Annotated in this window: 108 protein-coding genes and 4 pseudogenes (2 of these 112 running past the window's edge); 41 read left to right on the forward strand and 71 right to left on the reverse strand. The window is 60.4% G+C overall.

Going from position 1 to position 112,199, the window contains the following annotated elements; translation table 11 throughout:
* On the reverse strand, positions 1-156 hold the beginning of the coding sequence (locus AM571_RS01755; protein WP_074059918.1) for a LysE family translocator. It extends 462 nt beyond the left edge of the window; 156 of the gene's 618 nt are visible here — the first part of the coding sequence; it begins with the start codon at positions 154-156; its stop codon lies beyond the left edge, outside the window.
* Positions 157-261: 105 nt separating this feature from the next.
* Between AM571_RS01755 and AM571_RS01760 the strand changes: the two genes are divergently transcribed.
* Entirely contained in the window at positions 262-822 is a 561-nt protein-coding gene (locus AM571_RS01760; RefSeq protein WP_074059919.1) for a cysteine hydrolase family protein, read from the forward strand.
* Here the strand turns inward: AM571_RS01760 and AM571_RS01765 are convergent.
* On the reverse strand, positions 809-1,705 hold the full coding sequence (locus AM571_RS01765; protein ID WP_074059920.1) for a DMT family transporter: 897 nt from the start codon (positions 1,703-1,705) through the stop codon (positions 809-811). The two genes, AM571_RS01760 and AM571_RS01765, sit on opposite strands and share 14 nt — an antisense overlap.
* A gap of 112 nt (positions 1,706-1,817) precedes the next feature.
* On the opposite strand from AM571_RS01765, the gene AM571_RS01770 reads away from it, so the two are divergent.
* Positions 1,818-2,279, forward strand: coding sequence for an Lrp/AsnC family transcriptional regulator (locus AM571_RS01770; protein ID WP_074059921.1), 462 nt, complete (start codon positions 1,818-1,820; stop codon positions 2,277-2,279).
* Between the two features lie 21 nt (positions 2,280-2,300).
* Here AM571_RS01770 and AM571_RS01775 read toward each other — a convergent pair whose 3' ends face one another.
* Together AM571_RS01775 and dut are read right to left on the reverse strand one after the other, a co-directional pair.
* Positions 2,301-3,200, reverse strand: a complete 900-nt coding sequence (locus tag AM571_RS01775) for a GNAT family N-acetyltransferase (protein WP_074059922.1) — start codon at positions 3,198-3,200, stop codon at positions 2,301-2,303.
* Entirely contained in the window at positions 3,197-3,667 is a 471-nt protein-coding gene (gene dut, locus AM571_RS01780) for a dUTP diphosphatase (protein WP_074059923.1), read from the reverse strand. Before dut ends, AM571_RS01775 begins: the two co-directional genes overlap by 4 nt.
* Before the next feature lie 90 nt (positions 3,668-3,757).
* Here dut and AM571_RS01785 point away from each other — a divergent pair, with 90 nt between their 5' ends.
* Positions 3,758-5,341 carry a peptide chain release factor 3 gene (locus AM571_RS01785; protein ID WP_074059924.1) on the forward strand — a complete coding sequence of 528 codons (1,584 nt, stop codon included), beginning with the start codon at positions 3,758-3,760 and terminating at the stop codon, positions 5,339-5,341.
* A gap of 400 nt (positions 5,342-5,741) precedes the next feature.
* On the opposite strand, the gene AM571_RS01795 is transcribed toward AM571_RS01785, so the two are convergent.
* On the reverse strand, positions 5,742-6,680 hold the full coding sequence (locus AM571_RS01795; RefSeq protein ID WP_074059926.1) for a threonine/serine dehydratase: 939 nt from the start codon (positions 6,678-6,680) through the stop codon (positions 5,742-5,744).
* Between the two features lie 50 nt (positions 6,681-6,730).
* Here AM571_RS01795 and AM571_RS01800 point away from each other — a divergent pair, with 50 nt between their 5' ends.
* Positions 6,731-7,033 carry an ArsR/SmtB family transcription factor gene (locus AM571_RS01800; RefSeq protein WP_074059927.1) on the forward strand — a complete coding sequence of 101 codons (303 nt, stop codon included), beginning with the start codon at positions 6,731-6,733 and terminating at the stop codon, positions 7,031-7,033.
* Positions 7,034-7,042: 9 nt separating this feature from the next.
* On the opposite strand, the gene AM571_RS01805 is transcribed toward AM571_RS01800, so the two are convergent.
* Positions 7,043-7,939 (reverse strand): LysR substrate-binding domain-containing protein, encoded by an 897-nt coding sequence (locus AM571_RS01805; RefSeq protein WP_074059928.1) that lies wholly within the window; start codon positions 7,937-7,939, stop codon positions 7,043-7,045.
* A 113-nt stretch (positions 7,940-8,052) separates the two neighbouring features.
* Between AM571_RS01805 and AM571_RS01810 the strand changes: the two genes are divergently transcribed.
* The gene (locus AM571_RS01810; RefSeq protein ID WP_074059929.1) at positions 8,053-8,760 is read left to right on the forward strand and encodes a glutathione S-transferase family protein; all 708 of its coding nucleotides are present in this window, start codon (positions 8,053-8,055) and stop codon (positions 8,758-8,760) included.
* Between the two features lie 25 nt (positions 8,761-8,785).
* Here AM571_RS01810 and betC read toward each other — a convergent pair whose 3' ends face one another.
* Positions 8,786-10,300, reverse strand: a complete 1,515-nt coding sequence (gene betC, locus AM571_RS01815; RefSeq protein ID WP_074059930.1) for a choline-sulfatase — start codon at positions 10,298-10,300, stop codon at positions 8,786-8,788.
* A 283-nt stretch (positions 10,301-10,583) separates the two neighbouring features.
* On the opposite strand from betC, the gene AM571_RS01820 reads away from it, so the two are divergent.
* Entirely contained in the window at positions 10,584-11,507 is a 924-nt protein-coding gene (locus AM571_RS01820; RefSeq protein WP_074059931.1) for a choline sulfate utilization transcriptional regulator, read from the forward strand.
* On the opposite strand, the gene otsA is transcribed toward AM571_RS01820, so the two are convergent.
* From otsA to AM571_RS01850, 6 genes are all read right to left on the reverse strand, one after another.
* A complete protein-coding gene (otsA, locus tag AM571_RS01825) occupies positions 11,488-12,861 on the reverse strand; it encodes an alpha,alpha-trehalose-phosphate synthase (UDP-forming) (protein ID WP_074059932.1) in 1,374 nt (457 codons plus the stop codon). The genes AM571_RS01820 and otsA overlap by 20 nt on opposite strands.
* 44 nt (positions 12,862-12,905) lie before the next feature.
* Entirely contained in the window at positions 12,906-13,703 is a 798-nt protein-coding gene (gene otsB / locus AM571_RS01830) for a trehalose-phosphatase (RefSeq protein WP_074059933.1), read from the reverse strand.
* A gap of 37 nt (positions 13,704-13,740) precedes the next feature.
* Positions 13,741-14,142: a GFA family protein gene (locus tag AM571_RS01835; RefSeq protein WP_074059934.1), complete on the reverse strand. Its 402-nt coding sequence runs from the start codon at positions 14,140-14,142 to the stop codon at positions 13,741-13,743.
* Positions 14,143-14,149: 7 nt separating this feature from the next.
* Complete coding sequence (locus tag AM571_RS01840) at positions 14,150-15,646, reverse strand: S10 family peptidase (protein WP_074059935.1); 1,497 nt, start codon at positions 15,644-15,646, stop codon at positions 14,150-14,152.
* A 96-nt stretch (positions 15,647-15,742) separates the two neighbouring features.
* The gene (locus tag AM571_RS01845; RefSeq protein WP_074059936.1) at positions 15,743-17,032 is read right to left on the reverse strand and encodes a CynX/NimT family MFS transporter; all 1,290 of its coding nucleotides are present in this window, start codon (positions 17,030-17,032) and stop codon (positions 15,743-15,745) included.
* Positions 17,029-17,706 (reverse strand): FadR/GntR family transcriptional regulator, encoded by a 678-nt coding sequence (locus tag AM571_RS01850; protein ID WP_074059937.1) that lies wholly within the window; start codon positions 17,704-17,706, stop codon positions 17,029-17,031. The genes AM571_RS01845 and AM571_RS01850 overlap by 4 nt, the downstream gene beginning before the upstream one ends.
* Positions 17,707-18,225: 519 nt before the next feature.
* Here AM571_RS01850 and AM571_RS01855 point away from each other — a divergent pair.
* Entirely contained in the window at positions 18,226-19,035 is an 810-nt protein-coding gene (locus tag AM571_RS01855) for a class II glutamine amidotransferase (protein WP_074059938.1), read from the forward strand.
* Here AM571_RS01855 and coaBC read toward each other — a convergent pair.
* Together coaBC and AM571_RS37185 are read right to left on the reverse strand one after the other, a co-directional pair.
* The gene (coaBC, locus tag AM571_RS01860; protein ID WP_074059939.1) at positions 19,022-20,233 is read right to left on the reverse strand and encodes a bifunctional phosphopantothenoylcysteine decarboxylase/phosphopantothenate--cysteine ligase CoaBC; all 1,212 of its coding nucleotides are present in this window, start codon (positions 20,231-20,233) and stop codon (positions 19,022-19,024) included. The genes AM571_RS01855 and coaBC overlap by 14 nt on opposite strands.
* Positions 20,234-20,440: 207 nt before the next feature.
* Positions 20,441-20,557, reverse strand: a pseudogene (locus tag AM571_RS37185) (SDR family oxidoreductase); the annotation flags it as partial.
* 1 nt (position 20,558) lies between these two features.
* On the opposite strand from AM571_RS37185, the pseudogene AM571_RS37190 reads away from it, so the two are divergent.
* Positions 20,559-20,843: pseudogene (locus tag AM571_RS37190) on the forward strand (hypothetical protein); the annotation flags it as partial.
* On the opposite strand, the gene AM571_RS01875 reads toward AM571_RS37190, so the two are convergent.
* Positions 20,741-21,613, reverse strand: a complete 873-nt coding sequence (locus AM571_RS01875; RefSeq protein ID WP_074059940.1) for a LysR family transcriptional regulator — start codon at positions 21,611-21,613, stop codon at positions 20,741-20,743. The pseudogene AM571_RS37190 and the gene AM571_RS01875 sit on opposite strands and share 103 nt — an antisense overlap.
* 109 nt (positions 21,614-21,722) lie before the next feature.
* Here AM571_RS01875 and AM571_RS01880 point away from each other — a divergent pair, with 109 nt between their 5' ends.
* Entirely contained in the window at positions 21,723-22,961 is a 1,239-nt protein-coding gene (locus AM571_RS01880) for an MFS transporter (protein WP_074063020.1), read from the forward strand.
* A complete protein-coding gene (locus AM571_RS01885; protein ID WP_074059941.1) occupies positions 22,958-23,341 on the forward strand; it encodes a VOC family protein in 384 nt (127 codons plus the stop codon). Before AM571_RS01880 ends, AM571_RS01885 begins: the two co-directional genes overlap by 4 nt.
* Before the next feature lie 18 nt (positions 23,342-23,359).
* Here AM571_RS01885 and AM571_RS01890 read toward each other — a convergent pair whose 3' ends face one another.
* From AM571_RS01890 to ubiE, 8 genes are all read right to left on the reverse strand, one after another.
* Positions 23,360-25,021 (reverse strand): urocanate hydratase, encoded by a 1,662-nt coding sequence (locus AM571_RS01890; RefSeq protein ID WP_074059942.1) that lies wholly within the window; start codon positions 25,019-25,021, stop codon positions 23,360-23,362.
* A 28-nt stretch (positions 25,022-25,049) separates the two neighbouring features.
* A complete protein-coding gene (locus tag AM571_RS01895; RefSeq protein WP_074059943.1) occupies positions 25,050-25,379 on the reverse strand; it encodes a TfoX/Sxy family protein in 330 nt (109 codons plus the stop codon).
* Positions 25,380-25,383: 4 nt separating this feature from the next.
* Entirely contained in the window at positions 25,384-26,481 is a 1,098-nt protein-coding gene (locus tag AM571_RS01900; protein WP_074059944.1) for a DUF917 domain-containing protein, read from the reverse strand.
* Positions 26,462-27,742, reverse strand: a complete 1,281-nt coding sequence (locus AM571_RS01905) for a Zn-dependent hydrolase (protein WP_074059945.1) — start codon at positions 27,740-27,742, stop codon at positions 26,462-26,464. The genes AM571_RS01900 and AM571_RS01905 overlap by 20 nt, the downstream gene beginning before the upstream one ends.
* Positions 27,739-29,121 (reverse strand): dihydroorotase, encoded by a 1,383-nt coding sequence (locus tag AM571_RS01910; RefSeq protein ID WP_074059946.1) that lies wholly within the window; start codon positions 29,119-29,121, stop codon positions 27,739-27,741. Before AM571_RS01910 ends, AM571_RS01905 begins: the two co-directional genes overlap by 4 nt.
* A gap of 28 nt (positions 29,122-29,149) precedes the next feature.
* Entirely contained in the window at positions 29,150-30,733 is a 1,584-nt protein-coding gene (locus AM571_RS01915) for an aromatic amino acid lyase (protein ID WP_074059947.1), read from the reverse strand.
* A gap of 95 nt (positions 30,734-30,828) precedes the next feature.
* The gene (ubiB, locus tag AM571_RS01920; RefSeq protein WP_074059948.1) at positions 30,829-32,403 is read right to left on the reverse strand and encodes a 2-polyprenylphenol 6-hydroxylase; all 1,575 of its coding nucleotides are present in this window, start codon (positions 32,401-32,403) and stop codon (positions 30,829-30,831) included.
* Between the two features lie 5 nt (positions 32,404-32,408).
* The gene (ubiE, locus tag AM571_RS01925) at positions 32,409-33,185 is read right to left on the reverse strand and encodes a bifunctional demethylmenaquinone methyltransferase/2-methoxy-6-polyprenyl-1,4-benzoquinol methylase UbiE (protein WP_074059949.1); all 777 of its coding nucleotides are present in this window, start codon (positions 33,183-33,185) and stop codon (positions 32,409-32,411) included.
* Positions 33,186-33,336: 151 nt separating this feature from the next.
* Between ubiE and mutM the strand changes: the two genes are divergently transcribed.
* From mutM to AM571_RS01950, 5 genes are all read left to right on the forward strand, one after another.
* Positions 33,337-34,227 (forward strand): bifunctional DNA-formamidopyrimidine glycosylase/DNA-(apurinic or apyrimidinic site) lyase, encoded by an 891-nt coding sequence (gene mutM, locus AM571_RS01930; protein ID WP_074059950.1) that lies wholly within the window; start codon positions 33,337-33,339, stop codon positions 34,225-34,227.
* A gap of 10 nt (positions 34,228-34,237) precedes the next feature.
* Positions 34,238-35,011, forward strand: a complete 774-nt coding sequence (locus AM571_RS01935; RefSeq protein ID WP_074059951.1) for an enoyl-CoA hydratase — start codon at positions 34,238-34,240, stop codon at positions 35,009-35,011.
* A 194-nt stretch (positions 35,012-35,205) separates the two neighbouring features.
* Entirely contained in the window at positions 35,206-35,484 is a 279-nt protein-coding gene (gene rpsT, locus AM571_RS01940) for a 30S ribosomal protein S20 (RefSeq protein ID WP_022713448.1), read from the forward strand.
* A gap of 869 nt (positions 35,485-36,353) precedes the next feature.
* The gene (gene dnaA / locus AM571_RS01945; RefSeq protein WP_074063021.1) at positions 36,354-37,907 is read left to right on the forward strand and encodes a chromosomal replication initiator protein DnaA; all 1,554 of its coding nucleotides are present in this window, start codon (positions 36,354-36,356) and stop codon (positions 37,905-37,907) included.
* A 123-nt stretch (positions 37,908-38,030) separates the two neighbouring features.
* Positions 38,031-39,113 carry a saccharopine dehydrogenase family protein gene (locus tag AM571_RS01950; RefSeq protein WP_074063022.1) on the forward strand — a complete coding sequence of 361 codons (1,083 nt, stop codon included), beginning with the start codon at positions 38,031-38,033 and terminating at the stop codon, positions 39,111-39,113.
* Here the strand turns inward: AM571_RS01950 and AM571_RS01955 are convergent.
* The 4 genes from AM571_RS01955 to gcvA form a co-directional block, all read right to left on the reverse strand.
* Positions 39,110-40,231, reverse strand: coding sequence for an ABC transporter substrate-binding protein (locus tag AM571_RS01955; protein WP_074059952.1), 1,122 nt, complete (start codon positions 40,229-40,231; stop codon positions 39,110-39,112). The two genes, AM571_RS01950 and AM571_RS01955, sit on opposite strands and share 4 nt — an antisense overlap.
* Entirely contained in the window at positions 40,228-40,983 is a 756-nt protein-coding gene (gene fhuF, locus AM571_RS01960) for a siderophore-iron reductase FhuF (RefSeq protein ID WP_074059953.1), read from the reverse strand. The genes AM571_RS01955 and fhuF overlap by 4 nt, the downstream gene beginning before the upstream one ends.
* Before the next feature lie 4 nt (positions 40,984-40,987).
* Positions 40,988-43,117 carry a TonB-dependent siderophore receptor gene (locus AM571_RS01965; RefSeq protein ID WP_237358523.1) on the reverse strand — a complete coding sequence of 710 codons (2,130 nt, stop codon included), beginning with the start codon at positions 43,115-43,117 and terminating at the stop codon, positions 40,988-40,990.
* A gap of 185 nt (positions 43,118-43,302) precedes the next feature.
* Positions 43,303-44,181, reverse strand: a complete 879-nt coding sequence (gene gcvA / locus AM571_RS01970; protein ID WP_074059955.1) for a transcriptional regulator GcvA — start codon at positions 44,179-44,181, stop codon at positions 43,303-43,305.
* A gap of 213 nt (positions 44,182-44,394) precedes the next feature.
* Between gcvA and AM571_RS01975 the strand changes: the two are divergent.
* Positions 44,395-45,308, forward strand: a pseudogene (locus AM571_RS01975) (DMT family transporter).
* A 3-nt stretch (positions 45,309-45,311) separates the two neighbouring features.
* Here AM571_RS01975 and hemW read toward each other — a convergent pair.
* From hemW to rph, 4 genes are read right to left on the reverse strand one after another with little or no spacing between them, the layout of a single operon-like run.
* Positions 45,312-46,514 carry a radical SAM family heme chaperone HemW gene (hemW, locus tag AM571_RS01980; RefSeq protein WP_074059956.1) on the reverse strand — a complete coding sequence of 401 codons (1,203 nt, stop codon included), beginning with the start codon at positions 46,512-46,514 and terminating at the stop codon, positions 45,312-45,314.
* Positions 46,515-46,523: 9 nt separating this feature from the next.
* A complete protein-coding gene (gene rdgB / locus AM571_RS01985) occupies positions 46,524-47,168 on the reverse strand; it encodes an RdgB/HAM1 family non-canonical purine NTP pyrophosphatase (protein WP_074059957.1) in 645 nt (214 codons plus the stop codon).
* Positions 47,169-47,175: 7 nt separating this feature from the next.
* Positions 47,176-47,592 carry a VOC family protein gene (locus tag AM571_RS01990; RefSeq protein ID WP_074059958.1) on the reverse strand — a complete coding sequence of 139 codons (417 nt, stop codon included), beginning with the start codon at positions 47,590-47,592 and terminating at the stop codon, positions 47,176-47,178.
* Entirely contained in the window at positions 47,589-48,308 is a 720-nt protein-coding gene (gene rph, locus AM571_RS01995) for a ribonuclease PH (RefSeq protein WP_074063023.1), read from the reverse strand. The genes AM571_RS01990 and rph overlap by 4 nt, the downstream gene beginning before the upstream one ends.
* 182 nt (positions 48,309-48,490) lie before the next feature.
* Here rph and hrcA point away from each other — a divergent pair, with 182 nt between their 5' ends.
* Entirely contained in the window at positions 48,491-49,579 is a 1,089-nt protein-coding gene (hrcA, locus tag AM571_RS02000; protein WP_074059959.1) for a heat-inducible transcriptional repressor HrcA, read from the forward strand.
* Between the two features lie 100 nt (positions 49,580-49,679).
* Positions 49,680-50,312 carry a nucleotide exchange factor GrpE gene (grpE, locus tag AM571_RS02005; RefSeq protein ID WP_074059960.1) on the forward strand — a complete coding sequence of 211 codons (633 nt, stop codon included), beginning with the start codon at positions 49,680-49,682 and terminating at the stop codon, positions 50,310-50,312.
* 36 nt (positions 50,313-50,348) lie between these two features.
* Here grpE and AM571_RS02010 read toward each other — a convergent pair whose 3' ends face one another.
* Positions 50,349-51,293 carry a nucleoside hydrolase gene (locus tag AM571_RS02010; protein ID WP_074059961.1) on the reverse strand — a complete coding sequence of 315 codons (945 nt, stop codon included), beginning with the start codon at positions 51,291-51,293 and terminating at the stop codon, positions 50,349-50,351.
* A 292-nt stretch (positions 51,294-51,585) separates the two neighbouring features.
* On the opposite strand from AM571_RS02010, the gene AM571_RS02015 reads away from it, so the two are divergent.
* Positions 51,586-52,011, forward strand: coding sequence for an Hsp20 family protein (locus AM571_RS02015; protein ID WP_022713463.1), 426 nt, complete (start codon positions 51,586-51,588; stop codon positions 52,009-52,011).
* Positions 52,012-52,058: 47 nt separating this feature from the next.
* Positions 52,059-52,316 (forward strand): DUF1150 family protein, encoded by a 258-nt coding sequence (locus tag AM571_RS02020; protein ID WP_074059962.1) that lies wholly within the window; start codon positions 52,059-52,061, stop codon positions 52,314-52,316.
* A gap of 10 nt (positions 52,317-52,326) precedes the next feature.
* On the opposite strand, the gene trmB is transcribed toward AM571_RS02020, so the two are convergent.
* The 16 genes from trmB to AM571_RS02100 form a co-directional block, all read right to left on the reverse strand.
* Positions 52,327-53,028 carry a tRNA (guanine(46)-N(7))-methyltransferase TrmB gene (trmB, locus tag AM571_RS02025; protein ID WP_074059963.1) on the reverse strand — a complete coding sequence of 234 codons (702 nt, stop codon included), beginning with the start codon at positions 53,026-53,028 and terminating at the stop codon, positions 52,327-52,329.
* Positions 53,025-54,278 carry a methionine adenosyltransferase gene (gene metK, locus AM571_RS02030; protein ID WP_074059964.1) on the reverse strand — a complete coding sequence of 418 codons (1,254 nt, stop codon included), beginning with the start codon at positions 54,276-54,278 and terminating at the stop codon, positions 53,025-53,027. Before metK ends, trmB begins: the two co-directional genes overlap by 4 nt.
* 181 nt (positions 54,279-54,459) lie before the next feature.
* Entirely contained in the window at positions 54,460-54,879 is a 420-nt protein-coding gene (locus tag AM571_RS02035) for a helix-turn-helix domain-containing protein (RefSeq protein WP_022713467.1), read from the reverse strand.
* 150 nt (positions 54,880-55,029) lie between these two features.
* Complete coding sequence (gene lnt / locus AM571_RS02040; RefSeq protein ID WP_074059965.1) at positions 55,030-56,634, reverse strand: apolipoprotein N-acyltransferase; 1,605 nt, start codon at positions 56,632-56,634, stop codon at positions 55,030-55,032.
* Positions 56,635-56,713: 79 nt separating this feature from the next.
* Complete coding sequence (locus AM571_RS02045; RefSeq protein WP_074059966.1) at positions 56,714-57,850, reverse strand: hemolysin family protein; 1,137 nt, start codon at positions 57,848-57,850, stop codon at positions 56,714-56,716.
* On the reverse strand, positions 57,847-58,362 hold the full coding sequence (ybeY, locus tag AM571_RS02050; protein WP_074059967.1) for an rRNA maturation RNase YbeY: 516 nt from the start codon (positions 58,360-58,362) through the stop codon (positions 57,847-57,849). Before ybeY ends, AM571_RS02045 begins: the two co-directional genes overlap by 4 nt.
* The gene (locus AM571_RS02055) at positions 58,362-59,414 is read right to left on the reverse strand and encodes a PhoH family protein (protein ID WP_074059968.1); all 1,053 of its coding nucleotides are present in this window, start codon (positions 59,412-59,414) and stop codon (positions 58,362-58,364) included. The genes ybeY and AM571_RS02055 overlap by 1 nt, the downstream gene beginning before the upstream one ends.
* A gap of 18 nt (positions 59,415-59,432) precedes the next feature.
* On the reverse strand, positions 59,433-60,854 hold the full coding sequence (gene miaB / locus AM571_RS02060; RefSeq protein WP_074059969.1) for a tRNA (N6-isopentenyl adenosine(37)-C2)-methylthiotransferase MiaB: 1,422 nt from the start codon (positions 60,852-60,854) through the stop codon (positions 59,433-59,435).
* 49 nt (positions 60,855-60,903) lie between these two features.
* Positions 60,904-61,701, reverse strand: coding sequence for a lysophospholipid acyltransferase family protein (locus AM571_RS02065; RefSeq protein WP_074063024.1), 798 nt, complete (start codon positions 61,699-61,701; stop codon positions 60,904-60,906).
* 30 nt (positions 61,702-61,731) lie between these two features.
* Positions 61,732-62,160: a Fur family transcriptional regulator gene (locus AM571_RS02070; protein WP_022713474.1), complete on the reverse strand. Its 429-nt coding sequence runs from the start codon at positions 62,158-62,160 to the stop codon at positions 61,732-61,734.
* A 36-nt stretch (positions 62,161-62,196) separates the two neighbouring features.
* Entirely contained in the window at positions 62,197-62,691 is a 495-nt protein-coding gene (locus AM571_RS02075) for a GNAT family N-acetyltransferase (protein ID WP_074059970.1), read from the reverse strand.
* Positions 62,692-62,693: 2 nt separating this feature from the next.
* Positions 62,694-63,353 carry a tRNA (adenosine(37)-N6)-threonylcarbamoyltransferase complex dimerization subunit type 1 TsaB gene (gene tsaB / locus AM571_RS02080; protein WP_074059971.1) on the reverse strand — a complete coding sequence of 220 codons (660 nt, stop codon included), beginning with the start codon at positions 63,351-63,353 and terminating at the stop codon, positions 62,694-62,696.
* A 77-nt stretch (positions 63,354-63,430) separates the two neighbouring features.
* Positions 63,431-63,997, reverse strand: a complete 567-nt coding sequence (locus tag AM571_RS02085) for a NifU family protein (RefSeq protein WP_074059972.1) — start codon at positions 63,995-63,997, stop codon at positions 63,431-63,433.
* 127 nt (positions 63,998-64,124) lie between these two features.
* Complete coding sequence (locus AM571_RS02090; protein ID WP_074059973.1) at positions 64,125-64,616, reverse strand: universal stress protein; 492 nt, start codon at positions 64,614-64,616, stop codon at positions 64,125-64,127.
* 76 nt (positions 64,617-64,692) lie between these two features.
* A complete protein-coding gene (gene trpS / locus AM571_RS02095; protein WP_074063025.1) occupies positions 64,693-65,757 on the reverse strand; it encodes a tryptophan--tRNA ligase in 1,065 nt (354 codons plus the stop codon).
* Positions 65,758-65,846: 89 nt separating this feature from the next.
* Positions 65,847-66,251, reverse strand: coding sequence for a VOC family protein (locus AM571_RS02100; protein ID WP_074059974.1), 405 nt, complete (start codon positions 66,249-66,251; stop codon positions 65,847-65,849).
* A gap of 385 nt (positions 66,252-66,636) precedes the next feature.
* Between AM571_RS02100 and AM571_RS02105 the strand changes: the two genes are divergently transcribed.
* Positions 66,637-67,062, forward strand: coding sequence for a YcbK family protein (locus AM571_RS02105; RefSeq protein ID WP_074059975.1), 426 nt, complete (start codon positions 66,637-66,639; stop codon positions 67,060-67,062).
* A 16-nt stretch (positions 67,063-67,078) separates the two neighbouring features.
* Here AM571_RS02105 and murJ read toward each other — a convergent pair whose 3' ends face one another.
* The 4 genes from murJ to mutS all read right to left on the reverse strand — a co-directional run bounded on the left by murJ (position 67,079) and on the right by mutS (position 74,671).
* The gene (gene murJ, locus AM571_RS02110) at positions 67,079-68,659 is read right to left on the reverse strand and encodes a murein biosynthesis integral membrane protein MurJ (protein ID WP_074059976.1); all 1,581 of its coding nucleotides are present in this window, start codon (positions 68,657-68,659) and stop codon (positions 67,079-67,081) included.
* Positions 68,656-71,550, reverse strand: coding sequence for a [protein-PII] uridylyltransferase (locus tag AM571_RS02115; protein ID WP_074059977.1), 2,895 nt, complete (start codon positions 71,548-71,550; stop codon positions 68,656-68,658). Before AM571_RS02115 ends, murJ begins: the two co-directional genes overlap by 4 nt.
* Positions 71,551-71,660: 110 nt before the next feature.
* Positions 71,661-71,936: a hypothetical protein gene (locus tag AM571_RS02120; RefSeq protein ID WP_074059978.1), complete on the reverse strand. Its 276-nt coding sequence runs from the start codon at positions 71,934-71,936 to the stop codon at positions 71,661-71,663.
* 8 nt (positions 71,937-71,944) lie between these two features.
* Positions 71,945-74,671: a DNA mismatch repair protein MutS gene (mutS, locus tag AM571_RS02125; protein WP_074059979.1), complete on the reverse strand. Its 2,727-nt coding sequence runs from the start codon at positions 74,669-74,671 to the stop codon at positions 71,945-71,947.
* A gap of 112 nt (positions 74,672-74,783) precedes the next feature.
* On the opposite strand from mutS, the gene AM571_RS02130 reads away from it, so the two are divergent.
* Positions 74,784-77,066 (forward strand): NADP-dependent malic enzyme, encoded by a 2,283-nt coding sequence (locus tag AM571_RS02130; protein ID WP_074059980.1) that lies wholly within the window; start codon positions 74,784-74,786, stop codon positions 77,064-77,066.
* 250 nt (positions 77,067-77,316) lie between these two features.
* Here AM571_RS02130 and AM571_RS02135 read toward each other — a convergent pair whose 3' ends face one another.
* From AM571_RS02135 to AM571_RS02155, 5 genes are all read right to left on the reverse strand, one after another.
* Positions 77,317-78,195, reverse strand: coding sequence for a GNAT family N-acetyltransferase (locus tag AM571_RS02135; protein WP_196776322.1), 879 nt, complete (start codon positions 78,193-78,195; stop codon positions 77,317-77,319).
* A gap of 99 nt (positions 78,196-78,294) precedes the next feature.
* Positions 78,295-80,532, reverse strand: a complete 2,238-nt coding sequence (locus tag AM571_RS02140) for an ATP-binding protein (RefSeq protein WP_074059982.1) — start codon at positions 80,530-80,532, stop codon at positions 78,295-78,297.
* A gap of 55 nt (positions 80,533-80,587) precedes the next feature.
* Positions 80,588-81,091, reverse strand: coding sequence for a signal peptidase II (gene lspA, locus AM571_RS02145; protein WP_074059983.1), 504 nt, complete (start codon positions 81,089-81,091; stop codon positions 80,588-80,590).
* Entirely contained in the window at positions 81,088-81,948 is an 861-nt protein-coding gene (locus tag AM571_RS02150; RefSeq protein ID WP_074059984.1) for a TrmH family RNA methyltransferase, read from the reverse strand. Before AM571_RS02150 ends, lspA begins: the two co-directional genes overlap by 4 nt.
* Positions 81,945-83,042 (reverse strand): class I SAM-dependent methyltransferase, encoded by a 1,098-nt coding sequence (locus tag AM571_RS02155; RefSeq protein WP_074059985.1) that lies wholly within the window; start codon positions 83,040-83,042, stop codon positions 81,945-81,947. Before AM571_RS02155 ends, AM571_RS02150 begins: the two co-directional genes overlap by 4 nt.
* A gap of 116 nt (positions 83,043-83,158) precedes the next feature.
* Here AM571_RS02155 and AM571_RS02160 point away from each other — a divergent pair, with 116 nt between their 5' ends.
* Positions 83,159-83,611 carry an SRPBCC family protein gene (locus AM571_RS02160; protein ID WP_074059986.1) on the forward strand — a complete coding sequence of 151 codons (453 nt, stop codon included), beginning with the start codon at positions 83,159-83,161 and terminating at the stop codon, positions 83,609-83,611.
* Positions 83,612-83,657: 46 nt separating this feature from the next.
* Entirely contained in the window at positions 83,658-84,092 is a 435-nt protein-coding gene (locus AM571_RS02165; protein WP_074063026.1) for a GNAT family N-acetyltransferase, read from the forward strand.
* Between the two features lie 7 nt (positions 84,093-84,099).
* Here AM571_RS02165 and AM571_RS02170 read toward each other — a convergent pair whose 3' ends face one another.
* From AM571_RS02170 to sppA, 3 genes are all read right to left on the reverse strand, one after another.
* Positions 84,100-84,432 carry a LapA family protein gene (locus AM571_RS02170; RefSeq protein ID WP_074059987.1) on the reverse strand — a complete coding sequence of 111 codons (333 nt, stop codon included), beginning with the start codon at positions 84,430-84,432 and terminating at the stop codon, positions 84,100-84,102.
* Positions 84,433-84,543: 111 nt separating this feature from the next.
* A complete protein-coding gene (locus AM571_RS02175) occupies positions 84,544-84,843 on the reverse strand; it encodes an integration host factor subunit beta (protein ID WP_039843736.1) in 300 nt (99 codons plus the stop codon).
* A gap of 29 nt (positions 84,844-84,872) precedes the next feature.
* The gene (gene sppA, locus AM571_RS02180) at positions 84,873-85,823 is read right to left on the reverse strand and encodes a signal peptide peptidase SppA (RefSeq protein WP_074063027.1); all 951 of its coding nucleotides are present in this window, start codon (positions 85,821-85,823) and stop codon (positions 84,873-84,875) included.
* A gap of 219 nt (positions 85,824-86,042) precedes the next feature.
* Here sppA and lptC point away from each other — a divergent pair, with 219 nt between their 5' ends.
* From lptC to ptsN, 6 genes are all read left to right on the forward strand, one after another.
* Positions 86,043-86,708, forward strand: coding sequence for an LPS export ABC transporter periplasmic protein LptC (lptC, locus tag AM571_RS02185; protein ID WP_074059988.1), 666 nt, complete (start codon positions 86,043-86,045; stop codon positions 86,706-86,708).
* A gap of 14 nt (positions 86,709-86,722) precedes the next feature.
* Entirely contained in the window at positions 86,723-87,328 is a 606-nt protein-coding gene (locus AM571_RS02190) for an LptA/OstA family protein (RefSeq protein ID WP_074059989.1), read from the forward strand.
* Positions 87,329-87,367: 39 nt separating this feature from the next.
* Positions 87,368-88,156 (forward strand): LPS export ABC transporter ATP-binding protein, encoded by a 789-nt coding sequence (lptB, locus tag AM571_RS02195; protein WP_074059990.1) that lies wholly within the window; start codon positions 87,368-87,370, stop codon positions 88,154-88,156.
* Between the two features lie 156 nt (positions 88,157-88,312).
* The gene (gene rpoN / locus AM571_RS02205; protein WP_074059991.1) at positions 88,313-89,851 is read left to right on the forward strand and encodes an RNA polymerase factor sigma-54; all 1,539 of its coding nucleotides are present in this window, start codon (positions 88,313-88,315) and stop codon (positions 89,849-89,851) included.
* A 255-nt stretch (positions 89,852-90,106) separates the two neighbouring features.
* Positions 90,107-90,679, forward strand: coding sequence for a ribosome hibernation-promoting factor, HPF/YfiA family (gene hpf / locus AM571_RS02210; protein WP_074059992.1), 573 nt, complete (start codon positions 90,107-90,109; stop codon positions 90,677-90,679).
* 70 nt (positions 90,680-90,749) lie between these two features.
* Positions 90,750-91,214 carry a PTS IIA-like nitrogen regulatory protein PtsN gene (gene ptsN, locus AM571_RS02215; protein ID WP_074059993.1) on the forward strand — a complete coding sequence of 155 codons (465 nt, stop codon included), beginning with the start codon at positions 90,750-90,752 and terminating at the stop codon, positions 91,212-91,214.
* A gap of 76 nt (positions 91,215-91,290) precedes the next feature.
* Here the strand turns inward: ptsN and AM571_RS02220 are convergent, their stop codons facing one another.
* The 3 genes from AM571_RS02220 to AM571_RS02230 form a co-directional block, all read right to left on the reverse strand.
* Entirely contained in the window at positions 91,291-93,624 is a 2,334-nt protein-coding gene (locus AM571_RS02220; RefSeq protein ID WP_074059994.1) for a methyl-accepting chemotaxis protein, read from the reverse strand.
* A 228-nt stretch (positions 93,625-93,852) separates the two neighbouring features.
* Positions 93,853-94,752 (reverse strand): ribokinase, encoded by a 900-nt coding sequence (locus AM571_RS02225; RefSeq protein ID WP_074059995.1) that lies wholly within the window; start codon positions 94,750-94,752, stop codon positions 93,853-93,855.
* A gap of 50 nt (positions 94,753-94,802) precedes the next feature.
* Positions 94,803-96,026: a DNA recombination protein RmuC gene (locus AM571_RS02230; RefSeq protein ID WP_074059996.1), complete on the reverse strand. Its 1,224-nt coding sequence runs from the start codon at positions 96,024-96,026 to the stop codon at positions 94,803-94,805.
* A 205-nt stretch (positions 96,027-96,231) separates the two neighbouring features.
* Between AM571_RS02230 and AM571_RS02235 the strand changes: the two genes are divergently transcribed.
* The 5 genes from AM571_RS02235 (at position 96,232) to truA (ending at position 100,553) form a co-directional block, all read left to right on the forward strand.
* Positions 96,232-97,728: a globin-coupled sensor protein gene (locus AM571_RS02235; protein ID WP_074059997.1), complete on the forward strand. Its 1,497-nt coding sequence runs from the start codon at positions 96,232-96,234 to the stop codon at positions 97,726-97,728.
* 94 nt (positions 97,729-97,822) lie between these two features.
* Complete coding sequence (gene def, locus AM571_RS02240) at positions 97,823-98,341, forward strand: peptide deformylase (RefSeq protein WP_074059998.1); 519 nt, start codon at positions 97,823-97,825, stop codon at positions 98,339-98,341.
* Between the two features lie 29 nt (positions 98,342-98,370).
* Entirely contained in the window at positions 98,371-98,610 is a 240-nt protein-coding gene (locus tag AM571_RS36035; RefSeq protein ID WP_155774402.1) for a hypothetical protein, read from the forward strand.
* A gap of 204 nt (positions 98,611-98,814) precedes the next feature.
* Complete coding sequence (gene fmt / locus AM571_RS02250; RefSeq protein WP_074060000.1) at positions 98,815-99,750, forward strand: methionyl-tRNA formyltransferase; 936 nt, start codon at positions 98,815-98,817, stop codon at positions 99,748-99,750.
* On the forward strand, positions 99,750-100,553 hold the full coding sequence (truA, locus tag AM571_RS02255) for a tRNA pseudouridine(38-40) synthase TruA (protein WP_074060001.1): 804 nt from the start codon (positions 99,750-99,752) through the stop codon (positions 100,551-100,553). Before fmt ends, truA begins: the two co-directional genes overlap by 1 nt.
* A 19-nt stretch (positions 100,554-100,572) precedes the next feature.
* Here the strand turns inward: truA and AM571_RS02260 are convergent, their stop codons facing one another.
* The 3 genes from AM571_RS02260 to dapD form a co-directional block, all read right to left on the reverse strand.
* Positions 100,573-101,169 (reverse strand): hypothetical protein, encoded by a 597-nt coding sequence (locus AM571_RS02260; protein WP_074060002.1) that lies wholly within the window; start codon positions 101,167-101,169, stop codon positions 100,573-100,575.
* Positions 101,156-102,349 carry a succinyl-diaminopimelate desuccinylase gene (gene dapE, locus AM571_RS02265; RefSeq protein ID WP_074063029.1) on the reverse strand — a complete coding sequence of 398 codons (1,194 nt, stop codon included), beginning with the start codon at positions 102,347-102,349 and terminating at the stop codon, positions 101,156-101,158. The genes AM571_RS02260 and dapE overlap by 14 nt, the downstream gene beginning before the upstream one ends.
* Positions 102,350-102,460: 111 nt before the next feature.
* A complete protein-coding gene (gene dapD / locus AM571_RS02270; RefSeq protein WP_074060003.1) occupies positions 102,461-103,321 on the reverse strand; it encodes a 2,3,4,5-tetrahydropyridine-2,6-dicarboxylate N-succinyltransferase in 861 nt (286 codons plus the stop codon).
* Between the two features lie 193 nt (positions 103,322-103,514).
* Here dapD and AM571_RS02275 point away from each other — a divergent pair, with 193 nt between their 5' ends.
* A complete protein-coding gene (locus AM571_RS02275) occupies positions 103,515-104,381 on the forward strand; it encodes an LOG family protein (protein ID WP_074063030.1) in 867 nt (288 codons plus the stop codon).
* Between the two features lie 386 nt (positions 104,382-104,767).
* Here AM571_RS02275 and AM571_RS02280 read toward each other — a convergent pair whose 3' ends face one another.
* Positions 104,768-105,475, reverse strand: coding sequence for a pyrimidine 5'-nucleotidase (locus AM571_RS02280; protein WP_074063031.1), 708 nt, complete (start codon positions 105,473-105,475; stop codon positions 104,768-104,770).
* A 98-nt stretch (positions 105,476-105,573) separates the two neighbouring features.
* Between AM571_RS02280 and AM571_RS02285 the strand changes: the two genes are divergently transcribed.
* Entirely contained in the window at positions 105,574-106,650 is a 1,077-nt protein-coding gene (locus AM571_RS02285) for a bifunctional transcriptional activator/DNA repair enzyme AdaA (protein ID WP_074060004.1), read from the forward strand.
* Positions 106,650-107,429, forward strand: coding sequence for an isocitrate lyase/PEP mutase family protein (locus tag AM571_RS02290; RefSeq protein ID WP_074060005.1), 780 nt, complete (start codon positions 106,650-106,652; stop codon positions 107,427-107,429). The genes AM571_RS02285 and AM571_RS02290 overlap by 1 nt, the downstream gene beginning before the upstream one ends.
* 1 nt (position 107,430) lies before the next feature.
* Here AM571_RS02290 and argB read toward each other — a convergent pair whose 3' ends face one another.
* Positions 107,431-108,318 (reverse strand): acetylglutamate kinase, encoded by an 888-nt coding sequence (gene argB / locus AM571_RS02295; RefSeq protein WP_074060006.1) that lies wholly within the window; start codon positions 108,316-108,318, stop codon positions 107,431-107,433.
* Positions 108,319-108,439: 121 nt separating this feature from the next.
* Between argB and AM571_RS02300 the strand changes: the two genes are divergently transcribed.
* The 3 genes and pseudogenes from AM571_RS02300 to AM571_RS37195 all read left to right on the forward strand — a co-directional run.
* Positions 108,440-108,982 (forward strand): sigma-70 family RNA polymerase sigma factor, encoded by a 543-nt coding sequence (locus AM571_RS02300; protein ID WP_074063032.1) that lies wholly within the window; start codon positions 108,440-108,442, stop codon positions 108,980-108,982.
* Complete coding sequence (locus AM571_RS02305) at positions 108,979-109,704, forward strand: anti-sigma factor (RefSeq protein ID WP_074060007.1); 726 nt, start codon at positions 108,979-108,981, stop codon at positions 109,702-109,704. Before AM571_RS02300 ends, AM571_RS02305 begins: the two co-directional genes overlap by 4 nt.
* Before the next feature lie 107 nt (positions 109,705-109,811).
* Positions 109,812-110,093, forward strand: a pseudogene (locus AM571_RS37195) (fasciclin domain-containing protein); the annotation flags it as partial.
* A gap of 32 nt (positions 110,094-110,125) precedes the next feature.
* On the opposite strand, the gene yihA reads toward AM571_RS37195, so the two are convergent.
* Positions 110,126-110,782 (reverse strand): ribosome biogenesis GTP-binding protein YihA/YsxC, encoded by a 657-nt coding sequence (yihA, locus tag AM571_RS02310; RefSeq protein ID WP_074060008.1) that lies wholly within the window; start codon positions 110,780-110,782, stop codon positions 110,126-110,128.
* Between the two features lie 146 nt (positions 110,783-110,928).
* Positions 110,929-112,199, reverse strand: the 3' portion of a protein-coding gene (gene yidC, locus AM571_RS02315; RefSeq protein WP_074060009.1) for a membrane protein insertase YidC. 520 nt of this gene lie beyond the right edge of the window; 1,271 of the gene's 1,791 nt are visible here — the last part of the coding sequence; the start codon falls outside the window, past its right edge; its stop codon occupies positions 110,929-110,931.

Raw genomic sequence — 112,199 nt, forward strand, 5'->3', positions numbered from 1 at the left:
AGTGATGTCGCCGAGAACGAGGCCGAGACCCATGAAGAAGGTCTCGCGAAAATTCGAGCCGAGCGCGCGGGCGACGATGGCGGTGATACCGGGTCCGGGAATTATCGCAGCGATAAAAAGGGCGCCGCTATAGGCAAGCAGGGCTGCAATGGTCATCTTTGCTCTCCTCAGGCAGCTTCTCTTACTGATGCTTAGGCCGGCTTTCAAGATGAGCTCCCACGCTCGAATCAGGTAGAAGTGGGCTGAAAGGAAAGAAAGCCGATGACAACCGGACTGCTGCTGATCGATGTTCAGAAAGCCATCTTGAAAGGCCTCGGAAGCACCGAACGCCAGCCTTTGATCGACAAGGCGCTGGACGAAACCGTGGCGCGTCTTGCAGAGGTCCTTCGCAAAGCCCGCGCGGTGAACGCGCCGGTCTTCATCGTCCAGCATGACGGACAGGCATCCCACCGTCTTGCTGAAGGCAGCGACGGCTGGCTGTTGCGCGACGAGATTGCGCCTCAAGATCGCGACATTGTCATTCACAAACGCAGCTGCGACTCGTTTTTCGAAACCGGTCTCCAAACGTGCCTGAAGGAGAACGGCATCACAAGGCTGGTGGTGGGCGGCTGCATGACCCAGTTCTGCATCGATACAACCGCACGTCGCGCCGTTTCGCTCGGCTACGATGTAACGCTGATGTCCGACGGGCATATGACGGCCGACATGGGCGATCTCGGCTTCCAACAGATCATTGCCCACCACAATGCCGTGCTCGACGAGTTCGATGCCGGCAGTCACGAAATCCGGCTTGCAGAGGCAGCGGCGATCAATTTCGGCTAGGCCGCAGCCATTGCCAAGGCGTCCAGCCGAGATTCATGCCCGCTGCCGCGACAAGGATGATTGCTGCACCGAGGATCTGCAACGGCTGCAGTGCGCGGCCAAAAGCGAGGCCGTCCACTGCGATCGCCACGATCGGGTAAATGAAGGAAAGGGCGCCGGTAAGATGTGTCGGCAGCTTCTGGATGGCGCCGTAAAGCAGTACATACATCAGCCCGGTGTGGATGACCCCCATCGCCACGAGAATAGACCATGCTCCGGCCGTTGTGGGCAGATCCGAAAAGTCGGTCACGGGCGCCAGCATGAGAATGCCGGTCGAAACCTGGATGAGCGCGATCAGGTGCGGCGGCGTGCCCTTCAACCACTTTGCAGCAATTGCTGCCAGAGCATAGAAGAAGGCCGCTCCGAGCGCCAGCGCAATACCCAGTCCGTAGCTGCCTGAAACGACGCCCGCCTCAGGTTTGGCTTCGACAATCGCCGCCATGCCGGCAAAGGCGAACGCCAGCCAGAACAGTTTCGTCAAAGTGATCTTCTCGCCGAGGAATGCGGCGCCGAGCGTCAGCAGCATGAAGGGTTGGGTATTGTAGACGGTGGTCGCAATCGAGATCGATGCGTGCGAGTAGGAGGCGAAAAGCAGCAGCCAGTTCGCCACGATGGCGATCCCGCCAAGCACGGCGATGCCAAATGTTCTCGGCGAGAGAATGCCGGGTTTCAGGAATCCGAAAGCACCGCAGATGACGAGAAGGCTCGCAGCACCAAACAGGCAACGCCAGAAAACAACTCCGCTCACAGGCTGGCCGGACATGACGACGAACCAGCCGATCGTCCCCGAAACCACCATTGCTGCCGTCATCTCAACTGTGCCCTTGCCTATGTCGTTGTGCATCGCGATCTCCTCTTTGTGACATTGGAGATTATTGCGTTTGTATGCTGATCTCTATAAAGTTAAATGCGCGTAGACCGAATTTTGCCTAATAAAGAAAGGTAAGATTACATTAATGGCTAACGGAGCAACTCACTTGGACAGCATCGACCAGCGTCTCCTCGATGCGCTGGCGCAGAACGCGCGTATTTCTCTGAAAGAGCTGGCGCAAGTGGCCCACCTCTCCTCGCCAAGCGCGGCGGAACGGCTGCGCAGACTTGAAGAGCGCGGCATCGTCACGGCCTTCACGATCGATATCGATCCGGCTGCCCTCGGCTATCCGCTACAGGCAATCGTCCGCGTCCGGCCGCTGCCGGGACAGTTGCACGTGGTTGAGCGGATCATCCAGGAAACCCCGGAATTCATCGAATGTGACAAGGTCACCGGCGACGATTGCTTCATCGCCCGCCTCGTCGTCCGCTCGATGGGCGAACTCGACGTTATCCTGGACAAGGTGGCCGAAAGGGCAGAGACCAACACCTCGATGATCAAGGCTTCCCCGGTCAAACGTCGGCTGCCGCCGCTTTCGGGCCGCTGAACGGTTGCGCGAACCGACCTGCTAGAAGTCCGCCATCGGTGAGAGCATTGCAGGCGACGCAGGCGCGAGATCCGTCGTCGTGCGGAGCATGAAGGCCGTACCGTTGTCGAAGGCGACAGCCTCTCCGCCCCAATCAAGCTTGTCCGGCGAAAAGAAGACGTCGACGTGTTCAGGCAATGCGCCGAGTCTTCCGAGGATGACGGCAAGCGGGGGAATTTCAGCAGCGACGACGTCGAGCAGGCTGAAGCGGCCAGCTGCTCCGGCTTTCCACGCGATGATGGCTTTCTCCTCATCGAGCCAGCTCAGACGAACCTCTGTATCGAGTTGGGTATTGACGAGGAACATCGCCGCATTGCCGGAAACGGCCAGCACGTCCGAAACGGGTGCCCGCGTCTTCAGCGCCTCCTGCAGCAAAGCAAGATCGGTCTTGTTCCATGGATCGAGCTGTCGGGCAGAATTTGTGGCGGACCTTGGCTTTGGTGCTCCCCCGCAGTAGCGGTGCATCGGCAGGATGCTGAAGCCGTAAGATTCGTAGAGCGAAGGCTTGTCGGTATAGAGCACGATTGCCTCAAACTGCCGGCCCTCGCACCATTCAAGCGCCTTCCGCGTCAAGTCGCGGTAAAGCCCGCGTCGGCGCCATGGCGGGCGAACGGCACCGGATTGGAAGGCGCCTGCTTCGATCTGCCGGCCATTGACGACGATTGGCATGGCAAAGGCGGTGAGATTGGCGGCGAGCGTGTCGTTGGAGGCAAACCAGCCGAAAGGCATGCTGGTCGGGTCCGGGCCGCCCAGATGGCGCAGCGGCCCGATATCGATGCCGAATGTATCGTCGAGGAGAGAAACGAGCGCTGTCCATGCCGCCCGATCGTCAAAATAGTCCTTTCGAAAGGTCAGCCCGGCGCTATCGAAAGACTTGCTCATACGCCGGTCGAGCCGAAGCCACCGGCGCCGCGAGCCGTGGTGCTGCTTTCGGTGACCTCTGCAACACGCGCCTGGGTGACCGGTGCAATCACGACTTGTGCGATGCGCATGCCGCGCGTGATTTCGAACGGCTCATTGCCGAGATTGACGAGCAGTACCTTCACTTCGCCGCGGTAATCGCTGTCGATCGTGCCGGGAGTGTTGAGGCAGGTGATGCCGTGCTTGAAAGCGAGGCCGGAACGGGGCCGAACCTGGGCTTCATAGCCATCCGGAATTTCGAAGATGAAGCCGGTCGGCACCAGAGCGCGATTGCCCGGCGCGAGCGTCATCGGTTCGTTGACGGCCACAGCCGCCCGAATGTCCATGCCCGCAGCACCGCTCGTCTCATAGGAGGGCAGGTCGAGACCTACGCCATTGGGCAAACGGACGAGGTTGAGCTGCGGACGGATGTCGTTGTGAATGGTCATGGGACATTACTTTGCGCCGGGACGCCCAAGGTCAATTGCAATGGCGGGCTTTAATCGCTAGATACGCCGCAATTCCACAGGATTCACATCATGGCCGAAAGTCTCGCCGAGGCGGTTTCTCGCCGCCGCACATTCGCTATTATCGCGCACCCGGACGCGGGCAAAACCACGCTCACCGAAAAGCTGCTTCTTTTCGGAGGCGCCATTCAGCTCGCCGGTGAAGTCAAGGCGAAGAAGGATCGCATCCAGACCCGGTCGGATTGGATGAAGATCGAGCGCGAGCGCGGTATTTCGGTGGTGACCTCCGTCATGACCTTCGAATACGATGACAACGTCTTCAACATTCTCGACACGCCCGGCCATGAAGACTTCGCCGATGATACCTATCGCACGCTGACAGCTGTCGACGCCGCCGTCATGGTGATCGACGCCGCCAAAGGCATCGAGCCGCGTACGCTGAAGCTCTTCGAAGTCTGCCGCATGCGCGATATTCCGATCATCACCTTCATCAACAAGATGGACCGCGAAAGCCGCGATCCGTTCGAAATCCTTGATGAGGTGGAGGAGAAACTGGCGCTCGACACAGCTCCGATCACCTGGCCAATCGGCCGCTCCAAGACGTTCTGTGGCTCATATCACCTGGCCACAAGCACTGTGCGCGGTTCAGATACGGAAGTGGAAGCAACGCCGGTCAACGGTCCTCGTAGCGTCGCTGACCGTTTGCCGGAAAACGAGCGGACTGCCTTCATCGACGAGACGGAGTTGGCGATGGAGGCTTGCCGTCCCTTCGATCGCAAGGCTTTTCTGGAAGGCCACATGACGCCGGTGTTCTTCGGCTCGGCGCTCCGCAATTTCGGTGTCCGCGATCTCATCAATGCGCTCGGGGAATTCGCCCCGCCGCCGCGCGACCAGATAGCCGATACCCGCAAGGTACATGCAAGCGAAGACAAGATGACAGCCTTCGTGTTCAAGATCCAGGCCAACATGGATCCCAACCACCGCGACCGCATCGCCTTCGCCCGCATCTGCTCAGGCAAGCTGGAACGCGGCATGAAGGCACGCCTTGCGCGCACGGGCAAGCAACTGGGTCTCACAGCGCCGCAGTTCTTCTTTGCCTCGCAAAGACAGCTCGCCGATACCGCCTATGCGGGCGACGTCGTCGGTATTCCGAACCACGGCACGCTGCGCATCGGCGATACGTTGACGGAAGGCGAAGCGCTGGTGTTCCAGGGCGTGCCCAACTTCTCGCCGGAAATTCTCCGTCGTGTCCGCCTTGAGGATGCGATGAAGGCGAAGAAGCTGAAGGAGGCCTTGCAGCAGATGGCCGAAGAAGGCGTCGTCCAGCTCTTTTCCCCCGAAGACGGTTCACCGGCGATCGTCGGCGTTGTCGGTGCCCTGCAGCTCGATGTCTTGAAGGAACGTCTGCAGGCGGAATATGGCCTGCCGGTCTCTTTCGAAATGTCGCGCTTTTCAGTCTGCCGCTGGGTGTCGGCCGAGCAGCCTGCAGAACTCGAAAAGTTCCTGACGGTCAAACGTGGCGATATCGCCCGCGATCTCGACGGCGATCCCGTGTTCTTGGCACAGGACAGCTTCTCCCTGCGCTACGAGGCAGAACGCTATCCGGCAATCAAGATGGTCGCAATCAAGGAATATCACGTCGCTAAGGCGGCGTGATTTCTCATTTACGCGGCGGCAACAAACTCGATCGACCAGCCAGTCCTCCCGCAGCGTTCGAAGACCACGACTGTTGCGGGCAACCCGGCGCTCTCCGAGCTCGCCGCCACCTGCCCATTGTGGTTTGCCTTTGCCAAAAGATGCGGTCGCGCAGGTCGCGGGTCAGCTGCACGATGTTGCCCGTAGTCGTTTGTGCCCCGGCCAGAATTCGCCCGATTTGCCATGCCAGCATGGCCATCAAGGTGCGGTTTTGAAAACATCAGGCGGTCGAATGTCCCGGCCAGGTTGATTGCCCGGAAGACGTCGGCTGCACGCGCAGCCATATCGCGCGTTCCACTGATCTCGAGCGGCCGGTGCAGGCGCAAGCGAGTGCAGATCTATGCCGTTGCCGCCAAAAAAGTCAGTCGAATTTCACGGCCGTCGTGTTGGCACCGCAGACCAAGACGCAGACCCGCTCATTGCGCGCCGGAACATATTTGCCGGAGAGTGCGGCTGCGAATGCCGCCGCGCCGCCGGGCTCGGCAACGACTCTGGCCCCTTCCCACAGGGCTTTCTGAGCCGTACGGATTTCGTCGTCCGTTACCAGCACCGGCGGCTGCACGAATTGCTGCGCGAGCGGAAACATCAGTTCACCGACCCGCTTCGGGGCGAGCGAATCTGCCGCAATGCCGCCTGCCGGAGCATCCACCGGTCTGCCCGCTCTGAAGGCCTCGTAAAGGGTGGGCGCTCCATCCGATTCCACGGCGACGATCTTCACCCGGCCGCCAAACCAGGCCGCGATGCCGCCGACCAATCCGCCGCCGCCGACGGCGACCAGCAATGTGGTCATTGCCGGCATGTCCTCCTCGATCTCTTTGCCGAGCGTTGCCTGGCCGAGCAGCGTCTCCACCTGGTCATAGGCATGTACGGCAAGCGCCCCGGTTGCCCGCTCATGGGTCTCGCTCGCCGCCAGCGCATCTGAGTAACGCTCTCCTCCGATGACGAGACTGGCACCGTAGGCGCGGATCTTCTGCGCCTTGGCAGGCGAGGTGACGGCCGGCACGAAGATGGTAGCCGGCACGCCAAGCCGCGATGCGGCATAGGCAACGGCCGCGCCGTGGTTGCCGCCGGAGGCTGCCACGATGCCGGCTGCGGGAACCTGCCGCGTAAGGAGATGGGAAAAGGCGCCGCGTGCCTTGAAGGAGCCGGAATGCTGCAGGCATTCGAGCTTGAGGTCGACTTTGAAGGGCGCTCCCCCGAAATCCTGCATGTCGACGGACATCATGGGCGTGCGACGGATATAGGGGCGGATCAGCCCTTCGATTTCGGCAATGCGTTCGGCAGAAAGGGCGTTCGGCATGCACGCTCTCCATGGATTGACAATATTTCGTTACTTGGCAAAATAACGAAATGCAAGATGCTGGTATTCTGAAAGCCCTCGCCAATGAACGACGCCTCGTCGTTCTCGAATGGTTGAAGAAACCGCGGGAGCACTTTTCGCCTCAGGTGGATGGCGACCTGGACGATGACGGTGTCTGCGCCGTGCTCATCGCCGAAAAGCTGGGCATAACTCCGGCAACGCTCAGCGAACATATGCGCATATTGGTGCAGGCGGAGCTGGTACAGGCAAAACGAATCAAGCAATGGATCTTCTATCGGCGCAATGAAGACCGCATCGCGGCGCTGAAGCAGGGACTTTTCGCCGACCTGTGAGCGGAGGGCTCATGGCTGCCCCAGCCGCTCGCTCAGGAAATCCAGTACGGCGCGCACTGATGGCAGTTGGCCGCGCCGATGCGGCAGGAGCGCCGTTGTCGTGATGTTTCCCGCCGTCCATTCCGGCAGGATACGGAGCAATCGCCCTTGCTCTATGGCCTCTCGGCAGACGGAAGTCGGAAGAATGGTGATTCCCATTCCCGCCGCCGCAGCTTTCAACAGGACGAACGGTTCGTCGGCCGCCATGACCGGCGCTGGCTTGACGAGCTTGTCGTCCCCTGCGGCGGACAAAAGCCGCCAGGCCGTCTCGGTGAGGCTGGGCATGACGGCAGCATGCGCTGCGAGATCTTCCGGCCTTTGTGGAACCCCGTGCCTATCGACATAGGATGGCGCGGCAACGAGAAGAAATTCATGCTCTGCCAGTTTACGCTGCACGAGGCTTGAATCGGCAAGCGGTAGCTGATGGCTGCGTACTGCGATATCGAAGCCCTCTTGTACGATATCGACGAAGCGATCGGTGACATGCAGAAGGACTTTAAGCTTCGGGTATCGGATCGCAAGGTCCGGCAGATGCCCGGCAAGCGTGAACTGCGAAGTCGGCACCGAGGCAGTGATGCGCACGGTGCCGCTCGGCTCGCCGAGACGCGACCGGACAATGCTTTCGGCCATCTCCGCTTCGATGACTGCTGCCCGCGCGTGCTCGAAGAAATCGCGTCCCAGATCCGTGAGCGAAAAGCTGCGCGAGGTGCGCTGGATCAGTCGCACGTCCAGCTTCGCCTCGAGCTCGGCAACCCGCTTGCTCACTGTCGATTTAGGGACTCCAAGGCGCCGTCCAGCAGCCGTGAAGCTGCCGCCTTCGACTGCGTGAACGAACAGGCTGAGGTCGTTGAGGTTAAAGGAGCTCAATCTAATCTTCCAGATTTGTAGACTTTGATGTGCATTTTGAAGGTCTGTTCGGCGATCGTCCACAAATCGATATTCTGATCGTGAAATCAGTTCAATCCTGAAAGGAACGACGAATGTCTCCGATTTTATTTTACGGCGTGCCGGAAGGCTGCTCCTTTGCCTCCATCGTCGCACTCGAATGGTCAGGTGCGCCCTATCATCTTTGCCGCATCGAGATGCCAAAGGTGGTCTCGAGCAAAGACTACCGGCGGATCAACGCAATCGGCGAAACACCTTCGCTCATGCTTGGCGATGGCCGTGTCATCAGCGAGAGCATGGCAATCCTCAACCACATCGCTTCCGGCCACATCCGCAAGGGGCTCGGCTTTGCACAGGCCAGCCCCGAGTTTGATCAGCTGAACCAGATGCTCGCCTATCTGAACACCAGCTTTTTCAACGCGTTCAGCCCACTGTGGCACACGATCGAGCATGAGCTCGAACCGGACGCCAGGAAGGCGCTGACCGCCTATGGCGTTGGAAAGGTGGAAAAGGTCCATAGGGAACTCGAGCAACTTCTTGGCGGCCGCAAGTGGCTGCTTGGCAAGGGACCCAGCCTTGCCGATGCCTATTTCGCCGGCATCGCACGCTGGAACGACTTTCATGATGTCGTCGATCGCAAGCAATTCCCGGCACTGAACAGCCTCTATGAGAGGCTGCAGGAAAATCCAGCAGTGCGCTTTGCCCTGGCGATCGAACACGAAGAACCGGCTGAAAGCACAGGTGACTTTCGTGGCCATGTCACGCTGGAGGACGCGCTCGGCTATCTGAAGCATGCTGCCTGATGCTTGCAAGCACGATCCGCGCGGGTCATTCCCCGCGCGGATATCGCTTGTTCTCTTCCAGGACGTTAAGGTCCATGTGGTTGCGCATATAGCGCTCGGAGGCCTTCTGCAGCGGCTGGTAGTCCCAGGGATAATAAGCGCCATTGCGCAACGCTGCATAGACGACCCAGCGGCGTGCCTGGCTTTCCCGCACGGCTTGGTCGTAATGTGCAAGGTTCCAGCGACTATTGGCCTCGTCGGTCAATGCCGTGAGCGTCGCGGCATGGGCCGGGTCCGCAGCGAGGTTCCGGAGCTCGTGCGGATCGGCGTCTAGGTCGAAGAGCATCGGTGGATCTTTTTGGCAGAGCGACAGCTTGTAGCGCCGGTCGCGCAGGCACACGAGCGGCGCGATCGAGCCCTCCGCAGCATATTCCATCGGAACCGGGCCGCGACTGCCGGTGCCCGTGGCGAGAGGGGCCAGATCCTCGCCGTCGGTCCATTTCTTGAGTGAACTTATGTCGAGGCCGGCAAGCCCCGCCAGCGTCGGCGTCACGTCCAGCGTTGAAACCGGTTGGTCGATACGCGCTGCCTTCCAGCCTGGAGCGGCAATCATCAGCGGCACCCGCGCCGAACCGTCGAAGAAGCACATCTTGAACCAAAGCCCGCGTTCGCCGAGCATGTCGCCGTGGTCGGAGACAAACAGGATGATGGTGTTTTCTGCCATCCGTCCGCGCTCGAGCACGTCGAGGATCTCGCCGATCTTCTCGTCTACATAGGAGATACTGGCGAAGTAGCCCCTTCGCGCGCGGCGGATCTGTTCGGGCGTAATGTCGAAAGCCTTGTAGTCGCAGGCCTCGAGCAGGCGCTGGGAATGCGGATCGAGCTCCTCGAACGGGATCGGTCCGACCTGAGGGTCGAGCGCCGGGCAGTCTTCGTAGAGATCGAAGAATTTCCGCCTTGCCACGTAAGGGTCGTGCGGGTGCGTAAAGCTGACGGTCAGGCACCATGGACGCTCGTCCTGCCGGCGCGAAAGATCGTAGAGCTTGCGGGTCGCGTGGTAGGCGACCTCGTCGTCATATTCCATCTGGTTGGTGATTTCGGCGACGCCGGCGCCGGTGACCGATCCGAGGTTGTGATACCACCAGTCGATGCGCTCGCCGGGTTTCGTGTAGTCTGGCGTCCAGCCGAAGTCGGCAGGATAGATATCGGTCGTCAGCCGCTCCTCGAAGCCATGAAGTTGATCTGGACCGACGAAATGCATCTTGCCGGATAGTGCTGTCTGATATCCGGCGGCCCGCAGATGGTGCGCGTAAGTCGGGATGTCGGAGGCAAATTCCGCGGCATTGTCATAGACGCGGGTCCGGCTGGGAAGCTGGCCCGACATGAAGGAGGCTCGCGCCGGAGCGCAGAGCGGGCTTGCCGTATAGCTGTTGGCGAAACGCACTGAACGCTGCGCCAATGCCTTCAGATGCGGAGCGTGAAGAAACTCGGCCGGCCCGTCCGGAAACAGCGTTCCGTTGAACTGGTCGACCATGAGAATGAGAATATTGGGACGTTCCATGTGTAGTTTGTCCTGGAATTAGAGGCAAAGCGAGCTTTCGCCGTATCGGCAGCAGGCTTCCCGTCGAATGCGCCGCAGATTACGCATCGATGGCCTTCCATCCGCCTTCAGAAAGTGCGGGAAGCCGGACGCCGCGGAGGCAAAAGAGGAGGCTGGCCGCGAACCGGTTCATGGTCGAATTCTTTCCGTTGCAGTTTCCCTGTTATTCGAGCAATTTATTGAACATCAGGTTAGTTCCCCTTGTAAAGCTGGCATTTTTCAATGGGTGATCAAAGGATTCCTTATGGCAGAGCGACCAGTTGACCTTGGATGGGTTCGTGTATTTGTCGCGGTGGGGAAAATGGGCAGTCTTTCATCTGCGGCCGGAACTCTCGGCCTGACCCAGCCTGCCGTCAGCTACCAGATCCGTCGCCTGGAAGAGCACATGGGCGTCAGCCTCCTTCAGCGACAGCACCGCGGCGTCGAACTGACCTCGGAAGGCCGCAGGCTTTTCGAAGTAACCTCTCGCACGGTTGACGATATCGACATGCTGGTGCGCAGTTTTCGCAGCCAATCCGAACGTCCGGCGATCAGGCTGAGGACGGATTATGCCTTCTCATCGCTCTGGCTGATCCCACGCATGCATACATTCCGCCTGCTCTATCCCGAAATGGACATTCAGATCGTCGCCACGCAGCGCATGGAGCAGCACGGTCCTCCGGATGGCGACATCGCTGTCGTCTTCGGAACGCGGGAGGACTTCGGCAGCAATGCCACGCTCCTTTTGCCGGAAAAGGTCGTCCCGATTTGCACCCAGGGCTTTCTGGATCGGAACGGCCCGTTCTTCGATCCGGTCGAAATTGCCGGCGCGCGTCTTCTGCATCTCGATGCGCGCGCACCGTCGCCGTGGTTCGATTGGAAGAGCTACCTGGCCGAGCTTGGCATCAATCGCGATGCGGCCATAGGGCAGGGCGAGCTCAGCTTCAACACATATTCGCTCGTCGTGCAGGCGGCGATAGGCGAGCAGGGACTGGCGATCGGCTGGATGGGTCTGGTCGATTCGCTGCTGGCGTCAGGTATGCTGGTTACGGCCGGACCGATGTTGGAGGCCCCGGACCGAGGCTACTGGCTTTTGCCGCCGAAAGCGCAGAGCGCGCAGACTGATCGGCTTGCCGCCTGGCTGATCTCCGAGGCCGGCGCAGATGCGCTCAAGGCGCAAGATCCTTGAGAAAATCCCGGCACCAGCGCGAAACATCGTGTTCGAGCAGATGGTCCATCATCATCTCCCAGCGCTCTTTGCGCTCTTCCAGCGGCATGCTGAGCGCCCTTGCCATCGCGTTTGCAGTACCCTCGATGTCGTAGGGGTTGACCAAAAGGGAGCCTTTCAGCTCGCGGGCAGCTCCGGCGAAGCGTGAAAGCACGAGCACACCCGGATCGTCCGGGTTTTGTGCGGCCACGTATTCCTTCGCGACAAGGTTCATCCCGTCACGCAGCGGCGTCACCAAGCCGACCTTGCCGAGCCGGTAGAGCCCTGCGAGAACGTGGCGCCCCACGGAACGGTTGATATAGCGTATCGGCACCCAGTCGACGGCGCTGAGCGCTCCGTTCACCCTGCCGGCCTGCTCGGCCACGGTGCGTTGCATGGCTTCGTATTCGGGTACCTCGGAGCGGGACTTGGGGGTGATCTGCAGATAGGTGACGCGCCCCTGCTGTGCCGGATTGGCCAAGATGAAGCGCTCGAAAGCATCGATGCGCTGCGTGATTCCCTTGGAATAATCCAGGCGGTCGACGCCGATGATCAGGCTGCGGCCCTCGATGCTTTGACGGGCTTTTTTGACCATGCTGTTGGTTGCGGCCCTTTGGGCGAATTCGGCAAAGGCTGCAGTCTCTATGCTGATCGGATAGGCGCCGCCCTTGAAAGTCCGGCCATGGGCGCTGTAGCGGCCTTCGCCGAGCTCATCGCCGATGCCTTCCCGTCTGAGACAACCAGCGAAATTCTCAAGGTCGTGATCGGTCTGAAAGCCGACGACATCATAATGCGAGAGGCCGCGCATGATCTGCTCGTGAACCGGCATCGTGAAGAGCACGTCCGCAGGCGGCCATGGAATATGAAGGAAGAAGCCGATGCGATTCTTCAAGCCCATTTGGCGCAGTTCCGCGGCGAGCGGGATCAGGTGGTAGTCGTGCACCCAGATGAGATCATCGGGTTCGATCAGCGGCGCCAGCCGATGGGCGAAAAAACGGTTGACGCGGAAATAGCCGGCCATCTCCTTGCGGCCGTATTCTGCGAGATCCAGACGGTAGTGGCAGATCGGCCAGAGTACACGGTTGGCAAAGCCGTGGTAGTATTCTTCCACATCGGTATCGGTCAGATCCGTCAGTGCATAGGTGATGTTGCCTTGTTGCAGCCGTGCAAGCGGCTGCGGCTCATGCTCGCCGCTCGATTTTCCCGACCAGCCCATCCATATGCCGCCGCGCTCTTCAAGGGCGGCCTTTAGGGCGACCGCCAGACCGCCGGCGGGCGCAATGCCGCCTTTGTCGGGAACGGGCACGCGATTGGAAACAATGACGAGACGGCTCATGCCAGTTCCTTTCATGCAATGAAATACGTCGGGTGCTCAAATCTTCACGAGGCCAATGTCTCGATCATGCCGCGCAGAGCTTCTGCCGAGGGGATGGAGCCGCGCGCTTGGCTTGCAGGCGAAAGCGGCCCGACGCGGATCGATTGACCGCCAAGGCGGTTGACCGTGCGAAACATCGCTTCGTCGGTCACGTCGTCTCCGATCGCAATGGGGCGCCTGCCGGCAAAGACTGGATGTGCGAGAAACGCTTCGACCGCACTGCCCTTGTCGGCACTGGCCGGACGAATTTCGATAACCATCTTGCCGTGCTGGATCGTAAAGTTCGGTCCGGCTCGACCAAGCGCCTGTTCCATCAATGGTTCGAGTTCGAGCTCCCTGTCCGGCGCAAGCCGGTAATGTGCGGCAACCGCCGCTCCCTTATCCTCGATCAGAACCCCGGCCCAACCTGCAGTCTCTGCGGTGAGATCGGCCTTCAGCTGCTCGAATTGCGCTGTGACTTCGGCTTTGCTCACGCGTCCGTCCGGGTCGCGCCGCTCTGCGCCGTGAAGCCCGGCGATCGGGAAGTGGAACGGCCGGAAGAGCTGATCGGCATAGTCAAGCCCTCTTCCGGTGACGAGGGCCAGGGCACCTGCGAGCCTTTTTGCCAGGGCATCGAGACTTTCGGGCAGCGATGGTGGAACGACGATGTCGTCCGGCGTTTCGGCCAGGTCGAGCAGGGTCCCGTCGATATCGATGAAGAGAGCCCAGTTTTCCGGCTCGGCGGAGAGAACGGCGAGAATAGAGTCTACCCCTGAAACCGCATCCGGTTCCGAGGCGCTGAGAAACTGCTTCTGGTATGACATAAGGCTCTATCTATGTCAGGGCCCACTCCAGGCAACCCTAGCTTTCCGTTTCGAATCGCGGCAGTGCTTCGATATTGCCGGTCCAGGGCAGGGCAGAGCGGCACCAGATCTGCTTGCGCGGCCACAGCTCGGCCCGCTGGTTGATCGTGCCGAGGCGGATGCCGACGAAGGCGTCGTCCTCTCCCATGCGATAGAGATGCGATCCGCAATTTGGACAGAAGAATTGCCGGCTGCGTGCTCCGCTTTCGCCATGCTTGACATAGGTTTTCGGTCTGCCGCGGAGAAGCCGGAAATCGGCCCGTCGCGCAACCGTGCTGACACGATAAGCCGTTCCGGTCAGCCGCTGGCAATCCGTGCAATGACAGATGCTGACGCGCTCCGGATCGATTTCGGCCTCATAGGCAATCGCGCCGCAATGGCATCCGCCGGTAACGTGCATCTGCTCCTCATTCGGCTATCTGCGCCGCCGGATGCTGACCATAAAAGGTCTTGGCATCAGCGGTAAAAGCAGCCCGCGCCTGCGCATTGGTGTAAAACATATGGCCGCCGCGATAGACGTCCAGGCTTACACGGCCCCTAGTCAGGCTTTCAGGTAGGTGGTCCACGACATAGCGGCTGACCCCATAGGGCGTGACGATATCGCTGTAGCCATGTGCGATCAGCAAATGAAAGCCCGCATTGGTGCCCAGCAATTCGCGGATGTCATCCGTTATGCTCGCCTGCAGCCGTGAGCCGGTGCCGTGTCCACCGCCCCATTCCCACTGACGGCTGACGTCGCTTTCGAGCAGCGTATAGGTCATCTCGGTCCTGAAGCCGAGTTCGTTGCGTGCGTAATCGGCAAAAGCGCCGCCATAAGCGCGGGTGAAGCCGTCGAGGACCGCGTCATCGCCACGACCGGAGTCTGATTCCGGATAAGGGTCGGGCGTTGCGAACGAGGCATCGTAGGGGCTCATCACCTCGCCCTGCTGCCTGGCAGAATTCTTGGCAAAGGCATTGCCCAGAAAGCCGCGGTTGCGGGCAACGACGTCTTCGGGAATGCCGGTCATCGTCGAGACCTTGCCATAGAATGCCTTCGCAGCCTCGCCCGCCGGTGCCGGCCCGGCCAAGGTCGTCAGATATTCACTGAGCGCGAACTTCTCCGCGTCCCGTTGCGCTTTTTCGTCGAAGGTTTTGCGGCGCTCGGCTTCAGCGGCGGCAAGGGACGGGAATTCGAGAGCAGCGCCAAGGGCAAAACGGTCTGCATTGAACATCAGCTGGCCCTCCAGCAACGGCGAGAGCATGACCGCGCCGGAGATGATGATGCCTTGGCTTTGCCGAAGGGCAGCAGCGACCTTGGCCGCACGGAAACCGCCATAGCTTTCGCCGAGAAGATATTTTGGCGAGCCGGAGCGATTGTTGTGTGCGACATAGAGCGCGATTGCCTTTGCGATGGCCTGCGCATCGGCGTTGACGCTGTAGTAGTGCGAAGCGTCGTCGGCCTTTGCCGTGCGGCTCCATCCTGTGCCGATCGGATCGATCAGCACGAGATCCGTGAAATCGAGCCAGCTCTGCGGATTGTCGACGAGCTTGGCATTTGCGCCGTCGCGGGCCTGCGGACCGAAATCCAATATGCGCGGCCCGACGAGCCCAAGGTGCAGAAATGCCGAAGCCGCGCCCGGACCGCCGTTGAAAGCGAAGGTAATGGGGCGGTTGGGTGTACGCTCCCTGGCGGTATAGGCAGTGTAGAATATCGCAGCCGTGCGAGCGCCGTCCTGCCCGAAGAGATCGAGCGTGCCCGCCGTCGCCGTATAGGCCAGCCTGCGGCCGCCGACGTTCTGTTCATGCTGGGTGACGGAATCGGACGGCAACAGCTTCAATACGCCGGGCCGCTCCTGGGCAATTGACAAAGCAGGTGTGGCGAGAACCAGCAGCGCAAACAGGATGGCAGCAAACCTTAACGACACTCTTTCCTCCTGGGCGATGAAACACGATAGATACCGTAACATCTGCCATCTCTAAGAGGTATCAAGAGATGGTGATGCGCAGGTGAGGAGAGACCTTTACGTCGTCTTGATCGTGCGCGCATTGACATGCAGCGCACGTCCGGCATTCCAGCCGTTGATCGCGGCTCCCAGTCCGAGCAGAACAAAGAGTGCGGCACTCCAGGCAAAGCTTCCGGTTACGCCGTGAATGAGTCCGACGATCAGGGGGCCGACGGCGGCCAGCAGATAACCGATGCATTGCGCCATGCCGGATAGGTGAGCTGCGACATGAGGATCGCGTGATCGCAGCACGATCGTTGTCATTGCCACTGCAATCAGGCCGCCTTGTCCCGTTCCCTGCAGCACTGCCCAAAGCCAGACCGTCGAAAGCGGCGCGAATAGCAGGCCAAGCAGGGCAACCACGGCAACGACGCACAGCGAAGCGTTGATCAACCGCTGGTCTTTGCCGCGTACGGCAATCTGCGGTGCCACGAGGCAGGCGGCGGCCTGGACCATGACTGATGCCGAAACGATGGCACCGGCAGCCACGCCGTCGAGGCCGCGCTCGCGCAGGATCGGCACCAGCCAGCCGAAGACGCAATAGGCGAGCGCTGATTGAAGGCCCATGAAAAGGGTGACCTGCCAGGCAAGCCGGTCTCGCCACAGGCCCTCGACCCTGAAGCCGCTTCGCCGCGCCTGAGCCGAAGCTCCAAGAACCTGCGGAAGCCAGATCATGGCGACGATGAAGGCGGGCAATGCCCAGGCGGCAAGTGCGCCCTCAAGCGATCCGTCGAGAGAGTGCTCGATCGGCAGCGTGAAACCGGCAGCGCTCGCTGCGCCGGCGCACAGCGCCATCGTATAACATCCGGTCATCAGCGCCGTGCGCTCGGCGAAGTCGCGCTTGACCAGGCCAGGAAGCAGGACGTTTCCGACGGCGATACAAGCACCAGCAAGCGCGGTTCCGAGAAAGAGAAGCGGGACCGAGGACAGCCCGCGCATGGCCGTGCCGAGTGCCAAAAGCACGAGCACGCCGAGGAGCGTTCGCTCGGCACCCAAGCGCTGTGCGAGCTTTGGCGCAAGCGGCGAAAAAGCGCCGAGGCAAACGACGGGAAGCGTGGTCAACAGGCTCGCGCCGAGGGCTGAAAGGCCAAGCCCCGCGCGAATTTCCGGCAGCAGCGCGGATGCGCTGGAGAACACGGGGCGGAGGTTGAAGGCGATAAGGACGAGGCTGACACCGAGAATGACACGGCTTGCCACCGTCGACTGTGCCGGAGCTTGCGGTGCGGGAACACTGTTTGCCTCGGCATCGATCAACGGATCGTCGATGGCCTCGAGAGCCTCGGCTGCATTAGAAATGGAGGTGGTCACGAGACGATCATCCGTTCAAGGGCGGCAATCACCGGCTTCATGAAGCGGCGCACGGCGGCATCGGCTTTCCCGGGGTGGCCGGTTTCGATGGCATCGATGATATCGCTGTGCGCTTTCATGTCGGGCTCGGGAAGGTCCTGCCCGAGCGTCGCTTCGATGGTTTCGGCGATCGAGGTCGAGAAGAAGTCATAGATTTCGATCATCGCCCGGTTGCCGGAGGCTGCGATGATCGCTTTGTGAAAGGCAAGATCGCGCTCGATGAAGGCGGCCTTTTCGCCCCCTTCGTATGTGCCGCGCTTGGCCAGAAGCTCGCGCAGCACGGTGATGGTTTCCGGCGTGTGCCGCAGCGAGGCGAGGCGGGCTGCCTCGACGTCAAGGGCGCAGCGCGCTTCGAACTGGTCGCGCAGGCTTGCCCTCCGGGCCATCGTCAGGGGCCGACCGGCGTCCATCGTCGAAAGGACGTAGGTCCCGGAGCCTTGTCGCGTTTGAAGCAGGCCCTGAGAGACAAGCACGCGCACGGCCTCGCGGATCGTGCCCCGGCTGACTGCCAGCGCGGCCGAAAGAGCTGTTTCGTTCGGCAGCTTGTCGCCGATACTCCATCGCTTCGCGCAGATTTCGCCGCGGATCGCTTCAATGGCGGTTTCGGTCAGATTTGTCTTGTTGAGCGGCTGCATGTCATATTCATAAAATCATCAGATGACTTTATGAATACGACGCGATCCGCCTGCAGTCAAAGATAATCTGCAAAATAAAAAAGGGCCGCCTCAGCGACCCTTTTCCATGAGTTTGGCCTGTAGCTGGCCTGGACCGTCAAAGCGGCCCCAGGAAGGCGGGGATTAGAACGAGGGCTGCCTCGCTTTCGTCACCACTCCCATGCCCGATACGAGGTCCGAAATCTCATTAGACATTGGATCACCTTCCTTTCGTTCTGTTGCTGATGAATAAAAGGTAAGGAAAAATTTCGACGATGCAAGAGAAATCCTTGCGACGACCGCGGCGAGGCGGCCGAGAGGCAATGTTCACAAAAGAAGATGCGTGCTCAACGAATGTGATCGACTGAAGCGGTTGGAGCCCGCATGCTGCCTTGCAAAAAGTGCAATCGTTAAGTTTTTATTCACCATCGCGCTCGACAATCGAACGGGCATTTCAATCAGTCCCGCCGGAAGGACGGCGGGTTACGGAGTGAGAAAAGCATGTGTCGCTGGGCAGCCTATCGCGGAGAGCCCCTCTATCTCGAGGAATTGGTTTCCTCACCTGCCCATTCGCTGATCGAGCAATCCCATTGTGCCACCCGCGCCAAGACCGCAACGAACGGCGATGGCTTCGGTATTGCCTGGTACGGAGACCGGCCGGAGCCGGGCCGCTACCGCGATATCCTTCCCGCATGGTCCGACTGCAATCTGAAGAGCCTGGCGCGTCAAATCCGCTCGCCGCTTTTCCTGGCGCATGTGCGCGCAGCCACCGGCGGCGGCACGCGGCGCGACAATTGCCATCCCTTCACGCATGGGAATTGGTCCTTCATGCACAACGGACAGATCGGGGGCTTCGAGCGCCTGCGCCGTTCCATGGAGGCGATGCTCGACGACGAGCTCTTCAATGTCCGCAGTGGCACGACCGATTCCGAGCTGATGTTCCTGCTCGCGCTGCAATTCGGTCTGTGCCGGGCGCCTCTTACTGCAATGGCGGAGATGGTGAGCTTTGTCGAAGGGCTTGCTGAAAACATCCTGGGCCGCGCCCATCTGCGTTTCACTGCGGCGTTTTCCGACGGAGGGTCGCTTTACGGCATTCGTTATGCGACGGATCGAAAGGCGCCGACACTTTATGCTTCACCGATGCGCCGGGGACACTGCCTTGTTTCCGAACCATTGAATGACGACATCGACGCCTGGGCCGAGATACCGGACGGCAGCGCCGTCACGATTGGCGACAACGGCATCGAGGTCGTGGCCTTCACGCCGCAAAAGCGTATCGGCGCAGCGGCGGGTATCGCTATCCCTGCCTGAAGCGTTCTGCGATCAGGGCTGCCAGCTTCTCGGCAACCTCTTCCTTGCCGAGATCGGGCCATTGCTCGACGCCGCTTCGGCTGATCAGTTTCACGCTGTTGCGCGTGCCGCCCATGATGCCAGTCGCCGGCGAGACGTCATTCGCAACGATCAGGTCGGCGCCCTTGCGCTCGAGCTTCGCCTTGGCGTTATTTTCGACGTCCTGCGTCTCGGCCGCAAAGCCGATCACCAGCGTCGGCCGCATCGTGTGGTGGCCGACGGCCTTCAAGATGTCAGGGTTTTCGGTCAGCGCCAGCGTCGGAATGGATTCGCCTGGATGCTTCTTGATCTTCTGATCGGCGGCAGAAGCCACGCGCCAGTCGGCCACGGCTGCCACCATGACGGCGATATCGGCCGGCAGCGCAGCGAGCACTGCATCGCGCATTTCTTCGGCGCGTTCGACATGGATGGTTTTGACGCCGACGGGATCGGCGATTGCCACCGGACCGGAGATGAGTGTGACGTCGGCGCCGAGCCTGGCAAGTGCTGCGGCAATCGCGTGTCCCTGCCTGCCGGAAGAACGATTGGCGATGTAGCGGACGGGATCGATCGGTTCGTGGGTCGGTCCCGAGGTCAAGACCGCCTTGCGTCCGGTAAGCGGCTTCGGCCCGTCGTCAAGCAGCGCTTCTGCAGCGGCAACGATCTCCAGCGGTTCAGCCATGCGGCCGATGCCTGCCTCCTTGCTCTCCGCCATCTCGCCTGTCATCGGCCCGACAAAATGAATGCCGTCACCTTTCAGGATGTCGAAATTCCGTTTCGTCGCCGCCTTCGACCACATCTTCGGGTTCATCGCCGGCGCGGCAAGAACCGGTCTGTCCGTCGCGAGCAAAACGGTCGAGGCCAGGTCGTCGGCGAAACCGTTTGCCATCTTGGCCATCAGATCGGCCGTTGCCGGCGCGATCAGAACGAGGTCGCAGTCGCGAGCAAGCCGGATATGGCCCACATCCTGTTCGTCCTGCCGCGAAAAGAGATCGGTGAAGACGTGGTCTGCGGCAAGAGCGCCGACGGCAAGCGGCGTGACGAATTCCTGCGCGCCCTTCGTCATCACCGGACGCACCGAAGCACCGCAATCGCGCAGGCGCCGGATCAGGTCGAGGCTCTTGTAGGCCGCGATGCCGCCGGAAATGATGAGCAGGATGCGTTTGCCGCTGAGAGCCATGGGCCTTCTATCCGTTGCCTTTGTGACTGCTAGCGACCCTAAGCCTTTGGCGGATAACATGCAATCACCACGGCGTCCCCAAGCTCACTGACATTGGGAGTGAAGATCGCGATCGCAAGCCATGCGCCTGCAAGGGCCGTCATAATCGACCGGAGAAGGCGCTTCGGAAACGATCGAGAATTCCAGCAACCGATGCCGCCGCCGATCTGCATTGACGCGGACATTGCGCGGCCCGAATTCGGCGGCAAGAGCCTGCGTCAGGCCGACCAGGCCGGATTTGCTGGCGGCATAGGCGGCGACGCCCGGGAAAGCGAAACTGAAGCCAGCAGGTCCTTCAATCCGCGAAGGCAAGCTCGTCGGGATTGATGTCGGCTCCAGCCCCGAAGCCGAGTTCATCTACGTGGCGCATCCGCAAGGCCGCAATCCTTCCGCAAAACTCCGCGCCTTAGCCGATCACCTGAAGGAAACCCTCAGTGATCCGCCTTACTGGGATCGTGCAGGCCTGGGTCAAAGCAGGCTCATCAGATTTTCGGTCACCGGCGAGCGCTGCGTCTTCAGCACCGCGAGCGCCAGCCGCGCGACCGCAGGCGGTCCGTCGATCGGCCGGTAGGCGACCCCATCGAGCCTTATCTGTGCGATCGATGCGGGAACGATCGACACTCCAAGCTCTGCCGCAACCAGATTGACGACAGAGGAAATCTGCGGTGCTTCCTGTGCGACCGTCAGTTCGAAACCCGCCTGCCGGCACGCGAGCACGACATCGTCGAAGAGGCTGAGGCCGACCAGCCGCGGAAAGAGAATGAACGGCTCGTTTGACAGCAGTGAAAGGGCCAGCCGCTCGTATTTCGCCAGCGGGTGGTTTGCTGGCAGGGCGACCACCATCGGCTCGTCGCCGAGGCGTTTCAGGCGCACGCCCGGCGGATCGTCCAGGCTCGGCCGCATGAAGGTTGCATCCAGTTCGCCGCGATGGAGTTTCTCCATCAGGGCCAACGTGTTCAATTCCGTCAGAGACAGCCGTACTTCCGGCCACTCTGCTCGAAACCGCCTGATCGTCGCGCTGACAACCGGATTGAACGCGGAAGAAGCCGTAAAGCCGAGCGCCAGCTTGCCCGTCTCGCCGCGATTGGCACGCTGCGCGGCAAGCCTTGCCTTCTCGGCAGAGAGAAGTGAGGCCTTGGCTTCGCCGAAAAACGCCTCGCCCGCCGCCGTCAATTCCGCGCCATGCGGCACGCGGTGAAACAAAGCCGCGCCGATTTCCTTTTCGAGATCGCGGATCTGCTGGCTGAGCGGCGGCTGGCCGATACCGAGTTTCGCCGCGGCCCGCGTAAAATTGCCTTCTTCTGCGACCGCCAGAAAATAGCGGATATGCCGAAGCTCCATGCGCTATCTCCAAAACATATCGAAAACATCACTTCCATATATTGGACAGCTTATGCCCTTCTGACTAGATGACTGGAGAAAGGCTTGAGCCATGCACAAGACCGCAGTCATGAGCGACATTTCCCCGATGGAAATACCGGCGGCGCCGCCGGCGAAAGAATACCTGCAGCGTGGCACGGCGTCCTACCGCCGTGCCAGTCTTGCACTCTTCCTCTCTGGCTTCTCCACCTTTTCGCTGCTCTATTGTGTCCAGCCGCTGTTGCCGATCTTTGCGGACGAATTCTCCGTCAGTCCCGCAGAAAGCTCGCTTGCGCTTTCGCTGTCGACCGGCTTCCTCGCCATTGCCATTATATGCGCGGCCATCATCTCGGAGGGTCTTGGCCGCCGCAGCCTGATGTCGATCTCGCTCGTCGGTGCGGCGGCACTGACGATTGCTGCCGCCTTTGTACCGGACTGGCACCTGCTGCTTGTCGTCCGTGCCCTCCAGGGCTTCGTCCTTGGCGGCGTTCCGGCCGTTGCGATGGCGTATCTTGCGGAGGAAATCGATCCGCGCGGCCTTGGCGCGACAATGGGACTTTATGTCGGCGGAACAGCCTTCGGCGGTATGTCCGGCCGGGTGCTGACCGGTATCTTGGCGCAATACCTGACCTGGCGGCCGGCAATGTTTCTGATCGGCGCGACAGGCTTGGTGGCGGCAGCCGGCTTCATCGCGCTTCTACCCGCCTCGCGCAATTTTATCCGCCGCCCTGGCTTCGATCCGAAATTCCATCTGAAAGCCTGGCTGGCGCATATGCGCAATCCGGCGCTGCCGTTCATTTTCGCCATTGCCTTTCTGGCGATGGGCTCCTTCGTCACCGTCTACAACTATGCCGGCTTCCGGCTCGTCGCAGCACCATATGGCCTGACCCAGAGCGAACTCGGCTTGATCTTCACCGTCTATCTCTTCGGCATCGGCGCTTCGTCGCTCGGTGGCCTGCTGGGGGACCGCTTCGGCCACTTCGCTGTCCTGCTGACGGGAATTGCAATCACCGCTGTTGGCGCCGCCCTGACGCTTTCCGCCTTCCTGCCGGTCATCATTTTCGGCATTGTCGTGCTCACCAGCGGCTTCTTCATGAGCCATTCGATCGCAAGCGGCCTCGTCGGGAAGCTTGCCAGAGGCACGAAAGGGCATGCCTCGTCGCTCTATATGCTTGGCTATTACGTCGGCTCGAGCGTCATGGGCTCGGCAGGCGGCTGGTTCTTCGCCATCGAGGGCTGGACGGCAGTCGTCTACTTCACCCTTGCCATGCTGGCTCTCGCCTTTGCGGCGGCGTGCGCTGCACGCAGCTTTTCGAGGAGAAAATTTTGATCCGCATCAGCCGCCTCGATCACCTCGTCCTGACCGTCTCCGACATCGAGGCGACCTGCGATTTCTACCGCCGTGTCCTCGGCATGTCCGTGGAAACCTTCGCCAAGGGCCGCAGGGCCCTGAAATTCGGCAATCAGAAGATCAATCTTCACCAGGCCGGGCGCGAGTTCGATCCCAAAGCCGAACAGCCGGTACCGGGTTCGGCGGATCTGTGCTTTATCGCCGAAACGCCACTCGCCGAGGTCATCGCGCATCTCGAAGCGGCAGATATTGCCATCGAGGAAGGCCCCGTCGAACGCTCCGGCGCCATCGGGACTATCCGCTCGATCTATATTCGCGATCCGGACGGCAATCTCATCGAGGTATCCAATCCCATCTGAGCCGCTTGGTCCCGCGTGCTAGCTCAACCGGATATACGGGACATCCTTCTTTTGCACTTCGTCCAGCGCTTCCTCGTATCCGGCATCCGCATAACGCATGACGCCCAGCGCCGTGTCGTTGGTCAGCGCATGATCGAGCCGCTCGTCGGCGGCCTCGGTGCCGTCGGCAACGACAGTCACGCCGCAGCTGGTCATGTAGCCGGCATAGCCGCCTCCGCCGGAATGGACGACGACGAGGTCGGCCATCGAGGAGCAGAGCATCATCGCATCGATCAGGGGCCAGTCGGCAATCGCATCGGAGCCATCCTTCATGCGTTCGGTCATGATGTTCGGATGCGCCATAGCGCCGGCATCGAGATGGTCGCGGGAAAAGGCGACGGGACCGTTCAGGTCTGCGCTTGCGACCAATTCGTTGACGCGACGGGCAAGGGCGGTGCGTTCGCCATGGCCCAGCCAGGCGATCCGTGCCGGCAGGCCCTCGAAAGGCACGTGCTCGCGGGCAAGCCGGATCCAGTTGGTGATGATCTTGTTATCCGGAAACATTTGAAGCAGCAGATCGTCGATCCGGGCGATATCGCTCTCTTCGCCCGACAGCGCCATCCAGCGGAAGGGACCGATAGCGCGCGCAAAGAGCGGGCGCAGATAGGCTTCGGTGAAGATCGGAATGTCGAAGGCATCGGCAACGCCGCCTTCTCTCGCTTGCGTGCGGATCAGGTTGCCGTTGTCGAAAACCTCGGAGCCCTTCTTCTGGAACTCCAGCATCGCCGTCACATGCTGGACGATCGAGGCGCGGCTTGCCGCCATCAACTGGCCCTGGCCGTCGTCGCGAAGTGCCTTGACCTGGGCAAGGCTCATGCCCTTCGGAACATAGCCGTAGACGAGATCGTGTGCCGAGGTCTGGTCCGTCACGATATCGGGCGTAATGCCGCGCCGGGCGATCTCTGGGTAGATCTCGGCCGCATTGCCGACGAGGCCGACCGACAGTGCGCGCTTTTCCTTCACGGCCCTGTCGATCATATGCAATGCAGCATCCAGATCAGGTGCGATCTCCTGCAGATAGCCGATTTGCTGGCGCTTTTTTGCCCGCTCCGGATCGATATCGACGCAGAGGATCGCAGCTCCCGCCATACGGCCGGCAAGCGGCTGAGCCCCTCCCATGCCGCCAAGACCGGCGGTGAGCACGAAGCGGCCGGAGAGGTCGCCGCCGAAACGCCGCTCGGCAATGCGCATGAAGATTTCGTACGTTCCCTGGATGACGCCCTGGCTGCCGATATACTGCCAGGCGCCTGCCGTCAGCCCGCCCCAGCAGATCAGCCCCTTGCGCTGCAAATCGTAGAAGACTTCAGCCTTGGCCCACTGTCCGACGATATTGCAGTTCGCCATGATGACGAGCGGTGCCTTCGTGTGAGTCTTGATGAGGCCGATCGGCTTTCCCGACTGGATCAGCAGCGTCTGGTCCTCTTCCATCTCGGTCAGCGCCTTGACGATGCCCTTGTGCGCCGCCCAGTTGCGCGCCGCCTTGCCGAGCGCGGCATAGACGACGAGATTGTCCGGATCTTCGCCGACGGCAAGCACGTTTTCGAGGAGGCGCAGCAGCGCTTCTTGCCGCCACCCCTTGGCACGCAACTGCGGCCCGCCGGGAATTGGAAATTTTGGATGACGTGGATTGGGCTTCGGCATGGGATGTCCTTCCTCAAGTCCTGTCTTGTTATTTCACCTGCAGCGTTTGCACGTAGGCGCGGGCGGCACCGAGCAGGCGCTTGCGCAGCGCATTTTCGCCATAGGCACGGGCATCGGCGCGAACCCAGCCCTGCATCGCCCGTCCGCCCAAGGTCATCTGGACGACCCCTGGCAGCTCCAGCGCAAAGCCGTCATTGCTTTTGCCGAGGCGAACGAGCATGCCATCGTCTCGCGCACCACAAAGGAGGTTGCCGTTCAACAGAAAGGCCAATCCGCCAAACATTGCCTTTTCGCTGAGACCAGGCAGGCCAGCGAGCTCTTCCCTCAGCAGTTCCTCAAGGCCGGCATCTCGCGCCATGGCGTCAGGCCCTTGCCGACAAAGCGTAGCGCGCAATCTCGATACCCATCGCTTTTTCCACGGGCGGATAAACGGTCGGATCGAGCACGCTTGCCGAAAGCGGAATGATCTCCATCGGCACATGCAGGATGAAGACATGCATGCCCTGCTTGAGCTGACCGACGCTGAGCGGCTCGCCCTGCGGCGAAAGCGTCGTGATGACTGAGGGAAAAGTCGCCAGGCGCGCTCCATCGGCGTCGTCGACGGCCATGTATTCGTTCATCACATGCATCGTCACGGCTTTGGCGCCGGAGCCGACGACGATCGTGCCGACATCGAAGGCTTCCTTGGTATAGACGACGTCCTTCCTGAAAATCTCGCCCTCCGCGAGGATGCTGCCGCCGGTTGTCTTGCAGACAGCATCGATGACGGCCGCTCCGCCCTTCTTTTCCGCCGCAATGATCGCTTCGCCGAGGGCAAGCGCCATCGAGATGCCGCCGAGTGCGGCATGCTCACGCACGTAGGACGCCCGCACCGGATTGCGGCAGCTGGCAATGAAGCCGCCCGATTGGTCGGACGCAGCGCGCAGGATCGGCGAAATCTTGGCGGTCGCACCCTTGACCACAAGCTCGATATATCGGTTCTGCGCGCGGTTTCCGCCGACCGCCGTCTGGATCATCTGCTCCGGTGAGCCCGCCATGCCGATCGAGCCCATGTCGCCGGTGGGATGTGCTCTTATATCTCCGACGGCATCGACAACCTTGGTACCGAGGATTGCCGAGGGCAGCCAGCCGTTCAGCGTCGAGGATTTGCCGTTCTGCCCGATGATAAGCCCCGACAGCCTTTCGCCGAGTTCGTCCTGCAAAAGCTGCACGGCTTTCACATAATCGATGCCCTGCATTTCCCAGGGCGTCGTGGAAGCCGGCGCTCCGATTGCCGCTGCTGTCGCGATCCAGTCGTCGTTATCCAATTCATCGATGGAAACGAGCTCCGGCTTGCCGATGCTGACCGCAGCATATCCCAGCATCCGCCCGTGATCGGCCCAACCGCCGCCACCGGCTGCATAGACCGAGCCACCCTTGACCGCCGCCTCGACGTCGTTCTCAACGAGTATGCGTCCCATCCAAAGCCTCCCTATCCAGCGTCCTGTCCATCTCGCGCACAGCCTCGAAAAGCACGGCAGCGCCGAGTGCGATGTCGTCATTTTCTGCCCATTCGTCGGCCGAGTGGCTGCGTCCTTCCTTGCATGGTACGAAGATCATCGCGGCCGGCGCGACCTTCGCGATCCAGGCCGTATCGTGTCCTGCGCCCGACGCCATGCGCCGATGTCTGGCGCCGACCGTTTCACAGGCGTTTTCGAGCGTCTTCAGCAGGCCGGGATTACCGGGCGTCGGATAGTTGTCGGAGACGCGACTGGGCGAATTGATCGTGACGCCGTGGGCGATCGCAAGCTTGACGACATGCGCATCGAGCCATCTGCAGAAGTCTTCCATGTCGCTGCGAATTTCCGCACGCCCGTCGATGAGCAGAACCACCTTGGAAGGCACGACGTTGGCCGCATTCGGCTCGATGCGGAATTCCCCGACGGTTGCGGCGAAATGACCCGGCGTCTTCGCCCGTTCGGCTGCCGCATTGCGGATATCGAGCACCAGTTGCGAGGCTGCCACCAGCGCATCCGCGCGGGCATCCATCGGCGTCGTACCGGCATGGTCGGCCCGACCTTCGACAGTGACCTCGATCCGGGTGATGCCCGCAATTGCCGTCACGATGCCGATATCCTTCTTCTCGTTCTCAAGCACCGGCCCTTGCTCGATATGCAGCTCAAGGAAGCCTTTGATGTCGGGGCGCCGCTGCGCGAGAAGCGTTGCCGGATCGCCGCCGACACAAAGGATGCCTTGTGCCAGATCGCGCTCGCCGCTCGTGCGCGAAAGCCAGGCTTCGGGAAGTTGACCGGTCATGCCGCGGCTGCCGACGCATGAAACGCCGAAGATGCTGACCTCTTCCGCGAGGAAATCGACGATTTCCAGGTCATGCTGCAGTGTGATTGCCTGGTCCTTGAGGGCGCGCGCGACTTCCAGCGCCGCGATCACACCGGCGATACCGTCAAAGCGTCCGCCGTCCGGCACCGTATCGGAATGCGAGCCGACCATAATCGTTCCAAGACCCGGTTTCGTCCCTGCACGGCGTCCGATCAGATTGCCGGCGGCATCGATCCGCGTCTCCAGCCCGGCCATTTTCATGCGCGCTTCGATATAGGCGCGGCCTTCGAGAAAGAGCGGCGAAAAAGCCCGGCGTGTCCATGGATGACCAGGCTCGGTGACCTTCGCCAGCGCATCGATATCCTCGGCAATACGATCGACGTTGACGGGCAGATTGCGGTTCATGCAGCTTCTCCGGAAATGATCTGACGCGGCAAGGGGCGGACGAATTTTCCGCTGCCGGGCTTTGCAAGCACCTTCGTGCCATCGGTTATCTGGCTGCCGCGCAGATATGCCGCTAAAATCGTCCATGGCAGACGGATGCCGTTATAGGGGCTCCAGCCGACGACATTGTTGCCGCTGGCGGCAGCATCATAGACGGTTTCGCGCGGCTCGAGCACGACGATGTCGGCATCCTTGCCGGGCGTCAGCGCCCCCTTGATGTGGTCGAGGCGAAAATGTTTCGCCGGATTTTCCGCCATCAGCCTCGCAGCCCAGGTGAGCGGGATGCCTCGTTCGAGCGCTCCCTTGACGAACAACGGCACCATGACCTCGAGCCCGGGCACGCCGGAGGCATTTGCCAGCATGTCCGCATTGGTCTTGCGGTTTTCCGACCAGCTCACATGATCGGTCGAAACCAGCCAGACGTTGCCTTCCGCCACTTTCCGCCACAGCGTTTCCACCTCGGCGCGCGGCCGGACCGGTGGATTGATCTTTGCTTTGCCGCCGAGGCGCCGCACATCGTTTTCCTCGTCGAGCGTCAGGTAGTGAATGCAACATTCGACGGTCGCATCGAACCCGTCGCGGCGATAGGCGCGGGCGATGTCGTAGCCGCGGCCGAGCGAGCAGTGCACGACATGCGCGGGGCAGCCCGTATGGGCACCGGTCTCGAAGATCGTGTGCATGGCAAGCAGCTCTGTGATCGGCGGACGCGAGAGACCGTGGGCGCGCCAGTCCGTCACGCCGATTTTCCTGACCTTCTCCATGTAGGTGCGCACTGCCTCGTCGTCTTCGTTGTGGACACCGGCAGTCAGCCCGGTCGGCGTGATGGCCGCGAAGCAGTCGTCGAGAAGGGCGGGGGGGATGCGCGGGAAACGCTTCGCATCGGTCCCGAAGGTCGAGAATTTGAAGGCGGCAACGCCGGCATCCGCCATTTCGCGGATCCGCGCCGCGCCTTCTTCGGGATCGACCGTGCCGTAGAGCGCGAAATCGACTCGCGCCTGAGGGCTCGCGTGATCGATCTTCTTCTTCACCGCGTCGGCCGAGCAGACGAGGTTGCCTTCGTCATAGGGCATGTCGACGATCGTCGTCACGCCGCCAGCTGCCGCCGAACGTGTCGACCAGATGAAGTCCTCCTGATCCTTCTGGGAGAGCGAATGGACTTGCGCATCGATCGCACCGGGCAGGATCAGCGCCTTGCCGAGCAGATGCCGCTCCCTGGCCGCAGGCGGCACGCCGATGCCGACCTCTGCGATCTTGCCATTGCGGGCTGCAACATAACCCCCTTCGAGGATCCGCTCCGGGAGCACGACGGTGCCCTGCAAAACAAGGTCGAAATCAGCCATGCTGTTCCTCCGTATCCGGTTCAAGAGCTCAGATGACGAGGGCGTCCTGCGTCAGCCTCCGTTCGATTCGCTCGAGCGAGCCGAGCGCGAAGAAGTCGTCGAATGAGGCGATCGGCACCTGCTCGATCAGCTTCGAAGCGAATTCGTCGGATCCGAGCTCTTCTTCGATTGCTTCGACCTCGGCCGAAAGCGGCCGGTCCACGGTGTAGAAATCGGCGTGCTTGCGCACGACATCGTAGATCATGCCCGCGACGCCTTCAGGCCGGTCACCGAGAATATCGGCCGCCTGTGCTGCCAGCAGCGCCTCGAGCGCAGCCATACGCTTCAGCGCCTGCATCTGCCGCTCGAAGCGCTCTATGACCAGCGGCAGGAAAGCGGCTTCGTCCTCGAGCCCCGCCGCAACCACCAGCGACTGGGCCGATACCGGGTTGGACATGGAAAGCACGCGTGAAAAGATCTCGCCGGCGAGCTTGATGATCGGGCCGAAACCCGTTGCGATTCGGCCCGGCGGCACGAGGTTGACCGGCAGGTCTCGCCGCTGCCCGTTGCCGAGCAGGACACAGCGGTTGAAGGCGTTGCGCGCTGCATGCGCCATGCACAATGCCGCCGATTCCAGCAGGATCGTCACATCGAGGGGCAGCGAACCGCCCGACGTCATCACCCGGCCCTCGACGACGACCGGGTTGTCGTCAGAGCGGCCGGTGGCAGCAAGGATCTTGTGACCGGTCGACAGCAGGTTCTCGATCACTGCGCCGAAGACCTGCGCGATCATGCGAAGGCTGAGCGGATCCTGCACGTGGGTCGCGACCGGCCATTCCCAGGCGTCGGAGGCATTGCACAGCCACGAGCCGATCAGCGCCTCCCGCGGCGTGCCGACATGGCGCACTGCCCGCCAGGGGTCGCGCGAAGCGCCAAGCGCGCCTGCCGCCATCATACCGGTTGCCAGCAGAACGCGGATCGAAGCCGCCGCATTGCGCGTTGCCTCGGCGGCTGCTGCAAAGCTCACGGCATTGATGCTGAGCGAGGCGAGGCTGTCGCGCGGCGCCATGGTGACCGGTTCAAGCCCCGCCGCCCTGAAGGCATCGGCCGCTTGCATGCGCTTGCCGCGATAGACGGCTTCGCCGACGCCGGTCAGAACCGCACCGATCTGTCCCATGAGGCCGATATCGGCGCAACCGATCGAGCCCGTGCGCCGCACGAGCGGGATGAGGTCAGCCCTGAGCAGCCGCAGATATGTTTGTATGAGTTCCGGCGTGCACCCGACCTGGCCCGTCAGCGCCGTATTGACCCGGATGGCCATGGCGTTTCGCACGACAGCGCTGGAAAATGGCGTGCCGGTGCCGAAGTGATGGGCGCGCACGAGGCCGAGGTTGAAGATGTCGAGTTCCTCCGCGGACCATTCGACATCCTTCATCGCGCCCACTCCGGTGGTAGAGCCATAGACGGGAATGCCGGCCTGGATCGCGTCTTCGACGACGGAGCGTGCGATCTCCACGCGTGCCATGCCTGTCGCGGAAGCAGAAAGCGCTACCCTGCCGGAGCCTATTCGCACCATCTCGGCAAAGCTCAATGGTTGGCCGGAAAGTTCGATGCCGGGGCGTTCATGCTTCATCTGCAGGTCTCCTTGAATGCGAGACTAAGCGAGCACTGCGCAATTTGAGATATCCCAAATGCCGAACACAGCATGCAATTGTTTGTGTCTGGGCCTCAGCTCAGCATCCAGGCTATATAGAGAAGCGTCAATGCGATAATCCAGAGCGCCGGGCGGCCGGATCGGCTGTAGCGTGCCTCGGATTTGCCGATCGCGTCGGCCGTTTCAGCGTCGAAGCGCAGTCCATGCTCGCTCATATGCAGCAACTGATGGTGGAATTTCTCGGTCTTCGCAGCGATTTCCGGAACGGCTTCCGCCAGCTTCACGGCAGCCTTCAGTCCGTCTTTGAGGTCGGTGACGACCCGCTTCGGACCGAGATTGTTGCGGATCCAGTCGCCGACGACGGGCTCCGATGCCTTCCACATGTTGAAACGCGGATTCAGCATTCGCGATACGCCTTCGACGACCACCATGGTCTTCTGCAGCATCACCAGTTCGGGCCGGGTCTGCATGTCGAAAAGTTCCGTTACCTCGAAGAGCAGCGTCAACAGCTTGCCCATCGAGATCGTTTCAGCAGGCTGGCCGTGGATCGGCTCGCCGATCGCCCGGATTGCCTGCGCGAAACTTTCAACATTGTGATGTCCGGGCACATAGCCCGCCTCGAAATGCACCTCGGCGACACGCACGTAGTCGCGCGTAATGAAGCCATAGAGGATCTCGGCAAGGAAGCGCCGTTCCTTCTTTCCGAGCCGACCGACGATGCCCATGTCGACGGCGACGATCATGCCGCCTGAATCGACGAAGAGATTGCCGGGATGCATGTCGGCATGGAAGAAGCCGTCGCGCAGCGTGTGGCGCAGGAACGATTGGATGAGGATATCGGCAAGGGTGTTGAGATCGTGGCCGGCAGCGCGCAGCCCCTCGACATCGGACATCTTGACGCCGTCGATCCACTCCATGGTAATGACGTCGCGTCCGGTGCGTTCCCAATCCACCTTGGGGACGCGAAAGCCTGGATCCTGTCCCGTGTTTTCGGCGATCTCCGAAAGTGCAGCCGCCTCGAGCCGGAGGTCCATCTCGACCTTGGTCGACTGCTCGAGCGTCTTCGTGACCTCGACCGGCCTCAGCCGCCGGCTCGAGGGCATGAAGCGCTCCTGCATGCCGGCGACGAGGTACATTGCCTCGATGTCATGGGCGAATCGCTGCCGCACACCGGGGCGCACCACCTTGACGGCGACCTTCTTGCGGCCGTTGGGGGTATTGACCTCTGCAGGATGCACCTGGGCAATAGAGGCTGCGGCAATCGGATCGTCGAAAGTCACATAAAGCTCTTCGATCGGGCGACCGAGCGAGCCTTCGATATTCGCCTTTGCCGCCGCGATCGGGAAGAAGGCCATCCGGTCCTGGAGCTGCGAAAGGTCGTCGGCGAATTCGACGCCGACGACGTCAGGCCTGGTCGCCAGAAACTGACCGATCTTCACATAGGAAGGTCCGAGCCGCTCGACGGCCCGGGCAAGCCTATCGCTGCGCTTCTTGGCTTTTGCCCGGCTGCGCGCAAACAGGCCGACAAAGGATTTGGCAAGGCTGACGGAAGGCGGCAAGCCTTCTGAAGGCAGCGCCGAAACAACGCCCTCGCGCACCAGAATCCAGCCGACCCGCAAGAGCCGAAAATATGCTCCGAAAGCACTCATTCAGATCAAAGCTTCCAACCCGAGTGCAAGGCCGCGATACCACCGGTGTAGCTGGTGTAGGTCACGCGCGAAAAGCCGGCATTGCGGATCATTTCAGCGAAATTTTCCTGGTTCGGGAACTTGCGGATGGATTCGACGAGATACTGATAGGGCTCGGCGTCGCCGGTGATTGCCTTGCCGAACCGCGGAATGGCGTTGAAGGACCAGGCCTCGTAAACCTTGTCCAGGAGCGGCATGTCCACTTCCGAAAATTCCAGCACCAGCAGGCGGCCGCCGCGCTTCAGCACGCGATGAGCTTCCAAGAGCGCCACGTCGATATGCGGCACATTGCGGATGCCGAAGGCGATCGTATAGGCATCGAAGGTGCCGGCCTCGAAGGGCAGGCTCTCGGCATTGGCCTCGATGAAGGTGAGATTGTCGCGAAGTTTCTTCTTGTCCGCCCGCTCGGCGCCGACGCCGAGCATGGAGCCGTTGATGTCGAGCACGGTCGCGTGCGCCAGGCGGTTCGATGCCTCGACGATACGGAAGGCGATATCGCCCGTGCCGCCTGCAACATCCAGCACCTTGTAGCCCGAGTCCTTGCGCGGATTGAGCGCTGCAACCATCGCATCCTTCCAGACGCGGTGCATCCCCATCGACATTACATCGTTCATGATATCGTAGCGTCTTGCGACCTTATGGAAGACGTCGTTGACGAGACCCTGCTTCTCGCCACTCGGCACCTCGCGGAAGCCGTAGGATGTTTCCATGCCGCCATTGGCGGAAGTACGGCTTTCTGACATCGGACTACTCCGTTACTCGAAATCGGTACGGCGACCATAGCGAAAGGCCGCTTGAGACGCTATCTGTGGAGGCGGGTAATACCCGCGGCTTACTGGCGCTATAACCCACATCGTCCGCAGTTGAAACACGTTTAGATACAGATGGGTTAACATGCCGGAATTGCCAGAAGTCGAAACGGTGAAGCGGGGTCTTTCGCCCGCCATGGAGGGCGCGCGCATCGAGAGGCTGGAGCTTCGCCGCGGCGACCTGCGCTTTCCCTTCCCGGACAATTTCGAAGACGAGGTTTCGGGCCGCACGATCATCGGGCTTGGCCGCCGTGCCAAATATCTGCTGATCGACCTCGACAGCGGCAAGACCATCATCTCCCATCTCGGCATGTCTGGCTCCTTCCGTATCGAGCAGGGGCCAGCCAGTGAAACGCCTGGCGATTTTCGCTCCAAGCGGTCGAAGGACGAGAAGCATGACCATGCGATTTTCCATCTGCAAGGCAAGGGTGGCGAGGCCCGCGTCATATACAATGATCCACGCCGCTTCGGCTTCATGGATATCGCCGATCGCTGCGAGCTTCACAACACTCCCTTCCTTTTCGGCCTCGGGCCGGAGCCGACCGGCAACGAACTGAGTGCGGCCTACCTGGCAGAACGCTTTGCGGGAAAGGCACAGCCCCTGAAGGGCGCTCTCCTCGACCAGAAAAACGTTGCCGGTCTCGGCAATATATATGTGTGCGAGGCGCTCTGGCGCGCACACCTGATGCCGGCACGCGCTGCGGGGACCATGGTCACCAAGACAGGAACGCCGAAGGAGCAGCTTGGTCTGCTCGTCGCATCTATCCGCAGCGTCATCGCCGATGCGATCAGGGCCGGCGGCTCGTCGCTTCGCGACCATATCCAGACCGACGGCTCGCTCGGTTATTTCCAGCATTCCTTTTCGGTCTATGACCGCGAAAGTCTGCCTTGCCGCACACCCGGTTGCGGCGGTACGGTCTCGCGCATCGTGCAGGCAGGACGTTCCACCTTTTATTGCCCGGACTGCCAGAAATAGGGAGGCAAGCATGGCCTATGAAACGCTGATTGTCGAAACACGCGGCAATGTCGGTCTGATTACACTGAACCGGCCGCAGGCACTGAACGCGCTGAATTCCATCGTCCTTGAGGAACTGAAGCAGGCTTATGCCAATTTCCATGCCGACGAGGCGATCGGTGCAATCGTTCTGACCGGATCAGAACGCGCTTTCGCAGCCGGCGCCGATATCAAGGAAATGCAGCCGCTGCAGTTTGCCGATATGTACAAGACCGAATTCATCAGCGGCTGGGACGAGATCGCCAAGGCTCGCAAGCCGGTCATCGCTGCCGTCAGCGGCTTCGCACTGGGGGGCGGCTGCGAACTGGCAATGATGTGCGATTTTATCATTGCGTCGGAAACTGCCAAATTCGGCCAGCCCGAGATCACACTCGGCGTCATCCCCGGCATGGGCGGCTCGCAGCGCTTGACGCGCATGGTCGGCAAATCGAAGGCCATGGATATGGTGTTGACCGGCCGGATGATGGATGCGGCGGAAGCCGAGCGTGCTGGGCTCGTTTCGCGCGTGGTGGCGCCCGAGCGGCTGCTCGACGAAGCGCTGGCGGCGGCCGCCAAGATCGCCTCGCTGTCGCAGCCTTCGGTGCTGATGGCCAAGGAGGCGGTCAATCGCGCGCTGGAAACCACGCTGGAGGAGGGCCTGCGTTTCGAGCGCCGTCTGTTCCACAGCCTTTTCGCAACCGAAGACCAGAAGGAAGGCATGGCGGCCTTCATCGACAAACGAAAGCCGGCCTTTAAACACCGCTGATCGTCATTCCATGGGACAAAGGCGGCGTTTCCTTGAAAATGCGCGTTGACGCGGGCCGGCTTTAGAGTTATATGCCCGCCCACGGTTCGGGAAGCCGATCAGGTTTTCCGTTTATGCTCCCGCATTGCTGAAAGTTGTGGCCGCAGGGCCCGCGGTGGTGGCGGAGTTTGTTCGAATTCTTGAGAGAGGCATCCATGGCCAATACAACTTCGGCGAAAAAAGCGACCCGCAAGATCGCCCGCCGTACCGACGTCAACAAGGCTCGTCGCTCGCGCGTTCGCACTTTCGTTCGCCAGGTCGAAGAGGCACTTGCAGCGGGTGATGCTGCCAAGGCAAAGGAAGCCTTCCTGGCAGCGCAGCCGGAACTGGCGCGCGCTGCAAGCAAGGGCGTCGTCCATGCCAACACGGCATCGCGCAAAGTCTCGCGGCTCGCTGCTCGTGTGAAGGCTCTGTCGGCGACTGCCACCGCATAATCTTTGATTAACAAATTGATCGTTATGATTAGCCCGGTAATCAAGCCGGGCTTTTTCGATTCCGATGATCCTCTCCGGATTGGTTAATTTGGCGACTGTTTCGTGTCACTGGGATGACATGAAAAAACCTTTAGAATCAAATAGTTGCGCAAGGATGTTTCCAGCTTGAGCGACTCTTCTGCGTTCCGGTGGGCTTAGTTGTGAGTCAAGCGGATTTTTATTTTTTTTCTTTCAATGCGTGTCCAAAATACCCACTTCGGGAATCTCCTTGATTCTCCTGCGATTCTTTTTTGACATTGGCGTGACGCCCAAAAACGGGCCCCGGAGTCAATGGTCGCTTGTTAATTTTGCGTAAAATTCATCATTGATCTCGGCAAGCGATCCTGCCTAAATGGCTTCCAGCAAAGGGCGCGGACATCACCTGCAAAGGCTCAGTCTAAACTGCCACACCGGCAGGGCGATGGGTTTGTGCCATTTGCCACGGAGTAGCTATCTCTCCGTTTTTTCAAGCACTTGAGCTATTTACACCGGGACCGTGGCTGGTCACGGAACGAAGAGGCTTTGTGCGCTCGGCGGCTCCATGTTCAAGGGAGCCGAAGGGGATGGGGACAGTAATATTTGCGTTTGGCAGGCTTGCCGGAAAACGAGGTTCCGGTAGCCGGCTTGGCGCGGCGAACATGACGGAGGCCGCATGAAGGCGGTATCCGCCACGGTTTTCTGCGCCGGTTTCGCCTTGCGGGACAGCGTTTGTGTGAACCGGCATGCATGATGGTCCATGAAAGGGCCTTGCGCGTGCCAAAACGGGGAAAATTGATCGGGCGGCTGTTGACTGATGTCCGCCCGGTGAAATGAATTTGGAAGGCGGCATGATGCAAATGAATTCATTGACGACGGGTGCGCTTGAAAATGGGGATAATGCACCGCAGGCGTTTGGCTCAATTTGCCCGGATGCGGCGGGAGAAAAAGGAGACATGAAGCATGGCATACTTTTCGAGCGTGTTGGTGCGCGTCTGAAGGCCCAGGTCGGCCCTGACGTTTATGCAAGCTGGTTCGCACGCCTGAAGCTGCATTCGGTTTCAAAGAGCGTCGTGCGTCTTTCGGTTCCCACGACATTTCTCAAGTCGTGGATCAACAACCGCTACCTTGATCTCATCACCAGCCTTTTCCGGCAGGAAGATGCAGAAATCCTGAAGGTGGAAATTCTCGTCCGTACAGCAACGCGTCCCGGCATGAAGCCGATCGATGAGGCGGCTTCCCAAGAGCCGGCTTCACCGGTCACGCCAATGCGTCGGCCGCTTGCTGCTCAGCCTGCGGGTCAGGCGATTCAACAGGCCGTTTCGGCCGCCGCTGCCGCCCGTCCCGCAACGGTCGGCCAGCCGCTGTTCGGTTCGCCGCTCGACTCACGCTTCACCTTCGACACCTTCGTCGAAGGCAGCTCCAACCGCGTTGCGCTTGCTGCGGCAAAAACGATTGCGGAAGCAGGACAGGGCGCGGTGCGCTTCAACCCGCTTTTCGTTCATTCGAATGTCGGTCTCGGCAAGTCCCATCTGCTGCAGGCGATCGCCAACGCAGCGGTTCAGAATCCGCGGGCGCTGCGCGTCGTTTATCTGACGGCCGAGTATTTCATGTGGCGTTTTGCAACGGCGATCCGGGACAACGATGCGCTGACGCTGAAGGACTCGCTCCGCAATATCGACCTTCTGATCATCGATGACATGCAGTTCCTGCAAGGCAAGATGATCCAGCACGAGTTCTGCCACCTGCTGAACATGCTGCTCGACAGCGCCAAGCAGGTGGTGGTTGCCGCCGACCGGGCGCCCTGGGAGTTGGAATCGCTCGACCCGCGGGTGCGTTCCCGTCTGCAGGGCGGCGTGGCGATCGAGCTTGATGCGCCCGACTACGAGATGCGCCTCGAGATCTTGAAGCGTCGCCTGAGTGCGGCCCGTCTGGAGGATCCATCCCTGGAAATTCCGGCCGAGCTGCTCTCGCATGTCGCCCGCAGCGTGACGGCAAGCGGCCGCGAATTGGAAGGCGCCTTCAATCAGCTGATCTTCCGGCGCTCCTTCGAGCCGAACCTGTCGATCGAGCGGGTGGACGAACTGCTTGCCCATCTGGTCGGATCCGGCGAGCCGCGCCGGGTGCGCATCGAGGATATTCAGCGCATCGTCGCACGCCACTACAATGTGTCCCGCCAGGAGCTGGTTTCGAACCGGCGCACGCGCGTCATCGTAAAGCCGCGGCAGATCGCCATGTATCTGTCGAAAACGCTGACGCCGCGTTCATTCCCGGAAATCGGCCGCCGCTTCGGTGGGCGTGACCACACGACGGTGCTGCACGCGGTGCGCAAGATCGAGGAGCTGATTGCGGGAGACACCAAGCTTTCGCACGAGATCGAGCTTCTGAAGCGCCTGATCAACGAATAATCGGTGGTCGTCCACGTGAATATGCGGCCGGAAGCAATTCCGGCCGTTTTCTTTTATGAGTTTTTTCTTCTATCACAGCCACATGAAGCAAGCGCCGCGGCTTCGACGGCGATGGGGGTCAGCATGAGTTTCAAGAGGATCGCCGTTCTCGGGCTTGGCAAGGTCGGATGGCTTGCGGCAACGCTTTTGCACGAGGGCGGCTTCGAAGTGACGGGCGTCGATACGCAATTGCCGCAGGCCGAAGTGCCGTTCATGTGCCGTGTCGGCGATATTTCAGACCCGGCCTTCGTGACGGAGCTGCTATCCGGCGCGGAAGCGGTACTCTCTTGCCTGCCATACCATCTCAATATCGAGCTTGCGCGAGCTGCCCACGTGGCAGGCATTCATTATTTCGACCTGACGGAAGACGTTCCGACCACCAATTTGATCCTCGAACTTTCCAGGACATCGTCCGGCCTGATGGCGCCGCAATGCGGCCTGGCGCCGGGCTTCGTCGGCATCGTTGGTGCAAGCCTTGCCGATGGGTTCGACGCCTGCCGCTCGATCCGAATGCGTGTCGGCGCCTTGCCGCAGAACCCGACGGGCTTGTTGGGCTATGCCTTCAACTGGTCGCCGGAGGGCGTCGTCAACGAATATCTGAACGATTGCGAGGTCATAGAAGGCGGTGTTCGCAAGCTCGTCTCGCCGATGGAATGGCATGAAACGGTCTATGTCGAAGGCGTCAAGCTTGAAGCCTTCACAACGTCGGGCGGGCTTGGCACGATGTGCGATACGCTCCACGGCAAGGTCGACAATCTCGACTACAAGACGATGCGCTATCCGGGCCACATGGAGCTGATGAATTTCTTCTTCCATGAGTTGCTGATGCGGGAACAGCGAAAGCTCGCCGGCGAAATCCTGACCAATGCCAAGCCGCCGGTCGAGGACGACGTGGTCTATGTCCATGTGGCGGCCGAAGGCACGCAAGCAGGAAGCCTCCGCCGCAAGGAGTTCGTGCGCGCCTATTATCCGATCGAGATTGCCGGCGCGCGCCGCACGGCAATCGCCTGGACGACCTCGGCGTCCGTCGTCGCCGTCATCGAAATGGTTCGCGACGGCAAGCTGCCGGCAACGGGTTTCCTGCATCAGGAGCACATCCCGCTCGATGTGTTTTTGCAGACGCCGACGGGAAGCCTGTTCAAGGCGAGCGCCTCAAGTCGCCATTAGGCCTTGAGGCTCGTCCAATAGGCACCTTCGAAAGGGACCGCGGCAAAACGCGCGTTGATCTCGGCAAGACTGCTTGCCGGATCGACGTCGTGGAAAAGTTCCGGCCTTAGCCAGGTTGCCACCGCTTCGGCTGCCAGGATGTTCAGCGGCACGGCATTGAAGAAATTCCACATACCGTGGACGTTGCCTTCGCGAACCGCCTTCAGCGGTGCAAGATTCGGCATCTTCACCGTCTCGCCGAGCGAGCGCTGGGCTTGCGATGGATCGACGCCGGGACCGATTGAAAAGGCCGAATAGGTGCCGCCGGGTGATCCGGTGGCAATGTAGACATCGGGGTCGGCTTCAAGGATATATTCCGCAGTCACCGGTCCGCCCTGGGGAGGAAGGTTCTTGTCGGCGGCGTTGCGGCCGCCTGAAAGCGTGATCAGTTCGCCAAGCCCGGTGCGGCCGATTGCCCAGCTTGCGCGGACCTCGCTTGGAAAGGCATCCATCAGTACGAGAGGCCCCGTTTCCGTCGCTGCCTTGGCCTTGATGCGCTCCAGCCGCGTCTCGTAGAACCTGGCGAAATCTTCGGCCTGCTCGTTCCGCTCGAAGATCCGGCCGAGAAGGCGCATGTCGCGCGGCGTGGTCTTCAGCGGGTCGCGATTGAAATCGACAACGACGACCGGCACGCCGACGGCGTCGAGATACTGTATCGCACGCTGGCCGGGTTCGCCGTCGGCCTGCCACATGGCCATGATCGCAAGGTCGGCATTGAGCGAAAGCGCTGCCTCGAAGGACAGCCCATCCGCCTGGCCATTGCCGACGAAAGGCACGTTTTCGATTGCCGGAAATTTCTGCCGGAAGGCCTCATAGATAAAGGGATTGTCGCCCTTCATGTCGTCTGCCCAGCCGGCGAGCAGGCTGACGGGATCGGGATGGATCAGCGACAGGGCGACAAGATTGAATCCGGTCCCAAGGATTACCGCTTCCGGCTTTTTCCTGATCGTCACCTTGCGGCCGATGGCATCCGTGATGGTGAGCGGCCAGGCAGTCTGCGCCTTTGCAACATGCGGAGCACAAAGGACGACGGAAGCCATAGCGATCAGATTTCGCCGCGTGATGACAAGCTCGGTCATTGAGGGTTCCTCTGGCTTGGCAATGCGCAGAGTTTGCCGCAGCTTGGAATTCCGGGAAGCATGTATCGAAGGCAGCAGACCTTGCGCCGTGCAACCTTTTCACCCTCCTCATCCAGGTAGCTGAGGCAGCCGCAAAACGGGTTTACGCCGCCATCCGGCAGGGTGCCGTGCGCAAAGAGCGGAAGATCGGGACCGCCTGACGGTGCTCCTCCAGTCAGGCGCAATGCATAATCGATATAGACGGCAGCGTTGTTCCAGCACAGCCTTGCCGAGATCCCGCAGGCCCTCAGCCGCATCACCGCTTCACCAAGGTGGTGTTCAAGAAGGGGGCCGACGGCGGCGAAACTTTCGGTCTCCACCTCGCTTTCAATCGTGCCGGCATGCGGGACGCCGAAGGCGCGTGGCAGGCCGTTATCCTCCAATGCAATCGTCATCTCTTCGAATCCGACCGGAAGCGCCTGGCCGCTTAGGCGCCGGGCAAGCAAATAGGGGATGGAAAGTGCGGAAAAATAGTAGAGCGACCACATGGAAACGACGGCGCGCCGGTCGCTGGCGCCGGATACTTCCGCATAGCGATCGATCGCGCGCTGAAAGCCGCCTTCCCGGAAAAAGGCAGGCAGTGGCACGCCGCCGGCAAGCGCCTTGCTCAACATCATCTTGTCCCGGCACCAGGCATGCTCGCCGCAAAAGGCTGGCGAAAGGCAAAGCAGCCCGTCTTCGATACTCCTCTCCCGATGCGACGCGCTTGCCATCGGCCTACCAAGTGTAGCGAAGGGTGCCGATCACCGAGCGGCCCTGGTCGCGGTAGCAGAAGCCCGCCGAGCAGACGGGCTCGCGGCGGTCGAACAGGTTGGTGGCGTTCACCTGCAGGCTGAGACCATCATACTTGTCGTCGAGTGCCGCAAAGTCGTAGCTGACTGCTGCATCGAAAAGCACGCGGGCACTGTTTTCCGTCGTGTTTTCATCATTGCCGTAGCTCTTGCCGATGTAGCGGGCACCCAGGCCGAGGCCCAGTCCATAAACCGGGCTGGTTTCCTGGAATCGGTAGTAGGCCCAGAGCGATGCCATGTGCTTCGGCACGGAGGAGACATAGTTGTCGACAGTACCCGTCGGGCCTTCGAGGATCTTGGCCTGCGTAAAGGTATAGGACGCGACCAGCGACAGGCCGTTGTCGAGGCTCGTGTTGGCCTCGATCTCGAGGCCACGGGAACGAATCTTGCCCCGCTGGACCTGAATGTTTGCCGGACCGCTCGGCAGGTTTACGACTTCGTAATAGAGACTGTTTTTCTGATCGATATTGAACAGGGCGGCAGAAAGCATCGTATTGCTGTCCGGCAACAGGTATTTGACGCCAATCTCTTCCTGTTGACTTTCGGTGGGTTTGAAGGGGGCGTTGGTTTGCCTGTTGATACCGGCATTCGGCGCGAAGGCGGTCGAATAGCTGATATAGGGAACGAGGCCGAAGTCGGTCTCGTAGCTCAGGCCGATCCGGCCGGAGAACTCCTTGTCCTTCTGGGAGACGGTGTCCTCGGTGTCTGCAACCAGATCGGTATTCTCCGTATCGGTCCAAACCCAGTCGTAACGCCCGCCGAGCGTCAGCAGCCAGGCGTCGTAGCGCATCTGATCCTGCAGGTAGGTGCCCGCCTGCCACTGGTCCTGAACGGTGCGGGTCTGGAAGTCGATGTGCGGGACTGGAGCGCCTGCGCTCGGATCGTTGGTATCAAGCGGCGGGGAGACGCCGCGGCCGTCGAGTGAACGCCAGCGAAGCCGGGTCAAGTCGATGCCGGCGAGCAGCGTATGGTCGACATCGCCCGTATCGAAGCTCGCCTCGAGCTGGTTGTCGATGACAAAAGCCGCAAGGCGCTCGTCAAACGTGCCGGCGCTGCGATCGAGCAGCGTTGGATCGAGCGCGTTTGGTGCGTAGGCGAAGGCCCAATCCGTGTCGATGTTCAATGTCGAGAAGCGTGCATTCTGGCGGAAGACGAAGGTGTCGTTGAGCCTGTGTTCGAACTCATAGCCGATGCGGCCCTGGTTCTGAACAGAATCGTTGAAGGCAGGATTGCCAGCGAAATAATCCGTTACTTCGCCGGTGACCGGGTCGTTGTAATAGGCTGCCGTGCCACCTGTCTTCGTGCGTGAATATTCGCCGAGGATGGTAAGCTTTGTGTCCTCGTCCGGCTTCCATGTGAAAGCCGGCGCGATGTAGACGCGGTCGTCGGGAACGCTGATCTGCTCCGTATTGGCATCACGATAAAGGCCGGTGAGGCGATAGTAGAAGGGATCACGGTCGTCAACGGGACCAGTGAAATCAAACTGGCTCTGGTAACGCTGCTGGGTGCCGTATTGCAACTGGAGTTCACGATAGGGCTCCTCCGTCGGGCGCTTGGTGATCAGGTTGTAGAGACCACCGGCGCCGGAGGCGCCATAAAGAGCCGACGAGGGGCCGCGCAGGATCGAGACGCCCTCAAGGCCGTAGGGTTCGGTCTTGAAGAGCGAAGAGCCGGCGCCTGGCTGGCGCAGGTTGTCGCGAAAGACACCCGTATAGGTGACGTCGAAGCCGCGCACCGTGAAGCTGTCGAAGCGTGGATCGAAACCATAGGCACCCACGCGCGTGCCTGGCGTATAGGCGATCGTGTCGAGCAGCGTTTGGGGATTGCGGTCCTTGAGTTGCTGTTCCGTCACGGACGAGATCGACTGCGGCGTCTCGATGAAAGGCGTATCGGTCTTTGCGCCTGTCGCGCTGCTCTTGCCGACGTAGCCGTCCGCCTGGATGACACCGCCGCTACCGCCGTTGACAATGATGTCCTGAAGCACTGTTGCGCCATCTTCCTGCTGCTTGTCGGCGGCCGTGTCCTGCGCAGCGGCGGGAAGGAGAAGATGGGCCATCGCGGCCCCCGTCAATGCGGAAGCCCGCAGCGACCTGGCAAAGACTTGTATTTTCATCGGCTTGCAACTCTCGGGAGTTTATTTCATAAATCATGAGTGTCATAATCAACAAAAAGCCGAATGAAAACCCTTTTATGAGTATTTAACTCCACTTTTTAGGGAAAGAGGCGACAAGCGCGAGGTGGTCACGCTTGCGAAAGCAGCCAACGCCTGAAGGCCGCGACGGCCGGGCGTTCGAGTGCCGCGCCTGGATAGACGAGATGAAAGGCAAGGCGGCTTGCAACACCAAGCGGGAAGGGCGCGACCACGGCGCCTTCGGCGAGTTCCTTGTCCAGAAATGACCGCCGCATCAATGCAAAACCGAGGCCGGCCTTCATGGCTTCGTAGGCGCCATTGCCATGCATGAAGATCGGCCCGCGCGAAGCATCCACCTTCGTCGCGCCTGCTGCCTCCAGCCAGAGCTTCCAGTCGTGCCGGTAGACATCATGGATCAACTGGAATCCGGCGAGCCCATCTGGCAAGGGGTGGTCTCCAAGCTCAGCCGCCAGCGGTGGAATGCAGACCGGCACCAGCTCGTCATCCACCAGCCGCTCACTGACGAGGCCGTCATAGCCGCCAAGCCCGTGCCGGATCGCCAGATCGATGCCATCGCGCTGAAAGTCGAGCACACGATGCGACGCACTGATGCGCACGTCGATCTCCGGATGGATCTCCTCGAAGCGCCCGAGCCGCGGAACAAGCCAATAGGTCGCAAAGCCTGCCGTGCAGGTGACATTCAGCACACAACCGCGCCCCCGCGCCGCAATCGCAGCCGTCGCCTCTCTCATCAGCCGGAAGGCGGTCTGCAATGTGGCGAAGTAATCCGCGCCCTCGACCGTGAGGGCGAGCGCGCGCGCTTTCCGCTCAAAAAGCCGTATGCGGAGGGTAGCTTCAAGATCGCGGATCTGCAGGCTGACGGCGCCTGGCGTCACATGCAGCTCCTTGGCGGCCTGCGTCATGCTCAGATGCCGCGCCGCAGCTTCAAAGGCCCGTAGGGCCGAAAGGGATGGCAGAAACTCGCTCATGATTTAGTTCAGCTAAAGCGTATGCGGAAAAAGACTCGTTTGTCGAAGCAAAATTATCGAAATAATATCAAAATGAAAGCAATTCACTAAAGAGAATCGTCAAGCGCCATTCATCGAGTACAGGTCGCAGCTTTCAGAAGCTGGTGCGCAAGAAACGGGTGGCGAGATTGTCGGCCGCATCGTAAGCCTTGCCAACAATGAAGGGAGAAAGACATGCAGAAACAAATGGGCTTGGCCGAATGGAGCATGCTTGTGGTCCTGTCACTCCTTTGGGGCGGCTCGTTCCTGTTCAACGGCATCCTGGTCAAGGCGCTGCCGCCGTTTACGATCGTCACGGGCAGGGTGCTGCTGGCGGCACTCGCGCTCAATGTCATCGTGCGGCTCATGGGCCACACGATGCCGCGCGACGGCAAGAGTTGGGTTGCCTTCTTCGGCATGGGCGTTCTGAACAACATGATCCCCTTTTGCCTCATCGTCTGGGGCCAGGTTCACATTGCAAGCGGCCTTGCCTCGATCCTGAACGCCACGACGCCGCTCTTTACCGTCGTTGTTGCCATATACTGACCACCGACGAGAAGATGACCGGCCATCGCCTGATTGGTGTGCTGATCGGATTTGCCGGCGTGGCCTACATGATCGGCTTCGATGTGCTTCACGATCTCGGGTCGAACGTGCTGGCGCAACTCGCCGTACTTGGCGCTGCGATCTCCTAATCCTTCGCCGGCATCTGGGGCCGCCGCTTCCGGGCGATGAACATGCCGCCGCTGCTGCCCGCCGCAGGCCAGGTGACGGCCTCCACCATCCTGATGGTGCCGATCGCGCTGATTGCCGACCGTCCATGGGCATTGCCCGCTCCTGGTATCGAAACCTGGCTGGCGCTGGCCGGCCTCGCACTGCTTTCGACCGCCGTCGCCTATGTGCTGTTCTTCCGGGTTCTCGCAACGGCGGGCGCGACGAACCTGGCGCTGGTGACCTTCCTCATTCCCGTCAGCGCCATTCTGTTGGGTACGCTCATCCTCGGCGAGCAGCTGCAGGCGAAACATCTGATCGGCATGGTGACGATCGCCGTCGGCCTTGCGGCGATCGACGGGCGGTTGATGTCACTTGGGAAAAGGCGGCCAGCCTGAGGCTCAGCAGGCGAGGTCGGCGACGACGGAATCGAGGATCAGCATGCCCGACGGCGTGCAGCGAAGCCGGGAGTTGCCGATCCGCTCGATGAAACCGTGCTCCAGCAGAAATTCTTCGCGCTTCGGATCCGGATCCCGGCCGGAAAGCTGCTGCCAGCGGGCAAGATCGACGCCTTCCTTCAGCCGCAGTCCCATGAGCAGCAGCTCGTCGGCCTGCTCGTCATAGCCGAGCCGTTCCTGCTCAAGAATGCCATGCCCGTCGCGCTCGACAAGCTCGAGCCAGGTCTCCGGCTTGCGCTCGGTCGCCGTTGCGATCTTCTCAGCGCCTTGCGTCAGGCGTCCATGTGCGCCGGGGCCGATCCCGGCATAGTCGCCGTAGCGCCAGTAGGTGAGATTATGGCGGCTCTCGGCGCCGGGCCGGGCATGGTTGGAAACCTCGTAGGCGGGCATGCCCTCGCGTGCCATGATCTCCTGGGTCGCCTCGTAGAGGATCGCCGATTGCTCCCCGTCCGGCACGATCAGCTTGCCGGCCTTGTGCAGGCCGTAGAAGGGCGTGCCCTCCTCGATCGTCAGCTGGTAGAGTGAAAGATGATCGACCGCATAGGAGATCGCCTCCTTCAACTCCTTGTCCCATTCCTCGACGGTCTGGTCGGGGCGGGCATAGATCAGGTCGAAAGACATGCGCGGGAAGATATCGCGCGCCAGCTTGATGGCTTTCAGTGCGTCGGCGACATCGTGCAGGCGGCCGAGGAATTTCAGGTCCCGGTCGTTCAGGGCCTGGACGCCGAGCGACAGGCGATTGACGCCTGCAGCGCGATAGCCGCGGAAGCGATCGGCCTCCACGCTAGAAGGATTGGCCTCCATCGTGACCTCGATGCCGTTTTGCACGTGCCAGTGCTTGGCGATACCATCGAGAATGGCCGAGACCGTTGCTGGATGCATGAGCGAGGGCGTGCCGCCGCCAAGGAAGATGCTCGTCACCGTCTTCGGCCCACTCAACCGGCGAACGGCCGCCATCTCCTTGACGAATGCAGCGGCGAACCGCTCCTGGTCGATCGGCTGATGACGGACATGGCTGTTGAAGTCGCAATAGGGGCACTTCGCCGCGCAGAACGGCCAATGCACGTAGACGCCGAAACCTGGCTCGCCGGTATCGGGCAGGAGCATCGCATCGCGCGTCAAGCTTGGTGTATCGAGTATCTCCACGAACCGACCTTACGCTTCCAGGCAGGTTTCGACAAAGCGTTTGAATGCGCGCGCCCGATGCGACAGGGCCTGCGGCTCGCCGATATTCCAGCCGTGCTTTTCCTGCGCACTCATCTCGCCGAAGGTGATGTCGTAACCTTCCGGCTGGAACACCGGATCGTAACCGAAACCCTGGGTGCCGCGCGGCGGCCAGACGACGCTACCTTCCACCTCGCCGCGGAAAAGCTCCGTATGGCCGTCTGGCCATGCAAGGCACAGCACGCTGACAAAGCGCGCGCGCCGTTGCTCCGGCGTAGTGGCTCCGGCTTTCTCCAGCGCCCGTTGCACCTTCTCCATCCCCAACCCAAAGTCGCGCGTGCCGTCGGCAGTCTCGGCCCAGTTGGCCGTATAGACGCCCGGATCGCCACCGAGCGCGTCGATCACCAGTCCCGAATCGTCGGAAAGCGCCGGCATTCCCGCTGCCTTTGCGGAGGCGAGAGCCTTGATCGTCGCGTTTTCCTCGAAGGTCGTGCCGGTTTCGTCAGGCTCGATGAAGTTCAGGTCCGCTGCCGATTTGGCAGTGAAGCCGAGCGGCCCGATCAGGTCCTGGATCTCGCGGATCTTGCCGGCGTTGTGGCTGGCGACGACGATGGTCTTCGTTTCAAGCGTGCGCATGGTCGTCCTATTCGATGCCCCAGATTCTGGCTTCGGCGCATTCGAGGCTGTTTCCCGCCGGGTCGCGGAAATAGATCGAGCGGCCGCCGTTCGGCCAGTGCACTTCCGATTCGATTTCGATGCCTTCGGCCCTGAGCTTCTGCGCCATGACATCGATGTTCTTACCAGACACCCGGAAGCATGCGTGGCCCTGACCTTTCGTGCCGTGGGCCGGCACCTGCAGGGCACCGGCGGCTGGCGGCTTCACCGTTTCATCGGGATTGAAGATCAACAGCACGCCTTGCCCGCAGCGGAAGAATACATGCCGGTTTGCGGCGCGCGCGATCTTCGAAAGGCCGAGTACGCCTTCGTAGAAAGCCTCGGCCTTGTCGAGATCATCCGCATAAAGCGCCGTCTCCAGCATGCCTTCCAAAAGGGCAGTCATACGGCGATGGCCTGTTTCTGCATGTCGACGAGTTCCACGATGCCGGCTTTGGCCAGTGTCATCAGCGCGGCAAATTCGCCGTCCGTAAACGGCGTGCCTTCGGCGGTTCCTTGAATTTCAACGATGCCACCCGCCCCTGTCATGACGAAATTCGCATCGGTTTCAGCAGAGGAATCTTCGAGATAATCGAGGTCGATCACCGGCTGGCTGGCGAAGATGCCGCACGAAATTGCGGCGACATGATCCTTGAGCACGCGCTCGACCTTGATCATGTTGCGGGTTTCCATCCACTTCAGGCAGTCGTAGAGCGCAATCCAGGCGCCTGTAATGGAGGCCGTGCGCGTGCCGCCGTCAGCCTGAATGACGTCGCAGTCGAGGGTGATCTGGCGCTCGCCGAGTTCCTTGAGATCGACGACGGCACGAAGGGAGCGGCCGATCAGGCGCTGAATTTCCTGTGTGCGTCCGCCCTGCTTGCCGGCTGCGGCCTCGCGTTTCATGCGCTCGCCGGTTGCCCGCGGCAGCATGCCGTATTCGGCCGTGACCCAGCCCTTTCCAGTGTTGCGCAGCCAAGGTGGCGTCTTTTCTTCCAGGCTTGCGGTACACAGCACATGCGTATCGCCGAATTTGACGAGGCAGGAACCTTCCGCATGCTTTGAAAAATTGCGCTCGAAAGTGACTTTGCGCATCTGGTCGGTTTTTCTGCCTGAAGGCCGCATTGTGATCTCCTGAAACATGATGCCGAAAACCGTGAAGCGGCTTGCGCAAAACATCATGCATGCTTGAATGGTGTCGACAGCTTCTACGATTGGCCGCAGCCATTTGCAAATTCCCTTTTGCTACGAGGACGAGAACGGCTATATTTTAAGGATCGTCATCAAAGGCAGGTCCAAGGAAGTTCATGGGGTTCAGGTCGACGTCGGTTTCGGATGCCGTTGCTGCGCTGGATGAACGCTCCAAGGAAATCTTCCGCCGCATCGTTGAAGGTTATCTTGAAAGTGGCGAGCCTCTCGGCTCGCGCAATCTTTCGCGCATTCTGCCCATGTCGCTGTCGCCGGCGTCGGTTCGCAACGTGATGAGCGACCTGGAAGAGTTGGGCCTGATCTACTCGCCACATGTCAGCGCCGGACGCCTGCCGACGCAGGGCGGCCTTCGCTTCTTCGTCGATGCCTTCATGCAGGTCGGCGACCTTTCGGCCGAGGACCGTGCGAATATCGACCGCCAGGTCCGCCCCGAAAGCCGCGATAATCCGGTTGAATCGATGATGAACGAGGCAAGCCGGATGTTGTCGGGCATTTCGCGCGGCGCAGGGCTCGTCATCACCTCGAAGAGCGACCCGGTTCTCAAGCATGTCGAATTCATCCGCCTGGAGCCCACCAAGGCGTTGGCAGTGCTCGTCGGCGATCACGATCAGGTCGAAAACCGCATCATCGAATTGCCGGCAGGCGTTACGTCGTCGCAGCTGACGGAGGCCGCCAATTTCCTCAATGCCCATATGTCCGGCCAGACATTGCCGGAATTGCGCAAGCAGCTCAGCCGCTTGAAGGAGAACGTCCGCCACGAGCTCGACGCGTTGTCGCGCGATCTCGTCGAGCGCGGTATCGCGGTGTGGTCTGGCGATACGGATGAAGGCAAGCCGCCGCAGCTTATCATCCGCGGCCGATCCAACCTGCTCGAGGGCCTGGCAGGCGCGGAGGACCTCGATCGTCTCCGCATGCTCTTCGACGATCTCGAAAAGAAGGACAGCTTGATCGAGCTGCTGAACCTTGCCGAGACCGGTCCGGGCGTGCGCATCTTCATCGGTTCTGAGAACAAGCTGTTTTCACTTTCCGGCTCGTCGCTGATTGTTGCGCCCTATCGCGACGATGACGACCGCATTGTCGGCGCCGTCGGCGTCATCGGACCGACGCGGCTCAATTATTCACGCATCGTGCCGATGGTGGACTACACCGCCCAGCTGATTTCCCGGCTTGCGCGCGGCACGCTTTAAAAGAACGGAATTTTCTCTTCTTCGTCACGCAGACTTGATTTTTTGCGGTCAAAGCTCGATATCGGGCCCATCCCAAGAGAACCTACTACCGGAGACCGTCATGACTGACGAAACGACGAAAAACGGATCTAACGCTGCCGCGGCTGAAGCCGCAGACGACGTTGCCGCAAACGTCGAGAACGAAACCACGGTGGAAGCGCCGCGCCAGCCGGATCCGCTCGAAGTGCTCAAGGCTGAAAATGCCGAGCTGCGCGACCGTTATCTGCGCCTGGCCGCCGAAATGGACAATCTGCGCCGCCGCACAGAGCGCGACGTGAAGGATGCAAAATCCTACTCAGTCGCCGGCTTTGCGCGCGATATGCTTGCCGTTTCGGACAATCTGCGCCGCGCGCTGGATGCCATACCGCCCGAGGCGAAGGAAGCGGGCGAGACGGGCCTCAACACTTTGATCGAAGGTGTCGAGATGACGGAGCGCTCCATGCTCTCGGCGCTGGAGCGCCACGGTGTCCGCAAGTTGGATCCCATCGGCCAGAAGTTCGATCCGAACTTCCACCAGGCGATGTTCGAGGTTCCGAATGCCGAAGTGGCAAATAACACGGTCGTCCAGGTCGTCCAGGCAGGTTTCACGATCGGCGAGCGTGTTCTTCGTCCCGCAATGGTCGGCGTGGCCAAGGGCGGCCCGAAGGCAGCGGATGCAGATCTCAACACAGCCTTCACCGAAAAGGACGCCTGATCGTCTTCTCAGACGCCATCGCAATCAGGATGAAAATCAGATGCGGGCGAAGCGCTCGATCAGCAGGTCGAAAAAGCCGTCCGCATCCGCATAGCGCATCACCTTGGCATTGCGCTTGCGGTCGGTCACATGCCACCAGTCGACCACCGTCATGCCGACAGTCAGCTCCGACTTCACCTCTATCTCGACGTTGCAGTCACGGCCCTTGAACAGTTCCGGCTTCAAGAGATAGGCGACGACTGCCGGATCGTGCAGGGGTCCACCGTCAGAACCATATTTCTCGACATCGAAGCGTTCGAAGAATTCCAGCATTTCGACCATCGCGTTGGCCGGTGCCGTGCCGAGATCGGCCATGCGCTTCACACGATCCTTGCGTGTCAGCAACTGATGTGTCACGTCGAGCGGCATCATCACGATGGCCATGCCGGAACGAAAGACGATGTCGGCCGCTTCCGGATCGACATAGATGTTGAATTCGGCGGCGGGCGTTATGTTGCCGCCCTCGAAGAAGCCGCCTCCCATCATCACCAGTTCACGGATGCGCGGGATGATGTCTGGCGCCTTTTGCAAGGCCATGCCGATATTGGTGAGCGGTCCGAGCGTGCAAAGCGTCACCGTACCTTCCGGCTCACGGCGAAGCGTCTCGATGATGAAGTCGACGGCGTGCTGTGCCTCAAGCGGCATCGTCGGCTCGTCGAGCTCCGGTCCATCGAGGCCGGTCTTTCCGTGCACGTGCTCGGCCGTGACCAGCTTGCGCGCCATTGGCGCGTCGGCGCCTGCGAAGACCTTGGTGTCGGTCCGTCCGCAGAGCTCGCAGACGATGCGCGCGTTGCGGCTCGTGTAGGAGAGCGGCACATTGCCTGCAACGGTCGTGATGGCGAGTACTTCGAGCTCTTCGGCACTGCCGAAGGCAAGCATGATGGCCGCTGCATCGTCCTGGCCGGGATCGGTGTCGATGATGATCTTCCTGGGGGTCGCCATTGCGTTGCTCCGTCTCGAGGTGCACGTCGTTTTGGCAGGCACCATTCGTTCATTTTCCCGTCGCAGATCGGCGCAACCGCTGCGGTCGACGATGTGATGCGAGGCGGCGTGATCTTTGTCAAGCAACGGCCCCAGGTCCAACCGTCTTAAACGCCAGTCCGACCGTCTTAAACTCATGTGACGGCGATGCGTCGCATGTGACTTGCGCCAAAGGCACATACTTCCCATATTAACGGCGTCCGGATGCTACGCTTAGGTCCGGGAAGGTCGCTTGAATCAAGGACTTTGAGAGATGAGCCGCATGACACCTTTCGCCAGCCCGCTGCTTTTGGGTTTCGATGCCATGGAAAAGACGCTTGAACGCATTTCCAAGGCAAGCGATGGTTACCCACCCTACAATATCGAACGTATCGCTCCGGGCCAGGGAGCGCCCGAGCGCCTGCGCATCACGGTTGCCGTTGCGGGTTTCAGCGAAGACGAGCTGGACGTTACGACGGAAGAGAATCAGTTGCTGATCCGCGGTCGCCAGGTCGAGCATGGCGAACATGAATATCTCTATCGAGGCATTGCTGCGCGCCAGTTCCAGCGAACCTTCGTCTTGGCAGACGGCATGCAGGTTCTGGGCGCCAGCCTCAAGAACGGACTGCTGGCCGTCGATCTCGTTCGTCCAGAACCAGCGCGCATGGTGAAGAAAATTAACATTTCGGTCTCACAGTAGGACAACGGCCCATTCGGCTGTTGGTCCCTTCTCCCGGAGGTACAGGAATGTTGATGAAAGAAGCGAATTCTCACCTGACCAAGTCCGAGCTTGCCGGTATCGGCAACGGCGAGGTCGCCTATATCCGCAAAATGCGCAACGACGAGGTTTCGAAGTGCTTTCCCGAAGCACCAGAGATCGATCCGAGCGTCGACCTTTGGGCCCTTTTCGGCGCAGACGGAACGCCGATCCTGCTCACGGACAATCGCTCCAGCACCTTCTTCAAGGCGGCTGAAGACGAATTGAAAACGGTCAGCCTGCACTAGAGATGCAGGCTTAGATCTTTTTGAATGTCAGATAGGCCGAGGATCTGCCCTCGCGCCGGGCCTTGGCCTCGTAGCGTGTGCTCGGCCAGCCCTGATAAGGCGCAAGCCAGTCGGCAGCGTTTTGCGCAAGCCAGTCGAAGCCGCCGTGATCGCGGCACTTCAGCAGGGTCCAGTTCACGTAGGTATCGATGTCCGAGGCGAAGCAGAAGAGGCCGCCCGGCTTCAGCACGCGATGGAAACGGTCGAGATTGGTCTTGGAAACGAAGCGTCGTTTCCAATGCTTCCGTTTCGGCCAGGGATCGGGATAAAGCAGATCGATGTGATCAAGGCAGCCGTTCGGTAACCAGTCGAGAAGCTGCGTTGCATCGTCGTCATAGACGCGGATATTCCTTGCATCCTTCGTCTCGATGCTTGCCAGCAGTTTCTGCATGGAATTGATGAAGGGTTCGACGCCGATGAAGCCGGTCGAGGGCATTTCCAGCGCACGGTGGATCAGATGTTCGCCACCGCCGAAGCCGATTTCCAGGCGCAGTGCTTCTACCGGAACCGGAAAGAGGCTTTTCAGCGGCTCGGGTGGAGCCGCCGAAATATCGATGAGGAATGTCGGGAGCAGGGTGTTCAGTCTTTCCGCCTGATGTTCGCGCAGAGCCTTCCCCTTGCGGCGACCGAAGAACGCCTCCGTCGCGCGCCCCCGACGCTCCATATCCGTCATGCGGCTTCCCGCAGCTTCACGGCTTCCTTCAGCGCCTTGACGAGGTCGGTGCGCTCCCATGAGAACGAGCCGTCACGTCCCGCCTTCCGGCCGAAGTGGCCGTAGGCCGAGGTCTTGGCGTAGATCGGTTTGTTGAGGTCGAGGTGACGGCGGATGCCGGTCGGCGACAGGTCCATGTTCTTGCGGATCGCCGCCTCGACCTGGTCTTCCGTCACGCTCTTGCCGGTGCCGTGCAGGTCGACATAGATCGACAGCGGTTGAGCGACGCCGATTGCATAGGAAAGCTGGATCGTGCAGCGGTCGGCGAGACCTGCGGCAACGACGTTCTTCGCAAGATAGCGGGCAGCATAGGCCGCCGAGCGGTCGACCTTGGTCGTGTCCTTGCCGGAAAACGCCCCGCCGCCGTGCGGAGCGGCACCGCCGTAGGTATCGACGATGATCTTGCGGCCGGTGAGACCGGCATCGCCGTCCGGACCGCCGATGACGAACTTGCCGGTCGGGTTGATGTACCAGTTGCAATCCGTGGCAATCGGCAGCTCACCGAGCGCTTCGCGGATATAGGGTTCGACGACAGCGCGAACCTTGCTGGAATCCCAGCTCTCGTCGAGGTGCTGGGTCGACAAGACGATCGAGGTCACCTCGGCCGGCTTGCCGTCGATGTAGCGCACGGTCACCTGGCTCTTGGCGTCCGGACCGAGCTTGGCGACATCGCCGTCGCCCTTCTTGCGGGCCGCGGCAAGCAGCTGCAGGATCTTGTGGGAATAGTAGATCGGCGCCGGCATGAGGTCCGGCGTTTCCTTGCAGGCGTAACCGAACATGATGCCCTGGTCACCGGCGCCTTCGTCACCCTGCTGGTCGGCTGCGTTGTCGACGCCCTGAGCGATATCGGCAGACTGCGAGTGCAAAAGCACGTCGATCTTCGCCGTCTTCCAGTGGAAGCCCTCCTGCTCGTAGCCGATGTCCTTGATGGCGCGGCGGGCGGCAGCCTTGAATTTCGACGGGTTGATGACGTCCTTGCCGTCCTTGCCCTTCTTCATCAGGCTTGGTGGCAGACGGACTTCACCGGCGATCACGACGCGGTTCGTCGTTGCCAGGGTTTCGCAGGCAATGCGCACGCCCCAGGGGTTGACGCCGGTCTTGGCCGCCTCACGATAGACCAGATCCACGATCTCGTCCGAGATGCGGTCACACACCTTGTCCGGGTGACCTTCGGCGACTGACTCACTGGTGAAAAGATAATTCGCGCGCATTTTCGGGATTCCCCTCAAAGAACAAAAGCCGTTAGTTGGTACTCACTTCGCGTTCGAAAAACAAGCACAGAAGGACATAAATATATCTTTATATCTACCATGAAATGATAAATTTTGCCCCGAAAAAGCAGAAAAGGTGGCCTTTCGACCACCTTTTGAAAAACCGGAAGCATCAAGGGATTCAGTCCGTGTCGGCCTCGGCGGCAAGTGCCTTCACAAGCTCCACGACCTTGCGGCGAACCTTCGGGTCGGAAATCTTTACGAACGCCCGGTTGAGCTGAAGGCCCTCCGAGGAAGAGAGGAAATCGACCACATAATTCGAGCTCGACGCTTCTGCCATGCCGGTCAGTCCACCGGTGTGATCGCCGGGCGCGTCCTCGAAGAAAAACGAAACCGGGACGTTGAGAATGCTCGAGATGTTCTGCAGGCGGCTCGCACCGACGCGGTTCGTGCCTTTTTCATATTTCTGGATCTGCTGGAAGGTAATGCCGAGGCTCTCGCCGAGCTTTTCCTGGCTCATTCCCAGCATTGTGCGGCGAAGCCGAATGCGGCTGCCAACGTGTATGTCGATCGGGTTAGGCTTCTTCTTGTTTTCAATCATGGTCGTGCCCTAGCAAAGAATTTCAACCTGGTTAAACCGGCAGTGCCCAGACCCATCCGTAACGCCACGTTGCAAGCGGCGAAAACCCCATCATCAAGCATACGTTAACAACGCCGATCGTCACCACTATGCAATTTTAGGGGTTTTGGGTCAATTCGGCTTGAAAATAAAACCAAAGCGGGAAATCGCCGCAATCAAAAACAACAACGTTTCAGTCAACCAGAAGTAAGCCTGTTGTAAAAACAAATTCCGGGAAGCGCTGCCGTATCTCTCAAGGGTTGCGTCGATGAAGCCTCTCTCATTGAGGCTGAGCCCTGCAACGATCTGCCCGCGCGCATTCACGATCGCCGAAATGCCGTTGTTGGCGTCGCGAATCAGCGGCAAACCGGTCTCCACTGCGCGCACCCGCGCTTGCTGGAAGTGCTGATAAGGACCGGGGGTATTGCCGAACCAGGCGTCGTTCGTGATGTTCAAGATCGCACCGGCATCGGCGATGTCGCCGGTCATCTCGTCGGCAAAGATGATCTCGTAACAGACCAGGGGATAGAGCTTTAGCCCCGTCGGCAGTTCCAGGAGATGCCGGGTTGCCGCGGCAGAGAATCCGCCCGGCATTTCGACGATATTCCCGATGCCGAAATCATCGAGGATATCCTCGAACGGCACATACTCGCCGAATGGGACGAGATGCACCTTGTCGGAAGCTGCGATGATCTGGCCGCGTCCATCGAAGGCGTAGATCGAATTGTAGTATCGCACCGGGTTTCCCGGCCCCATCTCTTCGGCTCGCACGGCGCCTGCGATCAGAATCTGATTGTCGTCCAGCGTATCGGCAATCCGGGCAAGAGCATCCTGATTGTCGGTGAGGATGAAAGGGATCGAAGTTTCCGGCCAGACGATGATGTCGGGTTTCTTTCCGCCGTCTCGCGGCGCTTCGGCGGAGAGCTTCAAATGCATCTCGAAGATGGCCGAGCGGTCGGCGTTGCTGTCGAGCTTGGCCGCCTGGTCGATCATCGGCTGCACGAGCCGGATCACTGGCCGTTTCTCCTCCGGCAGCGTGGAAGCTTGCGGCGCAACATGAAGCACATAGGCGCCGTATCCGACATGAGCTGCAAAAAGCAGAGCGGCAAGCCCGACACCTGCCGTCGCACCCTGGCGCGTCCCAACAAGAGCCGGGGCAGAAAAGACGAAGACGGCAAGAGCAGTCACGCCTGCGGTGCCGACGAGGTGTGCGGACTGCATCATCAAGGGCATCGGCATGATGCCGTAGCCGACCGCATTCCACGGAAAACCCGTAAAGGTGAAGCTGCGCAACCACTCGAAGAGGCCGAAGCTTGCGGCAAGTGCTGCAATGCGGCCCATCCCGTCCGACCAGAAGATGCGGGCAACAGCTGCCGCAAGGCCATAATAGATCGCCAGCACTGCCGGCAGGCCGAGGACGGCCAGCGGCAGCGCCCAGGCAAATTCTTCCGAATCGACCATGAGCGCATGGCCAAGCCACCAGAGGCCTGCGACGAAATAACCGAAGCCGAAGAGCCACCCGATCGCGAAGGAGGGCCAGAGGCGGCCGAGGATGCTTGCCCCGGGGGAGGCGGCTGCGCCATCGATCAGCCAGACGAGGAGTGTGAAAGAGAAAAACATTGCAGCAAAAAAGCCGATCGGCGGGAGGGCCAGAACGGCAATTGCGCCGGCCAGGACAGCCAGCAACGCTCGTTTGAAACCCCAGACCAGGATGACCCTGTCCGCAAGACGCTCCATGCGCACTCCATTCAAGCCGCGAATCAACCCGGTCCGCAGTCTTTCAAAAAAGCCGCGCTTTGTCGTGCCGTGCGGAAAATCAGTTCGACGTGGACTCCGCCGTCCGGTCGTCTGTTGCCTCAGCACCGGTCGCACTTTCGCCGTCGGCCTTCACACGCCGGCGGATCGCCTGACGCTTGCGGGTGATGCGCACGCGCTTGATGCGGCGCGGATCGGCCTCGAGAATGTGGAATTCGAAATCCGGCAGCGCCTGGACCACTTCGCCCCGAACCGGAATGCGGCCGAGGGCGGAGAAGATGAGACCGCCAAGCGTATCGACCTCGTCCACCTGCTCGGTTATGTCGAAATCCGGGCCGATCGCTTCTGCAATCTCCTCCAGTTCGACGCGGGCATCCGCCACAAAGACGTCTTCGGAAATGCGCTTGAACATGACTTCTTCGTCGTCATGCTCGTCGTCGATGTCGCCGACGACCATCTCGACGATGTCCTCGTGTGAAGCCAGGCCGTCGGTGCCGCCATATTCATCGATGACGAGCGCCATCTGCGTGCGGTTCACCTGCATGCGGCGAAGCAGATCGGATGCCAGCATCGACGGCGGCACGAAGAGGATCTTGCGGATGATGCCGGCCTCGGCGAGCGTTTTCTGCAGGTCGACGCGGGCGAGATCGAAATTCGGTTTTGCCGAGCGTCCCGGCTTTTGGATGTTGTCTGTGGCGATCTCGACCAGCGGCTTGGCAGCAGTCTTGGTACCTGCCCGGCGCTTGTTGCGTGCCTGCTTTGCGACATAGGAGAGCAGGTCGCGGATATGCACCATGCCGCGCGGATCGTCGAGCGTATCGGCATATACGGGCATGCGCGAGCGTCCGGATTCTTCAAAGAGGATCATCAACTCGCCGATGGTTATGTTCTGGTCGACCGCCTCGATATCGGCGCGCGGAACCATGACGTCGGCGACACGCACTTCGCGGAAACGCAGGATGTTGTGGAGCATCGCCCGCTCGTCGGGCGAAAAGGCATCGTCGCCGGTATCGTTCGTCATAAGCGCGTCGGCGAGGTCTTCGCGGATGCGCGAACCTTGCTGGGGGCGGAGAATGCGGGCCGCACGCGCCCAGAATGATCGTCCTGATTGCCTGCTACTACTGCCAGCCTCATCCGAGGAGGAGGATTGATCGGCGTCCTTGGTTTCCGCCGCCGGTTTCGTTGTAAAGTCGCTCATCGTTCCATTTTAAGGTCTTGACCCTCGTATGGGTCAGATAGGCCGAGTACCGCTAAAATGCGAGTCTCCAACCGCTCCATAATTTCGGCTTCGTCGTTATTCATATGGTCGTAGCCGAAGAGATGCAAGAAACCATGCACCATCAGATGCGTCAGATGGTCCTCGAACGATTTTTCGAGCTCGCGTGCTTCCCGTTCGACGGTCTCCCTGGCGATGATGATATCACCAAGCATCGGACCTGGCATCTGTCCCGGCGCTATCGGAAAGGCAGGGAAGGAGAGGACATTGGTGGCCTTGTCTTTCTTGCGCCATTGGGCGTTGATGGCGCGGATGGCCTCGTCGTCCGTGAAGAGAAGAGAAAGCTCCGTCGCCCTCTTGGGAAACCTCTGCTTCTCGTCTTGCTCGAGAAGCTTCGATGCCGCTTCCAGCACGCGTTCGGCCAGGGCCTGAAGTTCGTTCTCCGAGGGCCAGTCGCCCTCCTCGATGCTGATCTGGATATCGATTGGGGCCATCAGACCTGCGGTCCGGCGTCTTCCGGGCGCGTGGTATAGGTGGCGTCATAGGCCCTTACGATCCGTCCGACCAGGGGATGGCGCACGACATCGACATCCTTGAAGCGGATCGTCGAGATCCCTTCCACGCCGTCGAGCAGATGCAGTGCCTCGACGAGTCCGGACTTCACGCCGCGCGGCAAATCGATCTGGCTCGGGTCGCCCGTGATGATCATTCGCGAATTCTCGCCGAGACGCGTCAGGAACATCTTCATCTGCATCGAGGTCGTGTTCTGCGCCTCGTCGAGGATAATGGCTGCGTTCGAGAGGGTGCGTCCGCGCATGAAGGCGAGCGGCGCGATCTCAATGACACCGGCCGTGATCGCGCGCTCGACCTTGTCTCCGGGGATCATGTCGTAGAGCGCATCATAGAGCGGCCGGAGATAGGGATCGACCTTCTCCTTCATGTCCCCCGGCAGGAAGCCAAGGCGCTCGCCGGCTTCGACGGCTGGCCGCGAAAGGATGATCTTCTCGACGGCACCGCGTTCCAGCATCTGGGCCGCATGCGCGACGGCGAGATAAGTCTTGCCCGTGCCGGCTGGTCCAACGCCGAACACAAGTTCTGCGCGCTCCATGGCGCGTATGTAGGCATCCTGCGTCGGCGTGCGCGCAACGATCGTCTTCTTGCGTGTCGAAATCTGCGCCATGGTCAGCTTGGCTTTCTTCTCCATGGTCGGCAGGCTCAACTGATCGTCGGCGGCAACCGCCATGCGGATCGCGCCTTCCACGTCGGATCGTTCCACGCTGCCGCCTTTCTGGAGCTTTTCATAGAGGTAGTCCAGCGTGCGCCGCGCTTGATTGGTGGCGACGACGTCACCGGTGATGACGACGGAATTTCCGCGGGCGCGCGCATCGATCTGCAGCCGCTCTTCGAGAAGCTTCAGATTCTGGTCGAATTGCCCGAACAACTCGCTGGCGAACCGGTTGTTCTCGAACGTCAGGACGAAGTGATTGGCGTCGCTCGCAATGCGTGGGTGGCGCGGTGAAGAAGAAACCAATTCTTGTCCGTTCAAGCGGTCGAGCTCCCTAGGTTAAACCTCAGCCTCTGCAAACTCGGCAAACAGGCTGTTCGTTCCGGTTCCGGTGATTCGCACTTTTATAATGTCACCGATTTGCGATGCTTTTGCATCAACATTCACTGACTGAAGCCAGGGAGAACGGCCGATAAGCTGTCCTGGCATGCGACCGGGCTTTTCAAGCAACAAATCAATCTCCTTGCCGATGCAGGACGTGTTGAATTCCTGCGTCTGCTTGAGGAGAAGCGCCTGCAGGCGCTCAAGCCGTTCTGCCTTGATCTCTTCCGGCACCTGGTCCTTCAGTTCCGCTCCGGGCGTACCCGGCCGCGTCGAATACTTAAAGGAGAAAGCCTGCGCATAGCCGATCTCCTCCACCAGTTGCAGTGTAGCTTCAAAATCCTTGTCTGTCTCCCCAGGAAAACCGACGATGAAATCACCCGAAAGCGCGATATCGGGGCGGGCGGCGCGGATGCGCTCGATCAGCATGATATATTCGGCTGCCGTATGGCGGCGGTTCATGGCCTTCAGGATCCGGTCCGAGCCTGCCTGCACGGGCAGGTGCAAGTAGGGCATCAGCGCCCGCAGATCGCGATGTGCCCCGATGAGGCGGTCGTCCATGTCACGCGGGTGGCTGGTGGTGTAGCGAAGCCGCGCAAGGCCTGGAATTTCAGCGAGGCGATAAAGTAGATCGCCAAGGCTCCATTCTTCGCCATTGGCCCCGGCGCCGTGCCACGCGTTGACGTTCTGGCCGAGCAATGTGATCTCGCGCACTCCGCCTTCGACGAGTTTTTGCGCCTCCTCGACAATCTGGCTGACTGGGCGGGAGGTTTCCGAGCCACGCGTGTAGGGTACGACGCAGAAGGTACAGAACTTGTCACAGCCTTCCTGCACCGTAAGGAACGAGGTCACGCCGCGCGAGCGGATCTTCCTGCTTTCGGCAATCGGCAGATGCTCGAACTTGTCCTCCAGCGCATATTCCGTATCGACGACGCGATGGCCCTGCTTGGCGCGCCGCAGCGCGTCCGGCAGGCGGTGATAGGTCTGCGGGCCGATGACGACATCGACGGCAGGCGCGCGGCGGAGGATTTCTTCGCCTTCGGCCTGGGCAACGCAGCCGGTCACGCCGATCATCATCTCGCGCCCATCGGCGGCCTTCTTCTTTTTCATCTCGCGCAGCCGACCGAGCGCCGAATAAACCTTTTCGGCCGCCTTTTCGCGGATATGGCAGGTATTCAGGAGAACGAGATCCGCCTCATCCATGTTCTCCGTCGGCTCGTAGCCGTCGCGGGCCAGTGCATCGCTCATGCGCATCGAATCGTAGACGTTCATCTGGCAGCCATAGGTCTTGATGAAAACCTTGCGGCTGTTGGTGCCATCGCGAAGGTCCTTGCTGGGGATGATCTCCGGGGCCGGAAGAAGGGCGCTGTCTTGGGTCATGGCCGGCTATTTAGTGGTTTTTTGCCCTCTAGAAAATCGAAATCTTGCCTCAGGGGATTTCACGGCCGCGAAGGCGGCTGTTGAGCATTGCACGGATACGCCGTGCTATGGTGGCGCTGACATCCTTCCGGTTCGAATCCGAACGGTATTCGACCGCCTCGCCGAAGCAGACCTCGGCATCGAGGGCGGCGCATTTCACGACGTCGATCAGGTGCGGCACGAGTTCCACGTCGCCTGGCCAGCCGGCCAGCGGTCGATGATAGCGGCCCATCGCAACGCCGTGCGCCTTTGTGTAGGCAATCGCAACCGGCTGCACGAAGACGGAACCGTTCGGCGAGTGCGGCACGGCCATGGCGGCCGCCCCGAAAAGCGAGGACTTGACTTCCAGCAGGCGATTGCCGTCCGAGGTCGTGCCTTCCGGAAACAGCACGATGATTTCGCCGCGCGCCATGCGGGCGGCGATCTCGCTTGCCTGATTGCCGGTCTTTCGCTTCTCTTCGCGCACGATGAAGACGCTTTTCTGCAGCCGGGCAAGCAGGCCGAAGATGGGCCAGTCGCGCACTTCTATCTTGGCGATGAAGGCGACATCGGCGACCGAGGACATCACCATGATGTCCATCCACGATGCATGATTGACGCATAGCATCAGCGGTCGGCGCCCCTCAAGCTTGCCGTTAACCTTCACGCGAATGCCGAGGGCGTGGCAGGCAGCGCGGTGCCACAGGCGCGGAAGGATGCGGCGAAGCTTCCAGTCGAAACGGAGGCCGAGAAGCTGGAGGGGCATCAGCACAATGCTGGCGGCAGCGACGACGACTGCGGCATAGGCGATGCGCAGCCAGACGATCAACGCGAGCTCCATGCGGCTGCTGTCATCGGTTCAGCGTTCGTCTTTCTTCAACGGAATGCCGTAAAGCTCCAGCCGATGATCGACAAGCTGGAAGCCATGCTCACGGGCAATGCGCTCCTGCAGCGCTTCGATCTCCGGCGAGCGGAATTCGATGACAACGCCGTTCTTCAGGTCTATCAGGTGGTCGTGATGTTCTTCCGGCACCGTTTCATAGCGCGAGCGGCCGTCGCGGAAGTCATGGCGGGCGATGATGCCGGCATCCTCAAACAGCTTGACTGTTCGATAGACCGTGGAAATCGAAATCTTCGCGTCGACCTTCGCGGAACGGCGATAGAGTTCCTCGACATCCGGGTGATCTGCCGACTCTTCCAGGATGCGAGCGATCACGCGGCGCTGTTCGGTCATTCGCATGCCGCGCTCGGTGCAAAGCTCCTCAAGGGTCTTGGCTGCGTCGGTCATTGGCGGCCTTCATTCAGATTCCAATTCTCAACGGAACTAGCGAAGAACGCGCTTCATGACAAGCGCCGTGGAAACGGCGCCGTTCGCGTCCTTGTAGTATCCGCGGCGCTCGCCGACTTTCTCGAAGCCGAGCTTCTGGTAGAGGCCGAGGGCGGCGGCATTGCCGTCGTCGACTTCGAGGAACATGCTCTCACCACCGCGCAGCTTGGCTTCACGCATTGCTGCCTGCATCAGCCGCCAGCCGAGGCCGGCACGGGCAACTTTCGCCTGTACGGCGATCGAAAGGATTTCGGCTTCGCCTGCGACCTGGCGCGCGAGCACGAAGCCCGGCAGCGGTTTTTTCAAGAAAGCGTTGGTCTGGTGCGCCACGAAGCCGAAGACATTGTCCTGGCTGAGCAGGCTGTGGAATTCGCCGTCACCCCAGGGGCGGGCAAATCGTTCGCCATGCAGCGCAGCGACCGCTCGGCAATCGTCGCTGCCCATGGCGATGATCTCGAATTCGGGCTTCAGAGTGAGATAAGATTCCAGCATGGTCACACTCGCGCGATCGCGAACCCTGCCTGCGGTTTGGCGTCGGGTCCGCGTAGATAAAGAGGCTTCGGCTTTCCTGAACCGGGATCGGCGGCTGCACCGAGGCGTGCCACGATGGAAATGGGAAAATGATTGCCGTGTTCGCCCGAAGCGTCCGGCTTCAGGAGCGGTGTAGCCGAACCTGTAATTTCGCCGGCAAAGGCTGCCGCAATCCTTTTCGCCTCCTCGATCGGCACTGCGCGAGGTTCATCGAGCGCCGGGCCGTCGGCAGAAAAGCTCTGGAGGTAGATTTCGCCGCGCTTGGCGTCCATGGCGGCAAGAACAGGGCGCCCGGGTGTCTTTTCGCGCCGGGCGGCGGCCATGGTCTCGAGCGTCGTGATGCCGACGGTTGGGATATTGAGCGCAAGGCCGAAACCGCGAGCTGCGGCGACACCGACGCGGATGCCTGTAAAGGAGCCGGGACCGACGGTGACTGCAATGCGTTCGACCATCGCAAGTTTCATGTCCGCCTGGCTGAGCACGCGGTCGACAACTCCCATCAAATGCTCTGCATGGCCCTTGCCGATCAGATCGGATGCCTCCCCCAGCACCATATCCCTGCCGCTGTCGTAGACAGCGGCAGCGCAATCTACACCAGCCGTGTCGAGCGCCAGAACAATCATGCCATCAATTTCCGAATAAAAGCCTACCACAAATTCAGCCGGCGCAATGCTAAGCCGGCTGAATTTCGGACAAATCGTCAGGCGGCGATGACTTCCTGCACTTCGGGAACGAAGTGACGAAGCAGGTTCTGGACGCCATGCTTCAGTGTCGCCGTGGACGAGGGGCAGCCGGCGCAGGAGCCCTTCATGTTGAGATAGACCTTGCCATCCTTGAAGCCGCGGAACGTGATATCGCCGCCATCCTGGGCAACTGCCGGGCGAACGCGGGTTTCAAGGAGTTCCTTGATGGTGAGCACGATGGTCTCGTCGGCCGCATCGAAGAATTCACCTCCGGCATCGAGCTCTTCCGAAAGTACCGAAGCGTCGCCCATGACCGGCTTTCCGGACATGAAGTGTTCCATGATAGAGCCAAGGATGGCGGGTTTCAGGTGCTGCCATTCCTGGTTCTCCTTGGAGACGGAAATGAAATCGTAGCCGAAATAGACACCGGTCACGCCCGGAATTTCAAAAAGGCGCGCAGCAAGCGGCGAAGCCTGGGCCTCCTTGGCGCTGCGGAATTCGGCAGTGCCGGTTTCCATCACCACCTTGCCCGGCAGGAACTTCTGTGTGGCCGGATTCGGCGTGGCTTCGGTCTGAATGAACATTTCGCTCTCCATGCGGGCCAGGTCGTCGCTCAGGCCGTCTTTAGAATTCTTCAAAAGAAAATAAGCCGATTGGCGGCGCTAATCAAGAGACAAAGACTCCAGAAATAGCCGCATTCTGCAGCACAACTTATGCCAGCGCATCCAGTTCTTCGTTCGTCAAGGTATCAGGCAGGACGGTGACGGGGATCGGGAAAGCCGCGGCTTTTCCGACAACGGACGACACCAGCGGTCCAGGGCCTTCCTTGGCGGAGCTTGCAGCCAGCACCAGGATCGCGATGTCGCGATCTTCTTCGATCACCGCATTGATCTCCTCGACCGCACTTCCCTCGCGGATGACGATTTCCGGCTCGATGCCGATCATTTCGCGTACCACCTGCGCCGCTTTGGCAACGACGGCTTCGGCTTCCTCACGGGCTTCGGCGCGCATGATCTCCTCGACGCCCAGCCATTGCTGAAAATCACCTTCGGGAATCACGTAGACAAGCACCAGTCCGCCATTGGAATTCTTGGCGCGCCGGCCGGCATAATGCACAGCGCTCTGGCATTCGGGTGTGCCATCGATCACCGCCATGAATTTGCGGCGATGCCCTTCGAGCCGTGAGAGTCGCTTTGATACCATGGCGCCGACTCTGACACCTTAACCGGGAAATTTGCAAGCCCCCGTCATTGAAGGGGACTCGCCTCAGAAGGCATGCCTAGTAGAGGAAGCCGATGATGTCACGGACATCCTTCATGGTCGCTTCGGCGCGCGCCCGGGCGCGTTCGCCGCCGTTGCGCAGGATTGCGTCGATATGGCTCGTATCGTTGAGCAGGCGGCGCATTTCGCCGGTGATCGGCGAGAGTACCTCAACGGCGAGATCGACAAGCGCCGGCTTGAAGACGGAGAACTGCTGGCCGCCGAATTCGGCAAGCACCTCGGTCTTCGTCTTGTCGGCAAGAGCTGCATATATGCCGACGAGATTGTCGGCTTCCGGGCGCCCCTTAAGGCCCTCAATCTCGCCCGGCAGGCCGTCCGGGTCGGTCTTGGCCTTGCGGATCTTCTTCGAGATGGCTTCCTCGTCGTCGAGCAGATTGATGCGCGACAGATCGGAGGGATCGGATTTCGACATCTTCTTCGTACCGTCGCGCAGAGACATCACGCGCGGAGCGGGGCCTTCGATCAACGGTTCGACCATCGGAAAAAAGGCGTGCACCGGCTCGTCGCCGACGATAATGTCGATACCGCGGCCGGCTCGGCGAATGTGGTCCTGATAATCGAGGTTGAACTTCATCGCGATGTCGCGGGCGAGTTCAAGATGCTGTTTCTGGTCGTCACCGACCGGAACATGCGTGCCGCGATAAACGAGGATGTCGGCCGCCATCAGGCTCGGATAGGCAAGCAGGCCGAGGGAAGCATTTTCGCGGTCCTTGCCGGCCTTGTCCTTGAACTGCGTCATGCGGTTCATCCAGCCGATGCGGGCGACGCAATTGAAGATCCAGGCGAGCTCGGCATGCTGCGGCACGGCCGACTGATTGAAGACGATATGCCTTTGCGGATCGATGCCGGAGGCGATGAAGGCTGCGGCGATCGAGCGGATCTGGCCCGGCAGGTCGTCGTGCACGAGCTGCGCCGTCAGCGAGTGCAGATCGACGACGCAATAGATGCAGTCATTGCCTTCCTGCAGCGCCACGAACTTGCGGATTGCGCCGAGATAGTTGCCGAGATGGAGATTTCCGGTCGGCTGAACGCCGGAAAATACAAGTTTCTTGAATTCGGTCACCTTGTCCTCGATTAGGCTGGTGGAGGGCCCCAGGGCGCAGTCGCCCATGTTGCTAACGCGGCGGCTTATGCACGTGCTCTGTGCCGCAATCAAGAGGCGGTGGGTGCGGCGTGACAGATGAGGTCGAAACTATTGCCGTAAGGATCCAGAAATTGGGCCACGGTGCCGTAAATTTCATGCCGGGGCTGTTCGAGGAAGCGCACGCCGCTGGCCAGCATGGCGGCATGATCTCGCGCAAAATCATCGGTCTTCAAGAAGAACCCGACACGCCCGCCGGTTTGATTTCCGATCGCCGCTTTCTGTGTTTCGTCGACTGCTTTGGCAAGAAGGAAGGCTGCTCCATCCCCGCCCTTCGGTTTGACGACTACCCAGCGCTTGCCTTCCGGCTGCACTTCGTCCTGCAGGCAGTCGAATTCGAGCGCTCCGCAGTAGAAGGCCTTTGCACGATCATAGTCGTCGACGACGAGGGTGACGAGAAAGAGGGATTGGGACATCTGCAAGCCTCCAGTTGCCGGGTCTCGTTAATCTGTCGCGGCCTCTTTGGGTCAGATGCGAGCGTCGTCCGATACGATTGGCATCTTCTTATTGCCTCATTCTCCGGCGTTTAAAGACCGCTATTTCGCATTATGACTGCCCTTCTTCGGCTTCACACCCCTTCTAGTAAATATTCGTTGCAAGGCCTTGTTTTTCATCGAAAGGTAGAGAGTAATTTATACTCAATTTGAGTTATGACTTTTATATAGACCCCAGCAATATGAGGATGATTCACTTTTCATATAAGTATAAAATTTCACAAATTGGCCATTTTTTGAATGAACGTTCTCGGCGCCAATCCGAGCCCGGCGATTAACCGGCCGCGCTCTACCTGGAGGGGACGTCATGCACACGATTTTATCACTCGTTCTTGCTGGCTTGTTCGCTTTGTCCTGCTACGCCGAGGCAGGCGCACAGAACGCTAAAAAACCCCCAGTAAGACTCCTTAAACACACAACGTCACAGGCCTATACGGTTCAGACCGTCAGTGTCAAAGTCGGCTGCTTCCCGCCGAAACTCAGAGCGATTCTCGCGCATATCTCGGCCAAGACCGGCCGAATCCCGATGGTGACGTCCGGTCTTCGCCACTCCGGACGCTCCCATTCTCAACATCGCCATTGCAACGCAGCCGACATCCGCGTGCCGGGCTTATCGGAACAAGCGATCATCGCGGCAGCACAGACGGCGCCGGGTATCGGCGGTATCGGGCGCTACTGCAACGGCATCGTCCACGTCGATATCGGGCCGAAGCGGCGCTGGCGCCATTGCTGACAGCCAATGCTGCCGTTCAGCCCTTTGCTTTGGGCGCGGTTTTCCGGTTGAGGTTTCGCCGGATCATGCCGAGGTCGGCGCCGCCGATCAAAAAGGCGGTCGCGAAATAGACGGCCATCGAAATGGCGATCAAAAGGCCAAGCGTACCGACCTTGGTCGCCAGATGGGCACTGGAAGCGAGCCAGGGTTCCCAGCGATGCTGCAAAAAGACGATGACGCCGCTCATCACGGCCGCCGAAACGACGAGTAGGGCTGCCCGGCGAGCGAGCGCCCATTCCCAGGCGAGATGACCGCGGGATAGCAGCGTCGCGAAAAGCAGAACCGTGCTGATCCAGCCGGCGGTTGCTTCAGCCACTGCAATGCCTGGTGCGCCAAGATAGGGAAAAAGCGCCAGCGCCGTGGCGCAGTTGACGCCGACAGCAACGGCTGAAAAGCGCATCGGCGTCTTGGTATCCTCGCGGGCGTAAAAGCCCGGCTGCAGCGCCTTGATGAGCACGAAGGCCGGCAGGCCGATGCCGTAGATTGCGAGGATCGAGCCGACAAGGGCCGTGTTGTCCTGATGGAAGGCGCCACGTTCGTAAAGCACGCGGATGATCTCGTCAGCAAGCACCCAAAGGGCGAAGGCGGCGGGGATCGTCAGGAACAGCACGAATTCGATCGAGCGGTTCTGCAGGTTCCCGGCTTCGCGCAGGTTGCCGCCCTTCAGTGCGCGGGCAAGCTCCGGCAGCAATACGACACCGACGGCAACGCCAACGACGCCGAGCGGCAGCTGGTAGATGCGATCGGCATATTGCAGGGCGGCGATCGCACCGTCGCGGGACGAGGCGATCGCCTGGCCGATCAGCTGGTTGATTTGTGTGATGCCGCCTGTGACGGCAGCGGGAACTGCAAGGATCAGCAGCCGCTTGACGTTCGGCGTCATTTTCGGGAAGCGAAAGCCAATGCTCATGCCGGCGTGCAGGACGCCGACATATACGACGGCGAGCTGCAGGATACCAGCGGCAAGCACGCCCCAGGAAAGAAACCAGGCGGTCGCGAGCGGCTCGGCGCCGGTATAAATTGCGTAGACGAGTGCACCAATCATCACGACATTGAGGAAAACGGGCGCGACTGCTGCAGCAAAGAAATGGTGCAGCGAATTCAGCATGCCGCTCATCATAGCCGTCAGCGACATGCACATGAGATAGGGGAACATCACCGCGGCCATGCGGATGGTGGTCGAGAACTTGTCCGGATCGTCGGCAAAGCCGGGCGCGATGATGAAGCGTACAAGCAGCGGCATGCAAAGTTCCATCACGATGGTGATGAGCAGCAGCACCGAAAAAAGCACTCCGAAGACCTCTTCGGAAAACCGCTTGGCTCCTTCCGTGCCGTTCGCTTCGATCTCCTTGGCAAATAGCGGCACGAAGGCTGCGTTGAAGGCGCCTTCGGCAAACAGCCGGCGGAAGAGGTTGGGAAACCGGAAGGCAGCATAGAAGACGTCAGCCATGGAGCCGGTGCCAAGGGCGGCTGCCATCAGCGTCTCGCGGGCAAAGCCGAAGATGCGGCTGCCGAGGGTCGCGCCGCCGACGGTGGCGAATTTCTTGACGAGGCTCATGTCGCAGACCCGGCTTTCTTTTCGCCCGGCTGCGATGTGCGCGTGGCGGCAGGCGCGATGATGCCGGAGGGCATGCGCTCGCGAAGCTCATCTTCTTCGCCGGCCATCACCGCCTTCAGCCGGGCGGTGATATTGGCGCGCTTGGTGTCGCTGGAGATTTTCTGGCCGACGAGGTCTGTGACATAGAAGGTGTCTATGACCTTTTCGCCAAAGGTGGTGATGCGGGCCGACTGGATGTCCAGCGAAAGATCGGAAAGCATGGCGGTGATTTCCGAAAGCAGGCCGGTGCGGTCGAGGCATTCGACTTCGATGACAGTGAACTTGTTCGACAGATTGTTGGTGATGTTGACCGACGGCGGAATGACGAAGGCCTTGCTCCTCTTGCGGTTCTTCGTACGCGTGGCGATGACTTCTGGCAGCCGCTTGCGGCCCGACAGTACGTCTTCGATCATGCGCCCGATCGTGCCGGCGCGGCGAAGTTCGTCGGCGTCATCCTGGAATTCGCGGCTGACATGGATCGTATCCAGTGCCCGTCCGTCCGAGGTCGTAAAGATCTGTGCATCGACAATGTTTGCACCTGCTGCAGCACATGCCCCGGCAATAACGGCAAGCAGCCGCGGGTGGTCTGGCGACAGCACGGTGATTTCGGTGATCGCGTGGAAACTGTCCGTTCGCACGGTTGTCGCAAGTGCCTGGCCGTTCTTGTCCGCCTGGCGGATGAAATCGGCGTGACGGACTTGGTCTTCCAGCGGCACGGAAAGCAGGTAAGGCTGGTAGTGCAGCTTGCTGTAGATCTTGCGATCCTTCTGGCTCCAATCGGAAAGTGCGTTGAACAGCGCTTCGGTCGCGGAATTGGCGCGCTCCTTGCGCGACACCTCCGAAAAGCCCCCGGCAAGCAGAAGTTCGGTCTCGTAATAGAGCGTCCTCAGCAACTGGCCCTTCCAGCCGTTCCAGACGCCCGGGCCGACGGCGCGAATATCGCAGATCGTCAGGACGAGCAGCATCTTCAGGCGATCAAGCGATTGAACGCGATCGGCGAAGTCGGTGATCGTCTTGCGGTCGGTGAGGTCGCGGGTCTGGGCAACCATGGACATCGTCAGATGCTCCTCGATCAGCCAGACGACGAGTTCCGTTTGCTTCTGCGACAGGCCGAAGCGGGAGCAGAGCTTGCGGGCAACGCGGGCTCCGGCGATCGAATGGTCTTCCTGGCGGCCCTTGGCGATGTCATGGAGAAGGACTGCGACATAGAGCGCCTCCCGGTCTTCGATCCCCGGCATCAGCTTGTTGGCGAGGGGATGCAGGTCGTCGGCCTTGCCCTTGTCGATTTCGGAGAGCACGTCGACGGTACGGATCAGATGCTCATCCACAGTATAGTGGTGGTACATGTTGAACTGCATCATCGCGACGATCTTGCCGAATTCCGGAATGAAGCGGCCAAGTACGCCTGCTTCGTTCATGCGGCGCAAGATGAGTGCCGGGTCGCGCTTGGAGGTCAGGATCGACATGAAGAGGCGGTTCGCCTCATCGTTTTCGCGCAGGTTGTTGTCGATGAGGTTGAGCGATCGCGTGACCCGCTTCAGGGCATCGGGATGGAATTCGAGACCGTTGATATCGGCAACGTGGAAGAGGCGGATGATGCTGACGGGATCGTGCTTGAACACGTCGGGGCTGGCGAGCGCGATGCGGCCTCGATCCTCCATGAATTCCGTGCTGCCGGCGATCTTGCGGCTGCGATGGGCAAAACGGCTGATCACCCCGGTGAGCCCCGGCGTCGATTTTGCCTGCTGGTCTTCAAGAGCCGCGCACAGGATGCGCGTCAGGTCGCCGACGTCCTTTGCCACCAGGAAGTAGTGCTTCATGAAACGTTCGACGGCCGAAAGGCCGGGGCGCGAATGATATCCAAGCGCTTCGGCAATCTCGCGCTGGATGTCGAAGGAAAGCCGTTCCTCCGCCTTGCCGGTCAGAAAGTGCATGTGGCAGCGCACCGCCCAGAGAAAATCGTCGGCCTTCTCGAACACGCGGTACTCGTGCTTGGACAGGACGCCGAGCGCCACGAGATCGGCCGTGTCGCGGACGTGATAGTAGTATTTCGATATCCAGAAGAGCGTGTGCAGATCGCGCAGCCCGCCCTTGCCCTCCTTGACGTTGGGTTCGACGAGGTAGCGTGTGTCGCCTGCCTTGCGGTGGCGTTCATCGCGTTCGGCAAGTTTGGCGGCAATGAATTCCGGTCCCGTGCCCGTCACGATCTCCTTGTCGAAGCGGGTCTCGAGCTCCGTTGCCAGCGATTTTAGGCCGCAGATGTAGCGCATCTCCAGGATGGCCGTGCGGATCGTCATGTCGGACCTGGAGAGCGCCATACACTCCTCGATGGTCCTTGTCGCGTGGCCGACCTTGAAGCCCATATCCCACAGCACATAGAGCATGAACTCGACAGCCTTGTGCGTCTCTTCTGACGGCCTTGGCTGAAAGAGGAAGAGCAGGTCGATGTCGGAGCCCGGCGCTAGCGTATCGCGGCCGTAGCCGCCGACCGCCGTCACGGCGAACTTGTGCTTCTGCTGCGGGAAAATATGTGCGCTGACGAATTCGTAGAGTAGCGTGATGATCTGGTCCTGCAGCCAGGAGATGCGCCGGGCGCAGCCAAGCCCGCTGCCGTCGGCAGAAAGAAGCGCGCGGGCCCTTTGGCGGCCGTCGATGCTTGCCTTCTTGAGTATGGCAAGCAGATCCGAGCGCATCACGTCCGGACGGGACCTGTTGGCTTCGGCAACGGCCTCGCAGAGTTTTTGCAGCAGGGCCGTGTCGAGAATCTCGGAGAAATCGATGTCAGTCATCGTTGCCATGCGCGGCGCGGCTTCCTGTTCGCGCGGTGCGACCGCGTCTCGTTTCGTCTGCATGCGCTATAGCCTCTTTACCCCGCGTTTGACACGGCTCTTCATACTGCAAGACCCCTTAATTTTGGCGAAAAGGTGGTTGCCTTCCCTTGCCGGGGGAAAGAGGGACAGCTTCAAGCCACCCCCGGCATGTTCACCGAATAAAGGACCTTGCGCGCCTCGCTGGTAATCTCCTCCAGCGTCTGTCTGTCGCATTCGCGGTAGCCCGCTTTGGCAATGGCCGCCGCAAGCTCGCAGATGATGGCGCAGGATCGAGTGATTTCGAGCAGGCCGACGGGCGAATTCCAGCTGCGCGGATTGCCGTGCTCGTCGGCGTTACGCAGTGCTTCGAGCACGGTGAACATGTCGGCGAGGCGCTGTGTTTCACGGACGAGACTGCGCATGAACATGACGGCTCCTACTTCAGCTGCTTCTTCAGTCCGTAAAGCGCCTCGAGGGCCTCGCGCGGCGTCATGTCGTCGAGGCTCATTTTCTTCAACGCTTCCTCGATCTTGGACGGCCCGCGATTGGCATCCTCGCGCCGCACCGCCACCTGGAACAGCGGCAGATCGTCGATCAGCTGGCTTGCCGGGTTCTTGCGGTCGGCATCTTCCAGCCGCGTCAGCACGTCGCGGGCGCGCGCGACGACGGACGCTGGCAGGCCGGCGAGCCTGGCCACCTGGATGCCGTAGGAACGGTCCGCCGCACCCGGTCCCACTTCGTGCAGGAAAATGACGTCGCCGTCCCATTCCTTGACACGCATGGTGGCGTTCGATAGCCGGTCAAGTTTTTCCGACAGCACCGTCAGTTCATGGAAATGCGTGGCGAAGAGACCGCGGCATCGGTTTGCCTCGTGCAGATGCTCCACGGCCGCCCAGGCGATCGACAGGCCGTCGAAAGTCGCAGTGCCGCGGCCGATCTCATCGAGGATGACGAGAGAGCGGTCGGTCGCCTGGTTGAGGATCGCGGCCGTCTCGACCATCTCGACCATGAAGGTGGAACGGCCGCGCGCCAGGTCGTCCGAGGCGCCGACGCGCGAAAAGAGGCGATCGACGATGCCGATGTGAGCGGAGCTCGCGGGCACGAAGGATCCCATCTGCGCCAGGATGGCAATCAACGCGTTCTGGCGCAGGAATGTCGACTTGCCGCCCATATTCGGACCGGTCAGCAGCCAGATTGCTCCATCTTTACCGTCCGCGACAGGCGAGAGATCGCAATTATTGGCAACGAAAGGGCCGGAGGACTGACGCCGCAGCGCCTGTTCGACAACCGGATGGCGCCCGCCTTCGATCGCAAACATTTTCGAGGCATCGACGAGCGGGCGGCAGTAGGCCTGCTCCTCCGCCAAGAGTGCGAGGCCGGCAGCAACGTCGATGATGGCAAGCGCGCGGGCGCCGGCCTTGATTGGCTCGGCTTCGGCGACGACGGCGGCCGTCATTCGGTCGAAGGCTTCGAGCTCGATCTGCAACGCGCGGTCGGCCGCGTTTGCGATCCGGCTTTCCAGGTCGGCAAGCTCGGTCGTCGTAAAGCGCATGGCATTTGCCATGGTCTGGCGATGGATGAAGCGGGCCTTGGCCTCCGGCGCATCCGTCATCGGCCCGGCATTGCCGGCTGTCACTTCGATGAAATAGCCGAGGATATTGTTGTGCTTGATCTTCAAAGACCTGATGCCGGTCTCATCGGCATATTGGAGCTGCAATCCGGCGATCACCCGGCGCGACTGATCGCGAAGCGCGCGAACTTCATCCAGATCGGCATTGGCACCGTCGCGCAAGAAGCCGCCGTCACGCTTCAACAGCGGCAGTTCGTCGGCGAGCATTTCTCCAAGCAGAGATTGAAGAGCTGCAGGCAAGGCCCGCAACCCGGAAAGGGCCGCATTGAGTTCTTCGGGCAAAAGCGCGTCGGCGAGCAGCTTTGCAAGGTCGCAAGCAGCGGCAAGTCCTTGCCGGATCGCCCAGAGATCGCGCGGGCCGCCGCGGTCGAGCGCAAGACGGGAGAGTGCGCGTGGCATGTCCGGCACATGCTTCAAGCCATCGCGCAGGTCGCCGCAAAGCCTCGGCTCCTCCATCAGGAAGCCGATCGAATCCAGCCGCTGGTTGATGCCGGCAGGATCGGTCAGCGGTGACATCAGCCGTTCTGCAAGAAGGCGTGCTCCTCCACCGGTGACCGTGCGGTCGATTGCTTTGAGCAGAGAGCCGTTGCGGTCGCCCGACAGCGTGCGGGCAAGCTCCAGATTGGCGCGGGTTGCGGGATCTATGAAGAGTGTCGAGGCGCCGCTCTCGCGCTCCGGTTTGCCAAGCGGCGGGCGTTCGGCGATCTGCGTCTTCTCGACATAGGCAACAGCTGCCGCCGCTGCCGCAAGTTCGGCGCGGGAGAAACTGCCGAAACCGTCGAGCGTCGAAATTCCGAAATAGCGCGCGATGCGATTTTCTGCCGTCGCGCTGTCGAAAAGCACGGAAGGCTGCGGCACGGCAGTGCGGCCGAGCACGTCGAAGACCGGCTTCAGCTCGGGATCGTGAAACATCGTGTCGGGCAGTATCAGTTCGCGGGGATCGATGCGCAGGATGTCGGCAAGCAGCCGTGATGGCTCTGTTTCCGCCAGCCGGAAGACGCCGGTAGAAATGTCGATCCAGGCCAGCGCGATCTGTGGTTCGGAGGCGCCGCGAATCCGGGTAAGCGCCATCAGATAGTTCGATTCGGAGGGCGATAGCAGCTTTTCTTCGGTGATGGTTCCCGGTGTGACAAGCCGAATGACATCGCGCTTGACGACGGATTTCGAGCCGCGCTTCCTCGCCTCCGCCGGATCTTCCACCTGTTCGCACACTGCGACACGGAAGCCCAGTCCGATCAGCTTCTGCAGGTAATCGTCGGCGGCATGCACGGGAACGCCGCACATCGGGATATCTTGCCCCATGTGCTGACCGCGCTTCGTGAGCGTAATGCCCAGCGCCCGCGAGGCTTCCAGGGCGTCTTCGAAGAACAATTCGTAAAAATCGCCCATTCGATAGAAGAGCAGCGAGTCGGGATTGTTCGCCTTGATTTCGATGAATTGCTCCATCATCGGCGTGGCCGAGGCACGGCTTTCCTCCGTGGATAGCTCGGCAGCCGAAAAGGCTTCGTTCCTGGCGTCTATTCGTTGGTTCACGGAAGCGCAATTTTCCAAAAAAAACAGGTGCCAACCCTAGCCGCCCGCCGCTATAGATGACAACCGCCATTGAGGAAGCGCAAGGCGTCACCCACAGGACGTTGGAGGAAGAATGCCCGATATCGAAAAGAAGTCGCAACCGGTGACGTCCGTTACCGACAGTGAAGCGCTCGAGTTTCATGCCATGGGCCGGCCCGGGAAGCTGGAAATCAACCCGACGAAACCGATGGCGACGCAGCGCGATCTGTCGCTGGCCTATTCGCCGGGCGTCGCGGTGCCGGTAAAGGCGATTGCCGCCGATCCGGGCACTGCCTACGACTACACAACGCGCGGCAATATGGTGGCTGTCATTTCCAACGGCACAGCAATTCTAGGCCTCGGCAATCTCGGCGCCCTGGCATCCAAGCCGGTGATGGAAGGCAAATCGGTCCTTTTCAAGCGCTTTGCCGATGTCGATTCCATCGATCTTGAGGTCGACACGGAGAATGTCGACGAGTTCATAAACTGTGTGCGTTTCCTTGGCCCGTCTTTCGGCGGCATCAATCTGGAGGACATCAAAGCGCCAGACTGCTTCATCATCGAGCAGCGTCTCCGCGAGCTGATGGATATTCCGGTCTTTCACGACGACCAGCACGGCACAGCGATTATTGCAACGGCCGGCCTCATCAATGCGCTTGAGCTGACGGGACGTGACCTGAAAAAAACGAAACTCGTCTGCAACGGCGCAGGCGCTGCCGCAATCGCCTGTGTCGAGCTCGTCAAGGCGATGGGTTTTGCACCTGAAAACATCACCCTTGTCGACACCAAGGGCGTCATCTATCAGGGGCGCACCGAGGGCATGAACCAGTGGAAATCGGCACACGCGGCAAAGACAAAGGCTCGCACGCTGGCAGATGCGATGAATGGTGCAGACGTCGTGTTCGGCCTGTCGCAGAAGGGTGCTTTCTCCGAAGAGATGATTCGTTCGATGGCCGACCGGCCGATCATCTTTGCGATGGCAAACCCCGATCCGGAAATCACGCCCGAGGAAGTCGCGCGCATCCGCGATGACGCCATCATGGCGACAGGGCGATCGGATTACCCGAACCAGGTGAACAACGTTCTCGGTTTTCCTTATATCTTCCGCGGCGCGCTGGACGTGCGGGCAACCACGATCAACGACGCGATGAAGATCGCCGCCGTCAAGGCGCTTGCCAACCTGGCCCGCGAGGATGTGCCCGACGACGTCGTTGCCGCTTATCAGGGCAACCGCCCGCGCTTTGGCGCGCAATATATCATTCCGGTGCCCTTCGATCCGCGCCTCATTTCGGCAATCCCGGCCGCCGTCGCGCAGGCTGCGATCGAAACTGGCGTTGCCCGCAAGGTGATCACCGACATGGACGGCTATCGCCGCGAGCTGTCGGCAAGGCGCGATCCGATCGCGTCGACGCTTGCGAGCCTCTACGAGCGGGTTCGCCGCCGTCCGAAACGGATGGTTTTTGCCGAGGCGGAAGAAGAGCAGGTCATGCGCGCGGCGATGTCCTACGCCAACCAGCAGCTCGGCACGGCAATTCTTCTCGGCCGCGAAGACCTGATCAGGGCGACGGCGGAGCGGGCAGGGATCGACCTCAACCGGCCCGGCCTCGAGATCGTCAATGCGCGCATTTCGACGCGCATCGAGGCCTACACCGACTACCTCTACGCCCGGCTGCAGCGGAAGGGCTATCTGCACCGCGATGCACAGCGCCTGATCCACAACGATCGCAATCATTTCGCCGCGACGATGGTGGCCCTTGGCGATGCGGACGGCATGGTGACCGGCATTACGCGCAATTATTCGACGGCGCTGGAGGACGTGCGGCGCTGCATCGACGAGAAGCCGGGCCACCGCGTCATCGGCGTATCGCTGGTGATTGTCCGCGGCCGGGCGGTCTTTGTGGCAGATACTGCGGTTCATGATATGCCGACTGCCGAGGAGCTGGCCGATATCGCCGAAGAAGCGGCGGGCCTTGCGCGCCGCATGGGCTATCAGCCGCGCGTTGCGCTGCTCGCCTATTCCACCTTCGGTCATCCTTCGGGCGAACGTTCCGAGCGCGTGCGCGAAGCCGTGAAGATCCTCGACAAGCGCCGCGTCGATTTCGAGTATGATGGCGAAATGGCAGCCGACGTGGCGCTGAACCGAAAGGTGATGGAACAGTACCCGTTCTGCCGCTTGTCGGCTCCCGCCAACGTGCTGGTCATGCCGGCCTTCCACTCTGCTTCGATCTCGACGAAGATGCTGCAGGAACTCGGCGGTTCGACGGTCATCGGCCCGATCCTTGTCGGTCTCGACAAGGCCATTCAGATCACCTCGATGGGCGCCAAGGACTCCGACATCGTCAACATGGCGGCGATCGCGGCTTATTCGGCGGGATAGCAGCCAGGCGAAAGCCTATCATCCCGGCAGCCGCTACATTCTCCCGCTGGAAAGCAGGGCCTCGCGACGCTGCTTGCCCATCTTCGGCATCGCCAGAACCCATGCGAAACTCTCCCCGTCTCCCCAACGGATAGGGAGGCGGGGAAGGTTGGATGCGACGGCGGCGCGAGAGGGCATCAGAAGGAGTGAACGCCTCGCTTCCATCTGACGAGATCACCAGAATGCGCCGCCAGCTCGATCTTTTCAAAAATCAGCTTGCGAAACGGCCGGCGTCAGCGCCGTAGTAGTTCAAATAGCGATCCGAAATGCTCGCGATCGGCAGCACGATCAGCACGTCCGTCGTGTTGAACGCGTGGTCCACCACCGCGGTGGAGCCGACCATGGCGCCGAGGCGAAGGTAGCCCTTGATCAGCGGCGGAAGGGCCATCAGCGCCTTCTTCGGGTTGACGGCCTCCGGCGGCATGAGATCCATGCTGCGAGCTCGTCCCGGCAGAGCGCCGACCGCCCATTCGCCCTTGGCAAGGACCGTGTGGTGCAGGAAGGAAAGTGCCAGCGCATGGCTCTCCGGATGCACACCCGGCAGAGAGGCGCAGCCGAACATGGCGCTCATGCCGTGTTTCAAGGCATAGGCCCAGTTGCCCTGCCAGAGAAGTTCGACGGTGCGTTTCGTGCGGTATTCCGGCAGCACGCAGGAGCGGCCGAGTTCCATGAAGCGCTTGTCTGGATGGCGCGCCAGAAGCTCGCCGATCGCGAATTCGGAAGCCGAGTAAAAACCGCCATTTGCCATTGCCACGTCCTGGCGCAGCAGGCGGTAGGTTCCGACGATCTGGTCTTCGCTATCACCTTCGATCGAGCGGTCGAGGACGAGAAGGTGATCGCAGAATGCATCGTAGGCGTCGAAGTCGCGTTCGCGGCGCATGGCCTCTGGCGGAAGCTGCGCCTGCATTTCCTGAACGAAAACGCGGTAGCGCACATGCTGCGCAGCATCGATCTCGCAAGCAGTGCGCGCAAGGCGGGTTTCCAGGTTGCCAATGCGGCCCAAGACGTCGCCTTCCTTCGGCGCGACGGTCGCTGCAGGCGGAGAAATCTCCGGCGTCGTGTCGCGATTAAGGATGTCGATGGACATGATGATTCTCCCGTTGCCGGCTCATGGCGTGTCATAAAACACTTCTGTACGACAGGAAAGTGACATGGATTTTACGGAAAAACGACGCTTGTGTCACTCTGCTCAGAGCGCTTCGGCCCGGCGGGCGGAAAGAGCGGCAACGGCATGGACTTCCGTCAATAGCCGGATTGGGTCGACAGGTTTCAGCATCACCCGGTTTGCGCCGGCAAGCAGGACCTGGCGGCGCGACTCGTCGCGTTTGTCGGCAGTCAGCACGATGACCGGCACCGGAACGACCTGCAGCCGCCGTTCGTGACCGCGCAACCGGCCGATCATTTCCACACCTTCGCCGCCCGGCATCGTGAGATCGCTGATGATGATGTCGGGCCGCATGCTGCCTTCGGCAAGGGCGCAATCGAGCAACGTCTCGAAGTCTTCGACATGTCGAACCTTATGTCCGCCCTTCTCCAGCATGGCGCGGACAAGCATCGCGTTGATCGGATCGTCTTCTCCGAGAAGGATATTCAGTCCGCCTGGCATGTTCGCTTCGGGAATGGCGGCGGTAAAGCCGGGCTGGTTGTCGTTCAGCGCATCGCGCTTTTCCATGCCGCGCATGCGTCCGCGAAGCACGTCGATCAGCGACTGTTCGCGAAGAGGGCGAATAAGCCAGGCATCGAAGAGATCAAGCGGATGGGCGTTACGCTCTTCCGGGTTGACGAGAAGGGTCTTGCGCAGGCCGAGCGCGGCAATTTCGACGCGGTCGGCAAGATGCTCTGTAAACTCCGCGGACATGCGATGATCGACGATGATGTCCGTCGGGCGATGGCCGATCCCGGCAATGTAGAGAAGCGTCTCGCGGGCCCTTTCGCCGTCGGCCACCAGATGGCAATCGCCGCCGAGAGCGACGATGGTCTCGGCGATTGCGGCGCGGGCTGCACCGTCCGGCGCAAGAAGCACGACGACATTGCCGGCAAGCAGGGATTTGCGGCTGCCGCGAACCTCTGCCGGAATATTTGCAGGAAAGCGGATCGTGAATTCGCTGCCCTTGCCCTTTTCGCTGACGACCGTCAGCGAACCGCCGAATTCGCGCATGATGCGGGCGGAGATGGTGAGCCCGAGCCCGGTGCCGCCGCTCTTTTCCGTCATGGTTCCTCCCTGCTCGAATTCGCCGAAGATTCGGGAATGCTCCTCCGTCGTCATTCCCGGGCCGGTGTCGGTCACCGTTATCATGAGGTCGTCGTTACGCAAGGATACACGGATGAAGACGCCGCCCACCTGGGTGAACTTCACCGCATTGCCGATGACGTTGAATAGGACCTGGCGCAGCCGCGCCGGATCGAAACTCATGAATTCAGGCACGTCGGAAGAGACGGTCGCACCGATCTCGATGCCCTTTTCGTGGGCACGGTGTGCCAGCATTTCGACGACGCTTTCCAAGAGCTGACGCAGCGATTCGGTGCGCGGACGAAGCTGGAAGCGTCCGACTTCGATTGTGGAGAAATCGAGCAGGTCTTCGACGAGTTGGGCAAGCGCATGGCCTGACTGGCGGATGCCGTCGAGATAGTTCTGCTGCTCCTGTGTCATCTGCGCCTGGCTAAGCAGATGGGTCATCCCGAGAATGCCGGATAGTGGTGTTCGGATTTCATGGCTGACGGTTGCAAGCAGGCGGGATTTTGCCGCACTGTTGTACTCGGCCTTTTGGCGTGCCTCCTCTCGCGCCTGCGCTGCAAGGCGCTCGGCCGTCACGTCGCGGGCGACGCTCTGGAGCAGCAGACGGCCGTTCGGCGGATCGCGGGTGACGACATCATGCCAGGCGAAGATGCGCTGGCCTTGAGGCGTCGAGATCTCGACATCGAAGCGATATGGTTCGGCGCCAGGGCGAAAGGCGATGCCGAGTTGTTCGCAGGTCTGCCCTTCCGGCTTCAGACGGCCCGTCAGGCGGCGAAAAGTGGCATTGGCGCCGATGATCCGCCCGTCGATGGTTCGGGTAACGGTTATGTCGCCGAGGGCGTCGTGAACATTGGCGAATACGTGAGCGGCGTCGTCTGCCTGAGGCTGGTTGCCGGTCCGCTGGCGCAGCCTCACCAGCAATAGATAACCTGCAAGTGCTACGGCAAGGATTGCAAGACCTGCGGAAAATAGCGGAGGTCCGCCTGCCTGCCCGAGAGCAAGGAGCGCGATTGCAGCAAAAAGGCCAAGCCCGCCGAGCCAGTAAAAGACCGGGATGCGCAGCCGATGCTTTTGCTTTGGTGTTGCCGGCGCCGGCTGAACGACATCGTCTGCCGGCCGCAGATCATGCGGCTTGGCGGACGCGCCGAATGCGGCGGCGAGACGTTCCTGCAATTGAGCCAGACTGTGCATAATTGCTGGCTACCATATGTGCCGTTCCGAATGCCTTCAGGAAAAACCTAAGATTTTAGCTTTCCGTCTTTTTCGGTTGCAAAAGCTCGTCGAGGATGACGCAACCGGCGCCCACCGTGATGAAGCTGTCGGCGAGATTGAAGACGGCGAAGGACCAGCTTTCGGTGTGGAAGAGAATGTAGTCGATGACATGACCGTAAAGGAAACGGTCGATCAGATTGCCGAGCGCACCGGCAATGATCAGCGCAAATCCGCTATGGGCAATCCAGCGGTCCTTGGAGGTGCGACGCCAGAGCCAGATGACGAAGGCCACGATGACAAGGCGCATGCCGACGATGAACCAGCCGTCCATGCCCGACAGCATCGAAAAGGCGACGCCGAGATTGTAGGTGCGGTAGAGCGCCAGCATCGGGATCATCGGCACCGCTTCGTGCAATGGCAGATAGCGATCGACCGCGATCTTGACGATCTGGTCGATAGCGACAGCGACGAGAATGAAAATCAGGATCGGCAGCGGGCGCGACAGGAGCGCCGGACGGTCAAGCGTCTTATCGGTCATTTGCCCTCGGAAAGCGAAAGGAGATGGCGCCGCGCTTCAAATAGCATGACGGCACTTGCAACGGCGAGATTGAGGGAGTCGGCACGGCCCTGCTGCGGGATGCGTGCAAGTGCGTCGGCTTCCTTAGCCAGCTGGTCGGGCAGGCCGGCCTGCTCATTGCCCATGAGCAGAACGACCGGCTTCTTCTTGTAATCGATCGTGCGATAATCGACCGAACCTGCAAGGTGGGTGGCCACGACGGCCACGCCGGCGGATTTCTTCCAGCCGATGAATTCCTCTGGCGTCGCCTTCGCAACAGGCACGGCAAAGAGCGAGCCCATCGTGGCGCGCACCGTTTCAAGGGAGAAGGGATCGGTCGTTTCCCCGATGAGGATGACGCCGGAAGCACCTGCGGCATCCGCCGTGCGGATGATGGTGCCGAGATTGCCGGGATCGCGTACGCGGTCGAGTGCGATCCAGGTCTCTCCCTCCTTCGGACGGATGTCCTTCAGCGGCTTCCAGCGGCTCTCGAAAATGCCGACCACCATCTGCGGATTGTCACGCCGCGTGACCGAGGAAAGGATCTTTTCGCTGACTTCGAGGACGAGGCCGCCGGAGGCAACCGTCTTTGCCGCCATCTGCTCGACCAGCGGCTTGCCCTTGGCTGCCTTGGCGTAGACCAGCGTGCGGATCGCCCAGCCGAGCTCGATCGCGTCGATGACCAGCTTCAGGCCCTCGGCCATGAAGGTGCCGCTCTCCTCGCGCGACTTCTTGTTGGCCAGTGCCTTGATGTCCTTGATGATCGGATTGGCGAGCGAGGTCACCTCTTTCACATGTCCGACCTTGTGGGGGCCATGGCCCCGATGTTCATGGTTCATTTCGGCACCCAGCGGGAGAAGAGAGAGGTCGATAGCGCGCGGCCCCGCGTCTTGCCGTCAAGGCCCGCCTCGCGGATCACGAGCTCGCCGGATTCGACCACGCCGCCTGCGCCGCGCATCGTCTCGCGCATCAATTCGTGGATCGAATAGAAGCTGGCACGGATGGAATAGGCGGTCAGCACCAGGCCAAGCGCCTGAGGTGACAGGATCTCGCGGCAGACATCGAGCATCAAAGGCAGGTGTTCGAAGAGATGCCACACTTCGCCGTTCGGGCCACGGCCGAATTTCGGCGGATCGGTAAGGATGATGTCGTAGGTATTGCCGCGGCGCTCCTCGCGCAGGATGAACTTCATCGCGTCTTCGCAGATCCAGCGGATCGGCAGTTTCTCCAGGCGGCCGAGCGCCTGATTTTCACGTGCCCAGCCGATCGCCCTCTTTGAGGCGTCGACATGGGTGACTTCCGCACCGGCCGCCGCCGCGACCAGCGAGGCAACGCCTGTATAGCCGAAAAGATTGAGGACCTTCAGCGGTCTGCCGGCGGCCTCGACCTTTTCCTTCATCCAGCTCCAGTGGACGATCTGTTCCGGAAATACGCCGACATGGCGAAAGGAGGTAAAGCGCCCATAAAAGTCGACGCCCAGAAGATGCAGCGGCCAGGTCTCGCCGAGCGCCTCCTTCGGAAAGCGCCAGCGGCCAGTGCCTTCCTCGTCCGTATCGCCGGTAAAGATCGCGTCGACCTTTTCCCATACATGAGATGGGAGCGACGGCTGCCAGAGCGCCTGGCCCTCCGGGCGGACGATACGATAGGGGCCGTACTGCTCAAGCTTCAGGCCGGCGCCGCTGTCGATGAGGTGAAAGTCGCCAGCGCCGAGGGATTCCAGAACGACAGGAACGCGCTCATGAGGACGGTTGCCGGTGCGCTCCTTTAGCGGCCGCTCGCTTGCAGCAGGCGCGGCCGCCTCCCGCACGCTCTCGCGCGCGGCCGCAGGTTTGACCGCTTTTGACGGGTGGCCCGAGCGTTCGTCATAGCGGCGATTGCCGGGTGAGCCGGCAGGCTGCGCCTTATGGCCCGGCCGGCGCTCTTTCTGTCTCAACGTGATTTCCGCGTCTCAGGTTTGATTGAGCCCGTGGAAATAGCATCCCCAGTCACCTTGGCAAAGTCCTTTCCCGCTGTGATAAGTTTAAAGAATTGAAACGGGAGGATTTCGAAATGGACATGACCGGCGAGGAACGCATCAATGCATCGCGCGATGCTGTGTGGGTAGCCTTGAACGATCCAGAAGTCTTGAAGCGATGCATCCCCGGCTGCCAGAGCCTCGAGATGAGATCGCCAACCGAGCTTGCAGCTGTCGTCAAAGTCAAGATCGGACCGGTTTCGGCGACCTTCAACGGTGAAGTGACCCTGACAAATGTCAACGCGCCGGAGAGCTATACGATTTCGGGCGAGGGCAAGGGCGGTGTCGCAGGCTTTGCCAAGGGCGGGGCCGACGTCACCTTGAGGGCGGAAGGTGCAGAGACCGTGCTGCAATATGCGGTAAAGGCGCAGGTCGGCGGCAAGCTTGCCCAGCTTGGAGCGCGGCTGGTGAACTCGACATCGCAAAAGCTTGCGCAGCAGTTCTTTGCAGATTTCAATGCTGTCGTCAGCGAAAAGGCCGCGCAATAGCGGCCTTTGGCTTGGCACAGTCTTTGGCCTCTTCCAGATCGCATCCATGGATTACACAGTCAGAAATTCCCGCCCTTCGGACAATGGGCAGCTCGGCGACATCTATCTCGACGAGCGCAGACGGACCTTCACCTGGGTCGATCCCGACAATTTTCGCCATGGGGATTTTCTTGCCCATTCCCAGGGTGAGATTGTCTTTGTTGCCGAAGCAGGTGATGGCGACATTGCCGGCTTCATGACGCTGTGGGCCGCCGATGATTTCATCCACATGCTCTATATCCGCAAGCAATGGCAGGGCAGGGGCATCGGCACCGCGCTGCTGAAGGCCCTGCCGGGATGGCCGCGCCGTCAATACCGGTTGAAGTGCCTGATCAACAACACAAGCGCCAAGACATTCTATGCCGGCCGCGGTTTCGTGGTCACTGGTAGCGGCACGTCGGCTGAAGGCGACTACGAGGAACTGAGCTTCATTCCTGCCTGAGTGTAAATCAGCGGGATGGCAATCGACCGGCGATCTCTTCGGCGCGGGTCTTTTGGCGGTCCGCCTCGCTGTGCCAGCGAACGGCCTCTTTCGCCTCGATTTTCGCGCGCTTGCGATATTTGCCCTGCGTGAGCCATGTCGCGGCCGATCCGACCAGCATGCCGATAATCAGCGCGATGAAGATGAAAACGAAGAACGGCGCAGAAACCGCGAGAATCGGATCTTCGGGGCGGAACGGGTTGAATGCCAGCGTCACGCTCTGCCGGTTGGCAACGCAGAAGATGATGAGAATGATGCCAAGCGGCAACAAAATCAATAGGTTGATGATCTTCTTCGCCATCAGTGGCCTCCGCGACCTGGTTGCGCCGCTTCGATAGGCGCACGACTGCTCAGCAAAATAGAAAGCTGCGCGCGAGGTTCAAGCGCGATTTCGACGCAGTCTGGTTGAAGCTCAATCGTCGTGGTCGGCCTGGCCGGGGTTCAGCCGCTCGCGCAATTCCTTGCCGGTCTTGAAGAACGGCACCCACTTCTCCTCGACGAAGACGGTATCGCCGGTGCGCGGATTGCGCCCGGAGCGCGAGGGGCGATTCTTGACGGAAAATGCACCGAAGCCGCGAAGCTCGACGCGGTTGCCTGCTGCGAGCGCATCGGTGATCTCGTCGAGAACCGCGTTGACGATATTTTCGACATCCCGGTGATAAAGATGCGGGTTGCGCGCGGCAACGATCTGCACCAATTCCGACTTGATCACGGTCGCCCCCTTAAATTATTGATTTCTTATCAATCGTGGCCAACCTGCCAAACTGAAACGAGCCCGTCAAGGAGCAACTTTTGTGGCAGAATGCCCATGATGTCCTGGCTCTTTACGAGATCGCCATAGCCAAGCAGAACTGCGAGCTTCGAAACGGCCCCTGCGAGCAGAAATGCCGTATTGCTCTTCCTGTCCCAATCGACGACCGGAAGATCCTTGCCGACGTCCCTGCCGGCGAGATAGTCCCGGATTTCCGCGTCGCCGCCAACCCGGTCGATGAGCTTGACCTTCGCCGCTTGGCGGCCGGTGAAAATGGTTCCGTTGGCAAGCTTCAGCACCTCGTCGCGCGGCAGCTTGCGGCGGTCGACAATCAGGTCTACGAACCATGCGTAGCTGTCCATGACCATATTATTGATCATGGCTTTCGCTTCTTCACTGGCAGCATGGAAAGGCGATGGCTCTGCCTTCAGCGGCGACGACTTGATCTCTTGCAGAGAGACGCCGAGCTTGTCGAGCAATGGTTGGATCTGAGGATACTGGAAAATCACGCCGATCGAACCGGTAAGTGAGCTTTCTCCGGCAATGATCGTATCTCCAGCGGTCGCGACCATGTAGCCTGCGGAAGCGGCAAGCGTTCGGATATCGGAGACCACCGGCTTCTTCGCCGCGATCGCCCGGATCGCCTTGAATATTTTCTCCCCGCCATAGGTCGTGCCTCCGGGCGAGGAAATGGAGACGATCACGCCTTTGACGCGGTCGTTTTCTTCGATCTTCTTCAGCCTCTCGAGCAATTCGTCGTTGTCGGTAATGAGGCCTGAAATCGTCACATGGGCGATATGCGGCCGCTGAGTGGTGAGGTCGCCTGCGACGAATTGGTAAAGACCGAAGCCGAGCGCGACCAAGAGCAAGACCGCCGCAATACGCCAGAAGCCAAGTTTGCGGCGAAGCCTGCGGCGATCCGCGATCGTCGAACTGTCCATAAGGTCCTCCAGAGCCGGTGCGCCGGCTTCATGCAACATGGCATCAGATAAGGCGGCATTCCTTCTTCGCAAATGCCGATTTACCCCGTTTTCATGCCTTATTTGCTAGTTGCAGAAAAAAATCCATATTGGCAAGCTAGTGTAATAATGCGAAACGATCTGTGATCGGTGGATGTAGTTCCTATATAGGGTTGCCGATCAACAGACACGGACATGTGAATGCTCAACACATTGAACAGCAGCGGGAAGCCCGCCTTTGCCGGGCCTGAACGGAGCGCCTATGCGACTGCGCTCTTCCATTCTGCACGTGTCCGCCGCCTGAAGATACTGCTGCCTGTCGCTGCCGTCATCATTTCGCTGGCCTTCATTGCCGTCTCGATGGTCAGGGCTTACCTGCCCGAGAATCTGAAGATCGAGGGCGCCAAGATCGAAGACGGCAAGATCGTCATGGAAAAGCCGGCGATCGCCGGGCGCAATGCCGACGGCATCAACTATTCGATGCTTGCCGAGCGCGCACTGCAAGACATCAAGAACCCGAACCTTATCACGCTCGAAACGATCAAGGCCGCAGTGCCGGTCAACGATGATCTGATCGCCCGCGTTGAGGCTGCCACGGCCGACTATGACCGATCCACGGACAACCTTGCGCTGAGGGACCCGTTCACGATTTTGCTGAGTAACGGTCTGACGGCGAAATTCCAATCTGCCAAGCTCGATATCAAGGGCGGCAAGATGACGACAGACGATCCTATCGAGATTCAAAAAGACGGCGCTTCGATTGTTGCGCAGTCGCTCAAGATGACGGATAAGGGGCGCGTGATCACATTCGAGGGGAAAGTTCGCATGAATGTGGATCCATCCGTCATCCGTAAACAGGGCACCTAACAGCCGGGTCACTCATGACAACAGATTGTCACTTTTCACTTCGTAAGTCTGGCATAACACTTGGCGGCAGCGCCCTGGCGCTTCTACTGATGGCAGGAGCGGCCCTTGCGCAGGCGACGACCAGCCAGATGGACGGCCTGAAGCTCGACAGCAATCAACCGATCCAGATCGAAAGCGACAAGCTGGAGATTCACGATCAGGAGCACAAGGCCGACTTTACCGGCAATGTGAAGGTCGTTCAGGGGAAGACGACCTTGCAGGCCGGTCATATGACGGTCTTTTACAAGGCACAGGGCGGCGACACCCAACCAAACGGTGCAAAGGCCGACGTGGGAGCCGCGTCCATCTCATCCGGCAATGCCGACATCGACCGTATCATCGTCACCGACAAGGTTTTCCTGAGTTCCGGCACGCAGACGGCGACCGCCGACAATGGCTCCTTCGATATGGCCCAGCAGCTCTTCGTCCTGAAGGGCGAAAAGGTGGTGCTGTCTGATGGACCGAACGTCTTCACGGGCTGCCAGCTTACGGTTCATATGCAGACAGGGCAGGCGCAACTGGATAGCTGCGGGGGGCGCGTCCAGATCCAGCTTGATCCGAAATCCCAGAAAAAGAACTGAGACCGGCCGCCCGACGTGAAATTATTCTCGCTTTCAACCATGTTCGGCAGGGCCGGGCCGCAATCTGCCGCGGACTCTGCCGCCGGCGGAGACAAGAGCCGTTACCACGGCACGCTGATTGCACGCGGTCTGACGAAGACCTATAGCACCCGGCGTGTCGTCAACGGCGTTTCGCTGGTCGTCAGGCGCGGCGAAGCTGTCGGCCTTCTGGGGCCGAACGGTGCCGGCAAGACGACCTGTTTTTATATGATCACCGGACTGGTGCCGGTGGACGAAGGCACGATCGAGATCGATGGCAATGACGTGACGACGATGCCGATGTATCGCCGCTCGCGCCTCGGCGTCGGCTACCTGCCGCAGGAGGCCTCGATCTTCCGCGGCCTGACGGTCGAAGAGAATATCCGCGCCGTGCTCGAAGTGCACGAGAAGGACAAGGTGGAGCGGGAGAAGAAGCTCGACGAGCTTCTGGAGGAATTCCATATCTCCAAGCTGCGAAAATCGGCGGCCGTCGCATTGTCGGGCGGTGAGCGCCGGCGTCTGGAAATTGCTCGCGCGCTCGCAACCGACCCGACCTTCATGCTGCTTGACGAGCCTTTTGCAGGCGTCGATCCCATTTCGGTCGCAGACATCCAGAACCTCGTCCACCATCTGACGGCGCGCGGCATCGGCGTTTTGATCACCGATCACAATGTGCGCGAGACGCTTGGCCTCATCGACCGGGCCTATATCATCCATGCCGGCGAAGTGCTGACGCATGGGCGAGCGAACGATATCGTCAACAATCCGGAAGTGCGCCGCCTCTATCTTGGCGATAAATTCAGCCTTTGATAGGATCGAAGGCGACGGAAATTCACCTTCCTGGCATACTTGCGCTTGACCAAATAGAATAAAAAAGCAATTTTTGGGCCAAGTTGGATTTCCGCGGCCCGAACTCTGCTCGATCGCGGTTTCCCGGAGGAATTGAACGGGAGTTTCGCGTCCGCTATGGCCCTGTCTGCCAATCTTTTCCTGCGACAGAACCAGTCCCTGGTGATGACGCCGCAACTGATGCAATCCATCCAGTTGCTGCAGATGACGCACTTCGAGCTAGTCCAGTTTATTGCACAGGAAGTCGAGAAGAACCCATTGCTCGAATTTCCGTCAGATGACGCGGAAACGGGCAGCGACAGCGATGCGCAGGAGGAGCAGCACGGGCGCCAGTCCGACGATGATGACGACCGCACCGAGGCGCTTTCCACCGACTGGTATGACAATGGCAATGACGGCAGCGCCAGCCGGCTGAGCGAAGAGCTGGACGTCAATTATGCAAATGTCTTCCCCGACGATGGCGTGCCTGCGCGAGCCGATGCGCCTGAGCTGATCAGCCAATGGAAGTCGATGCCGGGAGGCGGCGACCAGGAGAATTACGATCTCGACGACTTTGTTGCGGGCCAGGTCTCGCTCAGGGATCACCTGGCACAGCAGATTCCGTTCATCCTGCCGGACGCGGGAGACCGGCTGATCGCGCAGCAATTGATCGACCAGCTCGACGAGGCGGGTTACCTGCAGACCGACCCTGCCGACATCGGCGAAAGACTGGGCAGCGATCCTGCGGCTGCCGAACGTGTTCTTGCCGAGCTGCAGACGCTTGACCCGCCCGGTGTCTTTGCTCGCAGCCTGGCCGAATGCCTGTCCATCCAGCTGAAGCAGAAGGACCGTTTCGATCCCGCCATGCAGGCCCTCGTTTCCAACCTCGAACTGCTGGCGCGGCGCGACTTTCCGACGCTGAAGCGGCTTTGCGGCGTCGACGAGGAAGACCTGCTTGATATGCTCGCAGAGATTCGCCAGCTGAACCCGAAGCCCGGCAGCGGCTTTGAAACCAGCCTTTCTGAAGCGATCATGCCGGATGTCGTCGTCCGTTCGTCATCGGATGGGAGCTGGCTGGTGGAGTTGAATCCGGATACGCTCCCGCGCGTGCTCGTCAATCAATCCTATTTCGCCCATGTCACAAAGAACGGCGGTGATTACACGTTCTTGTCCGAATGCCTTCAAAGCGCCAACTGGCTCACCCGCAGTCTCGACCAGCGCGCCAAGACGATCATGAAGGTCGCAAGCGAGATTGTGCGCCAGCAGGACGCCTTCCTGATGCATGGCGTCGATCACCTTCGCCCGCTGAACCTGAAGACCGTTGCCGATGCCATCAAGATGCATGAGTCGACTGTCAGCCGCGTCACCTCGAATAAGTACATCCTGACGCCGCGCGGCCTCTTCGAGCTCAAATATTTCTTCACGGTGTCGATCAGCGCGGTGGAGGGCGGCGATAGCCATTCGGCTGAGGCCGTTCGTCACAGGATACGCTCCCTGATCATGCAGGAAAGCACGGATGCGGTCCTGTCCGACGATGATATTGTCGACATGCTGAAGAAGGAAGGGATCGAGCTGGCTCGCCGGACGGTTGCAAAATACCGCGAGGCGATGAATATCGCCTCCTCCGTTCAGCGGCGGCGCGAAAAGCGAGCAATGGCGAAGGTTTCCGGCTTTTGAAGGTCGTGCTAATTCAACCCGTGCCTGCACAGCCACATCATCGCGACGGCACAGCCGTTGACAATTCGGCAGTCTGCCGCTAGAAGCCCGCCGCAGCTGGCGCTGCGAACGGCGTTTGGACTTATCCCCATCATCCTCAGGGCGATTGAAGCACACGACTTAAGCCGATATTGCTTGAGTTTGCGTGAAGTGCTTGGATGAGGTCTGGCCTTGGCGTAAACTGGTACCGCAAACCACTATAAGAAGGGAAACTCCATGAGTGTGCGTGTATCCGGTAAACATATGGAAATTGGGGACTCGTTCCGTCAAAGGATCGAGGACCAAATGGACATGGCCATCACGAAATACTTCGACGGGGGATATTCCGGGCAGGTAATTGTGGAGAAATCGAGTTCGCGGTTCTCTGCGGATTGCAAGCTCCATCTTGATAGCGGGGTGGTGCTGCATGCGGCAGGCGAAGCCATGGACCCGCAGCTCGCATTCGATGCCGCTTCGGAGCGCATCGAAAAGCGTCTGCGCCGCTACAAGCGCAAGCTCAAGGATCATCATGCCGGAAACCATCTGAACGGTGCGGAAGTCGCCTATACCGTCATGGATGCTGTCCCGGATCATGAAGAAGAGGTCCCAGACGATTTCGCCCCGGTAATCGTTGCCGAGAGCACGAAGCAGTTGAAGACCATGTCCGTTGCGACCGCCGTGATGGCGCTCGATATGACGGATGAGCCACTGCTTTTGTTCCGCAGCCCCGGCACGGAGCATTTGAACATCGTTTACCGCAGGCATGACGGTAATATTGGCTGGATCGACGCCGCCAGTATCAAGAGCTGACATCCGGGCGATGAGCGGTAGCCACGCCGCTCTCCCAATCATCCGGTTTCGGCGACAGAAGGAAAAAGAAATGGCATTGGCAGATCTGCTGCACCAAGATGCGATCATTCCCGCCCTAAAGGTAAATTCGAAGAAACAGTTGCTCCAGGAGTTGGCGGCCAAGGCCTCCAAGATCACTGGCCTTTCCGAGCGGGAAATTTTCGATGTCGTTCTGCAGCGCGAGCGTCTCGGCTCGACGGGTGTCGGCAATGGCATCGCCATTCCGCACGGCAAGCTCGCAAGTGTCCGATCGATTGTCGGCGTCTTCGCGCGGCTGGAAAGTCCGGTCGACTTCGAAGCGCTGGACGACCAGCCGGTCGACCTGGTGTTTCTGCTTCTCGCTCCGGAAGGGGCGGGCGCCGACCATCTTAAGGCCTTGTCGCGCATTGCTCGCGTGCTTCGCGATCACGATCTCGTCACGAAGCTGCGTGCCACGGATTCGGCATCGGCGATCTACGCTTTCCTCAACGAAGAACAAGCATCGAACGCTGCCTGAGCGGCAGACGATCGCCTGAAATGAAAAGAGGCGCCCCCTGTCGGGACGCCTCTTTGCATGCGTGAAGACGTCTGCCTCAGAATTCTTCCCAGTTGTCCTGAACAACGGCAGCCGAACCGTGCTGCTGTGGCACAGGGCGGCGCTGAGCAGGAGCCGGGGCACGGGAGCTTCGCGTCGGGGTGCGCATCTGCTGCGCCGTCGAGTGCAGCGCCTTGGCGTTGCCCTGGGCGGACACCCGGAAGCGAAGAACGAGCGCTTTCAGCGTCTGGGCCTCGTCATTCAGCGCGACACTGGCTGCTGTCGCCTCTTCCACCATTGCGGCATTCTGTTGGGTCACCTGATCCATCTGGTTCATGGCCTGGTTGATTTCCTTGAGGCCTATGGCCTGTTCGCTTGCGGAGGCGGAGATCTGGCGGATGAGACCGTTGATGCCCATCACCTGCTCGGCGATCTTATGCAGCATACCGCCGGCGCGGCCGACGAGATCGACGCCTTCCTTGACCTGGATGGCGGAGGTGTTGATGAGGGTCTTGATCTCCTTGGCTGCAGTTGCAGAGCGTTGAGCCAGTTCACGGACTTCCTGAGCAACCACAGCAAAGCCCTTGCCCGCTTCACCAGCGCGCGCCGCCTCGACGCCGGCATTGAGTGCCAGCAGGTTCGTCTGGAAAGCGATTTCATCGATCACGCCGATGATGCGCGAGACCTCCGTGGAAGATTGTTCGATGCCGTGCATGGAGGCGATTGCCTTCTGCACGACCTCGCCGGATTTCTCCGCATCTTCACAGGCGAGATTGACGTTTTCTGCAGCTGTGCGGGCATTCTCGGCACTTGAATTGACCTGAGCGGTCAGTTCGTTGAGCGCGGCGGCGGTTTCTTCCAGGCTTGCCGCCTGCTGCTCCGTGCGCCTGGCAAGGTCGGAGGCGCTGTTGCAGATTTCGCTGGTGCCGGAACCGATATTCACGACGCTGAGGTTTGTCGTGTTGATTGTCTCTTCAAGGCTGGCAAGCGCAGCGTTGAAATCCTGCTTCAGCTTGGAATATTCGCCGGGGAACTCCTCCGTGAGGCGGTGACTAAGGTTGCCCTGCGACAGTTCTGAGAGCCCGGCGCCGACGATGGAAACGATTTGGCGTTGTAGCGCGATCGATTCCAGCCGCTCGCTTTCGGAGCGGCTGCGCTCGGCATCAGCGGCAATGCGCTGGCTGTCCGCCTCTGCCTCGAGCCTTTGCGTATCGGCAAGCGTAAAGCGGAATCCTTCGAGAGCCTTGGCGACGGAACCAATCTCGTCTGCGCGCTCCTGGCCGGTAACCGGCTCCTCGTACTTGCCGTCGCCGAGTGCCTTGACATTTGCAACGAGCAGGCCGAGAGGCTTTTGCACCAGGGAGCGGACGGCAAAATAGAGAGCCAGCATGACGCCACCAAGGACAACGATGCCACCGGCGATCATCATGAAGGTCTGATCTCGCACCGGTGCATTGATGGCGCTGTGGGGAACATCGACGAGTACGACCCAGGCGGCATGAAGATCCGGCACGGCAAACGGATAGACGACGCGATCGAAAGGTTCATAGCCATCAAAGGCAAGGTTGCGGATTACACTCGGGGTCATCGAGGCTAGCGCTGACTTGACTTCGGCGGCGCCTTGGCCGTTGCCGTAGGGTTTCGACATCAGTTCTTTCGTCGGCGCCACGATCCAGTTGCCGTTTTGCGCAACGAGAGTGACACGGCCCGAACCGAAGGGTTGCAATGCCTGCAGTTTGTCGGTGAGGGACTTGAGTGAGATGTCGACGCCTTCGACACCAATCGTCTTGCCGCCGGACACGACCGGATAGGCAATGGAAGTCAAGAGCGTCGGAACGTCGGTGCCTTCGGCAAGATAGGGTGGCGTGATGGCCCCCTTTCCGGTTTCGGCGGCAAGTTTCCACCATTCGGCGGCATAGTCGTTGTCGAAGGTCGAAAACTGGATGGCGCCATCCCTCGTCTTCGACCAGTAGGGGGTAAAGGCGCCGTTCTTGTTCGTGCCCTCGTCGAGCTTGTCGGCGATCTCGGTTGTTTTGCCGTCAAAGGCGCCGAGCTGTTCGCAAAACCAGCTTCCGAAGGCAAAGGCATTCTGCTCGAGGTTGGCCTTCAGGATGTTTATGATGCCCTTGCGGTCGAAGGTCTTGCCTTCGTGACCGCGGCCGAGGACGCCCGCCATCGAGCGCGCGGCGCTTGCCAGCTCGCCGACATTGGCGGCGATCTCGTTGGCGATTGATTTAGCTTCGAGGTTGGCCTGGTCCATCGTCAACGCATGAACGCGATCGCGGGTCTGGCCAATCAGGAACAGGTTGGACACCAGGAGGACAAGCGCGATAGCTGCGCCGGTAATGAGGATGAGCTTTGCTGCAAGCGATTTCATGCGGAAGATGGCCATGGGTTCCTCGGCAGGGCACGCACCGGAGTCGCATTCTCCGACACGGGAGGAAATGCCGCACCCTCATGGAGCAGCCGTGACGTTGCCGAGGCCCGTGAACCAAAGCCTGGCGATCAAAAGAACGATCGCCGCAAATCTCTTAAATTTGAATGAAACGAGGCCGTTTCATTCCGCTAATATATTGAGTTGATTCATATTTCTTCGAGTGTCCGGTGAAAATGGACAAGACTATATCTTGATTGCGACGTCGGCGGACAAGGGAATGGATGGCTGTGCTCCGGCCTTGAGGCAGGCAAGCGAACCGGCCACGGCGGCCCGGCGCAGAGACGCCTCGAAATCGAGGCCTCCATCGAGGCTTGCGGCAAAGTAGCCGCAGAATGTATCACCTGCCCCGACGGTATCCACCGGCTCGATCTTCAGGCCTTTCGCCTCGGTAATGACGCCATCGCGGATTGCGATCACGCCGTCGGCGCCGAGCGTCACGATCAACGTCTGTCCGGTCTCTTGATGCAGGCGTCTCAACGCCGTTTCGCGATCAGCCGGGTCCATGTCGTCCTGGCCAGCAAGCCGCTCGAATTCCGTCTCGTTGGCAATGACGATATCGGCGAGACGTCCGAGCCGCGGGGCGTCTGCAATCAGCGGAGCGAGGTTAAGAATAGTCGTGACGCCCTTGAGCCTGGATGAGGCCAGCGCACGCTCGACTGCCGGGGCGGGCACCTCGAGCTGCAGCATCAGAAAATCGCCCTTGCTCATGGCGCCGATCGCCGCATCGGCATCCTCGGGCGCGATGGTCCCGTTGGCGCCCGGCACGACGGCGATCATGTTCTCGCCGTCCCCACCGACGAGGATCAGCGCCGTACCGGTAGGTCCATCGACATGCTTTACGCCAGCAAGGCAAATGCCCGCCTGATCGAGAAGCGACAGCGCCGGTGCAGCAAATTCATCCTTACCGACTGCGCCCGCCATATGGACGATGCGGCCGGCGCGTCGCGCGGCTAATGCCTGGTTGGCTCCCTTGCCGCCCGCCGCCGTTGCAAAATCGTTGCCGGCCACTGTTTCCCCAGGCTTTGGCAGGCGATCGGTGGTGGCGATAAGGTCCATGTTGATGGAGCCGAAGACTGTGATCATAAAGGCTGTCCCGTCATGCTTCTCATGCGACCGGACACTGCCCGATGGGCTCACTCCTCGTCAACCACCCTGAGTTTGAGAAGACCGGTGCGGCTTTCGACCGACTTCGCCGCAGGTCCGCTTTCACGTTCCTCCTTGAGCGCTTCTGCACCCTCGAACTCCAAAGCTTCGATTTTTGCGCCGCGTTTGGAGAGTTTGTCCGTGGACGTGATGATCTGATCAACATCGCGCTGTGCCTGGAAGAAGTGAGTCTGCAGTTTGCGCACGCGCTCATCGAGCCGCCCGAGATCATCCATCAGGATGGCTACCTCGCCCTGGATGAGGTGCGCCTGCGCCTGCATGCGCTGATCCTTCAAGACGGCCTGGATGACCTGGATCGACAGCATCAGCAGCGAAGGCGAAACAATGACGATGCGGGAACGATGCGCTTTCTGGACGATCGGTTCGAAATTCTCGTGAATTTCAGCGAAGATCGATTCCGAAGGAACGAAGAGAAATGCCGTATCCTGCGTCTCGCCCTGGATAAGATACTTCTCCGATATATCGCGGACATGGATTTCCATGTCGCGGCGAAATTGCTGCGAGGCAAGCTTGGTCGCCTCCGGCGTGCCGGCGTCGCGAATGGCATTCCAGGCTTCGAGAGGAAACTTGGCATCGATGACCAGCGGCGGTGCACCGTTCGGCATGCGCACGGTACAGTCCGGCCGCGAGCCGTTTGAGAGCGTTTGCTGGAAGGCATAGGCGCCCATCGGCAGACCGTCGGCGACGATCGTCTCCATACGCGACTGGCCGAAGGCGCCGCGCGTCTGCTTGTTGGACAGGATCGCCTGAAGCCCGACGACATCCTTCGCCAGCGTCTGGATATTGTTCTGTGCTGCATCGATGACGGCGAGCCGCTCCTGCAGGCGCTGCAGGTTCTCATGCGTCGATTTCGTCTGTTCGCTAATCGTCGTGCTGACGCGCTGTGACATGCCGTCGAGGCGCTGTCCGATTGCCTGGTTGAGTTCGGCCTGACGCGTTCCGAAGACCTCGGCCATGGTCGAAATGCGTCCTTGCATTTCGGCCTGGATCTTCAAAAGCTCGACCATCCGGGCATCGGCCTCCGCGATCCGGATCGCTGCCTCCTCATCCTGTTCGCGCCGCAGGTTGCTGCTCTTGACCAGCACAAACACGAGCAGCACGACAACGACAGCGACAGCGCCACCGGCAAGCGCAAGGAGGGCCGGGCTGAGCCCGGCGATCGAAATCGTCAGTGAGTCGGTAACATTGTTCATTCGCGCACAATAACAAACTCGCCGGCGATGGCTAGATCAAAACGTGAACAAATCCACAGCGCAATTTCGGAGACAAATTGCCGCAGCACCGCGGGACCAAGCTGCCGAAGATCGCCGCCTCTTCTTAACGGATAGTCAACTATATTTTCGAATTGTCGTTTCCAAGAGACCTTTATCGCATCATGCGCCGGGACAGAAATACATTATGACAAGCCAGCAATCCGAAAACGCACTCAAGCAGCGCCTTGACTTCATCGAACTCGACAGTGAGGCGAGAAAGACGATTAGGGATTTGCGCCCGGTCATCGGCGAACTGATCGGTGGCGCGCTGGACAAGTTTTACGACAAGATCGCCAAGACACCCGCGCTGGCCGGCTTCTTTTCCGACAAAACGCATGCCGGACAGGCCAAGAAACGCCAGGAAGACCACTGGGCGCAGCTTTCCGGCGCCAATTTCGACGAGAGCTACGTGAACGGCGTCACCGCCGTCGGCAGGGCGCATGCCCGGATTGGCCTGGAACCGCGCTGGTATATCGGCGGTTATGCGATCGTCATGGCAGAACTCGTCAAGGGCATCATGGAGAAGCAGTGGCCGTCACGCTTCGGCCGGCAAAAGGGCAGTGTGCTTGCCGAAAAGCTTGCCTCGGTCATCAAGGCGAGCATGCTCGACATGGACTATTCAATTTCTGTCTATCTCGATGCGCTGGAAGAGAAGCGGCGCAAGCACGAAGAGGAGCGAGCCAAGGCGGAGGCCGATCAGGCGATTGCGCTCGAGCATCTGCGCCGCGGATTGGAAGCGCTTTCAAAAGGCGATCTCGAAGCAACGCTGCCGGCGGACCTGCCGGGCAATTTCCGGCACATGGCGCAGGACTATAACCGCGCCGTCGCCGCACTTCGCGCTTCATTCGCCTCGGTGCGCAGCAGTTCCGGCGAAATTTCCAGCGGCACCGAGGTGATTTCCAAGGCGACCGACGATCTGGCGATGCGCACGGCGCAACAGGCGGCCGGCATCGAGGAGAGCTCTGCGGCGCTCCAGCAGCTTTCCGTCAGCCTTGGCCAGACCGCAGCAAATGCCGAGAAGGCATCCGGTGCGGTGCGTGAGACGCAGGAGAAGGCGAAGAGTTCAGGCGAGCTCGTGACAAGCGCGGTGTCGGCCATGGCGGGTATCGAGAAGTCGTCCTCCGAGATAGCCAAGATCATCGGCGTCATTGACGAAATCGCCTTCCAGACGAACCTTCTGGCACTGAACGCCGGCGTCGAGGCCGCGCGTGCCGGCGAGGCGGGCAAAGGCTTCGCGGTCGTCGCACAGGAAGTGCGCCAGCTCGCGCAGCGCACCGCCGATGCAGCCAAGGAGATCAAGAATCTAATCTCGGAAAGTTCCGTACAGGTCAATGAGGGCGTCGGCATCGTCAGCAGTACCGGCGAGGCACTTGGCGATATGATCAGCCGTATCGACATCATCAATCGCTTCGTTGCCGACATCGCAGCAGCAGCACGCGATCAGGCGACAGGGGTGAACGAAGTCAGCATTGCGATCCGCAACATGGACACGATCACGCAGCAGAACTCGAGCATGGTAGAACATACCTCGGCAGAGAGCCGTCACTTGCGCGCGGAGGTGGATAATCTCGTGGCGCTGCTGCAGCACTTCAATGTGCGCTCGCAGGAGCGTCTGGCGCCGACATCGCACCGAGCAGCCTGACCGAATGCCGCAAATTCCGCAGGTCTGCGAAAAAAGCACGTTCCGGAGTTTCAGGATAATTCCCTAGCTGGAAAAGATAGGTTATGGGAACGCGATGACCATCAAGCCACTTATCATTCTTCCAGATCCCGTCCTCCGGCAGGTTTCCAAGCCGATCGAGCGGGTCGATGCCGATCTCAAGCGTCTTGCCGACGATATGCTGGAGACGATGTATGACGCACCGGGCATTGGCCTGGCGGCAATCCAGGTCGGCGTGCCGCGCCGTATACTGGTGATCGACGTCTCGCGGGAAGGCGAGGAAAAGCAGCCGCAGATCTTTATCAATCCGAAGATCGTCAAATCTTCAACCGAGAGATCGGTCTACGAAGAGGGTTGCCTTTCCATTCCGGACTATTATGCCGAGGTCGAGCGTCCCGCCGCCGTCAGCGTCGAATATCTCGACCGTGACGGCAAGGAGCAGACGGTCGACGCCGACGGCCTCCTTGCCACTTGCCTTCAGCACGAGATCGACCATCTGAACGGCGTACTCTTCATCGACCATATTTCGCGGCTGAAGCGGGAAATGGTGATCAAGAAGTTCACGAAGGCGGCGAAGTCGACGAAGGCCCTGTAAGTTGCGTTGAACTAAGGACGCAGCCCATTATGATTTCGCTGAAATCGAAATGGAGGTGCCGTGCGGGCGATCTGCTGATCCGTGATATTTCCGGCGCGATGAACGGAACATTGCTGAAGACGCCGATGACAAGCCAAGGCAAATCTGGCCGTTGCTTTTGTGAAATTGTCGTGATGGAGCAGTCTCAGGCCGGCGAGCGTTCGCGGGAACGAAATAAAAGCGGCCATCGACAAATTCGCCAGATGCAGAAACAGGATACTCGTCCTTGATCGCCATGCCGTGATCGCAACAGCCGCGGAAAAAGCCTGAAAGCATGGGCGGCCGATATCGACGATCCAGGACGCTGTGGTCGCCGCCATCTGCGCCTCGCTTGAGGCTCGAGGTGTTTACTTGCGACATAAAAGATGTCGAAGGGCTTGATCTCGGGCTCGTAAACCCGTTTGAAGATGGCTGATAAAACCTGGCGGGATTGAATGTCGCTTCGCATCATTTTCATGGGAACGCCAAAGTTCTCGGTTCCGACCCTGCGCAGCCTGGTGGACACGGGGCATCAGATTGTCGCGGTCTATACCCAGCCGCCGCGACCGGGTGGACGGCGCGGTCTCGACCTGCAGAAGTCGCCGGTGCATCAGGCTGCCGAAGTGCTCGGTCTGCCCGTCTTCACGCCGCTCAATTTCAAGGAGGCGGAAGAACGCGAGCGCTTCCGGTCGCTCAATGCGGATGTGGCGGTTGTCGTCGCCTATGGACTGCTGCTGCCGGAGGCGATTTTGAACGGAACACGCAAAGGTTGCTACAATGGCCACGCCTCGCTGCTGCCGCGCTGGCGCGGCGCAGCCCCCATCCAGCGAGCGATCATGGCAGGCGACGAAAAGACCGGCATGATGGTGATGAAGATGGACAAGGGACTGGATACCGGCCCTGTCGCGTTGACCCGCGAGGTCGAGATCGGCGCGAACATGACGGCCGGCGAGTTGCACGACAGACTGATGCATGTCGGCGCCGAGGCGATCTGCGAAGCTATGGCAAAGCTCGAAATGGGTGACCTGCCGCTGACGCCGCAGCCGCACGAGGGCGTGCTCTATGCCGAAAAGATCGACAAGGGCGAAACGCGGATCGATTTCGGCAGGGACGCAAGGGTGGTTCACGATCATATTCGCGGACTTTCGCCGTTTCCCGGCGCCTGGGTCGAAGTCGTGATTGGCGGCAAGCCGGAGCGGGTGAAGGTGCTGGGTTCGCAGCTTGCCCAAGGGCGCGGTCCGGCCGGCGAAGTGCTGACCGATGACCTGGTCATCGCCTGTCGATCCGGAGCGGTTCGTTTGACCAGATTGCAGAAGGCCGGTGGCAAGCCGCTTGCGGCGGCGGATTTCCTGCGCGGCGCACCGCTTGCGCGCGGCACGAGACTCGTCTGATGCCGCGCTACCGGATGACCGTCGAATATGACGGCGGACCCTATGTCGGCTGGCAGCGTCAGGAAAACGGTCCCTCTGTGCAAGGGGCAATCGAAGCGGCGATCCTGTCGTTAAGCGGCGAGACCGTGTCGATCCGCGGCGCCGGGCGTACCGATTCCGGCGTGCATGCGATGGGTCAAGTGATCCATGCCGATCTTTCAAAGGAATGGTCGGCGTTCAAGTTGCAGAACGCGCTGAATGCGCATCTGAAGCTGGCGTGCGAGCGCGTGTCCATTTTGGAGGTGCAGGCGGTTGGAGAGTTCTTCGATGCCCGCTTTTCCGCGGAGCGGCGCCACTATCTCTACCGCATCATCAGCCGCCGGGCGCCGCTGGCGCTCGAGGCTGGGAAGGCCTGGTGGGTGCCGAAGGAGCTCGATCATGAGGCGATGCATCAGGCTGCCCAGATCCTCGTCGGCAGGCATGACTTTTCCACCTTTCGTTCCGCGCATTGCCAGGCAAACAGCCCGGTGCGCACACTCGACCGGCTCGATGTGACGCGGATCGGCGAGCTCATCGAAATCCGAGCAACGGCACAGAGTTTCCTGCACAATCAGATCCGCTCCTTTGCCGGAACGCTGAAGCTTGCAGGAGAAGGAAAATGGACGTCGCAGGATGTTCGTGCCGCGCTGGAGGCGCGTGACCGAAAGGCCTGCGGTCCTGTTGCTCCGCCCGAAGGACTATATTTCTTGCAGGTCGATTATCCGGCGGTGATCACCGATCGGCGCAAGCGCGCGCAGGTGAATGGAGATGACGATCTGCTGTGACCCCGCAAGGGGCGTTCATCTAGACCGGATAAATGCCGAGAAAGCGCTGGAGGTATTCGGCGAGGATCATGGTCGGCACCAAAAGTGCCAGCGTCAGCGCCCCGACCAGCAGCCCGTGGCCGTGAAAGATCATCCGCAAAATCCTTGCAAGCATGAAGACCTGCGCCATCATGAAGACCAGAAGCAGGATCGACACGACGCTGATGGCGCCGGGAATGAAGAAGACCAGCGCCAGCAACAGGCCGTTGATGTAGGAAAGCGGCACACCGAGCCAGTTGATGCTGACGACCACCGCGGCAAAGCGATCGCCCATGCGGAAGGCAAACAGCAACAGTCCGGCAAACACCAGCGGCACGAACCAATTGGCGATTTCGACCAGGCCCAAACGGAAATAGAAGGGAAGGCCGACCTCGACATGCGGCGGCATGGACTGCAGAAAGGCCTGACGCCACCAGAGCCATGAAATGCCCATCGGCGGCAGGCACCAGGCCATTGCCCAGAAGGAGCGGTTGACGCCGCGGTCCGACATGTCGAGAAAGCGGAAGCCCCGCGTATCCATGCGGATCAGCAGCCACAAACCCGACAGATAGTATTGAACCTCCCTAAGCCCCGGCATTCGCGAACCATCGCTCGATGAAGGTCTCGTAGATCCGCGTCAGCGTTTCGAGATCTGAAACAGCTACACGTTCGTCGACCATGTGCATGGTCTGGCCGACGAGCCCGAATTCGACGACCGCGCAATAGTCCTTGATGAAACGCGCGTCGGACGTGCCACCAGTGGTCGAGAGCTTCGGCGTTTTTCCGGCAACGCTCTCGATGGCTGAGGAAAGCGATGCAATCAGTGCGTTGTTGCGGGTGAGGAAGACATGGCTCGGACGATCCGCCCAGGCAATGTCATATCTTACTGCCTCGCGGCCGGTGCGCAGGGCGCCATTCCTGGCGGCCGCTTCAAGGCGGCGGAAGATTTCCGCCTGCAGCGTGTCGACCGTCCAGGTGTCGTTGAAGCGGATATTGAAGCTTGCCGTTGCCTTCGCCGGAATGACGTTGGTGGCCGGATTGCCGACATCGATGGTCGTCACCTCGAGGTTCGACGGCTGGAAGTCTTCGGTTCCATTGTCGAACGGGGGATCCATCAGCGCACTGGTAAGCTGCAGCATGCCGCGCACCGGATTGTCGGCGAGATGTGGATAGGCGGCGTGGCCCTGAACGCCGTGGACAGTGAGCCTGCCGGAGAGCGAACCGCGGCGGCCGACCTTGATCATGTCGCCAAGCGTGTCGGGATTGGTCGGCTCGCCGACGAGGCATGCATCCCAGCGCTCGCCGCGTTCTGCCGCCCATTGCAGAAGCTTGATCGTGCCGTTGATTGCGGGGCCTTCCTCGTCGCCGGTGATCAGCAAGGAAACCGAGCCCTTCGGATTCGTGTGTCTTTCGAGGTACCGGGAAACGGCTGCCACGAAGCAGGCGATTCCGCCCTTCATGTCGACCGCACCACGACCGAAGAGTTCGCCGCCTGAAATTTCGGCGGCGAAGGGCGGGTGCGTCCAGGCGGCTTCGTCGCCAACCGGCACGACGTCCGTGTGTCCCGCAAACATCAGATGGGGGCCATCACTGCCCAGGCGGGCGTAGAGGTTTTCGATGTCGGGCGTTCCGGCTTCCGTTGCCTTCACCCTGTCCACCTTAAAACCCAGCGGCGAAAGCATGGCCTCGAGCGCCGAAAGTGCACCGCCTTCGGCAGGAGTCACGGAGGGGCAGCGGATGAGCGTCTGGAGGTTGGCGACGGGATCGGTGGCGGTCATGAGGGTCGAAATATCCGGCGGGAATGGCAAAGACATGGCAAGGCGGCGAACCGCCTCGCTGAAAAGAACGCCGTCTGTTTACCGGATCGGACTCCGGCTGTCACTGCAAGCTTAGTCGCGCAGCAATTCATTGATGCCGGTCTTCGAGCGGGTCTGCTCGTCGACGCGCTTGACGATGACGGCGCAATAGAGATGCGGTGCCGGTTGGCCGTTTGCCATGGTCTTGTTGCCGCTCGCCATCGAACCCGCAACGACAACGGAGTAGGGCGGTACTTCGCCATACATGACGTCGCCGGTGGCGCGATCGACGATCTTGGTCGACTTGCCGATATAGACGCCCATGCCGAGAACTGAGCCCTCGCGGATGATGCAGCCTTCGACGACTTCCGAGCGGGCGCCGATGAAGCAGTTGTCCTCGATGATCGTCGGGCCGGCCTGCATCGGTTCCAGCACGCCGCCGATGCCGACGCCGCCCGATAGATGCACATGCTTGCCGATCTGCGCGCAGGAGCCGACCGTCGCCCAGGTGTCGACCATCGTGCCTTCACCGACATGGGCACCAAGATTGACGAAGGACGGCATCAGCACGACGTTCTTGGCGATGTAGGCCGAGCGGCGGACGACGCAGTTCGGAACGGCCCGGAAACCCGCGGCGCGATACTGGTTCTCGCCCCAGCCTTCGAACTTGGAAGGCACCTTGTCCCACCAGGTGGAATTGCCGGAGCCGCCCTTGACGACTTCCATGTCGTTCAGGCGGAAGGAAAGCAGTACGGCTTTCTTGAGCCACTGATTGACTGTCCAGACGCCATCGACGCCGCGTTCGGCGACGCGAGCCTTGCCACCGTCGAGAAGCTCGAGCGCTGCTTCCACGGCTTCGCGAACTTCGCCTTTCGTCGACGCATTCACGTTGTCGCGGTTTTCGAAGGCCGCTTCGATGGTCTTTTCGAGGGATGCAAGGTCGGTGGCGCTCATGAGAATTCCTTAAACTTCGAGCCTTATCCTGAAGACTGACAAGTCTCCGGGAATTGTGATCGGCGGGATGCGATCTGCTCTATCGCATGAGCGGCTAAAATGGAATGATTTTTCGAACGAGATCGTTTCTGGATTCAAGGCGTTATTGACATACCCGGCAAGTGTTGCCGGCATTTTTGAAGGGCATTCTGAAATGGCGAAGGGAAAGAACGGCAAGCTCAGGCGCAAGGACGGGGTCTGGGCCCCGCTGAAGTCGAGCGAGATCGACAGGCATCGCGCACTGGCCGTGCCGAAGACGCCGCAGACGCTTTCGCCTTCCTATCGCCTTGCCTATGCCGACGACGACTTTCTCTGCCGCGAGGAGCTTCGGCCGATCCGTCTCCAGCTTGAACTCTTGAAGGTCGAGATGATGTTGACGGAACGCGGGATCAAATCCACTGTCGTCATGTTCGGCGGCGCGCGTATTCCGGCGCCCGGCCAGAGCGCATGGGCAGCGCGCAACGACATCCAGCGCGCCAATCTGGAGGCGGCTTCGGTCTATTATGACGAAGCGCGCAAGTTCGCCCGGCTCTGCTCGAAATATTCCGCCGGCTCCGATTTCCATGAATATGTGATCGTCACCGGCGGCGGTCCGGGCGTCATGGAGGCGGGCAACCGCGGAGCAGCCGACGAAGGTGCGCCCTCGATCGGCCTCAATATCGTGCTGCCGCACGAGCAGGCCCCCAACGCCTACGTGACGCCGGAGCTCAGCTTCAACTTCCATTATTTCGCGATCCGCAAGATGCATTTCATGGTCCGCGCGAAGGCGATCGCGGTGTTTCCGGGCGGCTTTGGAACGCTCGACGAATTCTTCGAATGCCTGACGTTGATCCAGACGGGACGCATGGAAAAGATGCCGCTCATTCTCTTCGGCGAGAAGTTCTGGCGAAGCATCGTCAATTTCGACGCGCTTGCCGAGTTCGGGACGATCGCGCCTGACGACGTGAAGCTGATCAGCTTCGTCGATACGGCAGATGCTGCCTGGAAGATCATCCAGGAGTTCTATGAGCATCAGGAATGAAGCCCGTCACGATGGCGATTAAGGGTGACAGCGGTAAGTCCTTGCTTACGGGCGCGGCCGCTTAGGCATGTCATCGTTGGAGATCGAGCCGTCCTCGTTTGATCCATGCGGATGAAGGACTTGCCGAGGTGGCCACGGCTTTCTGCCTGGAGACCTGGCCGTCCACCCATCGCCGGCCTGTCATCCTGCGGCATCCCCGAGCGCTGATCTCAGCGGACGGTCGGCGCGCTTCGAAATCTTCGGCTGGTCACCGGCCGTCTGCAGAGCGTTTGGAGCGCGTTTTCGTTGCCGCAATTTGGCCATCCACTCGCTGGGGATCGCGTTCGGGAAAGGCAGGCCGATGCGTCAATCTGATTGACCGGCAAGCTGAATTAAAGCTTTGCAACCTAGTCCACAACCCTTGCCAGAAAGGCAGCAAGATCGTCGGTGACGAAATCGATATGGTCCTCGTCGCCGCTCGTTTGTTCCCACCATTCGACGACGGTTTCCTCGAGGTTGTTCGGCACCAGCAGCACGGTCTGCATGCCGAGCGTCTTTGGAACCACGAGGTTGCGCGGCAGGTCCTCGAACATGGCCGCCTTGCCGGTTTCGACCCGTTTGAGCGCCATGAACTTGTCATAGGTAACCTGTGCCGGCTTCGGTACGAATTCGGCGGCGACGATGTCGAAGATGTCGTCGAAATGTTCGAGAATGCCGAGCGCACCGGCCGTCATTTCGGCATGTTTGACGCTGCCGTTGGTGAAGATGAACTTGCGGCCCGGAAGGGCTTTGATCGCCGCACCCAATTCGGGCTGAGCCGTGAGGCTCGAAAAGTCGATGGCATGGGCCTTTTCCAAAAAGTCGTTCGGGTCGACGCCGTGATGGATCATCAGACCCTGCAGCGTGGTGCCGTGATCCAGATAATATTGCTTCTGCAGCTTGCGCGCCTCGTCCCGCTCCATCTGCAGAAGCGCCGAGACATAGGCTGTCATGTTCTGGTCGATCTGCGCGAAGAGATTGACGTGATGCGGATAAAGCGTGTTGTCGAGGTCGAAGACCCATTCGGTCACATGCGCAAAATCGGCCTTGGTCGGAGTGCGATCTATCTTTGTCATGGCGGCGTTATGGCATGGGCCAAGGAAATTGCCGAACAAAAAAATAGACGCCCGATTTTCGACGGACGGAAAAGGGAAGGGATGATAAAAGGCCATCCATGTTTTTCGATCTTCCCAATGAAGACACGCTTTATGATGCGCTGCTCGCCCGCAGCTCCGATTACGAGGGGCTTGCCTATGTCTGCGTGAGAACGACCGGCGTCTTCTGCCGGTTGACTTGCCCCGCGCGCAAGCCGAAACGTGAGAACACGCTCTTCTACGATTCCATCGCCACCTGCATGCAGTCCGGCTTCCGGCCCTGCCGGCGCTGCAGGCCACTGGAACAGGCGGGCAGGGAACCGATCGTCGACGAACTGCTGGAAGCGCTCGATTGCGCTCCGGCGGCGCGATGGACCGAGGATGATCTGGTCCGCCGAGGTTACGATCCCTCCACGGTTCGGCGCGCTTTCAAACGATCGCTGGGCATGACATTTTTAGACATCGCCCGCTACCGCCGTGTCGGCGAGGCAGCAAGGCAGCTTGCGGGCGGCGCCCGCGTCATCGATGTCCAGCTGGATGCAGGTTACGAATCGGCCAGCGGGTTTCGCGCCGCGTTCCAGCGGTTGATAGGCAAGGCGCCTGCCATGTCGATCAACCGCGAACTGCTCTTCGCAGACTGGTTTGAAACGCCGCTCGGGCCGATGGTCGCAGTGGCCGATCAGACGCATCTGCATCTTCTGGAGTTCCACGATCGCAAGGCGCTTCAGGCTGAGCTGGAAAACCTGCAGCGCAAGACGCGTTCCTCGGTTGCCGCCGGCAGACCGCCTGCGATCGGACAGATCGATGCCGAGCTGAAAGCCTATTTCGAGGGCAAATCCGCGAACTTCAAAACTCCCTTGGCGCTCGCCAACAGCACCGCCTTCGAGCGGGCGGTCTGGGCGAAGCTTCGGGAAATTCCGGTCGGAGAAAGACGCGGCTATGGTGATCTGGCCAGGGAAATGGAAAACCCGCAGATGGTGCGTGCGATCGGCCGCGCCAACGGTGCAAATCAGATAGCGATCGTCATCCCCTGCCACCGCGTGGTTGGCGCAGACGGATCACTGACAGGCTATGGCGGCGGGCTCTGGCGCAAACAATGGCTTTTGAGGCACGAAGGAAAAATGCGGCCAAACGGGCTGTTTAAGGAGGAAGTTTAATGAACCAGGTGGAAAAGGCGAAGGCGTTCGGCGCGTTGCATCAGAAAGGCAATCCGGTCGTCCTCTATAATATCTGGGATGCCGGCTCGGGGAAGGCTGTCAGCGACGCAGGCGCCAAGGCGCTCGCGACCGGCAGTTGGTCGGTTGCTGCAGCGCAAGGTTATGGGGACGGCGAAAAACTCCCGCTGGAAGCGCTTGTCGCAACGGTGCGGTCGATCACTGCGGCCAACGACTTGCCTCTTTCCGTCGATTTCGAGGGTGCGTATTCGACCGACAAAGCGGGAGCGGCCGCCAACGTCGCCAGACTAATTGATGCCGGTGCCGTCGGCATCAATTTCGAGGACCAGGTGGTAGGCGGCAGCGGGCTGCATCCGATCGACAAGCAGGCCGCCCGCATCCGCGCCATCCGCGAGATGGCCGAGGCCAAGGGCATTGCGTTCTTCATCAATGCCCGCACCGACCTGTTTCTCAAGTCCACCGATCCCGATCGGCATGCGCTGCTGGTGGATGAGGCGATCGATCGGGCAGCCGCCTATGCAGAGGCTGGCGCCAGCGGTTTTTTTGCGCCGGGTTTGTCGAACCGGGACCTGATCGGCCGAGTGTGCGAAGCCGTTGGGCTGCCGGTCAACATCATGATGCGGCAAGGCGTGCCTGATGTGAGGACCTTGGCAAAGCTCGGCGTCGGCCGTGTCAGTTATGGGCCGGGACCCTACCGCGCAATGATGGATAAACTGAAGGAGGCAGCCGAGGCGGTCTTTGCCGCCGCGGTCCAGGCTTGAATCAAGGAACGATCAGCGTTCCGGCACCGTGTTCGGTGAAGATTTCGAGCAGCACCGAATGGGCCGTCTTGCCGTTCAGAATGACGACACCCTGGACGCCGGCCTTGATGGCATCGATGCAGGTTTCGACCTTGGGGATCATGCCGCCGGAAATGGTGCCGTCGGCGATCAGTGCGTGCGCCTGCGAAACCGAGAGCTCCTTGATGAGGCTGCCCTGCTTGTCGAGCACTCCGGGAACGTCCGTCAGGAAGAGCAGGCGAGTGGCATTCAGTGCACCAGCGATAGCGCCTGCGAAGGTGTCGGCATTGATGTTGTAGGTGGCGCCATCGCGGCCGGGCGCGACCGGTGCGATGACCGGGATCATTTCCGAACGGGCGAGCAGATCGAGCAGCGTCCGGTCGACTTCGACGACCTCGCCGACGAAGCCGAGGTCGAGCACGCGCTCGATGTTTGAATCGGGGTCCTTGATCTTCTTCTGCGCCTTTTCGGCAAAGACCATATTGCCGTCCTTGCCGCAAAGCCCGATCGCCCATTCGCCCGTCTGGTTGATGAGTGCCACGATCTCCTTGTTGATGGAGCCGGCAAGCACCATCTCGACGATTTCGACGGTCTTGGCGTCGGTGACGCGAAGGCCGCCTTCAAACTTCGATTCGATGCCCATCTTCGTCAACATCGCGCCGATCTGTGGGCCGCCGCCATGGACGACGATCGGATTGACGCCGGATTGCTTCAAAAGCGCGATGTCGCTGGCGAAGGCCTTGCCGAGTTCAGGATTGCCCATGGCATGGCCGCCATATTTGACGACGATCGTCTTGTTCTCGTAACGCTGCATGAAAGGCAGCGCCTGTGCGAGAAGGCGTGCTTGGGTTTCGCTTTCGGACTGGTTCATGGCATACCCCGCAGAATAGATCGCGGCCTTTTATCTCAAGTTTTTGACAGATGGAATAATGCCCTGCGCATTAGTTGGTGCGCCTCTTGTCAATTTTGGCCGGCCGCCGTCCATTGCCATCGTGTCAAAAACAGATGGACCGGCGCAATTGGTAGGCCGCATCTCCAGGGCGGACCGGAAGGCTTTCGCCGATCTCTACAAGGAGACGAGCCCGAAAATTTTCTCCATATGCCTAAGTATCCTGAACGATCGTATTGACGCCGAAGAGGCGTTGCAGGAGGTTTATGCAAAGGTCTGGCAGGGCGCCGGAGCTTTCGTGGCGAGCCGGGGTACGCCGTCCTCCTTTCTCGCAGCCATTGCCCGCAACCAGGCGATCGACAAGATGCGAGCGCGAAAGCCTGTCGCCGGCGAGTTGAACAGTGGGTACGACCTTCCCGATCCTGGTCCCGACCCGGAAAAGCAGGCCGTGATGTCTGATGAAGGAAGGCGCATTGACACCTGCATGGAAGAGTTGGAAGCTGATCGGGCGCAGGCGGTAAAGAAGGCCCACGTCGAAGGACTGAGCCATCAGGAACTTGCCGATCAGTTTGGCGTTCCGCTGAACACCATGCGGACATGGCTGCGGCGCAGCCTTTTGAAGCTGAGAGAGTGCATGGAGCGATGACATCGCCGGATCAAAGCAAGGGAGGCCGTTCCCGTGATGAAGTGCTCGCCGGCGAGTACGTGCTTGGTGTTCTTTCGTTTCAGGATCGCCGGGTGGTCGAGGAGCGCATGCGCCGGGACCGTCAGTTTGCCGCGATCGTCAGCCGCTGGGAAACGAACCTTTCTGCTTTCAACGACGAGAATGAAGTGGCCGCGAATCCGGGCCGGGAGACGTTCAAGCAGATCGAGGCACGCCTATTCGGCGAACCGGAGCTTTCGCGGTCCTTTTCCCGCGGTCTTTGGAATTCCGCTGTCTTCTGGCGCTCGCTGACCTTCGCTTCGCTGGTCGTCGCGATCGGTGCCATTATTTTTGCCTCCGGCAACGCTCCCTCGCCGAAAGGTCAATCGCAACTGATTGCCGAATTGTCGTCCGCCGACAGCCAGGTCAATCTGCTTGCCTCTTACGACACCCAAAGCGGCAGCCTCCGCCTCGTTCCTGTCGCGCCGGCAGGCGGGGCTGAGAAAAAATCACTGGAGCTCTGGCTGGTGCCAGGAAGCGGCACTTATAAGTCGCTCGGCATTTTCCAGTCGGGTGACGATGGCGAGCTTGTTATCCCGCCCGATCTGCGCGGCAAAATTGCCGAGGGTACGACGCTCGCCGTCAGCCTCGAGCCTTTTGGCGGATCGACGAGCGGCGCACCGACAGGACCGGTTGTCGCCAGTGGCACCACCCATCGCCGTTAAAAATCGCCTCCTCTGAAACTCTTCCTGCATCGCCTCGTACATGCCGGTGTCCGGGCGGGCCGAGGCATTCCGCACGCGAACCGGCGCCCGGCGCGAGGAGAATGATCATGATGAGGTCTGCTTTGCGCACCATTGCGCTTGCCACTGCCGTATCAGCAATCGCCTTTGCTGTGCAGGCCGCCAACCCCATGGCGGGTGGGGCTCCGACGTTCCCGACGAAGAATCATCGAAAACGCCGTCAACTCGAAGGACCACACCTGGTCGCGCGGTGAAGGCCGGCGGACTTGTCGGCACCTCGAGCCCTGCCGAAGGGCACGGTTGAGACACTTCTAAAGCCCGAAAACCAGCCCGCGCTCGTCAAGGTGCTGAGCTACCACGTCGTTGCAGCAGGACGAAGGAGAGGCGGCTGCGGGCGCCTTTGTCAATTCCAGTTCTTGATCTCGACCGTTTCGGCAATGGCTTGGCGCAACTCATCCAATCCCTCGCTCTTTTCGGAAGAGGTGGCAATAACGTATGGAAAGGCCGCCGGACGCTTTTTGATCTTCTCTGCCGTTTCCGCGAGCAGCTTGGCAACCGCGGGCGGCTTGATCTTGTCGGTTTTGGTGAGAACAATCTGGTAGGAAACAGCGGCCTTGTCGAGCAGGCTCAGAACATCGTCGTCGTTCTTCTTGATGCCATGGCGGCTGTCGATAAGCACGTAGACGCGCTTCAGCGTTGCGCGGCCGCGCAGATAATCGAACACGAGTTTCGTCCAGGCATCGACCTGGTCCTTCGGCGCCTGCGCATAACCGTAGCCTGGCATATCGACGAGCGCCATCGGCGGCAGGTCGCCGCCTTCGCCGGAATAGCCCTCTGGAACGAAGTAGTTCAGTTCCTGCGTCCGGCCCGGCGTGTTGGAGGTCCGCGCCAGTCCCTTGTGTCCGACAAGCGCATTGATGAGCGACGACTTGCCGACATTCGATCGTCCGGCGAACGCCACTTCCAGCGGCCCTTCCGGTGGCAGGAACTTCATGGAAGGCACGCCGCGAATGAAAATCCACGGCCGCCCGAAGAGGGGCTTTTCATTGTTTTGCGTCATACCGCTTTTTTCCAGCGCGTCCCAATCGGTTGCGCATAAGGCATTCAGGTTTGGCGTGGTTTTGTCAACCGACGGTTCCTCGGTGCGCCTTCATTGAAAACAGGTTGCCGAAAAGAAAAAGCCCCGCCGAAGCGAGGCTTCCTCATTCATTTCGATGGTGCCGTTTTTCGCCGGAACAAGCCCTTGAGATTGTCGAAGAGCTCGATCTTCACGCCGTGGCGGCGCATGATGACCCCCTGCTGGATAACGGAGAGCGTATTGTTCCAGGCCCAGTAGATGACGAGACCGGCCGGAAAGCTTGCCAGCATGAAGGTAAAGACCAGCGGCATCCAGTTGAAGATCATCGCCTGTGTTGGGTCGGGCGGCGTCGGGTTCATGCGCATCTGCACGAACATCGTTATACCCATTATCAGCGGCCATACGCCGAGATGCAGGAGGGCGGGCGCTTCGAACGGAAGCAGGCCGAATAGGTTGAAGATGGTGGTGGGATCGGGCGCCGAGAGGTCCTGAATCCAGCCGAAGAACGGCGCATGGCGCATCTCGATCGTGATGTAGATGACCTTGTAGAGCGCGAAGAAGACCGGAATCTGCAAGGCGATCGGCCAGCAGCCGGCAATCGGATTGATCTTCTCTTCCTTGTAGAGCTGCATCATCGCCTGCTGCAGGCCCATCCGGTCGTCGCCGAATTTGGCTTTGAGCTCTTCCATTTTCGGCTGCACGCGCTTCATGTTTGCCATCGAGGCGTACTGCTTGCTGGCGAGCGGGAAGAACAGCCCCTTGACGACGATCGTCGTCATGAGGATTGCAACGCCGAAATTGCCGAAGTAGCGGAAGAAGAAATCCATCAGCTTGAACATCGGCTTGGTGATGAAATAGAACCAGCCCCAGTCGATCAGCCGGTCGAAGCGCGGGATCTGGTAGGAGGCCTCATAGCCGTCGATCACCGGAACTTCCTTGGCTCCGGCAAAGACGAGATTCTTGAGCTCGATCGACTGTCCGGGACCAACCGTGACCGCGTCTTCCTTGTAGTCGGCCTGGTAGCGTGGCTGGCCATCGGTGAAATGCGAGAAGCGGGCCTCATAAGCCGATTTCTGCGGCGGCACGATCGTTGCGGCCCAGTACTTGTCGGTGATGCCGAGCCAGCCGCCGGTGGACTTGGCGGGCGTGACGGCTTCTTCCTCGACGGCAGAGTATTTGCTCTCGACCAGGCCTTCGCCGATGACGCCGATGAAGCCCTCGTGCAGGACGTAGACGGAGGGAGTCGTCGGCTTGTTGTAGCGGGTAACGCGCCCGTAGGACGAAATGGAAGCCGGAGTGCTTCCGCTATTCGTCACCTTGTCCGTGACGGTGAACATGTAGCGGTCGTCGACCGAAATCGTACGCGCAAAGGTCAGACCCTTGTCGTTGGTATAGGTCA

This window comes from Rhizobium etli 8C-3, assembly GCF_001908375.1.
GTDB lineage: Bacteria > Pseudomonadota > Alphaproteobacteria > Rhizobiales > Rhizobiaceae > Rhizobium > Rhizobium etli_B.

What these genes read in the sequence shown, in the direction of transcription:
- AM571_RS01760 (WP_074059919.1), top strand. Translation starts at nt 262, where the DNA reads ATGACAACCGGACTGCTGCTGATCGATGTTCAGAAAGCCATCTTGAAA.
- AM571_RS01765 (WP_074059920.1), bottom strand. Translation starts at nt 1,705, where the DNA reads ATGCACAACGACATAGGCAAGGGCACAGTTGAGATGACGGCAGCAATG.
- AM571_RS01770 (WP_074059921.1), top strand. Translation starts at nt 1,818, where the DNA reads ATGGCTAACGGAGCAACTCACTTGGACAGCATCGACCAGCGTCTCCTC.
- AM571_RS01775 (WP_074059922.1), bottom strand. Translation starts at nt 3,200, where the DNA reads ATGAGCAAGTCTTTCGATAGCGCCGGGCTGACCTTTCGAAAGGACTAT.
- dut (WP_074059923.1), bottom strand. Translation starts at nt 3,667, where the DNA reads ATGACCATTCACAACGACATCCGTCCGCAGCTCAACCTCGTCCGTTTG.
- AM571_RS01785 (WP_074059924.1), top strand. Translation starts at nt 3,758, where the DNA reads ATGGCCGAAAGTCTCGCCGAGGCGGTTTCTCGCCGCCGCACATTCGCT.
- AM571_RS01795 (WP_074059926.1), bottom strand. Translation starts at nt 6,680, where the DNA reads ATGCCGAACGCCCTTTCTGCCGAACGCATTGCCGAAATCGAAGGGCTG.
- AM571_RS01800 (WP_074059927.1), top strand. Translation starts at nt 6,731, where the DNA reads ATGCAAGATGCTGGTATTCTGAAAGCCCTCGCCAATGAACGACGCCTC.
- AM571_RS01810 (WP_074059929.1), top strand. Translation starts at nt 8,053, where the DNA reads ATGTCTCCGATTTTATTTTACGGCGTGCCGGAAGGCTGCTCCTTTGCC.
- betC (WP_074059930.1), bottom strand. Translation starts at nt 10,300, where the DNA reads ATGGAACGTCCCAATATTCTCATTCTCATGGTCGACCAGTTCAACGGA.
- AM571_RS01820 (WP_074059931.1), top strand. Translation starts at nt 10,584, where the DNA reads ATGGCAGAGCGACCAGTTGACCTTGGATGGGTTCGTGTATTTGTCGCG.
- otsA (WP_074059932.1), bottom strand. Translation starts at nt 12,861, where the DNA reads ATGAGCCGTCTCGTCATTGTTTCCAATCGCGTGCCCGTTCCCGACAAA.
- otsB (WP_074059933.1), bottom strand. Translation starts at nt 13,703, where the DNA reads ATGTCATACCAGAAGCAGTTTCTCAGCGCCTCGGAACCGGATGCGGTT.
- AM571_RS01835 (WP_074059934.1), bottom strand. Translation starts at nt 14,142, where the DNA reads ATGCACGTTACCGGCGGATGCCATTGCGGCGCGATTGCCTATGAGGCC.
- AM571_RS01850 (WP_074059937.1), bottom strand. Translation starts at nt 17,706, where the DNA reads ATGCAGCCGCTCAACAAGACAAATCTGACCGAAACCGCCATTGAAGCG.
- AM571_RS01855 (WP_074059938.1), top strand. Translation starts at nt 18,226, where the DNA reads ATGTGTCGCTGGGCAGCCTATCGCGGAGAGCCCCTCTATCTCGAGGAA.
- coaBC (WP_074059939.1), bottom strand. Translation starts at nt 20,233, where the DNA reads ATGGCTCTCAGCGGCAAACGCATCCTGCTCATCATTTCCGGCGGCATC.
- AM571_RS01875 (WP_074059940.1), bottom strand. Translation starts at nt 21,613, where the DNA reads ATGGAGCTTCGGCATATCCGCTATTTTCTGGCGGTCGCAGAAGAAGGC.
- AM571_RS01880 (WP_074063020.1), top strand. Translation starts at nt 21,723, where the DNA reads ATGAGCGACATTTCCCCGATGGAAATACCGGCGGCGCCGCCGGCGAAA.
- AM571_RS01890 (WP_074059942.1), bottom strand. Translation starts at nt 25,021, where the DNA reads ATGCCGAAGCCCAATCCACGTCATCCAAAATTTCCAATTCCCGGCGGG.
- AM571_RS01895 (WP_074059943.1), bottom strand. Translation starts at nt 25,379, where the DNA reads ATGGCGCGAGATGCCGGCCTTGAGGAACTGCTGAGGGAAGAGCTCGCT.
- AM571_RS01900 (WP_074059944.1), bottom strand. Translation starts at nt 26,481, where the DNA reads ATGGGACGCATACTCGTTGAGAACGACGTCGAGGCGGCGGTCAAGGGT.
- AM571_RS01905 (WP_074059945.1), bottom strand. Translation starts at nt 27,742, where the DNA reads ATGAACCGCAATCTGCCCGTCAACGTCGATCGTATTGCCGAGGATATC.
- AM571_RS01910 (WP_074059946.1), bottom strand. Translation starts at nt 29,121, where the DNA reads ATGGCTGATTTCGACCTTGTTTTGCAGGGCACCGTCGTGCTCCCGGAG.
- AM571_RS01915 (WP_074059947.1), bottom strand. Translation starts at nt 30,733, where the DNA reads ATGAAGCATGAACGCCCCGGCATCGAACTTTCCGGCCAACCATTGAGC.
- ubiB (WP_074059948.1), bottom strand. Translation starts at nt 32,403, where the DNA reads ATGAGTGCTTTCGGAGCATATTTTCGGCTCTTGCGGGTCGGCTGGATT.
- ubiE (WP_074059949.1), bottom strand. Translation starts at nt 33,185, where the DNA reads ATGTCAGAAAGCCGTACTTCCGCCAATGGCGGCATGGAAACATCCTAC.
- mutM (WP_074059950.1), top strand. Translation starts at nt 33,337, where the DNA reads ATGCCGGAATTGCCAGAAGTCGAAACGGTGAAGCGGGGTCTTTCGCCC.
- AM571_RS01935 (WP_074059951.1), top strand. Translation starts at nt 34,238, where the DNA reads ATGGCCTATGAAACGCTGATTGTCGAAACACGCGGCAATGTCGGTCTG.
- rpsT (WP_022713448.1), top strand. Translation starts at nt 35,206, where the DNA reads ATGGCCAATACAACTTCGGCGAAAAAAGCGACCCGCAAGATCGCCCGC.
- dnaA (WP_074063021.1), top strand. Translation starts at nt 36,354, where the DNA reads ATGCAAATGAATTCATTGACGACGGGTGCGCTTGAAAATGGGGATAAT.
- AM571_RS01950 (WP_074063022.1), top strand. Translation starts at nt 38,031, where the DNA reads ATGAGTTTCAAGAGGATCGCCGTTCTCGGGCTTGGCAAGGTCGGATGG.
- AM571_RS01955 (WP_074059952.1), bottom strand. Translation starts at nt 40,231, where the DNA reads ATGACCGAGCTTGTCATCACGCGGCGAAATCTGATCGCTATGGCTTCC.
- fhuF (WP_074059953.1), bottom strand. Translation starts at nt 40,983, where the DNA reads ATGGCAAGCGCGTCGCATCGGGAGAGGAGTATCGAAGACGGGCTGCTT.
- AM571_RS01965 (WP_237358523.1), bottom strand. Translation starts at nt 43,117, where the DNA reads ATGGCCCATCTTCTCCTTCCCGCCGCTGCGCAGGACACGGCCGCCGAC.
- gcvA (WP_074059955.1), bottom strand. Translation starts at nt 44,181, where the DNA reads ATGAGCGAGTTTCTGCCATCCCTTTCGGCCCTACGGGCCTTTGAAGCT.
- rdgB (WP_074059957.1), bottom strand. Translation starts at nt 47,168, where the DNA reads ATGCGCACGCTTGAAACGAAGACCATCGTCGTCGCCAGCCACAACGCC.
- AM571_RS01990 (WP_074059958.1), bottom strand. Translation starts at nt 47,592, where the DNA reads ATGACTGCCCTTTTGGAAGGCATGCTGGAGACGGCGCTTTATGCGGAT.
- rph (WP_074063023.1), bottom strand. Translation starts at nt 48,308, where the DNA reads ATGCGGCCTTCAGGCAGAAAAACCGACCAGATGCGCAAAGTCACTTTC.
- hrcA (WP_074059959.1), top strand. Translation starts at nt 48,491, where the DNA reads ATGGGGTTCAGGTCGACGTCGGTTTCGGATGCCGTTGCTGCGCTGGAT.
- grpE (WP_074059960.1), top strand. Translation starts at nt 49,680, where the DNA reads ATGACTGACGAAACGACGAAAAACGGATCTAACGCTGCCGCGGCTGAA.
- AM571_RS02010 (WP_074059961.1), bottom strand. Translation starts at nt 51,293, where the DNA reads ATGGCGACCCCCAGGAAGATCATCATCGACACCGATCCCGGCCAGGAC.
- AM571_RS02015 (WP_022713463.1), top strand. Translation starts at nt 51,586, where the DNA reads ATGAGCCGCATGACACCTTTCGCCAGCCCGCTGCTTTTGGGTTTCGAT.
- AM571_RS02020 (WP_074059962.1), top strand. Translation starts at nt 52,059, where the DNA reads ATGTTGATGAAAGAAGCGAATTCTCACCTGACCAAGTCCGAGCTTGCC.
- trmB (WP_074059963.1), bottom strand. Translation starts at nt 53,028, where the DNA reads ATGACGGATATGGAGCGTCGGGGGCGCGCGACGGAGGCGTTCTTCGGT.
- metK (WP_074059964.1), bottom strand. Translation starts at nt 54,278, where the DNA reads ATGCGCGCGAATTATCTTTTCACCAGTGAGTCAGTCGCCGAAGGTCAC.
- AM571_RS02035 (WP_022713467.1), bottom strand. Translation starts at nt 54,879, where the DNA reads ATGATTGAAAACAAGAAGAAGCCTAACCCGATCGACATACACGTTGGC.
- lnt (WP_074059965.1), bottom strand. Translation starts at nt 56,634, where the DNA reads ATGGAGCGTCTTGCGGACAGGGTCATCCTGGTCTGGGGTTTCAAACGA.
- AM571_RS02045 (WP_074059966.1), bottom strand. Translation starts at nt 57,850, where the DNA reads ATGAGCGACTTTACAACGAAACCGGCGGCGGAAACCAAGGACGCCGAT.
- ybeY (WP_074059967.1), bottom strand. Translation starts at nt 58,362, where the DNA reads ATGGCCCCAATCGATATCCAGATCAGCATCGAGGAGGGCGACTGGCCC.
- miaB (WP_074059969.1), bottom strand. Translation starts at nt 60,854, where the DNA reads ATGACCCAAGACAGCGCCCTTCTTCCGGCCCCGGAGATCATCCCCAGC.
- AM571_RS02070 (WP_022713474.1), bottom strand. Translation starts at nt 62,160, where the DNA reads ATGACCGACGCAGCCAAGACCCTTGAGGAGCTTTGCACCGAGCGCGGC.
- AM571_RS02075 (WP_074059970.1), bottom strand. Translation starts at nt 62,691, where the DNA reads ATGCTGGAATCTTATCTCACTCTGAAGCCCGAATTCGAGATCATCGCC.
- tsaB (WP_074059971.1), bottom strand. Translation starts at nt 63,353, where the DNA reads ATGATTGTTCTGGCGCTCGACACGGCTGGTGTAGATTGCGCTGCCGCT.
- AM571_RS02085 (WP_074059972.1), bottom strand. Translation starts at nt 63,997, where the DNA reads ATGTTCATTCAGACCGAAGCCACGCCGAATCCGGCCACACAGAAGTTC.
- AM571_RS02090 (WP_074059973.1), bottom strand. Translation starts at nt 64,616, where the DNA reads ATGGTATCAAAGCGACTCTCACGGCTCGAAGGGCATCGCCGCAAATTC.
- AM571_RS02100 (WP_074059974.1), bottom strand. Translation starts at nt 66,251, where the DNA reads ATGTCCCAATCCCTCTTTCTCGTCACCCTCGTCGTCGACGACTATGAT.
- AM571_RS02105 (WP_074059975.1), top strand. Translation starts at nt 66,637, where the DNA reads ATGCACACGATTTTATCACTCGTTCTTGCTGGCTTGTTCGCTTTGTCC.
- murJ (WP_074059976.1), bottom strand. Translation starts at nt 68,659, where the DNA reads ATGAGCCTCGTCAAGAAATTCGCCACCGTCGGCGGCGCGACCCTCGGC.
- AM571_RS02115 (WP_074059977.1), bottom strand. Translation starts at nt 71,550, where the DNA reads ATGCAGACGAAACGAGACGCGGTCGCACCGCGCGAACAGGAAGCCGCG.
- AM571_RS02120 (WP_074059978.1), bottom strand. Translation starts at nt 71,936, where the DNA reads ATGTTCATGCGCAGTCTCGTCCGTGAAACACAGCGCCTCGCCGACATG.
- AM571_RS02130 (WP_074059980.1), top strand. Translation starts at nt 74,784, where the DNA reads ATGCCCGATATCGAAAAGAAGTCGCAACCGGTGACGTCCGTTACCGAC.
- AM571_RS02140 (WP_074059982.1), bottom strand. Translation starts at nt 80,532, where the DNA reads ATGCACAGTCTGGCTCAATTGCAGGAACGTCTCGCCGCCGCATTCGGC.
- lspA (WP_074059983.1), bottom strand. Translation starts at nt 81,091, where the DNA reads ATGACCGATAAGACGCTTGACCGTCCGGCGCTCCTGTCGCGCCCGCTG.
- AM571_RS02150 (WP_074059984.1), bottom strand. Translation starts at nt 81,948, where the DNA reads ATGAACCATGAACATCGGGGCCATGGCCCCCACAAGGTCGGACATGTG.
- AM571_RS02160 (WP_074059986.1), top strand. Translation starts at nt 83,159, where the DNA reads ATGGACATGACCGGCGAGGAACGCATCAATGCATCGCGCGATGCTGTG.
- AM571_RS02165 (WP_074063026.1), top strand. Translation starts at nt 83,658, where the DNA reads ATGGATTACACAGTCAGAAATTCCCGCCCTTCGGACAATGGGCAGCTC.
- AM571_RS02170 (WP_074059987.1), bottom strand. Translation starts at nt 84,432, where the DNA reads ATGGCGAAGAAGATCATCAACCTATTGATTTTGTTGCCGCTTGGCATC.
- sppA (WP_074063027.1), bottom strand. Translation starts at nt 85,823, where the DNA reads ATGGACAGTTCGACGATCGCGGATCGCCGCAGGCTTCGCCGCAAACTT.
- lptC (WP_074059988.1), top strand. Translation starts at nt 86,043, where the DNA reads ATGCTCAACACATTGAACAGCAGCGGGAAGCCCGCCTTTGCCGGGCCT.
- AM571_RS02190 (WP_074059989.1), top strand. Translation starts at nt 86,723, where the DNA reads ATGACAACAGATTGTCACTTTTCACTTCGTAAGTCTGGCATAACACTT.
- lptB (WP_074059990.1), top strand. Translation starts at nt 87,368, where the DNA reads ATGTTCGGCAGGGCCGGGCCGCAATCTGCCGCGGACTCTGCCGCCGGC.
- rpoN (WP_074059991.1), top strand. Translation starts at nt 88,313, where the DNA reads ATGGCCCTGTCTGCCAATCTTTTCCTGCGACAGAACCAGTCCCTGGTG.
- hpf (WP_074059992.1), top strand. Translation starts at nt 90,107, where the DNA reads ATGAGTGTGCGTGTATCCGGTAAACATATGGAAATTGGGGACTCGTTC.
- ptsN (WP_074059993.1), top strand. Translation starts at nt 90,750, where the DNA reads ATGGCATTGGCAGATCTGCTGCACCAAGATGCGATCATTCCCGCCCTA.
- AM571_RS02220 (WP_074059994.1), bottom strand. Translation starts at nt 93,624, where the DNA reads ATGGCCATCTTCCGCATGAAATCGCTTGCAGCAAAGCTCATCCTCATT.
- AM571_RS02225 (WP_074059995.1), bottom strand. Translation starts at nt 94,752, where the DNA reads ATGATCACAGTCTTCGGCTCCATCAACATGGACCTTATCGCCACCACC.
- AM571_RS02230 (WP_074059996.1), bottom strand. Translation starts at nt 96,026, where the DNA reads ATGAACAATGTTACCGACTCACTGACGATTTCGATCGCCGGGCTCAGC.
- AM571_RS02235 (WP_074059997.1), top strand. Translation starts at nt 96,232, where the DNA reads ATGACAAGCCAGCAATCCGAAAACGCACTCAAGCAGCGCCTTGACTTC.
- def (WP_074059998.1), top strand. Translation starts at nt 97,823, where the DNA reads ATGACCATCAAGCCACTTATCATTCTTCCAGATCCCGTCCTCCGGCAG.
- AM571_RS36035 (WP_155774402.1), top strand. Translation starts at nt 98,371, where the DNA reads ATGATTTCGCTGAAATCGAAATGGAGGTGCCGTGCGGGCGATCTGCTG.
- fmt (WP_074060000.1), top strand. Translation starts at nt 98,815, where the DNA reads ATGTCGCTTCGCATCATTTTCATGGGAACGCCAAAGTTCTCGGTTCCG.
- truA (WP_074060001.1), top strand. Translation starts at nt 99,750, where the DNA reads ATGCCGCGCTACCGGATGACCGTCGAATATGACGGCGGACCCTATGTC.
- AM571_RS02260 (WP_074060002.1), bottom strand. Translation starts at nt 101,169, where the DNA reads ATGCCGGGGCTTAGGGAGGTTCAATACTATCTGTCGGGTTTGTGGCTG.
- dapE (WP_074063029.1), bottom strand. Translation starts at nt 102,349, where the DNA reads ATGACCGCCACCGATCCCGTCGCCAACCTCCAGACGCTCATCCGCTGC.
- dapD (WP_074060003.1), bottom strand. Translation starts at nt 103,321, where the DNA reads ATGAGCGCCACCGACCTTGCATCCCTCGAAAAGACCATCGAAGCGGCC.
- AM571_RS02275 (WP_074063030.1), top strand. Translation starts at nt 103,515, where the DNA reads ATGGCGAAGGGAAAGAACGGCAAGCTCAGGCGCAAGGACGGGGTCTGG.
- AM571_RS02280 (WP_074063031.1), bottom strand. Translation starts at nt 105,475, where the DNA reads ATGACAAAGATAGATCGCACTCCGACCAAGGCCGATTTTGCGCATGTG.
- AM571_RS02285 (WP_074060004.1), top strand. Translation starts at nt 105,574, where the DNA reads ATGTTTTTCGATCTTCCCAATGAAGACACGCTTTATGATGCGCTGCTC.
- AM571_RS02290 (WP_074060005.1), top strand. Translation starts at nt 106,650, where the DNA reads ATGAACCAGGTGGAAAAGGCGAAGGCGTTCGGCGCGTTGCATCAGAAA.
- argB (WP_074060006.1), bottom strand. Translation starts at nt 108,318, where the DNA reads ATGAACCAGTCCGAAAGCGAAACCCAAGCACGCCTTCTCGCACAGGCG.
- AM571_RS02305 (WP_074060007.1), top strand. Translation starts at nt 108,979, where the DNA reads ATGACATCGCCGGATCAAAGCAAGGGAGGCCGTTCCCGTGATGAAGTG.
- yihA (WP_074060008.1), bottom strand. Translation starts at nt 110,782, where the DNA reads ATGACGCAAAACAATGAAAAGCCCCTCTTCGGGCGGCCGTGGATTTTC.